Annotated in this window: 83 protein-coding genes and 1 riboswitch; of the genes, 40 read left to right on the top strand and 43 right to left on the bottom strand. The window is 74.6% G+C overall.

All coding sequences use genetic code 11. From position 1 onward, the window contains the following. The first annotated feature begins 365 nt into the window (after positions 1-365). Positions 366-1,691 carry a GAF domain-containing protein gene (locus E4P41_RS04720; RefSeq protein ID WP_135139740.1) on the top strand — a complete coding sequence of 442 codons (1,326 nt, stop codon included), beginning with the start codon at positions 366-368 and terminating at the stop codon, positions 1,689-1,691. Between the two features lie 172 nt (positions 1,692-1,863). Here E4P41_RS04720 and E4P41_RS04715 read toward each other — a convergent pair whose 3' ends face one another. Beyond that, positions 1,864-2,859 carry an iron-siderophore ABC transporter substrate-binding protein gene (locus tag E4P41_RS04715; RefSeq protein WP_135139721.1) on the bottom strand — a complete coding sequence of 332 codons (996 nt, stop codon included), beginning with the start codon at positions 2,857-2,859 and terminating at the stop codon, positions 1,864-1,866. Positions 2,860-3,246: 387 nt separating this feature from the next. On the opposite strand from E4P41_RS04715, the gene E4P41_RS04710 reads away from it, so the two are divergent. The 5 genes from E4P41_RS04710 to E4P41_RS04690 all read left to right on the top strand — a co-directional run bounded on the left by E4P41_RS04710 (position 3,247) and on the right by E4P41_RS04690 (position 9,692). Then, the gene (locus E4P41_RS04710; RefSeq protein ID WP_135139720.1) at positions 3,247-3,801 is read left to right on the top strand and encodes a (2Fe-2S)-binding protein; all 555 of its coding nucleotides are present in this window, start codon (positions 3,247-3,249) and stop codon (positions 3,799-3,801) included. Between the two features lie 73 nt (positions 3,802-3,874). Next, positions 3,875-6,367: a molybdopterin cofactor-binding domain-containing protein gene (locus tag E4P41_RS04705; protein WP_135139718.1), complete on the top strand. Its 2,493-nt coding sequence runs from the start codon at positions 3,875-3,877 to the stop codon at positions 6,365-6,367. Beyond that, a complete protein-coding gene (locus E4P41_RS04700; RefSeq protein WP_135139717.1) occupies positions 6,364-7,221 on the top strand; it encodes a xanthine dehydrogenase family protein subunit M in 858 nt (285 codons plus the stop codon). Before E4P41_RS04705 ends, E4P41_RS04700 begins: the two co-directional genes overlap by 4 nt. A gap of 191 nt (positions 7,222-7,412) precedes the next feature. Continuing rightward, positions 7,413-8,444, top strand: coding sequence for an SRPBCC family protein (locus E4P41_RS04695; protein ID WP_135139715.1), 1,032 nt, complete (start codon positions 7,413-7,415; stop codon positions 8,442-8,444). A 156-nt stretch (positions 8,445-8,600) separates the two neighbouring features. After that, positions 8,601-9,692, top strand: a complete 1,092-nt coding sequence (locus E4P41_RS04690; protein ID WP_209307546.1) for a crosslink repair DNA glycosylase YcaQ family protein — start codon at positions 8,601-8,603, stop codon at positions 9,690-9,692. A 127-nt stretch (positions 9,693-9,819) separates the two neighbouring features. Here E4P41_RS04690 and E4P41_RS22590 read toward each other — a convergent pair whose 3' ends face one another. Genes E4P41_RS22590 through E4P41_RS04660 form a run of 4 tightly spaced genes read right to left on the bottom strand, consistent with a single transcriptional unit; the run spans position 9,820 to position 15,825 of the window. Next, positions 9,820-13,818 carry a type ISP restriction/modification enzyme gene (locus E4P41_RS22590; RefSeq protein WP_209307545.1) on the bottom strand — a complete coding sequence of 1,333 codons (3,999 nt, stop codon included), beginning with the start codon at positions 13,816-13,818 and terminating at the stop codon, positions 9,820-9,822. Positions 13,819-13,871: 53 nt separating this feature from the next. After that, positions 13,872-14,492 (bottom strand): alpha/beta family hydrolase, encoded by a 621-nt coding sequence (locus tag E4P41_RS04670; protein ID WP_135139710.1) that lies wholly within the window; start codon positions 14,490-14,492, stop codon positions 13,872-13,874. Beyond that, positions 14,489-15,157 (bottom strand): HAD-IA family hydrolase, encoded by a 669-nt coding sequence (locus E4P41_RS04665; protein ID WP_135139708.1) that lies wholly within the window; start codon positions 15,155-15,157, stop codon positions 14,489-14,491. The genes E4P41_RS04670 and E4P41_RS04665 overlap by 4 nt, the downstream gene beginning before the upstream one ends. Next, positions 15,154-15,825 (bottom strand): DedA family protein, encoded by a 672-nt coding sequence (locus E4P41_RS04660; protein WP_135139706.1) that lies wholly within the window; start codon positions 15,823-15,825, stop codon positions 15,154-15,156. Before E4P41_RS04660 ends, E4P41_RS04665 begins: the two co-directional genes overlap by 4 nt. A gap of 64 nt (positions 15,826-15,889) precedes the next feature. Here E4P41_RS04660 and E4P41_RS04655 point away from each other — a divergent pair, with 64 nt between their 5' ends. Further along, on the top strand, positions 15,890-17,188 hold the full coding sequence (locus E4P41_RS04655) for an amidohydrolase (RefSeq protein WP_135139704.1): 1,299 nt from the start codon (positions 15,890-15,892) through the stop codon (positions 17,186-17,188). A 42-nt stretch (positions 17,189-17,230) separates the two neighbouring features. Here E4P41_RS04655 and E4P41_RS04650 read toward each other — a convergent pair whose 3' ends face one another. Next, positions 17,231-18,046 (bottom strand): MBL fold metallo-hydrolase, encoded by an 816-nt coding sequence (locus tag E4P41_RS04650; RefSeq protein WP_135139702.1) that lies wholly within the window; start codon positions 18,044-18,046, stop codon positions 17,231-17,233. 182 nt (positions 18,047-18,228) lie between these two features. Between E4P41_RS04650 and E4P41_RS04645 the strand changes: the two genes are divergently transcribed. Then, complete coding sequence (locus E4P41_RS04645; protein WP_245177108.1) at positions 18,229-19,644, top strand: radical SAM domain-containing protein; 1,416 nt, start codon at positions 18,229-18,231, stop codon at positions 19,642-19,644. On the opposite strand, the gene E4P41_RS04640 is transcribed toward E4P41_RS04645, so the two are convergent. From E4P41_RS04640 to E4P41_RS04620, 5 genes are read right to left on the bottom strand one after another with little or no spacing between them, the layout of a single operon-like run. Beyond that, on the bottom strand, positions 19,631-19,870 hold the full coding sequence (locus E4P41_RS04640; protein WP_135139699.1) for a type II toxin-antitoxin system prevent-host-death family antitoxin: 240 nt from the start codon (positions 19,868-19,870) through the stop codon (positions 19,631-19,633). The genes E4P41_RS04645 and E4P41_RS04640 overlap by 14 nt on opposite strands. Continuing rightward, positions 19,867-20,979, bottom strand: a complete 1,113-nt coding sequence (locus tag E4P41_RS04635) for an ABC transporter ATP-binding protein (protein WP_135139697.1) — start codon at positions 20,977-20,979, stop codon at positions 19,867-19,869. Before E4P41_RS04635 ends, E4P41_RS04640 begins: the two co-directional genes overlap by 4 nt. Next, a complete protein-coding gene (locus E4P41_RS04630; protein ID WP_135139695.1) occupies positions 20,976-21,776 on the bottom strand; it encodes an ABC transporter permease subunit in 801 nt (266 codons plus the stop codon). The genes E4P41_RS04635 and E4P41_RS04630 overlap by 4 nt, the downstream gene beginning before the upstream one ends. Positions 21,777-21,790: 14 nt before the next feature. Then, a complete protein-coding gene (locus E4P41_RS04625) occupies positions 21,791-22,696 on the bottom strand; it encodes an ABC transporter permease subunit (RefSeq protein ID WP_245177107.1) in 906 nt (301 codons plus the stop codon). Positions 22,697-22,712: 16 nt separating this feature from the next. After that, complete coding sequence (locus E4P41_RS04620) at positions 22,713-23,975, bottom strand: ABC transporter substrate-binding protein (protein ID WP_135139693.1); 1,263 nt, start codon at positions 23,973-23,975, stop codon at positions 22,713-22,715. Positions 23,976-24,161: 186 nt separating this feature from the next. On the opposite strand from E4P41_RS04620, the gene E4P41_RS04615 reads away from it, so the two are divergent. Continuing rightward, positions 24,162-24,788: a CDP-alcohol phosphatidyltransferase family protein gene (locus E4P41_RS04615; protein WP_135139691.1), complete on the top strand. Its 627-nt coding sequence runs from the start codon at positions 24,162-24,164 to the stop codon at positions 24,786-24,788. Here E4P41_RS04615 and E4P41_RS04610 read toward each other — a convergent pair. Further along, the gene (locus tag E4P41_RS04610; protein WP_135139689.1) at positions 24,770-26,185 is read right to left on the bottom strand and encodes an FAD-dependent oxidoreductase; all 1,416 of its coding nucleotides are present in this window, start codon (positions 26,183-26,185) and stop codon (positions 24,770-24,772) included. The genes E4P41_RS04615 and E4P41_RS04610 overlap by 19 nt on opposite strands. A 119-nt stretch (positions 26,186-26,304) precedes the next feature. Between E4P41_RS04610 and E4P41_RS04605 the strand changes: the two genes are divergently transcribed. From E4P41_RS04605 to E4P41_RS04575, 7 genes are all read left to right on the top strand, one after another. Beyond that, a complete protein-coding gene (locus E4P41_RS04605; protein WP_135139688.1) occupies positions 26,305-27,444 on the top strand; it encodes an FAD-dependent oxidoreductase in 1,140 nt (379 codons plus the stop codon). Continuing rightward, positions 27,387-28,901 (top strand): TldD/PmbA family protein, encoded by a 1,515-nt coding sequence (locus tag E4P41_RS04600; RefSeq protein ID WP_135139686.1) that lies wholly within the window; start codon positions 27,387-27,389, stop codon positions 28,899-28,901. The genes E4P41_RS04605 and E4P41_RS04600 overlap by 58 nt, the downstream gene beginning before the upstream one ends. Then, positions 28,898-30,289 carry a metallopeptidase TldD-related protein gene (locus E4P41_RS04595; protein WP_135139685.1) on the top strand — a complete coding sequence of 464 codons (1,392 nt, stop codon included), beginning with the start codon at positions 28,898-28,900 and terminating at the stop codon, positions 30,287-30,289. Before E4P41_RS04600 ends, E4P41_RS04595 begins: the two co-directional genes overlap by 4 nt. Positions 30,290-30,623: 334 nt before the next feature. Beyond that, on the top strand, positions 30,624-30,926 hold the full coding sequence (locus E4P41_RS04590; protein ID WP_135139683.1) for a hypothetical protein: 303 nt from the start codon (positions 30,624-30,626) through the stop codon (positions 30,924-30,926). Between the two features lie 709 nt (positions 30,927-31,635). Continuing rightward, positions 31,636-32,661, top strand: a complete 1,026-nt coding sequence (locus E4P41_RS04585; protein ID WP_135139682.1) for an NlpC/P60 family protein — start codon at positions 31,636-31,638, stop codon at positions 32,659-32,661. 28 nt (positions 32,662-32,689) lie between these two features. Beyond that, positions 32,690-32,887 carry a helix-turn-helix transcriptional regulator gene (locus E4P41_RS04580; protein WP_135139681.1) on the top strand — a complete coding sequence of 66 codons (198 nt, stop codon included), beginning with the start codon at positions 32,690-32,692 and terminating at the stop codon, positions 32,885-32,887. Positions 32,888-32,990: 103 nt separating this feature from the next. Beyond that, positions 32,991-33,857, top strand: coding sequence for a gamma carbonic anhydrase family protein (locus tag E4P41_RS04575; RefSeq protein WP_245177106.1), 867 nt, complete (start codon positions 32,991-32,993; stop codon positions 33,855-33,857). A gap of 92 nt (positions 33,858-33,949) precedes the next feature. Here E4P41_RS04575 and E4P41_RS04570 read toward each other — a convergent pair whose 3' ends face one another. From E4P41_RS04570 to E4P41_RS04550, 5 genes are all read right to left on the bottom strand, one after another. Then, entirely contained in the window at positions 33,950-34,660 is a 711-nt protein-coding gene (locus E4P41_RS04570; RefSeq protein ID WP_135139680.1) for a hypothetical protein, read from the bottom strand. 31 nt (positions 34,661-34,691) lie between these two features. Next, positions 34,692-35,198: a hypothetical protein gene (locus tag E4P41_RS04565; RefSeq protein ID WP_135139679.1), complete on the bottom strand. Its 507-nt coding sequence runs from the start codon at positions 35,196-35,198 to the stop codon at positions 34,692-34,694. Further along, positions 35,195-36,088, bottom strand: coding sequence for a mechanosensitive ion channel family protein (locus tag E4P41_RS04560; RefSeq protein ID WP_135139678.1), 894 nt, complete (start codon positions 36,086-36,088; stop codon positions 35,195-35,197). Before E4P41_RS04560 ends, E4P41_RS04565 begins: the two co-directional genes overlap by 4 nt. 61 nt (positions 36,089-36,149) lie before the next feature. Further along, on the bottom strand, positions 36,150-36,965 hold the full coding sequence (locus E4P41_RS04555; RefSeq protein ID WP_135139677.1) for a thioesterase family protein: 816 nt from the start codon (positions 36,963-36,965) through the stop codon (positions 36,150-36,152). 22 nt (positions 36,966-36,987) lie between these two features. Then, entirely contained in the window at positions 36,988-37,362 is a 375-nt protein-coding gene (locus E4P41_RS04550) for a hypothetical protein (protein ID WP_135139676.1), read from the bottom strand. Positions 37,363-37,618: 256 nt separating this feature from the next. Between E4P41_RS04550 and E4P41_RS04545 the strand changes: the two genes are divergently transcribed. From E4P41_RS04545 to E4P41_RS04535, 3 genes are all read left to right on the top strand, one after another. After that, on the top strand, positions 37,619-39,439 hold the full coding sequence (locus E4P41_RS04545; protein ID WP_135139675.1) for a BCCT family transporter: 1,821 nt from the start codon (positions 37,619-37,621) through the stop codon (positions 39,437-39,439). Between the two features lie 74 nt (positions 39,440-39,513). Beyond that, positions 39,514-39,912: a VOC family protein gene (locus E4P41_RS04540; RefSeq protein ID WP_245177105.1), complete on the top strand. Its 399-nt coding sequence runs from the start codon at positions 39,514-39,516 to the stop codon at positions 39,910-39,912. Between the two features lie 47 nt (positions 39,913-39,959). Then, positions 39,960-40,913, top strand: a complete 954-nt coding sequence (locus E4P41_RS04535; RefSeq protein WP_135139673.1) for an EamA family transporter — start codon at positions 39,960-39,962, stop codon at positions 40,911-40,913. Positions 40,914-40,963: 50 nt separating this feature from the next. Here E4P41_RS04535 and E4P41_RS04530 read toward each other — a convergent pair whose 3' ends face one another. Continuing rightward, positions 40,964-41,959 carry an ABC transporter substrate-binding protein gene (locus E4P41_RS04530; RefSeq protein WP_135139672.1) on the bottom strand — a complete coding sequence of 332 codons (996 nt, stop codon included), beginning with the start codon at positions 41,957-41,959 and terminating at the stop codon, positions 40,964-40,966. 113 nt (positions 41,960-42,072) lie between these two features. Here E4P41_RS04530 and E4P41_RS04525 point away from each other — a divergent pair, with 113 nt between their 5' ends. Next, complete coding sequence (locus E4P41_RS04525) at positions 42,073-43,095, top strand: siderophore-interacting protein (RefSeq protein ID WP_209307544.1); 1,023 nt, start codon at positions 42,073-42,075, stop codon at positions 43,093-43,095. A gap of 315 nt (positions 43,096-43,410) precedes the next feature. On the opposite strand, the gene E4P41_RS04520 is transcribed toward E4P41_RS04525, so the two are convergent. The 5 genes from E4P41_RS04520 to E4P41_RS04500 form a co-directional block, all read right to left on the bottom strand. Then, positions 43,411-44,238 (bottom strand): ABC transporter ATP-binding protein, encoded by an 828-nt coding sequence (locus E4P41_RS04520; RefSeq protein ID WP_135139671.1) that lies wholly within the window; start codon positions 44,236-44,238, stop codon positions 43,411-43,413. Continuing rightward, on the bottom strand, positions 44,235-45,347 hold the full coding sequence (locus E4P41_RS04515) for an iron chelate uptake ABC transporter family permease subunit (RefSeq protein ID WP_135139670.1): 1,113 nt from the start codon (positions 45,345-45,347) through the stop codon (positions 44,235-44,237). Before E4P41_RS04515 ends, E4P41_RS04520 begins: the two co-directional genes overlap by 4 nt. A 58-nt stretch (positions 45,348-45,405) precedes the next feature. After that, complete coding sequence (locus E4P41_RS04510) at positions 45,406-46,434, bottom strand: iron ABC transporter permease (protein WP_135139669.1); 1,029 nt, start codon at positions 46,432-46,434, stop codon at positions 45,406-45,408. A gap of 185 nt (positions 46,435-46,619) precedes the next feature. Continuing rightward, a complete protein-coding gene (locus E4P41_RS04505) occupies positions 46,620-47,285 on the bottom strand; it encodes a hypothetical protein (protein ID WP_135139668.1) in 666 nt (221 codons plus the stop codon). Positions 47,286-47,438: 153 nt separating this feature from the next. Further along, the gene (locus E4P41_RS04500; protein WP_135139667.1) at positions 47,439-47,846 is read right to left on the bottom strand and encodes a DUF2237 domain-containing protein; all 408 of its coding nucleotides are present in this window, start codon (positions 47,844-47,846) and stop codon (positions 47,439-47,441) included. 121 nt (positions 47,847-47,967) lie between these two features. Here E4P41_RS04500 and E4P41_RS04495 point away from each other — a divergent pair, with 121 nt between their 5' ends. The 5 genes from E4P41_RS04495 (at position 47,968) to E4P41_RS04475 (ending at position 54,825) form a co-directional block, all read left to right on the top strand. Beyond that, entirely contained in the window at positions 47,968-49,968 is a 2,001-nt protein-coding gene (locus tag E4P41_RS04495) for an acetoacetate--CoA ligase (protein WP_209307543.1), read from the top strand. 111 nt (positions 49,969-50,079) lie between these two features. Beyond that, positions 50,080-51,096 carry a PHB depolymerase family esterase gene (locus E4P41_RS04490; protein ID WP_209307542.1) on the top strand — a complete coding sequence of 339 codons (1,017 nt, stop codon included), beginning with the start codon at positions 50,080-50,082 and terminating at the stop codon, positions 51,094-51,096. A gap of 119 nt (positions 51,097-51,215) precedes the next feature. After that, the gene (locus tag E4P41_RS04485; RefSeq protein WP_135139665.1) at positions 51,216-52,472 is read left to right on the top strand and encodes an acyl-CoA dehydrogenase family protein; all 1,257 of its coding nucleotides are present in this window, start codon (positions 51,216-51,218) and stop codon (positions 52,470-52,472) included. A gap of 197 nt (positions 52,473-52,669) precedes the next feature. Continuing rightward, on the top strand, positions 52,670-53,962 hold the full coding sequence (locus tag E4P41_RS04480; RefSeq protein WP_135139664.1) for an MFS transporter: 1,293 nt from the start codon (positions 52,670-52,672) through the stop codon (positions 53,960-53,962). 77 nt (positions 53,963-54,039) lie between these two features. Then, entirely contained in the window at positions 54,040-54,825 is a 786-nt protein-coding gene (locus E4P41_RS04475; RefSeq protein WP_135139663.1) for an alpha/beta fold hydrolase, read from the top strand. Between the two features lie 9 nt (positions 54,826-54,834). Here the strand turns inward: E4P41_RS04475 and E4P41_RS04470 are convergent, their stop codons facing one another. After that, complete coding sequence (locus E4P41_RS04470; RefSeq protein WP_245177104.1) at positions 54,835-56,553, bottom strand: alpha-glucosidase; 1,719 nt, start codon at positions 56,551-56,553, stop codon at positions 54,835-54,837. A 188-nt stretch (positions 56,554-56,741) separates the two neighbouring features. Between E4P41_RS04470 and E4P41_RS04465 the strand changes: the two genes are divergently transcribed. Beyond that, positions 56,742-57,119, top strand: coding sequence for an FKBP-type peptidyl-prolyl cis-trans isomerase (locus E4P41_RS04465; RefSeq protein WP_135139662.1), 378 nt, complete (start codon positions 56,742-56,744; stop codon positions 57,117-57,119). Positions 57,120-57,174: 55 nt separating this feature from the next. Here E4P41_RS04465 and E4P41_RS04460 read toward each other — a convergent pair whose 3' ends face one another. The 3 genes from E4P41_RS04460 to E4P41_RS04450 form a co-directional block, all read right to left on the bottom strand. Next, complete coding sequence (locus E4P41_RS04460) at positions 57,175-57,930, bottom strand: nitronate monooxygenase (RefSeq protein ID WP_245177103.1); 756 nt, start codon at positions 57,928-57,930, stop codon at positions 57,175-57,177. A gap of 305 nt (positions 57,931-58,235) precedes the next feature. Further along, positions 58,236-58,478 (bottom strand): acyl carrier protein, encoded by a 243-nt coding sequence (locus E4P41_RS04455; RefSeq protein ID WP_135139661.1) that lies wholly within the window; start codon positions 58,476-58,478, stop codon positions 58,236-58,238. Positions 58,479-58,553: 75 nt separating this feature from the next. Next, on the bottom strand, positions 58,554-58,814 hold the full coding sequence (locus E4P41_RS04450; RefSeq protein WP_135139660.1) for a hypothetical protein: 261 nt from the start codon (positions 58,812-58,814) through the stop codon (positions 58,554-58,556). A 247-nt stretch (positions 58,815-59,061) separates the two neighbouring features. Here E4P41_RS04450 and E4P41_RS04445 point away from each other — a divergent pair, with 247 nt between their 5' ends. The 4 genes from E4P41_RS04445 (at position 59,062) to E4P41_RS04430 (ending at position 63,495) form a co-directional block, all read left to right on the top strand. Continuing rightward, positions 59,062-60,876: a phosphoenolpyruvate carboxykinase (GTP) gene (locus tag E4P41_RS04445; protein WP_135139659.1), complete on the top strand. Its 1,815-nt coding sequence runs from the start codon at positions 59,062-59,064 to the stop codon at positions 60,874-60,876. A 314-nt stretch (positions 60,877-61,190) separates the two neighbouring features. After that, positions 61,191-62,405 carry an MFS transporter gene (locus E4P41_RS04440; protein ID WP_135139658.1) on the top strand — a complete coding sequence of 405 codons (1,215 nt, stop codon included), beginning with the start codon at positions 61,191-61,193 and terminating at the stop codon, positions 62,403-62,405. Between the two features lie 17 nt (positions 62,406-62,422). Continuing rightward, positions 62,423-62,830 carry a rhodanese-like domain-containing protein gene (locus tag E4P41_RS04435; protein ID WP_245177102.1) on the top strand — a complete coding sequence of 136 codons (408 nt, stop codon included), beginning with the start codon at positions 62,423-62,425 and terminating at the stop codon, positions 62,828-62,830. A 41-nt stretch (positions 62,831-62,871) separates the two neighbouring features. Further along, the gene (locus tag E4P41_RS04430) at positions 62,872-63,495 is read left to right on the top strand and encodes an acVLRF1 family peptidyl-tRNA hydrolase (protein ID WP_245177101.1); all 624 of its coding nucleotides are present in this window, start codon (positions 62,872-62,874) and stop codon (positions 63,493-63,495) included. Positions 63,496-63,594: 99 nt separating this feature from the next. Here E4P41_RS04430 and E4P41_RS04425 read toward each other — a convergent pair whose 3' ends face one another. Beyond that, on the bottom strand, positions 63,595-64,605 hold the full coding sequence (locus tag E4P41_RS04425; RefSeq protein ID WP_167760921.1) for a zinc-binding dehydrogenase: 1,011 nt from the start codon (positions 64,603-64,605) through the stop codon (positions 63,595-63,597). A 245-nt stretch (positions 64,606-64,850) separates the two neighbouring features. Here E4P41_RS04425 and E4P41_RS04420 point away from each other — a divergent pair, with 245 nt between their 5' ends. Continuing rightward, entirely contained in the window at positions 64,851-66,863 is a 2,013-nt protein-coding gene (locus E4P41_RS04420; RefSeq protein WP_135139656.1) for an AAA family ATPase, read from the top strand. 9 nt (positions 66,864-66,872) lie between these two features. Here E4P41_RS04420 and E4P41_RS04415 read toward each other — a convergent pair whose 3' ends face one another. The 4 genes from E4P41_RS04415 to E4P41_RS04395 form a co-directional block, all read right to left on the bottom strand. Beyond that, a complete protein-coding gene (locus tag E4P41_RS04415; RefSeq protein ID WP_135139726.1) occupies positions 66,873-67,289 on the bottom strand; it encodes a DUF86 domain-containing protein in 417 nt (138 codons plus the stop codon). Next, positions 67,276-67,653 (bottom strand): nucleotidyltransferase domain-containing protein, encoded by a 378-nt coding sequence (locus E4P41_RS04410; RefSeq protein WP_135139655.1) that lies wholly within the window; start codon positions 67,651-67,653, stop codon positions 67,276-67,278. The genes E4P41_RS04415 and E4P41_RS04410 overlap by 14 nt, the downstream gene beginning before the upstream one ends. Before the next feature lie 650 nt (positions 67,654-68,303). Next, positions 68,304-69,041 carry an acetoacetate decarboxylase gene (locus E4P41_RS04400; RefSeq protein ID WP_135139654.1) on the bottom strand — a complete coding sequence of 246 codons (738 nt, stop codon included), beginning with the start codon at positions 69,039-69,041 and terminating at the stop codon, positions 68,304-68,306. Between the two features lie 3 nt (positions 69,042-69,044). After that, a complete protein-coding gene (locus tag E4P41_RS04395) occupies positions 69,045-69,998 on the bottom strand; it encodes a 3-hydroxyacyl-CoA dehydrogenase NAD-binding domain-containing protein (RefSeq protein ID WP_245177100.1) in 954 nt (317 codons plus the stop codon). A gap of 198 nt (positions 69,999-70,196) precedes the next feature. Between E4P41_RS04395 and E4P41_RS04390 the strand changes: the two genes are divergently transcribed. After that, entirely contained in the window at positions 70,197-72,623 is a 2,427-nt protein-coding gene (locus E4P41_RS04390; RefSeq protein WP_135139653.1) for a transglycosylase domain-containing protein, read from the top strand. On the opposite strand, the gene E4P41_RS04385 is transcribed toward E4P41_RS04390, so the two are convergent. Then, positions 72,593-73,456, bottom strand: a complete 864-nt coding sequence (locus tag E4P41_RS04385) for a YhjD/YihY/BrkB family envelope integrity protein (RefSeq protein ID WP_245177099.1) — start codon at positions 73,454-73,456, stop codon at positions 72,593-72,595. The genes E4P41_RS04390 and E4P41_RS04385 overlap by 31 nt on opposite strands. After that, on the bottom strand, positions 73,450-75,003 hold the full coding sequence (locus E4P41_RS04380) for an NAD(P)/FAD-dependent oxidoreductase (protein WP_135139652.1): 1,554 nt from the start codon (positions 75,001-75,003) through the stop codon (positions 73,450-73,452). The genes E4P41_RS04385 and E4P41_RS04380 overlap by 7 nt, the downstream gene beginning before the upstream one ends. A 271-nt stretch (positions 75,004-75,274) precedes the next feature. Beyond that, positions 75,275-75,371, top strand: a riboswitch (cyclic di-AMP (ydaO/yuaA leader). 35 nt (positions 75,372-75,406) lie between these two features. Between E4P41_RS04380 and E4P41_RS04375 the strand changes: the two genes are divergently transcribed. Next, positions 75,407-76,513, top strand: coding sequence for a C40 family peptidase (locus E4P41_RS04375; RefSeq protein WP_135139651.1), 1,107 nt, complete (start codon positions 75,407-75,409; stop codon positions 76,511-76,513). On the opposite strand, the gene E4P41_RS04370 is transcribed toward E4P41_RS04375, so the two are convergent. Next, entirely contained in the window at positions 76,494-76,853 is a 360-nt protein-coding gene (locus E4P41_RS04370; protein ID WP_135139650.1) for a hypothetical protein, read from the bottom strand. The genes E4P41_RS04375 and E4P41_RS04370 overlap by 20 nt on opposite strands. Positions 76,854-76,900: 47 nt before the next feature. Between E4P41_RS04370 and E4P41_RS04365 the strand changes: the two genes are divergently transcribed. Then, entirely contained in the window at positions 76,901-77,227 is a 327-nt protein-coding gene (locus tag E4P41_RS04365; protein ID WP_135139649.1) for a DUF3817 domain-containing protein, read from the top strand. Between the two features lie 26 nt (positions 77,228-77,253). After that, positions 77,254-78,579, top strand: a complete 1,326-nt coding sequence (locus E4P41_RS04360; RefSeq protein ID WP_135139648.1) for a serine hydrolase domain-containing protein — start codon at positions 77,254-77,256, stop codon at positions 78,577-78,579. 6 nt (positions 78,580-78,585) lie between these two features. Here the strand turns inward: E4P41_RS04360 and E4P41_RS04355 are convergent, their stop codons facing one another. The 5 genes from E4P41_RS04355 to E4P41_RS04335 all read right to left on the bottom strand — a co-directional run bounded on the left by E4P41_RS04355 (position 78,586) and on the right by E4P41_RS04335 (position 82,131). Beyond that, on the bottom strand, positions 78,586-79,206 hold the full coding sequence (locus E4P41_RS04355; RefSeq protein WP_135139647.1) for a pyridoxamine 5'-phosphate oxidase family protein: 621 nt from the start codon (positions 79,204-79,206) through the stop codon (positions 78,586-78,588). A gap of 148 nt (positions 79,207-79,354) precedes the next feature. Beyond that, positions 79,355-79,873 (bottom strand): hypothetical protein, encoded by a 519-nt coding sequence (locus E4P41_RS04350; protein ID WP_135139646.1) that lies wholly within the window; start codon positions 79,871-79,873, stop codon positions 79,355-79,357. Positions 79,874-79,914: 41 nt separating this feature from the next. Continuing rightward, complete coding sequence (locus tag E4P41_RS22585; RefSeq protein ID WP_209307541.1) at positions 79,915-80,523, bottom strand: hypothetical protein; 609 nt, start codon at positions 80,521-80,523, stop codon at positions 79,915-79,917. Positions 80,524-81,075: 552 nt separating this feature from the next. Continuing rightward, a complete protein-coding gene (locus E4P41_RS04340; RefSeq protein WP_135139645.1) occupies positions 81,076-81,582 on the bottom strand; it encodes a hypothetical protein in 507 nt (168 codons plus the stop codon). A 75-nt stretch (positions 81,583-81,657) separates the two neighbouring features. Further along, positions 81,658-82,131 carry an Lrp/AsnC family transcriptional regulator gene (locus E4P41_RS04335; protein ID WP_209307540.1) on the bottom strand — a complete coding sequence of 158 codons (474 nt, stop codon included), beginning with the start codon at positions 82,129-82,131 and terminating at the stop codon, positions 81,658-81,660. 244 nt (positions 82,132-82,375) lie between these two features. Between E4P41_RS04335 and pdhA the strand changes: the two genes are divergently transcribed. The 3 genes from pdhA to E4P41_RS04320 are packed head-to-tail and all read left to right on the top strand — an operon-like array spanning position 82,376 to position 85,975. Further along, positions 82,376-83,518, top strand: a complete 1,143-nt coding sequence (gene pdhA / locus E4P41_RS04330) for a pyruvate dehydrogenase (acetyl-transferring) E1 component subunit alpha (protein WP_245177098.1) — start codon at positions 82,376-82,378, stop codon at positions 83,516-83,518. Further along, positions 83,515-84,495, top strand: a complete 981-nt coding sequence (locus E4P41_RS04325) for an alpha-ketoacid dehydrogenase subunit beta (RefSeq protein ID WP_135139643.1) — start codon at positions 83,515-83,517, stop codon at positions 84,493-84,495. The genes pdhA and E4P41_RS04325 overlap by 4 nt, the downstream gene beginning before the upstream one ends. A gap of 4 nt (positions 84,496-84,499) precedes the next feature. Beyond that, positions 84,500-85,975 (top strand): dihydrolipoamide acetyltransferase family protein, encoded by a 1,476-nt coding sequence (locus E4P41_RS04320; RefSeq protein ID WP_135139642.1) that lies wholly within the window; start codon positions 84,500-84,502, stop codon positions 85,973-85,975. A gap of 43 nt (positions 85,976-86,018) precedes the next feature. Here the strand turns inward: E4P41_RS04320 and E4P41_RS04315 are convergent, their stop codons facing one another. Then, on the bottom strand, positions 86,019-86,537 hold the full coding sequence (locus tag E4P41_RS04315) for a hypothetical protein (protein WP_135139641.1): 519 nt from the start codon (positions 86,535-86,537) through the stop codon (positions 86,019-86,021). A 1,148-nt stretch (positions 86,538-87,685) separates the two neighbouring features. Between E4P41_RS04315 and E4P41_RS04310 the strand changes: the two genes are divergently transcribed. Then, complete coding sequence (locus E4P41_RS04310; RefSeq protein ID WP_135139640.1) at positions 87,686-88,882, top strand: AGE family epimerase/isomerase; 1,197 nt, start codon at positions 87,686-87,688, stop codon at positions 88,880-88,882. 79 nt (positions 88,883-88,961) lie between these two features. Further along, positions 88,962-89,426 carry an SRPBCC family protein gene (locus tag E4P41_RS04305; protein ID WP_135139639.1) on the top strand — a complete coding sequence of 155 codons (465 nt, stop codon included), beginning with the start codon at positions 88,962-88,964 and terminating at the stop codon, positions 89,424-89,426. 178 nt (positions 89,427-89,604) lie between these two features. Here the strand turns inward: E4P41_RS04305 and E4P41_RS04300 are convergent, their stop codons facing one another. Together E4P41_RS04300 and E4P41_RS04295 are read right to left on the bottom strand one after the other, a co-directional pair. Beyond that, a complete protein-coding gene (locus E4P41_RS04300) occupies positions 89,605-89,865 on the bottom strand; it encodes an HPr family phosphocarrier protein (protein WP_135139638.1) in 261 nt (86 codons plus the stop codon). 49 nt (positions 89,866-89,914) lie between these two features. Further along, on the bottom strand, positions 89,915-91,579 hold the full coding sequence (locus E4P41_RS04295) for a fructose-specific PTS transporter subunit EIIC (protein ID WP_245177097.1): 1,665 nt from the start codon (positions 91,577-91,579) through the stop codon (positions 89,915-89,917). Positions 91,580-91,694: the final 115 nt, after the last annotated feature.

Raw genomic sequence — 91,694 nt, 5'->3', positions numbered from 1 at the left:
TACCTGCCCGACGTGCCGACGCTCGCCGAGCTCGGTTTCCCCGAGCTCACCAACAGCGTCTCGGTCTTCGGGCTGGCCGCACCGCCGGCGGGTCGGCCTCCTGCGCTTCGCCGCGGGCCGCCGGCTGGAGGACCTCGCCTACGGCGCCGGTCTGTGGTGGGGAGCGCTGCGGGCACGGGACGCCCGGGCCCTGCTCCCGGCCCGGCCGGCGACCCTGGCATCTCCGGCCCCGCCTGGGACGACGCCGCCGTTCCCGGACCCATTGCGCACGACCGGCTCCCTGGTGCAATCGCGGAAGAGCGGTCACGATGGGCGGACGATGGACCAGAGCCCGCGGACCACGCCGTGACGACAGAGCCGTGACGATGACGAACCCGTGGCTCGCTCTGCCCGAGGGCCGGCCGGACCCCGGGCTGACCCGGCGGCTGCGGGCCGCCCACGAGGCGCTGGTCACCCGCGCCGGTCCGACGGCACCCGAACAGGTCCGCGCCGTCGTCTGGGACTCCTGGCGACGCAGCCTGGTCAACGGCGTGGACCCCGACGGGCAGGCCCCGCCGGTCGACCTCCTCGACGACGAGCTGCTGGCGTACCGGGCCGCGCATCCGCTGGCGCCGGTCCTGCCGGTGATCCGCCGACTGCTGGTCGAGGACGCCGAGGCCGACCGGATGATCGTCGCGGTCACCGACGCCGACGGCCGCATGCTCTGGGTCGAGGGTGACCGGCAGCTGCGGGCGCGGGCCGAGGCGATGAGCTTCGTCGAGGGCGCCCGGTGGGCCGAGGAGGTGGCCGGGACGAACGCGCCGGGCACCGCGCTGGCCCTCGACCACGCCGTCCAGATCTACGGCAGCGAGCACTACCGGCGTCCGGTGCAGCCGTGGAGCTGCTCGGCCGCGCCCGTGCACCACCCGGTCACCGGTGTGCTGCTCGGCGCCATCGACGTCACCGGCGGCGACCACGTGGCCAGCCCGCACGTGCTCACCCTCGTCCGCGCCACGGTGGCCGCGGTGGAGTCGGAGCTGCGCTGGCTGCACCGCGAGCAGGCCACCCGGCCGGTGAGCGCCGTCCGCCCGCCGGTCGCGCGCCCCACCCCGCGGCTGGAGGTCCTCGGCCGGGAGCGGGCCCGCCTGGTCCTCCCGTCCGGGCCGGTCGAGCTCTCGCTGCGCCACTCCGAGCTGCTGCTGCTCCTCGCCGAGGCGGCGGTCGCCGGTGGGGGCCGCACCGCCGAGCAGCTGGCCGCCGAATGCCACGTCGGCGACGCGGCCGCCGTCACCGTCCGCGCCGAGCTCTCCCGGCTGCGCCGCCTCGTCGGCGCCCACCTGCTCGGCTCCCGCCCGTACCGGCTGACCGGCCGGCTAGAGACCGACCTGGACCAGGTGCGCCGGCTGCTGACCCGCGGCGCCGTCGGCCCGGCGCTGGAGAGCTACCCGGGAGCAGTGCTGCCCCGTTCCGCCGCACCGGGGGTGGTCGCCGCCCGCGACCGGCTCACCGCGTCGCTGCGACAGGCCGTGCTCGCCGCCCGGCGCCCGGAGCTGCTGCTGCGCTACAGCCGGCTGCGCGAGGCCCAGGACGATGTCGCGGTGTGGCAGGCCTGCCTGGAGACGCTGCCACCCGGCGCCCCGAGCCGGCCCGCCGTCGCCGCGCACCTGCACCGCCTGCGCCGGGCCCCCCGCGGGCCGCTGCACCTGCACTGAGGCCCCCTTGCAGGGTCCCGCCGTGAGCTTGCGAGCGGTGGGGGGCGAGGGGGTCCTTCCACCCGTCCTCCTCACCGTGGAAGGACCCCGTCCTCCCCGCCCTTCGCAGGCTCAGGGCGGTGCCCTGGACGGGGCCGCGGCGAGCCTCCGGACGGGGCCGGCCCGGTGACCCTCACGGCTGCAGGGCCTCGGCGAACAGCGGGACGGCGTTCTCCAGCGCGTACTGGATGCCCAGCACCGAGCCGCTGGAGAAGGCGTTGACCAGCTCCTCGTCCTCGAGCACGAGGGCGTTGCCCTGCTGCACCGAGGACAGCTGCTGCCACAGCGGGTTGCTCGTGATCTCGGCGGCGTCGACGAAGATCGGGAAGATGACGGTGAGCGGAGCGTCGAGCAGCGCGATCTGTTCCTCGCTGACCGGGATGAAGAAGTTCTCGCCGGCCAGCTCCTGGATGGCCGGCTTGTTCACGAAGCCGAGCGACTCCATGAAGTCGACGCGGGAGTCGCCGCGGACGTAGGCGCCGAACCCCTCGGAGGTGTAGGCGCCGACGGCGACCTCGGTGCCCTCGAACTTGGGGTGCTCGGCCCGCGCCTCGGCGAACTGCTGTTCGACGTCCGCGGCCAGCTCCTCGGCCTGGTCCGCACGGCCCAGCGCCTGGCCGACGAGGTCCAGCTGCTGCTGCCAGGTGGTCTGGTACGGGCCGACCCCCTCGGGCGGGCCGATGGTCGGCGCGATCGCGCTGAGCGCGTCGTAGCGCTCCTGCGTGCCGTCGGACCGGGTGTCGAGGATGAGGTCGGGCTCCAGGGCGGCGATCTGCTCGAGGCTGGGCTCGAGCGTCTCGATGATCTCCGGGGCCTCGTCGTAGCGGCCCTCGGCCCAGGGCCCCACGCCGTAGCCGCCGAAGCCCAGCCAGTCACTGGCACCGACCGGCTGCACGCCCAGCGCCAGCGCGGTCTCCGCGTCCGACCAGCCGAGGGCGACCACCCGGTCGGGCTCCTCCTCGACGGTGACCGGACCGAACGCGGTCTCGACGGTCACCGGGAAGTCACCGGAGGAGCCGGTCGGCGCGGTGGCGGCCTCGGAGGTGTCGGTGTCCCCGGAGCCACAGCTGGTGACGAGGACGGCGGCGGCCAGCAGGGCGGCGCCGCGCAGGACGGGACGGACTGTCATGGGTACTCCTTCACTAGGCGAGCCTCACCTAACTATCCCTTCCTGGAGCCGTTCCGTCCGGGTGTCCGACCGGCGATGTGCGCGACGTCGCTGCAACGGCGCTGCAACGTTGCTCTGCCGCCGCGGAAGCGTGTCGACAACGTCTAATAATCCGCAGTTGCGGCCAACTCGCGACGTTCGGCCCGCTGTCGCGGATGTCGACGGCGACGGCGCTCGCGGGTTAGCGTGGCCTAAGTCACGTGACGCTCGACACACTCCGCAACAGGTGGCGCTGTGTCCGGAGCCACACGACCCCTGCAGAGAAGCGGAGGAGCCTGTGACCGAGCGTGCGACACGCGGGACAGCACCCCGGGGCGCCGGGATGACGAGCACCGGCGAGGAGTCCCGGTGACCCGGATCAACGTGCGGGTGGACGGGGTGACGTACGACGACGACGTCGAGCCCCGGACCCTGCTGGTCCACTACCTGAGGGAGCAGCTGGGGAAGGTCGGAACGGTCGTCGGCTGCGACACCAGCAACTGCGGCGCATGCACCGTGCACCTCGACGGCGCGGCCGTGAAGTCCTGCACCGTGCTGGCCGTCCAGGCCGACGACGGCGAGGTCACCACGATCGAGGGGCTGGCCCAGGACGGGAGCCTGCACCCCATGCAGAAGGCGTTCCACGAGATGCACGGCCTGCAGTGCGGGTTCTGCACGCCCGGGATGATCATGGCGTCGGTCGACCTGCTCAGGGAGAACCCGGACCCGAGCGAGACCGAGGTCCGCGAAGGCATCGAGGGCAACCTCTGCCGCTGTACCGGCTACCAGAACATCGTCCGCGCGGTGCAGCAGGCCGCGGGCGAGATGCGCGGTGGCGCGCGGGCGCCGTCCGGCGATGGCCACGTCTCCCCGGCCGAGGTCGACACCGCGGCCGCTCCGCACGTGGCGGGGGCGCAGTCGTGACCGAGCCCGCGAGGTCAGCAGAAGGCGCAGCACCGTCGGGCATCGCGCCGACGAGCGCCAGCGAGGAGGCACGATGACCGCCGTCGAGGACCGTTCCACCGAGGCACCGGAGCGCGAGATCGGGAAGGCGCGCCGCCGCAAGGAGGACGCCCGGCTGATCACCGGCCGGACGACCTGGACCGACAACATGGTCCTGCCGGGGATGCTGCACCTGTCGGTGGTCCGCAGCCCGGTGGCGCACGCCAAGATCGCCAGCATCGACGTGAGCGCCGCGCAGCAGTCCCCCGGGGTCGTCGCCGTCTACACCGGGCGGGACCTCGCCGAGGAGCAGGGCTCCATCCCCTGCGCCTGGCCGGTGACCCCGGACATGGTCAACCCCGGGCACCCGTCGGTCGCCGTCGAGGAGGTCAACCACGTCGGCGAGGCGGTGGCGGTCATCGTCGCGCGCAGCAAGGTCGCCGCGGCCGACGCGATCGAGCTGGTGGACGTCGACTACGACCTGCTGCCACCGGTCCTCGACATGGAGGAGGCGGTCGCGGAGGGCGCCCAGCTGACCCACGACCACCTCGAGTCGAACACCAGCTACCACTTCGTCTTCGACGCCGGGGAGGCCGGCACCGGGGCCGACACCGACCAGGCATTCGCCGACGCCGACGTCGTGGTCAGCCGCCGGTTCGTCAACCAGCGGCTCATCCCCGCGTTCATGGAGCCGCGCTCGGTCGTCGTCCAGCCGCAGGGCGACAACTTCACCATGTGGTCGGCCACCCAGATCCCGCACGTCCTGCGGGTGATGCTGGCGATGGTCACCGGCGTCCCCGAGCACAAGCTGCGGATCATCGCCCCCGACGTCGGCGGCGGCTTCGGCGGGAAGCTGCAGGTCAACCCCGAGGAGGTCATCGCCCTCCTGGTGGCCCGGCGGCTCGGCAAGCCGGTCAAGTGGACCGAGACCCGCAGCGAGTCGCTGATGACCGCCCACCACGGCCGCGACCAGATCCAGTACGTCGACATCGCCAGCGACCGGGAGGGCAACGTCAAGGCCCTGCGGGTGCGGCTGCTCGCCGACATGGGCGCCTACCTGCGGCTGATCACCCCGGGCGTACCCGCGCTGGGCGCGTTCATGTTCCCGGCGATCTACAAGTTCCCGGCCTACCGGTTCGAGTGCGACGGCGTCTTCACCAACAAGGTGCCCACCGACGCCTACCGCGGTGCCGGCCGGCCGGAGGCGACCTTCGCCATCGAGCGGGCCATGGACGAGCTCGCCGTCGAGCTGGGCATGGACGCCCTCGAACTGCGCCGGAAGAACTGGATCCGGGCCGAGGAGTTCCCGTTCACCACGGTGGCCGGCCTCGAGTACGACAGCGGTGACTACGAGACCGCGACCCAGCAGGCCCTGGAGCTCATCGGCTACGACGAGCTCCGGGAGGAGCAGCGCCGCCGGCGCGAGTCGAACGACCCGGTCCAGCTGGGCATCGGCTTCTCCACGTTCACCGAGATGTGCGGCCTGGCGCCGTCCCGGGTGCTCGGCTCGCTGTCCTACGGGGCCGGCGGCTGGGAGTCCGCGTCCATCCGGATGCTGCCGACCGGCAAGGTCGAGGTGGTCACCGGCTCCACGCCGCACGGGCAGGGGCACGAGACCGCCTGGAGCCAGCTGGTCGCCGACTCCCTCGGCGTCCCGTTCGAGGACGTCGAGGTGCTGCACGGCGACACGTCCGTGGCGCCCAAGGGCATGGACACCTACGGCTCCCGGTCGCTGGTCGTCGGCGGGACGGCGGTGGTCAAGGCCGCCGACAAGGTGATCGCCAAGGCTCGCAAGGTCGCCGCGCACCTGCTCGAGGCCAGCGAGGACGACCTCGAGTTCGAGAACGGCCGGTTCTCCGTCCGCGGCACTCCCGGCACCGGCATGGGCATCCAGGAGATCGCCCTGGCGGTCTTCGCCGCGCACAACTACCCGGAGGACGTCGAGCCCTCGATCGACGCCGAGGCCACCTTCGACCCGGTGAACTTCTCCTTCCCCCACGGCACGCACATCTGCGCCATGGAGGTGGACACCGAGACCGGCATGGTGAAGATCCGCAAGTACGCCTCGGTGGACGACGTCGGGACGATCGTCAACCCGCTCATCGTCGAGGGCCAGATGCACGGGGGGCTGGCGCAGGGCATCGCGCAGGCGCTCTACGAGGAGGCGGTCTACGACGCCGACGGCAACCTGACCACCGGCACGTTCGTCGACTACCTCGTTCCCTCGGCGGCCGACCTGCCGCACTTCGACACCGGCAACACGGTGCACCCGGCACCGGGCAACCCGATCGGTGCGAAGGGCGTCGGCGAGGCCGGCTGCATCGCCAGCACACCGGCGGTCGTCAACGCCGCGCTGGACGCCGTCCGGCACCTCGGGGTGCGCGACATCCGGATGCCGCTGACCCCGGAGCGGGTCTGGCGGGCGCTGTACGAGGGCGGGGACGGCGGCGACCGTGCCACCGCCGGCACCAACGCCTACGGCGGGGCCTCCACCGAGACCACCGCGGGCGTGTCCACCGACGCGTCGTCCCTGGGAGGTGACCGGTGATCCCGGCCCCGTTCGCCTATGCCCGTCCCACCACCGTCGACGAGGCTCTGCAGGCCGTCGCCGAGGGCGGGGACGACGTGAAGATCCTCGCCGGCGGTCAGTCGCTGATCCCGGTCATGCGGCTGCGGCTGGCCGCGCCGGAGACGGTGGTCGACCTGAGCCGGGTCGCCGAGCTGCGCGGCGTCCGGGACGACGGCGACGCCATCGTCATCGGCGCCATGACGACGCACGCCGACGTGCTCCGCGACCCGCTGGTGCAGCAGTACGCGCCGCTCATCGCCGAGGCCACCGAGACGGTGGCCGACCGGCAGGTCCGTGCTCGCGGCACCTTCGGCGGGGCCCTGGCCCACGCCGACCCCGCAGGCGACCTGCCGGCGGTGGCGCTCGCCCTGGACGCGGAGTTCGTTCTCGCCGGCCTGGACGGGCGGCGAACGGTGCCGGCCGGCGAGTTCTTCGTCGACTACCTCACCACCGCGCTGGGGGAGGGGGAGCTGCTCGTCGAGATCCGCGTGCCCAAGCTGGCCGGTGAGTGGGGGATGCGCTACGAGAAGTTCAACCGGGTGGCGCAGGCGTGGTCGATCGTGGCGGTGGCCGCGGTCGTCCGCCGGGAGAACGGGCACATCGCCGAGGCGCGCATCGGGCTGACCAACATGGGGACGACGCCGCTGCGGGCCGGCGCGGTCGAGGCCGCGCTCGCCGGTGCCGAGGCCAGCCCCGAGGCGGTCGCCGCCGCGGCGCGGTCGGCCGCCGAGGGGACCTCCCCGAGCAGCGACCTCAACGCCCAGGCCGACTACCGCGAGCACCTGGCGCAGGTGCTGACTCGTCGTGCGGTGGCCGCCGCGGCGGGGCTGTAGCTTGGCGAAGGACCCCCTTGTCCCCAGCACTCGCAGTAGAAGGACCCCGTCCTCCGCACCGCTCGCAGGCTCGCAGGCTCGCAGCGAGCCTCTGGACGGGGCCGGCCCTGGACGGGGCCGCGCCCGACTCGGCCGGTCCGCCCTCGACCGGGGGCGGACCGGCCGAGCTCCGTACCCCAGGAGGTAGCACCGTGCAGTTGGAGAACTCGTTCACCGTTCCCGTGCCGATCGACGAAGCCTGGCGGGTGCTGCTGGACATCGAGCGGATCGCGCCGTGCATGCCGGGCGCCGCACTCGACTCGGTCAACGGCGACGACTTCACCGGTCGGGTCAAGGTCAAGCTCGGCCCGATCAACCTGACCTACCAGGGCAAGGCCTCGTTCGTCGAGAAGGACGAGGCCGCGCACAAGGCGGTCATCGACGGCCGCGGCAAGGACCAGCGCGGCAACGGCACCGCCAACGCCCTCATCACCGCCCAGTTGAAGGCCGAGGGCGCCACCACGCGGGTCGACGTCCTGACCGACCTCAACATCACCGGCCGGCCGGCCCAGTTCGGGCGCGGGGTCATGACCGACGTCGGCAACAAGCTGCTCGGTCAGTTCGCCGACAAGCTGGCCGCCCAGCTCGGCGCCGGTGACGAGGTGGCGGCGGCTCCCGCGAAGGCCGCCAGCCCGCCCGCGAAGAAGACGCCGGCGAAGAAGGCGGCGGCCGCGGTGGCCGGCGCGGCCGAGGAGGTCGCCGCCTCCGCCGAGCAGGTGCCGGGGGACAACGCCGCCGCGCAGAAGACCCGCAAGACCGCGGCTGCGGCCAAGAAGACCGCTGCGGCGGCTGCGGACAAAGCGGCGGCGAGCGACACGGTTCCCGCGGCGAGCGACACGGCACCTGCCGCGAGCGACACGGCTCCCGTCGCGGCCAGCGCCGCTCCGGCCGCGCCCGCCACCACGCCCGCCACCACGCCCGCCGTCGCCACGCCCGCCACCAGCGCGCCCGCCACCAGCGCGCCCGCCACCACGCCCGTCGCCCCCCCTGTCACGGCGCCCGCCACCACTCCGGTCGCCGCCGTTCCCCCGCCGGCGGGGCCGAAGCACGCCGAGCCCGAGCCGATCGACCTGCTCGAGGTCGCCGGTGGTGCCGCGCTGACCCGCTACGCCGCACCGCTGGCCGGTGCCGCCGCGCTGCTGGTGGTCGTCACGCTCGTCGTCCGCCGGCGGCGGCGCCGCTGAGCAAGGAACCCCCTCCTCTCCACCGCTCGTACAAGGACCCCTCCCCGGCCCCGTCCCGAGGCTCGCCCCGAGCGAGCGAGGGGTGAGGAGGACGGGGTCCTTGCAGGGGCCGGCGGTGCCCTCGAGGGGGCCGAGTAGCGGGGGGACGGCGTGGTCGTGCACCGGCTGAGCCGCGCCGAGGCGCGGCAGGTCGCCGTCCGGGCGCAGCTGCTCGACGCGCCGCGTCCGACGGATCTGCTCGCCGTGGCCGAGCAGCTCACCCTGCTGCAGATCGACCCGACCGCCGCCGTCGCGCCCAGCGCGGACCTCGTCGCCTGGAGCCGCCTGGGCCGGGCGTACCACCCCGACGACCTGCGCCGGGCGCTCGAGCACGACCGGACGCTGTGGGAGTTCAACGCGCTGGTCCGGCCGATGGCCGACCTGCGCCTCTACCTCGCCGGGATGGCGCAGTGGCCCAGCCGCGAGCAGCCCCGGGCGTGGCTGACCGCCAACGAGTCGTTCCGCCGGGACGTGCTCGCGCGGCTGGCCGACGCCGGGCCGCTGACCTCCCGCGACGTCCCGGACACCAGCGTCGTCCCCTGGACCTCGACCGGGTGGACCAACGACCGCAACGTGACGCAGCTGCTCGAGTTCCTCGCCATGCGCGGCGAGGTGGCGATCGCCGGGCGCCGCGGCCGGCAGCGGCTGTTCGACCTCGCCGAGCGCGTCCACCCGCCCGGCACGCCCGTCGTCCCGCTGGAGGAGGCCCGGCGGGAGCGACGGGAACGGCGGCTGCGGTCGCTGGGCATCGTCCGCGCGACGTATCCGGGTCCGCCGAACGAGCTCGAGCCGGTCGGCGACGCCGGCGAGGAGGCGGTCGTCGAGGGCGTCCCCGGTACCTGGCGGGTCGACCCCGCCCAGCTCGGGCGCCCCTTCGAGGGCCGGACGGCGCTGCTCTCGCCGTTCGACCGTCTGGTGCACGACCGCACCCGCCTGGCCGACCTGTTCGGGTTCGAGTACGTGCTCGAGATGTACAAGCCGAAGGCGGCCCGGCGCTGGGGGTACTTCGCGCTGCCGGTGCTCTCCGGCGACCGGCTGGTCGGCAAGGTCGACGCCACCACCGACCGGAAGGCTGGGGTGCTGCGGGTGGACGCCGTCCACGAGGACGTCCCTCTCGACGCCGAGGCGCGCGGCGCGGTAGGGGCCGAGCTCGCCGACCTGGCGACGTGGCTGGGGCTGGAGCTGGGCGGCGCGGCCGTGCCGCACTGAGGTCAGGCTGCGTCGGCGGTGACTCGCGGCCACGTGGCTCACCGCTCTGTGTAGCGCGCTTGACGAGCTGTTCTGCCGCCGAGACACTGGACGTGCCGGCGAGAAGAGGTCCAGGGGACTTCTTCCCTCAGTGAGGGATAGCCGGTGTTCTACTTCCTGAACGGCATGAACACCGGTCGTAGCGTCGGTCGGATGCAGGCTTCGAGCCATCGATCCTCATTGGACTCGAGCTTCCGCTGCACGGCCCACAGTCCGTAGTCCGCCACCTGTAGCCCCCATGATGTCGCGCTGTCCCACACGCACAGGGTCTTCTCCCGCCCGGGCGCCCGTCTGAGCGAGCACGTCCGTCAGTGCCTCTGCGACGGCCAGCTTCCTCGCGTTGGTGTGCAGCGTGGCCACGATGACGAACAGTCGGTCTCCAGGATCGGACACCTGCAGCGCGATCTGCCGGAAGTGCAGAAGCCAGGCGAGCTGGAAAAAGTAGAGCTGCCCCTTCGCGATGACCGACGGGTACGCAAGGGACTTGCCCAGGAAGGTGGTGTCGAACCGTGGAGACTGTCGCTTGACGAGATGGAACACCTGCGCTCTCGTGCGGCCGGAGTTGTTCTTGGCGTGGAAGCCCTTCGCCTGACGGACCCCGGCGGCTTCCAGTTCGAACCGGAGCTGAACGCCTTCCCAGAGCTGGCGGCCGTGGTCCCCGACCCAGGTCGCGGTCCCGATCCCGAAGCACCGACTCGCTCCAGCGCCGCCCGAGAGGTCCAGGTTGCCGGTCTCGTCGGCGTACACGAAGACGTCCGCCATGAATCAGAACAGCCGCTCTACCGGCGCTTCCTCGGTGACCGGCGCGGTGAAGTCGGGCTTGCGATCCGCGGTGGAGGTCGGCCAGCGGACACCGTGTTCGGCGAGTGTCGGCAGCGTGAGCAGCGGCCCGGCGAGGACCCGGTCGAGGAGGGCGGCCTGCGCCGGCTCGGCGTCGACCAGCCGGGTCAGCACGGTGAGCAGGTCGGTGAACTCGGCCGACCACTCGGCCGGCCACGCCTCGACGTGCAGATCGTCCAGCGGGCTGGACCGCTTCCCGCCCGGTACCGCCTTGCGGTAGTTCACCCACGACCGGACGATGTTCTTGGCACCCACCGCGTAGTCGAACACCGCCCGCGGCACCGGCCCCCAACGCCCGGTGCCGAGGACGACCTGCTGCGCCGCTTCGTCGTACTCGACGCCGATCGGCATCGCGGTGACCGCGGCCGTGTTGAGCACCCGTCGCGGGTCGTCGTTCGCGAAGCGAATATCGAACGGGGGGGGGGGTGCTCTTCGCGGCGTCGTTGAACATCGCGCCGTAGGTGTGCGCCCACACGATGCCGCGGCCGAGCGCCACCGCCTCGGCCCACAGCGACGGATCGGCGGTCAGCGGCACGCGGATGCCCGGCGTGGTCAGCTCGTCGGCGAACCGCGCGGTGTAGCCCGAGTGCGCCACGATCGCGGCGACGTAGGCCAGCAGGTCCTCCGCCGGAACCCGCCCGCCGCCGAACATCTCGCCACCGACCAGCGTGGACAGCGCGTCGAGCAGGCCCGGCGGCACGTTGGGCCTACCGCCGGGGTGCAGCAGCGGCAGCGCCCGGCCACCCTCGCTGCCCTTGAAGTGGTGCATGTCCGGAACGAGCGATGAGAAGACGACACCGGGCCCACTCGAGATCGGGGACGAGTGAAGCTCGTATACGAAGACCTGCTGCGGTATCCGCGCTGCCCACAGCGCCGGTCGAGGCTGGTCGAGCACCCGCGCATCGGCTATCACCCACTGCCGGTCGAAGCTCCGGTACCCGACCCGCACGACGGGGGCCGAGGCATGCTGCTCGGCAGCGATCGGCATGGCCGCCTTTGCAGTGTCGGGACCTGGCAGTGGTTCCTTGCGGTCGTCGAGCTGCGAGTCCCGTGTCTCCTTGAAAAACGACCGCCGAACTGCGGCGTCCGGCTCAGTCACCAGCCGGCGCCAGCGGGCGTCGAGGATCTCCTTCGCCGGGGCGTACACCCAGGTGCGGTTCGCCTTCACGCCCGGCGCGACCCACGGCAGCAGGTCGCCCAGCGCCGGGTAGTCGTCCCACGCACCCTCGGCAGCGGGCGTGAGCGGCGCCTGCCACGCCGTCCGGGCGAGCCGCCACCCGTCGTCGTCCAGGCCGACCTTCTCCAGCGCCGCGAACTTCTCCGCCTGCCGGCCGCTGACCGAGCGGTAGCGGATCGCGGCCGGCTCGTCGTCCGCGGTGTCCTCGCCGCGCAGGAACAGCCCGATCGCCAGCGGCTGGCGCACGCCGGGAAACACGCGGGTCGGCACGTCCGGCGTCTGGCCCTCCGGGGTCAGGTCGATCACCCAGCCCTCCGAGCAGGTGCGCCGCAGGTACTCGCGCATGCCCTTGAACCCGGGACCGCGGAGGTAGCCGCTGGTGGTGATGAAGCAGACCAGGCCGGTGTCGCCGTCCGGCGGCTCGGGGTGGGCGTCGAACACCTTCCAGGTCGCCCATCGCCAGAAGTAGACGTAAAGGTTCTTGAGCACGTACTCCGACAGCCCGTTGCCGGGAGCGCGGAAGGCGTCGAGCGGCGCTCGCGTGTCGGGACTGCCCGATTCCACCCAGCCACCCATGCCCTCGGCGCGCTCGCGATAGGGCGGGTTGCCGATCACCACGGTCACCCGGGCGCTGCGCTTGATGTCGCCGGCCTGCCGCCGGGAGCGAGCGATCAACTCCATGCCCGAACCCAGGTGGGCGACCTCGGCGTGCGGGTCGTCGAGGGTGTCGGTGACGTAGAGCCGCATTCCGGTGGTGGGCAGCTCGGCGCCCAGGTCGTGCAGCAGGCCGCTGGTGCGCAGCTCGGCAACGGCGAACGGCCCCATCTGCTGCTCGAAGCCGACCAGCCGCTCCGCGAGCCGGGTCACCGCGGCGGGGACGGATCCCGGGCCCTCGCGGTCCTCCACCGCCGTCGAGACGCGGGTGATGATCTCGTGCAGGTAGGTGCCGGTGCCCATCGCGGGGTCGACGGTCCACACCTCGGGATCGGCGAAACCGGCCGGCCGGCCGAAGCGGGTGACGAGCGCCTGCTCGGCGAGGCGGACCATCTCGGTCACCACCTCCGACGGCGTGTAGTACGAGCCGGACTGCTTGCGCAGGTCGTTGTCGTAGTGGTCGAGGAAGTGCTGGTAGAGGTGCAGGAAGGTGTCGGCCCGCCCCGCGCGGACGCGCGGCCAGTCGACGGCCCCGATCAACCGCACGAGCAGATCGAGGGTGACCCGGAAGTCCGCGGCGATGTGGTCGGTGAGCAGCTGCAGCGCGCGACCCATCAACGAGTGGTCCGCGGCGCCGAGGGCGGTGCCGATCTCGTGCAGCGAGCCGGTCAGCTCGATGCCCTCGGTGCGGGCCAGCAGCAGCGCGAAGGTGACCGCCTGGGCGTAGCCGTCGGCGAACACCTCGTCGGTGGCGGTGGGGAACAGCAGCGCCCGCCAGTCCCGGGCCAGGCCGAGGAACGGCTGCGCGTGCTCGTCCGCTCCCTGGGCGACGGCGCGGCGCTCGTCGGCGAGCTGGTCGAGCACCTCGCCGCGCAGCAGCCGGGTCAGCGGTGCGATGGCCCGGACCAGCGCGTAGACGGAGGTGATCGGCGCCGGCCTCCACCGCAGGAAGTCGGTGAGCAGTGCCTCCAGCGCCGCCGGTGCGGCCAGGGTCGCGCCGGCGCGCTCCAGCGGGCCACCGGTGAGATGCACCGGGGTGACGACGGGTTCGCCGTCCCGCCACAGCCGCCACTCCGTGCCGTTCGTGTAGATCAGGTTGGGCAGGTCGCGCTGGCGCTGCCACTGCCGCAGGTTGTGGCCGGTGAAGCCGTCCGGGTCGATCGAGGCGCCCGGCTTCTTCACTTCGATGTAGCCGGTTATCGCCCCGTTCACGCCGATGGCGTAGTCGGGGCGGACGGCGCGGTCGGTGTCGCGCACCTCGTCGTAGGGCACCGCGGTGAGACCGAGTTCGACGGCGACGTCGGTGACCAGCCGCTCGATCGGTGCGCGGATCGCGGCCTCGCGATCACCGGGGCCGGCGAGCTTGGCCTTCGTCGCCACCCCGAACTCGGACACGATCTCGTCGAAGCGGCTCACATCCCCATTCAACCAACGGAGTCCGACGATTCCGCTGCGTGCACGACACGCAATCAGCCGGGGACCCCACCCAGCCAGTCGACGGCGGCCAGAGCGACGACGTCGGGGGAGCGGGTCAGCGCGTGGTCACCGGGGACGGCGTAGAGCGAGGCGCCCGGCCGGCCGGTCAGCACCGCGGCGAGCTCCTCCGGACGGCCGAACGCGTCCCGCTCGCCCTGGACGACGCCGAGCGGCACGTCGACGGCGGTGAGCTCCCCGGCGCGGCTGCGCTCGGGCCGGCCCGGCGGGTGCAGCGGGAACGCCAGGCACAGCACGCCGTCGGCTCCGTGCTGGGCCGCCGTCCGGCAGGCCACCCGCGCCCCGGCGCTGCGGCCGCCCAGGACCAGCGGGATGGTCAGCCGTCCGTCGTCCCGCAGGGCGGCGAGCACCGCCCGCCAGGCCTCGTCCAGCCGGGCCGGCACCGGTGCGATCCGCTTCTCCGCGACCCGCCAGGGCTGCTCCACGCGCAGCACCCGCCACCCGGCCCCGGCCGCGTCGGCGGTGACGGCGACCAGGTCGGCCGATCCGATGCCGCCGCCCGCGCCGTGGCCGAGCACCAGCGTGCCGACGGGGTCGCCCGCCGGTTCCGTCGCGGCCACCCCCGCCGGGCCGAGCGGGGTGTCGATCCCGATCACGCAGGCAGGGCGAGGAGCGCGTCGACCGCGCCGGCCAGGTCGCCGGCGACGATCGCGGCGGGGTCGTACACGGCCGGGTAGCTGCGCTCGGAGCGCGGGAACCACGCGGCGGACAGGCCGGCCCGCAGCGCGCCGTGGACGTCCCAGCCGTGCGCGGCCACCAGCGCCATCCGCGCCGGCTCGACGTCGCAGACGCCGGCCGCCCACAGGTAGACCTCGCGGGCCGGCTTCCAGGCCCGGATTCCCTCGCTGGACAGCGTGCGCTCGACCAGCGGGGTCACGCCGCCGCGTTCCAGACCGGCCTCCGCGACGCCGGGCGAGCCGTGCGTCAGGGTGACCACCCGGACGCCGGCGCCGACCAGCCGGCGCAGCGCGGGCTCGACGTCGGGGTGCGGGCTCAGTTCGAGGAAGGCGTCGGCGACCCGTGACCGCTCGGCCGCGCCGAGGTCGGTGACCTGGGCCAGGGCGGCGTCGAACGCGTCGCGGAACCGGCACCAGGTGCCGGCGGTGGCGGCGGCGAACCCGGTGAGCAGGGTGCGGGAGAAGACCGACGTCAGCAGCTCGGCGGGCAGCCCGACCTCGACCAGCGCCGCCCGCACCGGGGCGAGGTCCAGCAGCGTCTCGTTGACGTCGAAGGCGACGACCTCGGGGCGCTGCGCGGTCATGCGGCCGGCCGGCCGGGATCACCCTCGGTGGTCGGGCGGCGAGTGCGTTGGGCCTTGACCTGGCGGCGGATCAGCAATCCGACGGCGATGGCGATCGCGGCGTAGATCGCGTAGTCGAAGTACTGCAGGTACTCGTTGACGATGTCGCCGAGGGCCACGCCCAGGCCGATGAGCAGGCCGTTCCAGATCAGGCTGCCTGCCGTCGTGTAGAGGAGGAACTGGCCGAACGGCATCCGGACGACTCCGGCGGGCACGGAGATGAAGCTGCGCACGAGCGGGACCATGCGACCGAAGAACACCGCCGAGCGCCCGTGCCGCTCGAACCAGCCGAAGGTGCGGTCGACGTCCTCGGTGTCGACCAGCGGGAGCCGGTCGAGGAACGCGTGGGAGCGTCGTGGGCCCAGCGCCCGGCCGACGTAGTAGAAGAAAATCGCGCCGAGGATCGACCCGAGGGTGGCGAAGACGATCACCGGGGCGATCGACATCCGGCCGTCGTTGATCAGCACCCCGGCCGCGCTGAGGACGACCTCGCTGGGGATCGGCGGGACGACCGTCTCGAGCAGGATCGCGAGACCCACGCCGACCGGCCCGAGCGTGTCGATCAGGTCGAGCAGGAAGCCGGTGATGCCGCCCTGGTCGGAGGAGGCCGCGGCGGCGAGGAACGACATGCGATCCACGGTAACGGGGCGGTCCGGGCGGGACCGGGCGGCGGCGGGGGTAGGTTCGCCGTCCATGCGGCAGCGCTTCACCGCCCGGGCCGTCGTCGTCGGGGACCGTGCCGGCACGGTGGTGCCCGACGCCGTGGTCGACGTCGCCGACGGGTCCATCAGCTGGGTCGGGCCGGCCGCCGACGCACCGGACGCGGGGAACGCCGAGGTGGTCGCCGTCCCCGGGGTGCTGGTGCCGGGGCTGGTCAACACCCACGCGCACGGGCCGATGGTGCTCTTCCGCGGGCAGGCCGAGGGGCTGCCGCTGGCGCGCTGGCTGCGCGAGGTGATCTGGCCGCGGGAGGCGCGGCTGTCCCCCGAGGACGTCGAGGTGGCGATGACCGCGGCCTCGGCGGAGATGTTGCGGGGCGGCGTCACCACGAGCGTCGAGATGTACTTCTCCCCCGAGCGGATCGCCGCCGCCGTCGGCCGCACCGGGGCCCGGGCGGTCGTCGCGACCCCGCTGCTGCCGCTGCCGGGGATGCCGCCGCTGGCCGAGCAGTTGGACGACGCCGTCGCGCTGGCCGTCCGCGCGCCCGACGACGGCACCGTCGAGTACGGGATCGGTCCGCATGCGGCCTACACGCTGCCCCTGCCGGTGCTGCGCGACGCCGCGACCGCCGCCCGGCAGCACGGCCTGCTGCTGCACCTGCACGTCGCCGAGACCGCCGGCGAGGGCGCCGACCTGCTGGCCACCCACGGGCTGTCGGTGCCGGCGCTGCTGGCCGCGCACGACGTGCTGGGCGGCCGGGTGCTCGCCGCGCACTGCGTGCACCTCGACGACGGTGACCTGGAGCTGTGGCGCGAGTACGACGTCGCGGTCGCCCACTGCCCGGCCAGCAACGCCAAGCTGGCCAGCGGGATCGCGCCGGTGCGGGCGATGCTCGACCGTGGGGTCCGGGTGGGGCTGGGCACCGACGGCCCGGCGTCCAACGACGGCCTGGACCTGCTCGCCGACGTCCGGCTGGCCGCCCAGCTCGCCCGGCTGCGGGAGAGCTCGGCGATCGCGCTGACCGCGGCCGAGGCGTTCTGGCTGGCGACCGGCGCTGCCGCGGACGCGATCGGGCGGTCCGACCTGGGCCAGGTCGCCACCGGTCGCCGCGCCGACCTGGTGCACGTCGACACCCGCGACCTCGGCTTCGAGCCGGTGCTCGACCCCGTCGACCTGCTCACCCACCTGGTCTGGTCGGGCACCTCGCGGCTGGTGCGCGACACCTGGGTCGGCGGGCGGCAGGTGGTGCGCGACGGGGTCTGCACGACCGTGGACGCCGACGCGCTGCGCGCCGACGTCGCCTCCCGCGCCGTCCGCCTCGCCCCCCGTTAGCGGAGTCGCTCGAGCGCGGAAACCGTCCCCGAGCGACTCCACTCACGGCCGCAGGGAGATGGTTTCGCCGCGCCCCACGGCCCGGATCTCCCCGGGCGCTCGGCGCGCGGCGACCTCCTGCACGAAGTCGCCGAGCGGGGACTTGAACCGGTCGTAGTCGTCGTAGTGCACCGGTACGGTCACCGGCGGCTTCAGCAGCTCGACCAGGTCGGCGCCCTGCCGGCCGTCCATGGTGACGGTGACGCCGAGGGCCTTGGTGCCGCCCAGGTGCGGGATGACGACGTCGAGCGGGCCGCAGCGCTGCAGCACCTCGCCCAGGAACGGCCGGAAGATGGTGTCGCCGCTGATGTAGCCGCGCCAGCTGACCTCGCCGCCGCGCAGCAGCTCGAGGACGCTGCCCATCACCGGCGGCAGCAGCTTCGCCATCGGGCCGGGGCCGTGGACGCCGGGCACCGAGGTGATCCGCAGCGTTCCGTCGTTCCGGGTGAGCTCGTGCCGCTGCCAGGGTGTGAGGTCGACGGTGTCCCGGAAGCCGCGCCGGCCCAGCGCACGGGCCGCCGCCGGAGTGGTGAGCACGGGCGTGGCGCGGTCGAGGGTCCGGGTGGCGATCCGGTCCCAGTGGTCGGCGTGCAGGTGGGACAGCAGGATCGAGTCGAGCGCGGGCAGCTGGGTGGGCTGCAGCGCCGGCTCGGTGAGCCGCTTGGCCCAGAGCCCCTTCCCGAGGTAGGCCCGCTGCCCGCGGTGCAGGAAGTTCGGGTCGGTGAGCAGGGTGAAGCCGCCGATCCGCAGGAGCATGGTGGCGTTCCCGCCGAACGTGAGGGTGACGTCGTCGGCGGGGGACGACGGGGACGAGGCCATGCCCGCGACTACCCCACCCCGCGGCCGGCTAGTGACGCAACGGCCGGCGGGTGGCGCCCGGGCCCCGCCGCCACCTCGTCGTCCGCATGCCGCCGCCTCGCGTCGTCCCGCCCATGCCCGGTGGCGCGCCGGTGAACCGCCCGGACCTGCGGATGCGAACCCCAGCGGTGAGGATGCCGACCATGACGGACGGAAGGTTCAGCCGCCTGCGGGCGAGGTGGCGGCGGCTGGCGGAGCGCACCCGGCCGGTGCACCCGGAGACCGAGCGGGCCCTGGCCGAGCGGTGGGCCGCCCTTCCCGAGCACGTGCGGACCCCGGCGCAGAGCCTCGGCCGGCACGCGGTCGGCTGCGAGGGAACACACGGGGTCTTTCCGAGGTGCAACCTCACCTGCACGCCGTGCTACCACTCCGCGGACGCCAACAAGGTCCGCGTCGACGGCGGGCACACCGTCCGCGAGGTCCACGCGCAGATGGCCTGTCTGCGCGAGCGCCGCGGCCCCTACGCACACGCCCAGTTGATCGGCGGCGAGGTGAGCCTGCTCGCCCCCGACGAGCACGCCGCCGCGCTGCAGGCGATGCGCGCGCACGGCCGCTCGCCGATGTCGATGACCCACGGCGACTTCGACCCCGAGTACCTCCGGGCCCTCGTCACCGGGGACGACGGCCGGCTGCGCTTCGACCGGGTGAGCTTCGCCGCGCACTTCGACTCCCTGATGCGCGGCCGCCGCGGCGCCGTCCGCCCGCGGAGCGAGGCCGAGCTGCACCCCTTCCGGCAGCGCTTCGTGCAGATGTTCCACGATCTGCGCGTCGAGACGGGGCTGCGCTACTACCTGGCGCACAACATGACGGTCACGCCGGCCAACCTCGACCAGGTGGCCGAGACCGTGCGCGCCGTCCTGCCGATGGGCTACTCGATGCTGAGCTTCCAGCCGGCCGCCCACGTGGGCGACGAGCGCCGCTGGAAGGAGTCCTACACAGCGGTCGACGTCGACGCGGTGTGGGCCCAGCTCGAGGAAGGGCTGGGCCGCACGGTGCCGTACCAGGCCGTCGAGTTCGGCGACCCGCGCTGCAATCGGCTGGGCTTCGGCTTCCTCGCCGACGGCGCCTGGCATCCGTTCGTCGACCCCGCCTTCGAGGCCGAGCTGCGCGCCCGCGACGCCTTCTTCGCGCACTTCGGCGGGATCGCCTTCAGCAACACCCCGCCGGCGCTGCTGGTCGCCAAGGTGCTGCGCGTGCTGCGCCACCACCCCGGTGACGTCGGCGTGGCGCTGGGCTGGGCACGGAGCCTGTCGCGCCGGCTCGGCGGCCTGCGGGCGCTCGTCGGCGCCGCCCGCCGGAAGCAGCTCGGGTTGATGACCTTCGAGGTGCACAGCTTCATGGACGCCGAGCACGTGGGCCCGGCCTGGGACATGATGCGCCGTGGCGTCGTCGCCGACGACCCGCAGCTGCGGGCCACCCAGGAGCGCCTGGCCGCGTGCACCTATTCGATGGCCCATCCCGAGACCGGTGAGCTGGTGCCGGCCTGCGCCCAGCACTCGGTGCTCGACATCGGCGAGAACGCCGAGCTGCGCAAGCTGCTGCCGCTCACGGTGGTCTGAGCCCGGCGACCGCATCGACGTCGGCGCGCAGCCGGTGCGGGTCCACCGGCGGCAGGCGGCGGAACCGCTCGATGCGAGCACTCGCGGTCTGCCGACCGCGGGGCACCGGCTCGAGCCGGGCCACCGGCCTGCCGTCGCGGGTGATGGTCACCCGCTCCCCGGCGGCGACCCGATCCAGCACCCGCCCGCCGTGGTTGCGCAGGTCATGGGCCGTCGCCTCGCTCATGGCCGCAATGTGTCACCGGTGAGACACGGCGCCGCCGCCGGCAACGGGTCCGCCGGGACCGGCGGGACGACGGCGCGGGCGGCCACCGGCAGCACCAGGCCGACCGTGCGACCGGCCGGCAGCTCCTCCCCCGCGGCGAGCTCGGCCTCGACCGACGCACCGCCGGGCCCCGGCACCTCCACCGCGACCAGGGCCCGCAGGCCGCGGCGCCGCACCCGGACGACGGTGCCGGGAACGTCCGCGGCCGGGTCGTCCGGCGCGGTCACCCGCACCGCCTCGGGGCGGACGACGAGCACCCCCGGCCCGTCGGGCACCGACCCCGAGAGGACGAGGGCGCCGAGCTCCGAGCGGTGGACGCCGTCCCGCACCGTCCCGGGCACCTCGGTGCGCCCGCCCAGCAGCCGGTTGACCGCCAGGGACGCCGGGGCGGTGTAGAGCTCGCGCATCGGCCCGGCCTGCTGCAGCCGGCCGCCGTCCAGCACCGCGACGGTGTCGGCCAGCGCATCGGCCTCGCCGGCGTCATGGGTGACCAGCAGGACCGTCGGATCCAGCCGCACCCGCAGGTCGAGCAGCAGGTCGTGCATCTCCTCGCGCAGTGCGCTGTCCAGCGCGCTGAACGGCTCGTCGAGCAGCAGGACCTGCGGCTCGGCGGCCAGCGCCCGGGCCAGCGCGACCCGCTGCTCCTGCCCGCCGGACAGCGCCCGCGCCGGCCGGTCGCCGAACCCGCCGAGGGCGACCAGCCCCAGGTAGTGCTCGGCCCGCTCCCGGGCCCGCCGCCGCGGCACGCCGCGCACCCGGTCGGCGAAGGCGACGTTGTCGCGGACCGACAGGTGCGGGAACAGCAGCGGCCGCTGGAAGACCATGGCCATGCCGCGCCGCTCGGGCGGGACGCCGGCCAGGTCGCGGCCGTCGAGATGCACGTTGCCGCCGTCCGGCTCGTCGAGGCCCGCGGTCAGCCGCAGGACCGTGCTCTTCCCCGAGCCCGAGGGGCCGAGGACGGCGACGCACGAGCCGGACGGCACGTCGAGGGTGAAGTCGTCGAGCGCCGGCGGCTGCCCGGCGGCGTGCACCCGCGTCAGCCGGGCCAGCCGCAGGGCGCCGCCGCTCACCGCCGCCCCTTCCGGCCGAGCGTGCCGACCACGATCAGCAGAACCACCGGCGGCAGGATCGCGGCGAGCGACAACACCGCCACCTGCGCGTCGCTGCCGGTCGCCGAGGCCGCCGCGGCGACCAGGACGGGCAGCGTGGTCAGCTGCCCGCCGCCGACCAGCACGGTGACGATGTAGTCGCTCCATCCCACCAGGAAGGCGAGGAACGCCGCCCCGGCCAGCGCCGGCGCCAGCAGCGGCAGTTGCACGTGGAACACCGTCTGCCAGGCCGAGGCGCCGAGGGTGCGCGCCTCGTCCTCGAAGCCGCGGTCGTGCGCGGCGTAGGCCGCCCGCATCACCACGGTCGTGTACGGCAGCGCTGCGACCACCAGCAGCATGACGACCCCGGCGGCCGCGGGCACCCGCAGCCGCAGCAGCAGCACGTCGAGGCCGAGCGCCACCGCGAACGGCGGCAGCACCAGCGGCGACATGAGCACGGCCAGCACCGCGGTCGACCCGGGCAGCTGCCACGAGGTCAGCGCCCGCCCGGCCATCGCGCCGAGCGGGGTGGCCAGCAGCGCCACGGCCGCGCCGAGCACCGTGGAGTGGGCGAACGCACCGCCCGCGCCGGCGGCCAGCGCCTCGTCCAGGCCCCGCGTGCCCCACTCCTGCGGCAGCAGCGCGGGGAAGGTCCAGCGGTCGGCGAACGCCCACAACAGCAGCGGGACGACGGGCAGCACCAGCCAGACGGCGAGCAGCGTGCGGCCGGTGCGCGAGGCGACGCGGACGGTGCGGTCGGAACCGGGTCGGGCACGCACCTCCTCCACCGCGGTCACTGCTCGGCCGCCAGCCGTCGCAGCGCCCGCAGCGACAGCAGGACCACGACCAGCCCGAGGAGCGCGGTCGTGACCGCCACCGCGGCCGCCTGGGAGCGTGCGGTCAGGTCGATCGAGGTGAACAGGCGGAAGGCCAGCACCGGCAGCGGCTCGGGGAACGGCCGGCCGAGCAGCGCGGCCACCTCGTAGGAGCCGAGGGTGTAGACGAAGCTGACCGCGGCGCTGGCACCGAGCGCCGGGGCGGCCAGCGGCAGGGTCACGTACCGCAGCCGCGCCCACCGGCCGGCCCCCAGCAGCGCCGCGGTCTCGCCGTAGGAGGCGGCCCGCGACGACAGCACGCCGATGACGACGAGCGCGACGAACGCCGATTCCTTCCAGGCGTACTCGGCGACCACGGCGACCCACAGCCGCCCGCCCACCAGTGGCGGCCAGGAGGGGGGGTCGACGCCGAGCAGCCGGGACAGGAACCCGGCGTCGGCCAGCAGCAGGCCGATCGCGGCCGCGCCCACCAGGTGCGGGATCGGGATGGTGAGCGACGCCAGCGTGCCCAGCAGCCGGCTGCGGCGGACGGCGGCGGTCGCGGCCAGCGCGATGCAGAGTCCCACGAACGCGGCGATGGCCGTCGACGCTGCCGCGATGCCGAGCGAGATGCGGATCGACGTGCCCAGGTCCGGGGCGACCTCCCGCCAGCCGTCCAGCGACAGCGCCGGCTCGCCGACCAGTGGCGCGAGGCCGAGGGCCAGGAGCAGCGCCGACCCCAGCGCCGCCCCGACCACGGTGACCACCAGTACCAGCGCGGGCAGCACGAGCAGCACCGCCCGGCCGCGGGCCCCCAGCCGCCGGGACCGCCGGCCGGTGGACCGCCCGGCCGGCCCGGCGGGGGGCGCATCCGTCGTGGTCACGCGGAGCGGTGGCCGGTCACCCGGCGGCGACCTGCCGGCGCCAACCCTCGTCGAGCGCGGTGACCCACTCGGCCTCGACCTCCGGGTCGGCGTCGGCGCTGAGCTCCTCGTAGGGCGGCAGGATCTCCGACTGCGGCAGCTCCTCGAAGCGCGCCTGCCACTCGGGCGGCAGCAGGTCCTGCTCCAGCACCGTGTACTGGCCCCAGACCTCGGGCCGGGCCTTGGCGAACTGCTGCTCCGGCGAGAGCGCCAGGTTCGCCACCACCATGGCGCCGGCCCGGCTGCCCGAGGTCGACGGGATGGCCAGGAAGCTGGCGTTGCCGATGGTGCCCTCCTCGGTCAGCAGCACGCGGGTGGTCTCGGGGAAGGTGCCGTCGGCGACGAGGTCGGGGAGCGTGGCCGGACCGTAGGTCATGGTCCAGTCGACCTGGCCGTCGGCGTAGAGCTGGTCGAGCTCCCCGAGCTCCTGCGGATAGGTCTGCCCGTTCCGCCACAGCGACGGCTCCATCTCCTCCAGCGTCTCGAACAGCTGCGGCGCGAGCTCCGCGTAGGCCTCCTGCGAGAACTCCAACGGCACGTTGTCGACGCCGCCGGCCACCTCGTAGAGCACCTGGCGGATGAACACCGACCCGGTGAAGTCCGGGGGAGCGGGATAGGTGAAGCGGCCCGGGTGCTGCTCGATCCACTCGAGCAGCCCCGCGATGGAGTCCGGCGGGTCCTGGACGCGGGCGGCGTCGTACACGAGCGCGAACTGGGCCTTGTGCCACGGCGCCTCGCAGCCGTCGACCGGTAGCCCGAAGTCGGTGGTGACCAGCGGGTCGTCGGGGTCGACGTACTCCATGTTCGGCAGCATCGCCGTCCAGTCACACAGCCACGCGCCGGCCTGCTGCCCGGTGGCGAAGTTCTCGCCGTTGAGCCAGATGAGGTCCACCTCGCCGTCCTCGACGTCGGCCTGCCGCTCGGACAGCACCCGGTTGAGCGCGTCGGCGGTGTCGGCGATCGGCACCCGCTCGAGGGTGACGCCGAGCTCCGCGGCGGCTGGGGCGAGGACGTCATCGACGTAGGCGTTGCCCTGGTCGTCGCCGCCGTACATCCAGAAGCGCACGGTCTGCCCGTCGGCCTCGGCCAGCACGTCGTCCCAGTCGCGCTCGGGCGCGGCCGTCGGCTCGCTGCCGGGAGCGGCGCAGGCGGTCAGGACGAGGGCCAGCGCGCCGGTCGCCACCGCGGCCCGGCGGCCGCCCCTGCTCGTACGGCGGCGCGCGGGCCTGGGTGCCGACATGGTTTGCGTTCCTCCTGCGGTGGTGCACACGTCGGGGGCGGACGCCGCTGGCGGAGTCCGGATGGTCTTCGTGCCGAGCGCCCCGCCTGGATGTGGTCGAGAGGAGCGGTCCTGGGTCAGGATCGTGGCCGACCGGGTCGTGTCCCGCCATCCGAGCCGGCCGCCCGCCACCCGCGAGGAGGTGCCGTGCTCGACTCGACCGCCCGGGCCGTGCTCGACGCGCCGCTGGCCCGCGCGGCGGCGCTGCTCGACCGCCCGGGGATCACTCCCGACCGGCTCACCGCGGCCAACCTGGTGCTCGGCCTGGCCAGCGCCGCGGCGGCCACGGCCCAGCTGTGGCTGCCCGCGCTGGTGCTCTGGCTGGCCTGCCGGCTGGCCGACGGCCTGGACGGCCCGCTCGCCCGCCGCCGGCGAGCGGCCGGCCGCCCCGGCGACGCGGGCGCCGGCGGGTTCTTCGACATCACCGCCGACTTCGTCGTCTACGGCGCCGGCGTCGTCGGCGTCGCCATCGGGGCCACGGCCGGGTTCGGTGCCTCGTGGCTGCCGTTCCTCGTCGTCCTGCTGGCCTACTACGTCAACGGCGCGGCGTTCCTCGCGTTCTCCTCGATCGCGGAGAAGGCCGGCCGGCAGCTCGACGACGGCCGCTCGCTGTCCTTCCTCGGCGGGCTGGCCGAGGGCACCGAGACCGTCGTCGCGCACGGACTGTGGCTGCTGCTCCCGGTCTACGCCGAGCAGGTGGCCTGGGTCTGGGCCGCGCTGGTCGGGGTCGGCGCCGCCCACCGGATGTGGGCGGGCTACCGCGCGCTGCGCTGAGCGCGGAGCCGGACGACGGCCCGCAGCACCCGACGCACCACCGGTCCGGCGAGCCGCGAGCGGACGTCGTCCACCGCGGCGTCCCATGCGGCGCTGCTGTAGGTCGGATAGGCGTGCGTGGTGCCGGCCACGTCGGTGGTGGTCATCCGCTTCCGGACGGCGAGGGTGAGCTCGCCGAGCACCTCTCCGGCGCGCGGGCCGACCACGGCGGCCCCGACGATACGGCGGCGCCGGTCCAGGACCAGCGTGGTGGACCCCTCCGTCACACCCTCGGCGACCGCTCGGTCGACGTGCCCGTGGCCGACCCGCCGAACGCTGTGCCCCTGGCCGGGCGGGACGCCGACCGAGGCCACCTCCGGGGAGGTGTAGGTAACCCGCGGGACGACGGGGTCGACGGTGCGGCGCAGGCCGAGCAGCGCGTTGCCCGCGGCGAGGCTGCCGTGCACGCCGGCGGTGTGGGTGAATTGTGGGTGGCCGGTGAGGTCGCCGGCGGCCCAGATGCGCGGGTTCGTCGTCCGCAGGCCGCCGTCCACCACCACCGTGCCGTCGTCGGCGACCTCGACGCCGGCCGCCGCGCAGCCGAGCCTCTCGGTGCGGGCCCGCCGGCCGACGGCGACCAGCAGCCGGTCGAAGGGGACGGCGGCCCCGTCGGCCAACTGCAGCGCCCCATCGCGGACCGCGGTCACGCCGGCGCCGGTCCGCACGGTGACGCCGTCGCGCCGCAGCGCCGCGGTGACCAGCCCGGATGCCTCCTCGGTCTCGCCCGGGAGCAGCCGGTCGGCGGCGTCGACCACGGTGACCGCCGAGCCCAACCGCGCGAACGCCTGGCCCAGCTCGCAGCCGATCGGGCCGCCGCCGAGGACGGCGAGCCGCGCAGGGAGCTCGGTGAGGTCGTCCCAGACGGTCTCGCTGGTCAGCGGATCGGCGTCGGCCAGGCCGTCGATCGGCGGGAGCACCGGAGCGGCGCCGGTGGCCAGCAGGGCATGCCGGAAACGGACGGTCCGGCCGCCGACCGTGGCGGAGTCCGACCCGGTGAGCACGGCGTCGGCGACCTCGACGGCGACGCCGGCGGCCTGGAGCGCCTCGACCGAGTCGACCGGCCGGATGGTCTCGATCGCGGCCTGGAGGTGCTTGCGCACCCGGCCGAAGTCGATAGTGATCCCGCCGACGTCGACCCCGAACCGGCCGGCCGCGCGGGCGCTCGCGGCGGCGTCGGCGGCGGCGAGCAGCGCCTTGGAGGGAACGCAGCCGGTCCACAGGCAGTCGCCGCCGGTGCGGTCCCGCTCGACCAGCAGCACGCGGGCGCCGAGGCCCGCGGCGGTCCTCGCGCCAACCATCCCGGCCGTCCCGCCCCCGATGACCAGCAGGTCCACCACGTCGTCGCCCCGGCTGCGCATGGGAGACGACGGTAGGAGTCCCGCCCGCGCCCTGCCCACCGAGTGCTGCGAACTCGTGGCCGTTCCGCGCTGATCACCACGAGTTCGCAGCAGTCGACGCGGCGGGTGAGGATCGCCGGGTGCCGGAACCGCTCGACGTGCTCGTGATCGGCGCCGGGCAGGCCGGTCTGGGGACGGCGTACCACCTGCAGCGGGCCGGCGTCCGCGACGTGCTCGTCCTGGAGGCCGGCGAGGTCGGCCAGAGCTGGCTGGACCGCTGGGACTCCCTGCAGCTGTTCACCCCGCGCCGGTTCTCCCAGCTGCCCGGCCTGCGTTTTCCGCCCGGGCCGGCGCCCACGCCGTCCCGCGAGGAGATGGCCGGCTACCTGCGCGACTACGCCCGCCGCTGGGGCCTGCCGGTCCGCACGGGGACCCCGGTGCGCCGTCTCACGCGGGACGGCCGGGCCTTCTGCGCCGAGACGCCCGCCGGCCCGGTCCGCGCCCGGCACGTGGTCGTCGCTTCCGGGGCCTTCCGCCGTCCGCACGTGCCCGCCGCCGCGGGCGACCTCGCCGTCCCGCAGCTGCACTCGGCCGACTACCGGACGGCGGACGACGTCCTGCCCGGGCCGGTGCTCGTCGTCGGCGGCGGCAACTCCGCGGCCCAGCTCGCCGTCGAGCTGTCCGCGACCCACGACGTCACCGTCGCCGCCGGCCGCGAGCCGCACTACCTGCCCGAACGGACCCTCGGGGTGAGCCTCTACGACTGGCTGCTGGTCAGCGGCCTGCTCAACGCCGACCGGGACGCGTGGGCGTCCCGGCGCATCCGGGCCCGCGGCGACGCGATCGTCGGCCGGGAGCTCCAGCGGCTGCGCCGTCGCGGGGTCATCCGGGTGCTGCCGCACCGGGTCGTCGCGGCGTCCGGCACCCGGGTGGAGCTGTCGAACGGGTCCGCCGAGGAGGTGGCGAGCGTGCTGTGGTGCACCGGCTTCGCGCCCGACACCGGCTGGGTCGACGTCCCTGGCGCCCTGGACGGCGACGGCACGCCCCGGCACGACCGCGGCGCCTCCCCCGTGCCCGGGCTGCACTGGATGGGGCTGCCGTGGCAGACGCGGGTAAACTCCGGGCTGGTCGACGGGGTGGACCGCGACGCCCGCCGGACCGCCCACCGCATCGCCTCCGCGCTGTCCGCGGAGCCGTCGTCCCCGGCTGGTAGACAGGGGCGGTGGCTGCCTCCCGCGACGTGGACGCGTCCTTCCTCGCTCTCCCGCTCTCCGCGCTGACCGACGCCGCGCTCACCCGGGCCCTCGACCTCGGCTGCGAGCACGCCGACATCCGGGTGGAGCGGATCCGCACCCAGTCGATCAGCCTGCGCGACGCCCGGCTGGAGTCCTTGGCCGACGGCGAGGACCTCGGCCTGGCCGTGCGTGTCGTGTACGAGGGCACCTGGGGGTTCGCTGCTGGCGTCGTCCTCACCGCGGCGGAGGCCGTCCGGCTGGCCGAGGAGGCGGTCACCGTGGCTCAGGTGTCGGCGGCGGTCAACAGCGACCGCGTCGAGCTCGCGCCCGAGCCGGTCTACCCGGACGCGGTCTGGGTGTCCGACTACGACGTCGACCCGTTCGAGGTGCCGGACGCCGAGAAGACCGCGCTGCTCACCGAGCTGTCCGAGCAGCTGCTGGCCGCCGACGGCGTGGAGCACGTGCAGACCGGCTGCCAGGCGGTCAAGGAGCAGAAGTACTACGCCGACACCGCCGGCACCCGCACCCGCCAGCAGCGGGTGCGCATCCACCCCGACCTCACCGCGCTCACCGTCGACCGCACCACCGGCGCGTTCGAGAGCATGCGCACCCTCGCTCCGCCGGCCGGCCGCGGCTGGGAGTACCTCACCGGCACCGGCTGGGACTGGCGCGCCGAGATCGCCGAGATTCCCTCGCTGCTCATGGAGAAGACCAAGGCGCCGTCGGTCGAGGCCGGCCGCTACGACCTCGTCGTCGACCCGTCGAACCTCTGGCTGACCATCCACGAGTCGGTCGGCCACGCCACCGAGCTGGACCGGGCGCTGGGCTACGAGGCCGCCTACGCCGGCACCTCGTTCGCCACCGTCGACAAGCTCGGCACGCTGCAGTACGGCTCGCCGCTGATGAACGTCACCGGCGACCGCACCGCGCCGCACGGGCTGTCCACGATCGGGTGGGACGACGAGGGCGTCGCCGGGCAGCGCTGGGACATCGTCAAGGACGGTGTGCTGGTCGGCTACCAGGTCGACCGCAACATGGCCCGGCTCCGGGGCCTGCCCCGGTCGAACGGATGCGCCTTCGCCGACTCCCCGCAGCACGTGCCGGTGCAGCGCATGGCGAACGTCTCGCTGCAGCCCGCGCCGGACGGCCCCTCGACCGCGGAGGTCATCGCCGGCGTGGAGCGCGGCATCTACGTCGTCGGCGACAAGAGCTGGTCGATCGACATGCAGCGCTACAACTTCCAGTTCACCGGCCAGCGCTTCTACCGGATCGAGGGCGGGAAGCTCGCCGGGCAGCTGCGCGACGTGGCCTACCAGGCGACGACGACGGACTTCTGGGGCTCGATGGCCGCGGTCGGCGGCCCGCAGACCTACGTGCTCGGCGGCGCATTCAACTGCGGCAAGGCCCAGCCCGGGCAGGTCGCCCCGGTCAGCCACGGCTGCCCGGTGGCCCTGTTCGAAAACGTGAACGTCCTCAACACCGTGCAGGAGGCCGGGCGATGAGCAGCTGGTCACGCCCGCAGGACGTCGTCGAGAAGGCGCTGGCCGCCTCCACCGCCGACGGACAGGTCGCCTTCGTCGTGGAGAGCTCGGCGGCCAACCTCCGCTGGGCGAGGAACAGCCTGACCACCAACGGCTCCATGCGCTCCCGGCAGGTCGTCGTCGTCTCCTTCGTCGACGGCGGCGCCGGGATGGCGACCGGCACGGTCGCCCGTACCGGCAACCCGGACGTCGAGGAGCTGGTGGCCGCCAGCGAGCAGGCCGCCCGGGACGCCGGCCCCGCCGAGGACGCGGTGCCCCTGGTCAGCGAGGCGCCGCCGGGCGCCGGCGACTGGGACGCCGACCCCGCGGAGACCTCGATCGGCGTGTTCCGCGACTTCGCGCCGGCGCTCGGGGAGGCATTCGGTGGTGCCCGCGACCGCGACGAGCTGCTCTTCGGCTTCGCCGAGCACGGCATGGCCACCACCTACCTGGGAACGTCGACCGGGCTGCGGCTGCGGCACGACCAGCCCACCGGCCGGGTCGAGCTCAACGGCAAGAGCGGCGACATGAGCCGCTCGGTGTGGGCCGGCGTCGGCACGCGGGACTTCGCCGACGTCTCGGTGGCCGACCTGGTCGTCGACGTCCAGCGCAAGCTCGCCTGGTCGCAGCGCCAGGTCGAGCTGCCCGCGGGGCGCTACGAGACGCTGCTGCCACCGTCGGCGGTCAGCGACCTGATGATCTACGCCCACTGGACGATGGAGGCCCGGGACGCCGACGAGGGCCGCAACGTCTACGCCAGGCCCGGAGGCGGCAACCGGATCGGCGAGCGGCTGGCCGCGCTCCCGCTGACCCTGCGCAGCGATCCGTTCGAGCCCGGCCTGGAGGCCTGTCCGTTCCAGGTGGTGAGCGGCTCGTCGGGGTCGGCCTCGGTGTTCGACAACGGGATGGCGACTCCGGCGGTCGACTGGATCTCGGGGGGCGTGCTCACCAACCTGATCCGGCCGCGCGCCTGGGCGCTGAAGACCACGGCCCCGGCCACCGCCGCCGTCGACAATCTTGTCCTCGAGCAGCCCGGGGCGACCGCGGACCTGGACGAGATGGTCGGGGCGACCGAGCGCGGGCTGCTGCTCACCACGCTCTGGTACATCCGTGAGGTCGACCCGCAGACGCTGCTGCTCACGGGGCTGACCCGGGACGGCGTCTTCCTCGTCGAGGGCGGGGAGGTCACCGGCGCGGTGAACAACTTCCGGTTCAACGAGTCGCCGATCGACCTGCTCGGCCGGGTCACCCAGGCCGGTCGCGCCGAGCGCACGCTGCCGCGCGAGTGGAGCGACTGGTTCACCCGGGCCGCCATGCCGGCCCTGCGGGTGCCGGACTTCAACATGAGCTCGCTCAGCCCCGCCAGCTGACGTCCCCGCGCGCTCACGTGGGGAGCCAGGCTCTCTCCGTCGTCCGGGGATGACCACGGCTCCGCCGCTCCACGGCCGGGACGTGCCCTCCGCCACGCCGACGACAGGCGCCGAGACGGCCAGGGTGTGACAACCGGTCCGTCACACCCTTGGCGCATGGTGACCGTGACGTTGCGCGCACACACCCCTACGGTGGGTGTTGCAGGTGGTCGGCCGGGAACTTTTGGCTTTACCACCTCGCACACCTGCCGAAACGTGAATCGGGTGGAGTCTCCTCCATCCGACCGCAGACGGGCTCCGGCGCGCCACCGGGGCCGGTGAGGGGAGGGCTCCCGTGACCAGGAGTCAGAAGCCGTCGGTGTTCCAGGTCGGCAACGTCTGGGACGACGGGCACACGATGGTCGTGTCCGGGTGGGGCCTGGGGTTGTGCGTCTCCGCCTGCGCCTGCCATCGCCACCCCGCGGCCGGGAGCCTGGCCATCGCCGAGGACCAGGCCGAGGGCCGGCTCGGCCTGGTGAGCTACCGCGACGGCGGTTGCGACTGCTGCGAGCCGTGGACGGCGGACGAGCTCAGCGCCGTCCTCCGCGACCTGCAGCTGGTCGCCGGTCTCGACGCCCCGGAGCCCCTGGCCGGCTGAGCCGGCCGACCTCCACCCGCCGCCGGGCGCCCCGGTCGGTTCGGTCGGTCTGACCGGCACCGCGGCCGTGGCGCTCGGCGAGGAGTGGGAGGACTCCGTCCTGCCCACCGCTCGGATAAGGACCCCGTCCTCCTCGCCGCTCGCAGGCTCGCGGCGAGCCTCTGGACGGGGCCGCCCGCCGCCTGTCGTGGTCCGCACGCCCGCTCGTGCGCAAGCACCCGTGGGGTACCGGTGCGCTCGTCGGCGCCCAGCGCGACATGTGGTCGGCCAGCGGGCTGCCCGGCTGACGCGCGTCGGCCCGGTACCCCTCGGTGCGGCCGGCCACCGACCAGGCCCTGGAGACCGCCACCGGCGTCGGCGCGCCTGCCGTGGACCCGGCCGCGCCGCGACCACGTCGTCGACCCCGCTGGCAGGGCCGTCCACTCCTTCGTGACCGGCGCCGGAACCGACCGGCCGGTTCCCCTCGCACCCGACCGCGCACGGTCGGCCTCTGCCCTCCCTCGCCGCCGGTGGCCGAGGCCCCCGACGCCGGCCGGCCCCTCTCCGCTACCCACGAGGTCGCTGGGGCGCGTGTGACCAGTGAGCTGCTCCCGGCGGCCCGGACCCCGCGCGCCGCTCCCTACACCGTGACACGGCGTCCTTACCGTGCGTGCACGCGCTCGGAACACCGCCCACTTCTCGGGGTGGGGCGCGGCGAGAGGGGGCCGGCATGCGGCGCAACCGGACGACGGGCCGAGGCTGGTCCGGCACCACGTTCACCGGGGCCTCCCTCTCCGTCGCAGTGGCCGCCGCCGTACTGCTGGCACCGGCCCAGGCGGCCGCCACCCCGGCGACCGCGGACGACGCCGCGCGGCTGGTCGCCGAGGCCGCCCGGCAGGTGGCCGCCCTCGACGAGCAGGTCCACGAGGCCCAGCTGACCGTCGCCGCGCACCAGGAGGCCGCGGCCGCCGCCGCGGCGGCCGCCGCCCAGGCCGAGGCCGTCCTCGCCGGCTACGCGCCACAGCTGCGTGCCATCGCCCAGAGCGCGGCTACGTCGCAGTCCCGGATGGCCGCCTTCCTCACCTCCGACTCGGCGGCCGACGTCGTCCAGCAGATGACCACGCTCGACCTCATCGCCGCCCACACCGAGGGGCTGCTGGCCGAGGTCTCGGTCGCTCAGCGCGCGGCCGACCAGGCCCGTGCCGACGCCGACGCCGCCACCGCGCAGGCCACCGCGTCGCTCGCCGAGCTCGAACGCCAGCGGGCCGAGGTGCAGGTCCGTCAGCAGCAGTACGAGGCCGACTTCGCCGACCTCACGGCGGCCGCGCAGGCCGCCGTCACCACCGCTGTCGCCGGGCCGTCGCTGGCCGCGCCGGATACGGCGGCGGTCGTGGCCGCCGCGCCCAGCGGGGACGTCGGGGCGGTCCTCGAGGCCGCGCTCGCGCAGATCGGCACGGCGTACGTGTGGGGTGGCTCCGAGCCGGGCGGCTTCGACTGCTCCGGGCTGACCAGCTTCGCGTACCGGGCCGCCGGCGTATCCCTGCCGCACTCCAGCCGCGCCCAGTCGCGGATGGGCGTGGCCGTGTCCCGCAGCGAGCTGCAGCCCGGTGACCTCGTGTTCTTCGGCTCGCCCGTGTACCACGTCGGCATCTACGTCGGGAACGGGAAGATGGTGCACGCCCGGACGTTCAGCCAGCCGGTCGCGGTGACCAGCGTGGACATGGACGAGTACGCCGGGGCCCGCCGCCTCCTCTGAGCAGCCTGCGCCCGCCGCGGTCGCGCCGGTGCGCAACGACCTGGCCGAGCGGCGGCAGGCCCGCGGCTGGTCGCAGGGCCGGCTCCCCGACGAGCTGGGGGTCTTCCGGCAGACGGTCATCTCCCTGGAGAAGGGTCGGTTCGACCCCAGCCTCCCGCGCGCCTTCCGCATCGCCGCGCTGTTCGGCTGCCGGATCGAGGACGACTTCTCCCCGGACGGGAACTGACCGGCGTCGGTGCGCCAGGCTGGGCCCGTGGAGCGGCAGCAGGACGACGTCCGGGGCAGCGGTCTTCGTCGCCGACCTCGAGCCACGCCCCGGTGGCCGGCCGGTGCGCAGCGCCCGGTTGCTGGCCGCCTTCGTCGCCGAGCTGAGCTGGAGGCTCTTCCCGGGCCCCTCGATGAGCGACGTGGTGGTCCGCCGGCGGCGCGACGGCACGGAGGTGCTCCGCCTCCCGGCCGGGGACCCGCTCGTGCCCGGCGACCAGCTCCAGCACGTCCGGGACATGCTCGACGCGCTCGGTACCCAGGAGTTCCTGCGCGCGTGGCGGCACCCGGCCGACCGACTGCCGCGCCGGGGACCGCTGCGCCCGCGGCGGCGCTGTGCTGTGCTGACGTCCGTGGCCGAGAACTACATCGCCGAGTTGCCGTTCGGGTCCCCGCAGATCGACGGCGAAGCGTTCGTCGCCCCGACGGCGGTCGTGGTCGGGGCCGTGACGATGGCCGCGCGATCCAGCATCTGGTACGGCGCCGTCGCGCGGGCCGACTCCGAGGTCATCGAGATCGGCGAGGACTCGAACGTCCAGGACGGCTCCACCCTGCACTCCGACCCCGGTTTCCCGCTCGTCGTCGGCCGCGGTGTCACCGTCGGGCACCGGGTGGTCCTGCACGGCGCCCGCATCGACGACGACGTCCTGGTCGGCATGGGCAGCGTGGTCATGAACGGCGCGCACATCGGCTCCGGGTCGATCGTCGCCGCCGGTGCGGTGGTCACCCAGGGCACGCAGGTGCCACCGGGTTCCCTGGTCGCCGGCGTCCCGGCCAAGGTGATCCGCCAGGCGACCGACGACGACCTGCTGCACATCCGCGGCAACGCGGCCAGCTACACCGAGCGGCTGGCCAGTGCCCGCAAGGTGCGCCCGGTCGTCCGCCGCCCGCTGCCGCCGGCAGGGCAGACCCCCGGCGACGCGATGGACTGAGAAGGACCGGCGTCCTCCTCACCGTGGAAGAACCCCGTCCTCCGCACCCCTCGCAGGCTCGGGGTGAGCCTCGGGACGGGGCCGTGGCGCCCTCATCCGCCCGACGGCGGCAGTGCGAACCAGATCGTCCGCGCCCGCGCGGCCACCTTCCCGTCCGGCCCCACCAGCGCGGACGCCGTCGTCGACCGCCGGCCGTCCCGCTCCAGCACCCAGGCCAGCAGCACGTGGTCGGCACCGAGGCGCACGGGATGGTCCTGGCGCGCGGTGATCGTGCCGAGCACGTTCCGGCCGCAGGTCCGGCCCAGCAGCGGCATGTAGGACGGGCAGTCCAGCGCCGCCCACACCGTTCCGGGTGCGGCGGCGCCGTCGGACGACGGGAGCCCGGCGGCCGGCCGCCACACCCCGGCCCACACCTCCGGCCGGCCGGGGAGCGGGCCGACCCGGGTGCGCAGGCCGTCGTCCGCCGACCGCTCCGTACCGCAGCCCCAGCAGCGCGGATAGGGGTGGTCGTCCCAGGGCGGCAGCGCGGCGACAGCGGCCGCCGCCTGCTCCGGCGACGGGGGCTCCGGCACCGCCAGGTCGAGCTCGGCCGGCTCCGCCCGGGCCAGCAGCTCGTCACCGGCGTACAGCTCGACCACCCCGTCGCTCCGCAGCTCGAGCGGGCGGTCCAACGGCACCGGCCGGCGCAGCCGGACGCTCACCCCCGGGGCGTCGACGAGCGCGGCCAGCGTCCCGGCGAGGTAGCCGCCGTTGGCCGCGCCCGGCGGGCCGCAGAACCGGGTGGGAACGGTGAGGAAGGGCACCGGCGCAGCGTAGGGAGGGAGGGCAGCGGCGTCAGGTGCCCGGCGAGCCGGTCGTCGTCGGCGCGGCGGTCTGCGGCGCCTGTGTCGTCGGCTCCTCCCCGGCGGTGGTCGGGGTCGGCTCGGCCGACTCCGCCGGCGTCTCCTCCCCGGTCGGGCCCTCCTGTGGCGGGGGCACCGTCGTCGCGTTCGGCGTGGGCGTGCGTTCCGGGGACGTCGTCGTCGGGTCGGCCGGGGTGGGCTCGGTGGTGTCCGTCGGCTCCGCGGAGGGCGTGGTCACCGGCGTCGTCACGCTGGTGGCGGGATCCGGTAGCCCCCCGGCGGCGCCCTCCGACGGCGGGCGGACGTAGAGGTACAGCGTGAAGAGCCCGACGAACAGCAGCACGAGGACGACGGTCGAGGTGCGGGCGCGGCCGAGGTGGTGCGGCACCGTCGACCACCAGCGCCGTGGCCCGGACGGCGGCGGGGCGGTGCTGACGGAGGGTTGGCCGGGCAGCCGGCGGGTCGGCTGACCGGGGCCGTTCGTCTCGGGGACGGTCACCGGGCACCGTCCGCGGAGGCCGGGGACAGGTCGCCGGGCGCGGGCGCCGGCGGCGCGGGCATGCTGAGGCCCTCGCGGCGGAACGCCAGGACGACGCGGGCGCGCAGGTCGCGGCCCACCTCGAACTGCTTGCCGGGCAGCGTGCGCGCCACCATCCGGACGTTGACCTGCTCGAGGTCGATCGTCTCCACCCCCATGACGCTCGGCGGGTCGAGCAGCAGCGGGTGCAGCCGCGGATCGCGGAAGGCCTCGGCGCCGACCTCGCGGAGGATGTCGTTGACCCGGCTGACGTCCATCGCCGTCGGGACCGGGACGTCGACGACGGCGCGCGCCCAGTCGCGGGAGAGGTTGGTGACCTTCACGATCTGCCCGTTCGGCAGCGTGACCACCTCGCCGTCGGGCGAGCGCAGCCGGGTGACCCGCAGCGTGACGTCCTCGATGGTCCCGGTGGCCTCGTCGCCGCCGCCGACCACCTGGATGGCCACGACGTCACCGAAGCCGTACTGCCGCTCGGTGATGATGAAGAAGCCGGCCAGCACGTCCCCGACGATCCGCTGGGCGCCGAAGCCGAGGCCGACGCCGAGGACGGTCGCCGGCGCCACGAGCCCGCTGATCGGGATGCCGGCCCGGTCGAGGACGGCGAAGACCGCGACCGCGTAGATCAGCACGATCAGCGTCCAGGTGATCACCTGGGTCAGCGAGTGCCGGTGCTTGGCGGCCTCGGAGCGGACCAGGGCGTCGCCGCCGGTCGCGCGCGCGTCGATGCTGTCGGTGATCTTCTCGCCGACCCAGGCGACGAACCGGGCCAGCAGGACCGACCCCAGGATGGTGAGGACGATCTCCAGCCCGCGCCCGGCGAGCCAGGTCAGCAGTGTGTCCAGTGGTTCCATCGGGTGCCAGCCTCCCAGACTCCTCGGCGGACGACGGCGGCGCCGACCCGTGCCGACGTCGTCAGCGCGCCTCGACGAACAGCGCCTGCGCGGAGCGGCCGATCCGGCCGGTGGCGTCGTACAGGTCGGCGAAGCACTGCCCGGCCCCGGCCGGCCCCACCGTGGTGGCGGCGTCCAGGCCGAGCCACTCGCCGGCCGGAGGGCGCACCAGCGCGACGGTGAGGTCGACGTTGGCGAAGGTCGCCCGGTGCCAGTCCAGGACGGCGGAGATGCCGCTGGCCGCGTCGGTCATCACCAGCAGGTGCTGCAGGGGGCTCATCGGCTCGCCGTCCACCAGGGCGCAGAGCGGCCGGGTCCAGGCGGCGGCCGGCCCCGGCGCGTTGAACGAGCCGTGCGCGAACCGCCACTCCAGCGCCCGGTGGTAGGCCACGTCGGTGGTGAAGAAGGCCGCCGTCTCCGGGCAACTCTCTTCCGGGCCGGGCAGCGGCACCCCCGCGTCCGCCGTCCCCTCGACCGCGGAGGTGCGCATCCGCCAGGCGGTGAGCCGCATCAGCGGCCGCTCGCGGTCGACGGGGGAGCCGCCCGCGGTGAGCACCGCCTCCACCAGTTCGATCCGCCGTCCGGGCCGCAGCAGCCGGGCGTCGACCCGCACCGGACCGACCGGCACCGGCCCGAGGATGTCGTAGGCCAGCCGCACCGTCTGCCCGTCCGGGATCGCCGTCACCCGCTCGGCCCCCCGGGCGAGCAGCGCCGCGACCGGCCCGGCGTGCTGCAGCCCCGGATCCCACGGCCCGATGGTCAGGTCGGTGGCGACGAACCCGTCGCCGTCCGGCAGGTAGAGGGCCGTGGGCAGGCCGACGGGGCGAGCTGCGGTCATGGGGCGCAGTCTGCCGCCGCGGTCAGCCGCCGGAGCGGCGGGCCTCCCACACGGCGAACGCCGTCCACCCCGCGGCGGCGACCGCGGCCATCACCCACAGCCAGCGCAGCGACCCGGCCGGGTTCGCCATCACGAGGAGCACGGCGACGACGAGCACCGCGCCCGCGAGGGGCGAGGTGCGCAGCAGCGTGCCCAGGGTGTCCGGCCCCGGGACGGTGATGAACACCACCAGGGCAACCACCAGGAGGAAGCCGAAGAGGGCGGCGAGGAAGGCCGCCGTCACCCCCCATTCGGCGGGCAGGCCGACGGCGCCGAGCCCGCCGAGGACGATCCCCACGGCCAGCCACAGCAGGAGCTTGCGGCGGCGCGCTGACCAGGGCGGACGCGGCTCGGTCACGGTCTCGTCCTCCCCCATGTCGCGGCGCCGCCGGTCCCGGTCGGGGCGCACACCTCGCCTCCGCTGTGTGCCCGGGTCGCGGGGCGGGCACACCGCCCGCGCCGCCCCGCCGGGGCGGTCTCGCCCAGGTCACGGCGGTTTGCATCCGCGTGCCGATCTCCGGACGGTGGAGGGGTTGCCGTCGGGGCCCGGTGCGCCGGCGGCGTCCGTCGTCGATCGAGAGGGAGGAGCGCCGGCACCGGCGCCGCACACAACCGTGACGAGAACCCCTGCACGACCCACGCCCACCGACAGCGGGGCCCACCCGGCCGTCGCGCCGCCACCGCCCCTCCCGGCCGACCGGGGAGGATCACTCGACCGCGTCGTCTTCGGCGTCGCCGCCGTCGTCGCCCTGGCCTTCGTCGCCTGGGGCTTCCTCTTGCCGCAGAACCTCGGAGCGACCAGCGGTACCGCGCTGGAGTGGGTCGAGACCAACCTCGGCTGGCTGTTCGTCGTGCTGGCCTCGGCCTTCGTCGTCTACGTCATCTGGTTGGCGGCCGGGAAGTACGGCCGGATCCCGCTGGGCCGGGACGACGAGGCGCCGGAGTTCCGGACCGTGTCCTGGGTGGCGATGATGTTCAGCGCCGGCATGGGCATCGGGCTGATGTTCTTCGGCGTCGCGGAGCCGCTGTCCCACTACGTCTCGCCGCCGCCGCGCACGGCCGAGCCCGAGAGCTTCGACGCCGTCGAGACCGCCATGGCGACGACGCTGTTCCACTGGACCCTGCACCCCTGGGCGATCTACGCGGTGGTGGGCCTGGCGCTGGCCTACGGCACCTTCCGCCGCGGCCGGCGGCAGCTGATCAGCTCGGCCTTCGCGCCGCTGTTCGGCAGGCGCCGCACCGAGGGGCCGGCGGGGAAGGTCATCGACGTCCTGGCGATCTTCGCGACCCTGTTCGGCTCGGCGGCCTCGCTGGGCCTGGGGGCCCTGCAGATCGGCAGCGGTCTGGAGATCCTCGGCTGGGCGGGGGACCTCGGCAACGGTCTGGTGGTGCTGATCATCGCCGTCCTCACCGTGGCGTTCGTCGCCTCCGCCGTCTCCGGCATCGCCCGGGGCATCCAGTGGCTGGCCAACATCAACATGGTGCTCGCCGTCGTCCTGGCGGTGTTCGTGTTCGTCGTCGGCCCGACGGTGTTCATCCTCAACCTGGTGCCGACCGCGGTCGGCACCTACTTCGCCGACCTGGGCGAGATGGCCGCTCGCACCGAGGCCAGCGGCGGCGACCCCATCGCCGAGTGGCTGCGCGGCTGGACGGTCTTCTACTGGGCCTGGTGGATCTCCTGGACCCCGTTCGTGGGCCTGTTCATCGCCCGGATCAGCCGCGGGCGCACCATCCGGCAGTTCGTCACCGGCGTGCTGCTGGTGCCCAGCGTGGTCAGCCTCGTCTGGTTCGCCGTCTTCGGCGGGGCGGGGATCGCCGCCCAGCGCGCCGGGGCCGACATCGCCGGGGAGGCGACCACCGAGGGGCAGCTGTTCGCCGTCCTCGCGCAGTACCCGCTGGCCACGGTCATGACCGTGCTGGTGATGACCCTCGTGGCCATCTTCTTCGTGTCCGGCGCCGACGCCGCCTCGATCGTCATGGGCTCGCTGTCCGAACGCGGCACGATCGAGCCGAGCCGGGCGACGGTGGTGTTCTGGGGCGTGGTCATGGGCGCGGTGGCCGCGATCATGCTGCTGGTCGGCGGCGACGCGGCGCTGACCGGTCTGCAGAACCTCACGATCATCGCCGCGCTGCCGTTCGCCGTAGTGATGGTCGGCCTGGCGGTGTCCCTGGCCAAGGACGTGCGCTCCGACCCGCTGGTGCTGCGCCGCACGGTCGCCGCCGAGGCGATGGAGCAGGCCGTCGTCGAGGGGATCACCCGGCACGGCGAGGACTTCGTGCTGGTGGTGGAGCCGGCGCCGGACGCCGACGGCGACGGCGTGCCCGACACGGCCACCGGCACCACCCCGCTGCCGGCCGCGGAGCGCCGCGCGTCCTCCGGCGACCGGACGGTGCGCGACGTCGGCTCGCCGGTCCCGGAGCGCGGCGGGCGATGAGTTCGGCCGGTCGGTCCCGTCCTCCCTGCGACGAGGCCGACCGGGCCCTCCCGACGACGGGAGTTCCCGTGCGCATGATCTCCGTGAACCTGCCGGTGACCGACCTGGCCGCGGCCGAGGCCTTCTACCGCGGGCTGGGGTTCGTCCAGAACGAGCAGTTCTCCGACGAGCGGACCGCCTCGTTCGTCGTCGAGGAGAACATCGTGGTACTGCTGCAGACCCGGGACCGGTTCGCCGACTTCGTCCCGGACGCGGGCCGGATGGGGGACCCGGCGCAGTCGACCACGGTCCTCAACGCGCTGTCGGCCGGCAGCCGGCAGGAGGTCGACGACCTGCTCGAGCGGGCGCTGACCTCCGGCGGCAAGCCGTGGATGCCGGCGCAGGACCACGGGTTCATGTACGGCGTCAGCTTCACCGACCCGGACGGCAACGTCTGGGAGGCCGTGTGGATGGACCCCACCGCCGTGCAGTGACCCCCCGGTAGGGGGCTCGGGGCATCACGGTCGCTACATTCGGCCGCGTGTCCCGGCCCCCGCTCGGCTATGCCCTCACCGTCGCCGCTGCGGGGTTCTTCGCGGTCAACGGCACGGTCTCCACGCTGGCCCTGCAGGCCGGCATCCCGGCCCCCTGGCTGACCGCGCTGCGCTGCGGCGGGGCGGCCGTCGCGCTGCTCGCCGCCCTGGCCGTCGTCGCCCCGGAGCGGTTGCGGCTGTCCTGGCGGGAGGTGCCGTTCCTCGCCGCGTTCGGCGTGGTCGGTGTCGCGCTCACCCAGTGCCTGTACTACGTCGCGATCGGTCGGCTGCCGGTCGGCATCGCGCTGGTCTTCGAGATGACCGCGCCGGTGTTCATCGCGCTCTGGGTGTGGCTGGTGCGCGGCGAGCGGGTGCGCAGGCGGCTGTGGGCGGCGCTGCTGCTCTCGTTGTCGGGGCTGACGTTCGTGGCCGAGGTGTGGACCGGCGGCGGTGGGCTCGACGCCGTGGGCGTGGTCGCGGCCTTCGGCGCGGCACTGTGCCTGGCGACCTACTACCTGCTGGGGGAGCGGGGTGCGACCACCCGCGACCCGGTGGCGCTGACCTGCTGGAGCTTCGTCGCGGCCGCGCTGTTCTGGGCCGTCGCCGCGCCCTGGTGGCCGTTCGACCCGGCGCTGCTCGGCGCCTCCGTGCCGGTGTCCCTGGGTTCGCTGCAGCTGCCGCTGTGGGCGCTGGTCTGCTGGATCGTCGTCCTCGGGGCGGTGGTGCCGTTCTGGCTCTCCATCGCGGCCCTGCGCCACCTGCCGCCGACGACGGCCGGGCTGGTGGCCACGGTCGAGCCGGTGCTCGCCTCGGTCGTCGCCTGGCTCTGGGTGGAGCAGGTGCTCTCCGGCTGGCAGGTGCTCGGCGGCGTCGTCGTCCTCGTGGGGATCGGCCTGGCGCAGACCGCGCGCCGGGCGGCGATCCGGCCGGCCCCGGTCCCCGAGACGGTCGCCCCCGCCTGAGCGGAGTCGCTCGGTGACGGTTTCCGTCACCGAGCGACTCCGCTCACGCCTCAGGTGACCTTCTGGGCCTCCTCGAGCCAGCCGGCCAGCTCCGACATGTAGGCGGCCTGGGCGACGTGGTCCATGCCGATGTACTTCCACGGATACTCCTGGCCGGCCTGCACCGCCGGCAGCAGCGTGTACGTCGGCTGGGCGCGCATCTGCTCGGGCGTCTCCCCGCCGCGCAGCGAGTAGAGGATGACGTCGCTCGGGTACTGGGGAACCTGCTCCCAGCTGACGGTCTCCCAGAAGTAGCCGTCGCCGCCCGGGTCGACGAAGTCCACGCCCAGGTCGGAGTAGAGGCGCAGCGACGGGTCGTCGGCGGCCTTGCCCATCCACCAGCCGTCGGAGGCGGTGGCGTACACCGGCAGCACGGTGATCCCGCGCTCGCCGGCCGCGGAGAGCTCGGCCGCGGCGGCCTCGTAGTCTTCCCGGGCCGAGGCGATCAGCTCGCTGTCGGCGCCGAGGGACTCGGCGAGCCCGACGGTCCGCTCGATGACGTCGGCGGCCGAGCCGCGGTAGGCGATCGCGACGATCGGCGCGATCTGCGCGACCTGCTCCTGCTGCTGGAGGCTCTCGAAGCCGTAGAGCGGCTGGCTGGCGTCCAGCGTCCCGGAGGAGTCGGTCGGGTAGACCGAGGTGACGATGACGTCGGGGTCGGCCGCGGCCAGCCGCTCGAGGTCGATCTGCCCGTAGCTCTCGCCGACGATCTCCAGGTCGCCGAGGTCCCTGCCCTCGAACGCGACGTCGTCGGCCGCCGAGGTCTGGCCGAAGCTGGCGACCGGCTCGACCCCGTAGTTCCACAGCGAGGCCACCAGGTCGTTGAGCCCGGCGACGCGCTCCGGCGGCGCGTCGAGCTCGACGGTGTTGCCGAGGTCGTCGGTGAACTCCCACCCGCCCTCGGCGGCTGCTGCGCCGTCGGCCGGCTCGGCAGTGCCGCCGGAACAGCCGGCGGCCGCGAGCACGGCGGCCAGGGTGAGGGAGGCGCCGACCAGGCGGCGCGGCATGCGGTGCAACGGAACTCCTCGCAGTTGGCTCCAGGGGTTTCCCCGACGGGCAGCTCAGGTTAGCCTCGCCTAAGTGGGCTACCGCAAGGGGTGGCCGGGTCGGGGGAGGACGCATGACGCTCACCGCGCAGCCGGATGCCGTGGCCGCACCCGCCTGGCAGTTCTTCGACGCCTCCGTGGCCGCCGTCCGCCGGCTGGGTCCGAGCTTCGTGCGGCTCACGCTCGCCGGGCCGGGCCTGGCCGGGTTCGGCGCCGCCGGCTGCGACCAGCGGTTCAAGCTGGTGCTGTCCCGCGACGACGCCGGGCTGGACCGGCTGCGCGACCGCGGCGGCGACTGGTACCCCGAGTACTGCGCGATGCCCGAGGAGCAGCGCCCGTTCATCCGCACGTACACGGTCCGAGCGGCTCGGCCCGAGCGCGCCGAGCTGGACGTCGACGTCGTCCTGCACGGGGTCGAGGACGGGCACGCCGGCCCGGCCGCGCGCTGGGCGGCCGCCGCCGTCCCCGGCGACCGGATCGTGCTGCTCGGCCCCGACCGCCCCGGATCCGGCCGGCCGTGGGGCGTGGAGTGGGCACCGCCGCCGGCCGCGCGCACGCTGCTGCTGGCCGGGGACGAGACCGCCGTCCCGGCGGTGTGCGCGATCCTCGAGTCCCTCGGCGGCCGCCTGACGACAGCCGAGGGAGCATCGCGGCGAGCGCCAGTGAGCGAGGAGGGGACCGAGGCGCGGTGTCGGACCCATGGCGGAGGTTCACGGTCGGTGACCGCGTTGCTGGAGGTGCCGACCGCGGACGACGCGATGAACGTCGCCCTCCCGCCCGGGGTCACGCTTCGCTGGCTGCCGCGGGACGGCGCGGCGCGCGGGTCCCGGCTCGTGCCGGCCGTGCACGCCGCGCTGTGCGAGCTGGGGGTGGCCTCGTCGCCGGCCGCACCTCCGGAGGACGTCGGCGAGGACCTGCTGTGGGAGGTCCCGGAGGGCGGGTGCGCGGACGGCGGGGCGGCCTCGGCCTGCTACGCCTGGCTGGCCGGCGAGGCCGGGGTGGTCAGGACGTTGCGTCGCCGGCTGGTCGGTGACCTCGGCGTTCCGCGCGGGTCGGTGGCGTTCATGGGGTACTGGAAGGACGGCGTCGCGTCGTAGCGCCGGAGGACGGACCTTCGATGCCGAGGCGGCTTCTTGCCGACCAGGTTGGCGACCTGCTCGCGGTCTCTGCGGATCGAGGTCCGGGTGCGGGCCTTCTGGTCCGCTCCCGTCTGCTCGTACGCCCCTGTCGCGACTGAGAGCAGTGGCTGTTCGGTTCGCCTGGCCGCCCGCCGACAGCAGGCGACCACGGTCGTGCTCCGGGACGCCGTCGACGAGGACGTGCGGTGGACGTCCTCGCGTCTCGGGAGGGGGCGAGGCCGTCGCGGTGCACGGCGCGCGAAGGCCAGCTGCGGCCCGACACGGCGGGCAGGCTCAGCGGAGCCGGCGGACCGGCACCACCATCGGCGTCCCGGCCACCGGGTCGGGGACGATCCGCGCCTCGAGGTCGAAGACGTCGGCGAGCAGCTGCTCGGTGAGCACCTCCTCCGGTGTGCCGGAGGCGACCAGCGCGCCGTCGTCCATCGCCACCAGCCGCTGCGCGTAGCGCGCGGCCAGGTTGAGGTCGTGCAGCACGACGACGACGGTGCGGCCGCGCTCGGCGTGCAGGCGCGCCACCAGCTCGAGGACGTCGATCTGGTGGGACAGGTCCAGGTAGGTCGTGGGCTCGTCGAGCAGCAGCAGGTCGGTGCCCTGGGCCAGCGCCATGGAGATCCAGGCGCGCTGCCGCTGCCCGCCGGAGAGCTCGTCGACCGGCCGCTCGGCCAGGTCGGCCATGTCGGTCCAGCGCAGCGCCTCGGCGACCGCCGCCTCGTCGTCCCGCGACCACTGCCGCAGCCACGACTGGTGGGGGTGCCGGCCGCGCGCCACGAGGTCGCCGACGGTGAGGCCCTCGGGCGCGACCGGGGCCTGTGGCAGCAGGCCGAGCACCCGGGCCACCTCGCGGGTCGGCGTCCGCGCGATCGCCCGGCCGTCGAGCAGCACCCGGCCCTCGGTCGGCCGCAGCAGCCGGCCCAGCGCCCGCAGCAGCGTGGACTTGCCGCAGCCGTTGGGGCCGACGATCGCGGTGAAGGAACCGTCGGTGAGCTGCAGGTCCAGGTCGCGGACCACGACCCGGTCGTCGTAGGCGAGGCTGACCGACTCGGCGGCGAGACGGACCGTTCCGCTCGCCGGCAGGGTGGTGGTCGCCGCGTCCAGGGTCATAGCGTGGATCGCCGCCTTCCGCGGACCAGGAGCCAGAGCAGGTACGGCGCGCCGACGGCCGCCGTGAGGACGCCGACAGGGAGGGCCTGGGGGAGCACGGTGCGGGTGAGCAGATCCGCGCCGACGACCAGGGCGGCGCCGAGCAGGCCGGAGGCGAGCAGCGGCGGCCGTGGGCCCCCGGTGAGCCGGACGGCGACCTGGGGGACGACCAGGGCGACGTAGGCGATCGGGCCGGCCGCAGCCACGGCGGCAGCGGTGAGCCCGACGGCGACGAGGACGACCGCGGCCTGGGTGGGGATCAGGCGCACGCCGAGCCCGCGGGCGGTGTCGTCGCCGAATTGGATGACGCCCAGTGCCCGGCTGGTGGCGAGCGCGGCAGGAAGCAGCACGGCCAGGAAGACCAGCAGCGGCACGGCCTCGTCCCACGAGCGGGCGTTGAGCGAGCCGGTGATCCACACGTAGGCGCTGGCGGCCTGGTAGATCTCGGCGCGGGTGAGCAGCCAGTCGGTGAGCGCCGCGGCCATCGCCCACAGCGCGATGCCGACCAGCACCAGCCGGTAGCCGTCGATGCCGCGGCGCCAGGTGAGGACCAGCAGCAGCAGGCCGGTGACCAGCGCGCCGAGCAGCGCGGCCAGCGGGACGCCGACGCCGTCGAGCACCCCCGAGCCGCCCGTCGCCCCGCTGAGGACGATCGCCGCCACCGCGCCGACCGAGGCGCCCTGGGTGATGCCGAGCACGTCGGGGGAGGCCAGCGGGTTGCGGGCGAAGGTCTGGAACAGCGCGCCGGCCACTCCGAGGGCCAGGCCGACGAGGGCGCCGACGACGATCCGGGGAGCACGCAGCTCCAGGACGATGAACTGCTGGGTGTCCTCGCCGAGCCCGACCAGGGTGCGCAGGACGTCGGGAAGGCCGATGGGGAAGTCGCCGCGGCCGAGGCTGACCGCCCCGAGGAGGACGACGACGACCGCGGCGCCGACCGTGACGGCCACGTGGCGCCACCGGACCCGCCCGGAGGCGGGGCCGATGCGGACGACGGTCTCCCCGGGCTGGCGGACCCGCTCGGCGGTCGCCGTCCCGGATCTCGTGGCCGGTCTCGCGAGCTGGGTCACGAGCTCTCCCCGCTCGTGCCCCGAGGTGCTCCGCCCGTGCGTGACCTCGCGAGCTCGGTCACGGGCCGGCCAGCCGGCGCCGGCGGATGAGCGCGATGAAGAACGGTGCCCCGATCAGTGCGAGCACGATGCCGACCTGCAGCTCGCCGGGGCGGACGACGACCCGCCCGATCACGTCGGCGACGAGCAGCAGCGCGGCGCCGAGCAGGCCGGAGCAGGGGATCAGCCAGCGGTGCGCCGGGCCGGTGAACGCGCGGACGACGTGCGGCACGACCAGGCCGACGAAGGCGATGGGCCCGCAGGCCGCGGTCGCCGCGCCGCAGAGCAGGGTGACCGAGGCCAGGCCGACCAGCCGGGCCAGCCACACCCGCTGGCCCAGCCCACGGGCGACGTCCTCGCCGAGGCCGAGCAGGTCGAGAGCGGGAGCGTTGACGAGGGCCAGCAGGAGGCCGACGACGATGAAGGGGGCCACCTGCCAGGCGACGTCGGCACCGCGGCCGGACAGCGCGCCGACGACCCAGAAGCGGAAGGCGTCCAGGCTGTCGGTGTCGCTGACCAGGATCGCCCGGACCAGCGCGTAGAACAGCGCCGAGAGCGCCGCGCCGGCGAGGGCCAGGGTGACCGGTGTGGCCCCGCCGCGCCCCGCTGAGCCGAGGGTGAAGACGAGCACGGTGCCCAGCAGCGCGCCGGCGAAGGCGAACCACACGTACCCGGCCGGGGTGCCGACGCCGAGCAGGTAGATGGCGAGGACGACGCCGAGCGAGGCCCCAGCGGTGACGCCGAGCAGGCCCGGGTCGCCGAGCGGGTTGCGGGTGTGGCCCTGGGCCAGCGCGCCGGCGATGCCCAGCGCCAGGCCGACCATGATGCCGAGCACGGTGCGCGGGACCCTCAGCTCCCGGACGATCACCGACTCCTCGGTCGGGACGCCCGGGTCGGTCAGGGCCTCCCAGACGGTGCCCAGGCCGATGCTGCGGGAGCCGATCGCGATGCTGAGCGTCGCGGCGACCACCACGAGGCCGACCAGGAGGAGCAGCCCCAGCAGGCGGGTCCGGCGCCGGCGGAGCAGGCCGCCCCGGCCCGGCGTCATCCTGCTCCCGGCGACCGGGTGATGATCCGGCCCCGGGTCGCTGCGGTCCCCACCGGGATCCTGTCGCCGCAGGACGGCTTCGGTCGTCGAGGACACGAGCGACTCCTGGGGCAGACGGCGAGGTAGGCCAGGCTCACCTTAGTCCGGAACCTCGCGCCGGTCAGCCGTGCGCTCCAGAGCGCTGGTCAGCGGTGCTGGCGGCGGCTTCCCCCGTGCCAGTCCTCCTGCCGGCCGACCTCGCCCGGGGAGACGCCGAAGGCGGGCAGCTGCGGCCGCTCGCGCAGGCTGCGCTTCAGCTCGGCGAAACCGGCGAAGTCGGCGAGCGCGACGACGTGGTCCCACAGCGCGACGGCGTCCTCCGGGCTGGGCGCCCGGCTGATCACCGGGCCGAAGAAGGCGGTGCCGTCCGGCGGGCGGAAGTGCAGGATCGGGGTCCCGACGTCCTTGCCGGTGAGCCGGAGGGCGGCGTCGGTCTCCTCCTGGATCTCGGCGTCCCAGGACTCCTCGTCGACCGCGCCGGCCAGCCCGGTCGGCAGCCCGGCCTCGGTGAGGACCTGCTCGACGAAGGCCCGGCTGGTGGCCCGTTCCGGCGGCGGCTGCCCGGCCGGGTCCTCGAACACGTGCCGGCCCAGCGTGGCGTAGAGCGGGTCGAGCGCCGCCGGACCGTGTTCCGCGCGGGCACGGGCGGCGACCCGCAGCAGCTGCAGCCCGGCGGTGTGGCCGGCCTCGTACCCGGGTGGGAACTGGGCGTCGTAGTCGACGTGCCGGTTGAGCAGCCGCAGCGAGATGAGCCGCCACTCGACGCGGTACTCCCGTTGTGCGGCGACCGTCCGCACCCACGTGCTGGTCATCCAGGCGAACGGGCAGACCGGGTCGAACCAGAAGTGCAGGTCGGCGGCCTCCGTGCAGGGTCCCGCCGTGGCCCCGTCCCGGGTCCCACCCTGAGCCTGCGAAGGGTGGGGAGGACGGGGTCCTTCCATGGTGGGGGGCAAGGGGGTCCTCTTTCAGTCGAGGCTGCTCAGGTCGTCGGGGACGTCGACCGCATGCTGGCGGAGGGCCTCGATCGGGACCACCTCCAACGCGCGGACGTTGGTGGCCGCCAGGACGACGCCCGCGGCGGCTCCGGCCTGGTAGGCCTGCAGCCACCGCGCGGCCACCACGCACCAGCGGTCCCCGGGGCGCAGGCCGGGGAAGCCGTACTCGGGCCGCGGGGTGGTGAGGTCGTTGCCGAGGTCCCGCTGCAGGGTCAGGAACTCCGCCGAGACGACGGCACACACGGTGTGGCTGCCCAGGTCGTCGGGCCCGCTGCTGCAGGAGCCGGTGCGGTAGAAGCCGGTGAGCGGCTCCGTGCCACACGGCTGCAGCGGCCCACCGAGCACGTTCCGCTCGACCTCGGCCTCGGGCTCGCTCATGGGACTCCATCTTGCTGCCGGACGCCGGTGTGCGCCCAGCGTGGTCTCGGCCCGCACGGAGGCCACAGCCAGTGCACACCAGCGGGACCCCGCCGCGGCCGGAGGTGGCAGGCTCCTAGCTGTGAGCGCTGACACGTCCGCCGAACCCGCGGTCCTCTGGCGGCCCACGCCCGAGTCGATCCGGGCCACCCGCCTCGCGCGGTTCGCCGACCGGGTGGCTCGGCGGCGCGGGCTCGACCTCGGCGACCCGCCGGACTACGACGCGATCTGGCGGTGGTCGGTCGAGCACCTCGACCAGTTCTGGGCCGACGTCGCCGAGTGGTCCGGCGTGCTGCCCGGCGTCGCGGACGACCGGGTCCTCACCCGGCGCGAGATGCCCGGCGCCGAGTGGTTCCCCGGCACCACGCTCAACTACGCCGAGCAGGCCCTGCGGCACGCCGCCGACGGCGCGGTCGACGGGACGAGCCCGGCGCTGATCGCCGTCGCCGAGGACGCCGAGCCGGTCGAGACCAGCTGGGCGACGCTGCGCGCCCAGGTCGGGGCCTTCGCCGCCACGCTCCGCCGGCTCGGCGTGCAGCGCGGCGACCGGGTGGCCGGCTACCTGCCGAACGTGCCCGAAGCGGTCGTCGCCTTCCTCGGCGCCGCGGCGGTCGGAGCGGTCTGGTCCTCCTGCGCGCCCGACTTCGGCACCCGCAGCGTCCTCGACCGCTTCGCCCAGATCGAGCCCACCGTCCTCGTCGCCGTCGACGGCTACCGCTTCAACGGCAAGCCCCACGACCGCCGCGACGTCGTCGCCGAGCTGCGCGACGCCCTGCCCAGCGTCCGGACGACGATCGCCGTCCCCCGGCTCTTCCCGGACGAGGTCCCCGACGGCACCCTCCCCTGGGCCGAGGCGGTCGCGGACGGCCAGGAGCCGGTCTTCGAGCAGCTGCCCTTCGACCACCCGCTGTGGATCGTCTACTCGTCGGGCACGACCGGCCTGCCCAAGGGCATCGTCCACGGCCACGGCGGCGTCGTCCTCGAGCAGCACAAGCAGCTGGGCCTGCACGGCGACGTCGGCCCCGGCGACCGCTTCTACTGGTACGCCTCCACCGCCTGGATCATGTGGAACATCGCCACCTCGGCGCTGCTCGTCGGCGCCACGGTCGTCGTCCACGACGGCGCGCCCGCCTACCCGTCCGTCGACGCCCAGTTCGCCCTCGCCGCGCGCACGCGACTCACCTACCTGGGCACCAGCGCCGGCTACCTCACCGCCTGCGAGAAGGCCGGCATCCGGCCGGGGGACACCCACGACCTCTCGGCGCTGTGCACCATCGGCTCCACCGGCTCGCCGCTGCCGGCCTCGGCCTTCTCCTGGGTCTACGACGCGGTGAAGAGCGACGTCTTCCTCGGTTCGATCTCCGGCGGCACCGACGTCGCCACCGGCTTCGTCGGCAGCTCGCTCCTGTTGCCGGTGACCGCCGGCGAGCTGCAGCGCCCGATGCTCGCCGTCGCCGCGGCCGCCTGGGACGAGCAGGGAAGGCCCGTCGTCGGCGAGCTGGGCGAGCTCGTCATCACCGAGCCCATGCCCACCATGCCGCTCCGCTTCTGGAGCGACCCCGACGGGCACCGCTACCGTGAGGCGTACTTCGAGCCGTGGCCCGGGATCTGGCGGCACGGCGACTGGATGGAGGTCACCGAGCGCGGAACCTGCGTCATCACCGGGCGCTCGGACTCCACGCTCAACCGCGGTGGCGTCCGCATGGGGACGGCGGACATCTACGCCGCCGTCGAGTCGATCCCGGAGGTCGTCGACTGCGTCGTCCTCGGCGTCGAACAGCCCGACGGCGGCTACTGGATGCCGCTGTTCGTCCAGCTCCCGCCGGGCGAGGAGCTGACCGACGAGCTCACCGCCCGCATCCGGGACGCCATCCGCCGGCAGGCCAGTCCCCGGCACGTCCCCGACGAGGTCCTCGCCGTGCCCGGCGTGCCGCACACCCGGACGGGCAAGCGGCTGGAGGTCCCGCTCAAGCGCTTGTTCCAGGGTGTCGACGCGGCCCGCGCCCTCAACGTCGGCGCGGTCGACGACCCCGCCGCCGTCGACCACTACGTACGGCTGGCGCAGGAGCGCGGTGCCCGCTGATGTGGCCGGCGGCCACCGCTCCGGACGGCGACGTGTGGGGCCACCCCATCGCCGGACCGTGACCGGCGCCATACCGTCGGAAGCATCCGATCCGCTCCCGGAGGAGGCCTCGTGCGCCGCCGTGCCCTGCTGCGACTCGTCCTCGTGCCGGCCCTGGTGGCCGCCGGCCTGCTCACCGGCGGAGCGGGCCCGGCCGCCGCGGCGGCCGCCCCGGTGCAGGTGACCGACTTCGGACCGAACCCCGGCTCGCTGGAGATGTACGTGCACCGCCCGGCCGGGCTGGGGAAGGGCGCTCCGGTCGTCGTCGCGCTGCACGGCTGCACCCAGGACGCCGTCGGCTACGCGGCCGGTTCGGGCTGGCCGGAACTGGCCGACCGCTGGGGCCTCACCGTCGTCCTGCCGCAGCAGACCCGCCTCAACAACGCTAACGCGTGCTTCAACTGGTTCGAGCCCGCCGACGTCACCCGCGGTCAGGGCGAGGCAGCCTCGATCCGCAGCATGGTCGCCCATGCGGTCAGCGCCTACGGTGCCGACCCGCGGCGGGTCTTCGTCACCGGGCTGTCGGCCGGCGGGGCCATGAGCGCCGCGCTGCTGGCCGCCTACCCCGACGTCTTCGCCGCCGGCTCGGTCATCGCCGGCGTCCCGGTCGGCTGCGCCGACAGCCTGCTTCCCGCGCTGGTGTGCATGCAGACCGGCGCGCCGCGCAGCCCGGAGGAGTGGGCGGCCGCCGTCCGGCGCGCCGCCCCCGCCGGCACCACGGACTGGCCGGAGGTCTCGGTCTGGCACGGCACGGACGACCGCACGGTCAGCCCGGCCAACGCGGTGGAGTCCCGCGACCAGTGGACGGCGGTGCACGGGCTGACCCAGACGCCCCGGACGACCACCGCGCTGCCGGCCGACACCACCCGCGAGCAGTACGCCGACCGTCAGGGTCGGGTCCGCGTCACGACGTACACCGTGGAGGGCATGGGCCACGCCGCGCCGAACGACCCCGGCACCGGCCCGCGCCAGTGCGGGCAGCCGGCCCAGTACTTCGCCGACACCCTCTGTTCCAGCTGGTACGACGGCGTGAGCTGGGGCCTCGACCGCCCCGATCGGGCGCCGTACCGGCCCGCCCGCGTCGGCTGAGCGGGCCCGCACCCGGCCGGTGACGCTGGTCCCGGTGGGTGACGGCGGGCTGCGCAGGGCACTCCCGACCGCCAAGGTGGACGCCAGCGCCCGCCCAGGACGAGGAGAGACCGCCGACGATGACGTCGACAGCCGAGACCCCGACCGAGACCCTGCCGCCGCAGCCGCCCGCCCTGCTGCCTCCCTGGCACACGCCGGAGCGGGAGGCGCTGCAGCTGCAGGCCCGCCGCTTCGCCATGGACGAGGTGCTGCCGGTCGCCAACGAGCTCGACCCGCAGAAGGGCGAGATCCCGCAGCGGATCCTCGAACGGCTGGCCGAGCTCGGGTACTTCGGCATCACCGTCCCGGCCGAGGACGGCGGGCTGGGCCTCGGCGTCTTCGAGTACTGCATGGTTTCCGAGGAGCTGGCCCGCGCCTGGATGAGCACCGCCAGCATCCTCGCCCGCTCCCAGGGCCTCGGGACCGCGCTCGCCGACGCCGACCGCCGTCGTGACCTGCTGCGCCGCAGCGCCCGCGGCGAGTGGATCGGCGCCATCGCGCTGTCCGAGCCCGACGCCGGCTCCGACCTCGCCGGCGTCTCCACCCGTGCGGTCCTGGACGGCGACGAGTGGGTGGTGTCCGGCCGCAAGCGCTGGTGCGGCAACGCGAAGGCCGCCGACTTCATCCAGGTGCTCGTGCGCGAGCGCGACCCCGAGCCGGGGGAGTCCCGGTCGACGGGCCTGCTCAACCTGCTGCTGGAGAAGCCGCGCGGGGAGTTCCCCGAGGGCCTGACCGGCTCCCCGATCGACAAGATCGGCTACCACGGCTTCCTGACCTGGGACCTCGCCTTCGACGGCGTCCGCATCCCGCGGGGGAACGTCATCGACGAGGCCGCCGCCAGCGACGAGGAGGGCGCCGAGGCGAGGCGGGCCGGGTTCGCGCAGGCGCAGCTGTTCCTCAACACCGCCCGGGTGCACACCGCCGCCCGGGCCGTCGGGCTGGCCCGCGCCGCCTTGGAGGACTCGATCCGCTACCTGCAGGAACGCGAGCAGTTCGGCCATCCGATCGGCGACTTCCAGGCGCTGCGGTTCGCCGTCGCCGAGATGGCCGCCCAGGTCGAGCAGTCCCGCGCGTTCTACCGGCAGGTCGCCCACCTGCTCGACCTCGGCGTCCCCTGCGAGAAGGAGGCGGCGATGGTCAAGCTCGAGGCCACCGAGATGTCGGTACGGGTGACCAACCAGGCCATGCAGCTGCACGGCGGCAACGGCTACACCACCGAGCGCCAGGTCGAGCGGCACTGGCGCGACGCCCGGTTGACGACGATCTTCGAGGGCACCAGCGAGATCCAGAAGCGCATCGTCAGCGACCGCCTCCTCCCGCGCTCCCCGCTCGCCTGAGAAAGGACCCCCTGCCCCCGCCACTCGCAGTAGAAGGACCCCGTCCTCCTCACCGCTCGCAGGCTCGCGGCGAGCCTCTGGACGGGGCCGCCCCGGGACGAGGCCAGGGAAACCCCGCGCGGCGCCGGGAGGGCGCCAGGCACCATGGTCCGCGCCGGCCACAGGGGGCGGCACGGACGACCGGGGAGGGGGGCACGATGGCCGGCCTGGCGCGGGCGCTGACCCCGCTGCGCACCCCGCAGTACCGCCGGCTCGCGCTCTCCCTCGGCCTGTCCCTGGTGGCCAACGGCTCCTGGGCGATCGCCCTGGTCTGGCAGGTCGTCGCGCTCGGCGGCGGACCGGCCGAGGTCTCGCTGGTCAGCGGGCTGACCGCCGGCGGAACGCTGGCCGTCGCCCTGCTCGGCGGGGTGCTCGCCGACCGGGTGCCGCAGCGGCACATCCTGCTGGCCGTGGCGCTGCTGCAGGCCGTCCCCGTCGCGGGGGTGGCCGTGCTCTCGCTGGCCGACGCCCTGCCGTTGGAGCTGCTCGCCGCCGTCGGCCTGCTGGGCGGCGTGGGGATGGGCCTGTACTACCCGGCCTATTCGGCGCTGGTGCCGACCCTGCTCCCGGAGGAGGACCTGCTCGCGGCCAACGGGCTCGAGGGGATGATGCGGCCGGTGCTGCACCAGGTCGCCGGACCGGCCGCCGCCGGCCTGCTGGTGGCCAGCGTCTCGCCCGGCGCCGCGCTGCTGGTCACGGCCGCCGCGGCGGCCGGCGCGGCGGTGTGCGTGGCCGGGCTGCCCGCGACCCCGGTCCGTCGCGAGCCGGCCGCCGTCCCGGTGCACCCGGTCCGCGCGGTGATCAGCGACCTGCGGGAGGGCTTCGGCTACCTGGTCCGGACGCCGTGGCTCCTGGCGACGCTGCTGTTCGCCTCGCTGATGCTGCTGGTGATGATGGGCCCCCTGGAGGTCCTGGCCCCCTTCGCCATCCGCGACCGCGCCGACGGCGGCCCCTTCCAGCACGCCCTGGTGCTCGCCGCCTTCGGGGTCGGCGGGGCGGTGGGCTCGCTCGTCGTCGCCTCCCGCCGGCTGCCGCGGCGCTACCTGACGGTGATGAACCTGCTGTGGGGCCTGGGCTGCCTGCCGCTGGCCGTCTTCGGCCTCGCCAGGCACGTGGCGCCGATGATCCTCGCCGGCCTGGTCATGGGGGCGGCCTTCCAGGGCGGCATGGTCATCTGGGGCACGCTGCTGCAACGGCGGGTCCCACCGGCCCTGCTCGGGCGGGTCTCCAGCCTGGACTTCCTGCTCTCCGGCGCGTTCATGCCGCTGTCGATGGCGCTGGCCGGCCCGGTCAGCGAGGCCGCCGGGCTCACCGCGACCTTCCTCGTCGCCGGTCTGGTGCCCCCGGTGCTCGCGGTCGTCGCCGTCCTCGTCGCCCGGTTGCCCGCCGACGAGCTGGCCCACCCGCTCGACCGTCGTCCCGCCGCGGAGCAGGTCGGCGCGCCGGCCTGAGCCGAGCGCGGGGGGAGGAGGCGGGGGAGCCTCCAGCTACTCCGCTGAGCCCGCGGTCCGCGGGGTAGGGACCGGGCATGGAGATCTCGGCCACCCGGCTCGGCGCCGGTCCCCCGCTCGTCCTGGTGCACGGCCTCGGCGGTTCCTGGCGGTCCTGGCAACCGGTGCTGCCGGCCCTGGCCGCCGAGCGCAGCGTCGTCGCCGTGGACCTGCCCGGCTTCGCCGGGGACAGCCCGCCCCTGCCGCGGCCGACGTTCGCCGCGCTCACCGAGGCCGTGGGAAAGTGGCTGGTCGACCAGGACCTGGCGCAGGCGCCGCTCGTCGGCAGCTCGCTGGGGGCACGGATGGTGCTGGAACTGGCCCGGCGCGGCCTGGGGCGCGGCGGCGTCGCCCTGGATCCGGGCGGCTTCTGGACCGACCGGGAGGCCCGCGTCTTCCGGGCCAGCATCGCGGCGTCCATGGTGCTGGTCCGGCGGATCCGCCCGGCGCTGCCGGCGCTGCTGGCCAACCCGGCCGGGCGGACGGCGCTCCTGCTCCAGTTCTCCGCCCGGCCCTGGGCGCTCGACGGCGAGCTCGTGCGGCGAGAGCTGGAGGGATACGTCGCCTCGCCCTCCTTCGACGAGGTGCTCGACGACCTGGCCCTGGGTCCACGTCAGCAGGCTGCGCCGGCCGGCACCCTGTCCGGACCGGTCACCATCGGCTGGGGGCGGCGGGACCGGGTCACCCTCGCCCGGCAGGCCGAGCGCGCCGTCCGAGCCTTCCCCGACGCCGACCTGCACTGGTTCGACCGCTCCGGGCACTTCCCGCAGTGGGACGAACCGGCCGCCACGGTCTCGCTGATCCTGGACCGGACCGCCCGCTGAGCGAGCGGGTCAGACCCGCAGGACCCGGGCCTCCCACGGCCGCAGGACGGCGGGGTCCTCCTCGCCGAGGTTGCCCAGCACCAGCTCGGCGCCGACCGCCTCCGGCAGCAGCTCGCCCAGCGGGTGGATCGAGCCGCCGAGGTTGCAGACGACGAGCAGCGTCTCGCCGTCCAGTCGACGGGTGAAGGCGTACACCTCCTCGTGGTCGGGCAGCAGCATGGTGAAGTCGCCGAGCGCGACGACCGGCTGCTCGTGCCGCAGCCCGATCAGCCGCCTGTGGTGGGCGAACACCGACGACGGGTCGTTCCGCTGCGCCGCGGCGTTCCACTCCCCGTGGTCGGGGTTGACCGGAATCCACGGCGTCCCGGTGGTGAACCCGGCATGCGGCGAGTCGTTCCACTGCACCGGCGTCCGCGCGTTGTCCCGGCTCATCCGCCGCAGCGCGGCCAGCACCTCCTCGGGGTCCGCGCCGTGCGCCACGGCCTGCGCGTAGTGGTTCAGCGACTCGACGTCCCGGAAGCCGTCGATGCTCCCGAACGGGGCGTTGGCCATCCCCAGCTCCTCGCCCTGGTAGACGTAGGGCGTCCCGCGGTGCAGGTGCAGCAGCGTGGCCAGGCAGGTGGCCGAGTCCCGGCGGTACCGCGGCGAGTCGTCGCCGAAGCGGGAGACCGCCCGCGGCTGGTCGTGGTTGTCCCAGTACAGGGAGTTCCAGCCGACGTCGGCCAGCCCCGTCTGCCACCGGCCGAACGAGGCCTTGAGGTCGCGCATCCGCAGGGGGTGCGGGTCGAACTTCGACCCGGAGTGGTCCAGCTGGACGTGCTCGAACTGGAACACCATGTCGACCTCGCGCCGGGCCGGGTCGGTGAACAGCCGCGCCTGCTCCACGGTCACCCCGGGCATCTCACCGACCAGCAGCAGCGTCGCCTCGTGGCCGGCCACCACCTCGCGGTGCATCTCCTGCAGGAACTCGTGGACCCGCGGCCCACAGACCACGGACGCCGAGGCGTCGCCGTAGGGCAGGCCGGGCAGCGGCGGCCCGTCGTGCAGCTCGCCGTCCGGGCCGACGTCCTTGCTGATCAGATTGATGACGTCCATCCGGAAGCCGTCGACCCCGCGGTCGAGCCACCACCGCATCATCGCGTACACGGCCTGGCGGACCTCGGGGTTCTCCCAGTTCAGGTCCGGCTGCCGGCGGTCGAACAGGTGCAGGAAGTACTCGCCGCTGGCCTCGTCGAGCTCCCACGTGGAGCCGGAGAAGAAGGAGTGCCAGTTGGTCGGCTCGGCGCCGGGTTCACCGGGCGCCATCCCGACCCGTGGCGGCCGCCACCAGTACCAGTCCCGCTTCGGGGAGTCCGTCGACGAGCGGGACTCCAGGAACCACGGGTGCCGGTCGCTGGTGTGGTTGACCACCAGGTCCATGACCAGCTTCATCCCCCGGTCGTGCAGGGCGGCGACCAGCTCGTCGAGCTGCTCGAGCGAGCCGAACAGCGGGTCGACGTCGGTGTAGTCGCTGATGTCGTAGCCGTTGTCGGCCTGCGGCGAGGGGTAGACCGGGGAGAGCCACAGGACGTCGACGCCCAGGTCGGCCAGGTGGTCCAGCCGCTGGAGGACGCCGCCGAGGTCGCCGACCCCGTCGCCGTCGGAGTCCTGGAAGGACCGCGGGTAGACCTGGTAGACGACGGCGCGGGTCCACCACGGGGGCTCGGCGGGTATCGGCTTGTCGGGCACCGCCCCAGCCCAGCACGGCGCGGTGCGCCCCGCACCCGGTCGGGCGGGTCCGGGCCACCGCCTCGACCGGCACCCGAGGTTGGTCGGTACCGCCGCCGGACCGCAGCCCGCCCGGCGACCCCGCCGAACCGCTGTTTGGATGGGGGAGCCCGTCGGGACCCACCCGGCACCGACCCCGAGGAGAACCGATGGCCGAACCCACCCGCCCCGACGTCGAGCCGCCGACCGGCCCGGCGCCCGACGACCTGGTGATCGAGGACCTCGTCGTCGGCGACGGCCCCGAGGCCAAGGCCGGTGACCTGGTGAGCGCCCACTACGTCGGCGTCACCCACGAGGGCGGCGAGCAGTTCGACGCCTCCTGGGACCGCGGCGACCCCCTGGAGATCCGGCTGGGCGGGGGCGAGGTCATCCAGGGCTGGGACGAGGGCATCGCCGGGATGCGGGTCGGCGGGCGGCGCCGGTTGACCATCCCGCCGCACAAGGCCTACGGCGACCGCGGCGCCGGCGGCGTCATCAAGCCCGGCGCGACGCTGGTCTTCGTCGTCGACCTCGTCGGCGTCCGCTGAGGAAGGCCCCTCCAGGGCGCCCCTCGTTCGCTCGGGAACGCACTGGAGGGGGCCGTCACGGTCCGGTCAGCAGGTCCGCCGCCGCCCGCAGCGCGCGCTCGGCCCCGACGGCCAGGTCCCGGACGACGTCGGCCGCCGGTCGCTCTGCGGTGACCAGGCCGACCGACTCCCCGGCGTAGAGCGGAGCGGCGGCCAGGTCGCCGGTCCGCCGTGCCTCGACCACCCGGCGGGTCGCTTCGGCGTCCGCGGCCAGCTCCTCCTCCCGCCCGTGCCACTCGCGGCTGAAGTCGTTGACCAGCGCCCGCCCCGGCCACCGCTCGGGCCAGGCCAGCCCCTGCGCCACGTCGAAGGCGCGGGTGAGCACGGTGTCCTCGCCCCGGGCCGCGCACACCCGGGCGCGCGCGGCGGGGGAGTTGAGCGCCTCGGGGCAGGCCAGCAGGGGCGTGCCGATCCAGACCCCGGCGGCGCCGGCGACCAGCGCCGCGGCGATCCCCGCGCCGGTCGCGATGCCCCCGGCGGCGAGCACCGGTCGGTCGGCCAGGGCCAGCACCTCCTGCAGCAGCGGCAGGGTGGCCCGGTGCCCGGTGTGCCCGCCGGCCTCGGTGCCCTGGGCGACGAGCAGGTCGACGCCGGCCTCCTGTGCACGGCGGACGTCGTCGGCCGTGTTCACCTGCGCCGCGACGGCAATGCCGGCCTCGTGCAGCGGCCCCACCGCGGGCGCCGGATCTCCGAAGGACACCGACACCAGCGCCGGGCGCGCGGCGACCGCGGCGTCGAGCAGCTCGGGGCGCTCGGCCAGCGCCCAGGCCATGAGGCCCGATGCCGAACGGCAGGCCGTCGGCGGCCGGGACGGCGGCCTGCTCGGCGACGAACTCCGGCGTGGCGGCGTTGCCCACGCCGATCGTGCCCAGGCCCCCGCCGAGGGAGACCGCCCGGGCCAGCGCTCCACCGGCCACCCCGGCCATCGGAGCTCCCACGACCGGTGCGGTCAGGCCGAACAGACGGGTCAGCGACGTGCGGATCACGGCGTCATCGTGCCCGGTGACGGCCCTGAGTGGGCCCCCTGCAGGGTCCCGCCGCGAGCTTGCAAGTGGCGGGGGGCAGGGGGTCCTTCTGCTACTGCGTCGCGGGGCCGCCCTGCTCGGTCCCGGACAGCTGCCGGAGGAACTCGTGGCAGCGCCGCGCCCGCGCGGAGTCCTGCTCCATGACCTCGCGGAAGAAGGCCGCGACGTCCTGCAGCCCGGCGTTCTCCGCGTCGCGGACGTATTGGCCGTAGTCGTGCCCGGCCTTGAGCGAGTGGTACTGCACCGAGATGAGGTCGTAGGTGACGTCCTCGAAACCGGTCTCACCGGTGGCCATAGCGGTCCTCCTCGCGTCGACTGTCGGGTCCCGAGGGGTTCCCGGCCGGCCGCAGCCGAAACGGCCCGATCCGCCTCAGCTGCGCGGGGCCTCGGACCACGCGCCGCCGGTCACGTCCCCGTCACCGGCGTCGTCGGCCGCGTCCCGGCCGGCGGTCAGCTCGTCCCCGCCGGTGGCCAGCTCCTCCTCGCCGGTGGCCAGCTCCTCCTCGCCGGTGGCCATGGCGTCGTCCTCGGTGGAGGCGAGGTCTCCGCCCTGCCCGTAGGCCCCGGGGTCGGCCTGCAGCGTGCGGGGGTCGTTCAGCGGGTCCGGGACGTCGGGGTCGGTGACGGTCATCCGTGCCCCCTTCCCGCGGGGACCGCCCGTGAACCCCGGAACCGCGGCGGCATCCTCCGGCACCTCGGGTAGACGTCTTATACGTAACGTCTCTCACGGTTACAGTGGACGTCCGCGCTTGTAGGCTCTCCGGAACCCCGGCCCGTCGCCGGCGCCCGGAGCGCCAGGCGGTCCGGATCACAGCTGAGCAGGACGAGCACCAGCGCCGGCGGCTCCCCGCCCGGTGTACCCAGAGGATGGAGACGCCGTGACTTCCGTGGCCACCCCCGGTCTCGAGAACGCCCCGACCACCCACGCCCGGCTGCTGGCCTGGGTGCAGGAGATGGCCGAGCTGACCACCCCGGACCGGGTCGTGTGGGTGGACGGGAGCGACGAGGAGTGGGAGCGCCTCACCCAGCAGCTGGTCGACGCGGGCACCTTCACCCGCCTGGACAAGAAGCCCAACTCCTTCTGGTGCGCCTCCGACCCGAGCGACGTCGCGCGCGTCGAGGACCGCACCTTCATCTGCTCGAAGGACGAGGCCGACGCCGGGCCCACCAACAACTGGATGGACCCGGCCGAGATGAAGTCGGTCATGACCGAGCTGTACCGCGGGTGCATGCGCGGCCGGACGATGTACGTCATCCCGTTCTGCATGGGCCCGGTCGACGCCGAGAACCCGATGTTCGGCGTCGAGCTCACCGACTCCGAGTACGTCGTCGTCTCGATGCGGGTCATGGCCCGCATCGGCGGTCACATCCTCGAGGCCATGGGGGAGGACCGGCCCTTCGTCCCCGCCATGCACTCCCTCGGTGCCCCGCTGGAGTCGGGTCAGCAGGACGTGCCCTGGCCCTGCAGCGACACCAAGTACATCGTGCACTTCCCCGAGGAGCGCATGATCTGGTCCTACGGCTCGGGTTACGGCGGCAACGCGCTGCTCGGCAAGAAGTGCTACTCGCTGCGCATCGCCTCGGTCATGGCGCGCGACGAGGGCTGGCTGGCCGAGCACATGCTGATCCTCAAGCTGACCAGCCCGCAGCAGAAGACCTACTACGTCGCCGCGGCCTTCCCGTCGGCCTGCGGCAAGACCAACCTGGCGATGCTCGAGCCGACCATCCCGGGCTGGAAGGTCGAGACCCTCGGTGACGACATCGCCTGGATGCGGTTCGGCGAGGACGGTCGGCTCTACGCGCTCAACCCCGAGTACGGACTCTTCGGCGTCGCCCCGGGCACCGGCTGGGACACCAACCCCAACGCGATGCGCACCATCGACAAGGGCAACTCGGTGTTCACCAACGTCGCGCTCACCGACGACGGCGACGTCTGGTGGGAGGGCATGACCGAGGAGCCGCCAGCGCATCTCACCAGCTGGAAGAAGCAGGACTGGACGCCGGAGAGCGACGAGCCCTCCAGTCACCCGAACAGCCGGTTCTGCACGCCGATCACCCAGTGCCCGATCCTGGCGCCGGAGTACGAGGACCCGAAGGGCGTGCCGATCTCGGCGATCCTCTTCGGCGGGCGCCGCAAGACCACGATCCCGCTGGTCACCGAAGCGCGGGACTGGAACCACGGCGTCTTCATGGGGGCCACGCTCTCTTCGGAGACGACGGCCGCGGCCACCGGCGCGGTCGGCGTCGTCCGCCGCGACCCCTTCGCGATGCTGCCGTTCATCGGCTACAACGCCGGCGACTACTTCGGCCACTGGGTCGAGACCGGCAAGATGCACGACGCCACCAAGCTGCCGCGGATCTTCTACGTGAACTGGTTCCGCCGCGACGAGGACGGCGGCTTCCTGTGGCCGGGCTTCGGGGAGAACAGCCGGGTCCTCAAGTGGGTCGTCGAGCGGCTCGAGGGCACCGCGGCCGCCGAGGAGACCGCGGTCGGCCACGTCCCGACGCCGGACTCGCTGGACGTCTCCGGCCTGGACATGACCCGCGAGCAGGTGGAGAAGGCCCTCGCCGTCGACAAGGACGAGTGGCGCGCCGAGGTCCCGCAGATCACCGAGTGGTTCCAGAAGTTCGGCGACAAGCTTCCCAGCACCATGTGGGACGAGCTGGCCATCCTGGAGCACCGGCTCGCCTGAGAGAGGACCCCGTCCTCCCCGCGCCTCGCAGGCTCGGGGCGGGACCCGGGACGGGGCCGCTCCCCTGCTCCCCGACACTCGCAGGCTCGCGGCGGGGAGCAGGGAGGCCGCCCTGCAGGACCCCGTCCTCCCCGCCCTTCGGCAACTCAGGGCGGGGCCCTGGACGGGGTCATCGGGCCCCCCTCGCACACTCGGGGCGGTGCCCCGGGCCCGTGCGGCGGCTCGTACGCCACCGGGCCCCGGCTCCGGACGTCGGTTAGCGTGGCTTGTCGTACCGGAGCTCCCCCTCACCTGAGACGACAGGTCCTCCCCACGTGCCCAACCCATACCTGCATGTGCTCCGCACGCCGCACGCACTGCCGATGGTCCTGGCCGCGTTCGTCGGGCGGCTGCCGCTGTCGATGGTCGGGCTCGGCTCGGTGCTGTTGATCGCCTCGGAGACCGGCTCCTACGGCCTGGGTGGGGCGGTTGCGGCGACCGGCGCGCTGACCACCGCCGTCTCGGGCCCGCTGATCGGCCGCTGGGCCGACACCCACGGCCAGCGCCGCACGCTGCTGCCGGTGCTCGCGGTCTTCATCGCTGCCGGCTGCGTCTTCCTGCCCGCGGTCAAGGAGGACTGGCCGCGCTGGATCCTGTTCGTCTCGGCCGGGCTGGCCGGGGCGTGCATCCCGCCGGTCGCCTCGATGATCCGGGTGCGCTGGACCCACCTGCTGCGCGGGACCCACCGGCTCCCGGCCGCGCTGGCGATGGAGTCGGTGGTCGACGAGTTCGTCTTCATCGTCGGCCCGGTGCTGGTCACCATCCTCTCCACGACCGGGCATGCCACCTCCGGCGTGGTCACCGCCTTCGTCCTGGCCGCGGTCGGCAGCCTGCTGTTCGCCGCCCAGGGCCGCACCGAGCCGCCGCCGCACGGGCACGCCTCCCGCAGCGGGCCGTCGGCGATCCGCAACCCCGGCCTGCGGGTGCTGTTCGTCGTCGGCGCCGCCGTGGGTGCCGTCCTCGGCACCCTGGAAATTGCCCTGGTGGCCTTCGCCGACGAGGCGGACGCGATGCCGCTGTCCGGCGTCCTCATCGCCGCGCTGGCCCTCGGGTCCATGGCCAGCGGGATCGGCTGGGGGAGCGTGCACTGGCGGCACCCGCTGCGCCACCGGTTGGTCGTCGCCCTCGCGTTGCTGACCGTGCTGAGCCTGCCGCTCTTCCTCGTCCGGGACGTCTGGCTGATGATCCCCTTCGTGGTGATCGCCGGGCTCGCCGTTTCGCCGTCCCTGATCAGCTCCTTCACGCTGGCCGAGGTCCTCGTCCCCCGGTCGGCGACCACGGAGGCGTTCACCTGGATCGGCACCGCCCTGGCCCTCGGGGTGGCCGTGGGTTCCTCGGCGGCCGGGAAGCTGGTCGACACGAGCGGGGCCAACACCGCCTTCCTCGTGGCCACCCTCGCCGCCGCGGTCGCGACGGTGGTCGTCGCCGCGGGCCAGCGGCTGCTGCACGTGCCCGCCGAGCACGCCGCCGAGCCGGCGATGGCTCGATGACCGACAGGGCGGAGCCCGTGGGAACGTCGCCCGCCACCCGCTCGATCGACGAGGTGCTCGAGGAGACGCGGGGCCGTATCGACCGGCTGGAGCCGGCGGAGGCCGCGGCGCGGATGGCGGCCGGCGCGCTCCTCGTCGACACCCGCCCGGTCGCCCAGCGGGAGGCGGACGGCGAGGTGCCCGGCGCGCTGGTCGTCGAGCGCAACGTGCTGGAGTGGCGCCTGGACCCGGCCAGCGATGCTCGGCTACCCGCGGCCACCGGCCACGACGTCGAGGTGATCGTTCTCTGCAACGAGGGCTACGCCTCCAGCCTCGCCGCCGACTCGCTGCGGGCGCTGGGTCTGCACCGCGCCTCCGACGTCGTCGGCGGCTACCAGGCCTGGGCCGCGGCCGGGCTGCCCACCACCCGGGACGGCCAGGCCTGACCCGGCCCCGTCCCGCCGCCGGGGGTGGCCGACGCCTCCGGGTGTCACCCGAGCGGCTGGGCCGCTGGCTGGACGGCGTCGCCGCCCGGCACGGCACCTTCGACCGCGTCGAGCTCTTCGACGGGGCCGTGCGGGTCACCTGTGCGGACACCACCGAGGTCACCCTGCGGACGCCGTTCGACTGGCGGCCGGGACCGGCGCTGCTGTCCTCGCTGACCGCCGCGGTCCGCATCCCGCACCGCGCCGCCGTCCTGCTGGTCCGCCGCGGTCGGTGGGCGGTCGGGGTGTTCGACGGCGCCGACCTGGTGGTCTCCAAGGTCGACGCGCGCCAGGTCCAGGGGCGGACGGCGGCCGGCGGCTGGTCGCAGCAACGCTTCGCCCGGCGGCGGGCCCACCAGACCGACGCGGTGGTGGGCGCCGCCGTCGAGACCGCCGCCCGGGTGCTGCTGCCGCACGCAGGGGAGGTGGAGGCCCTGTTCACCGGTGGAGACCGCAGCCTGGTGGACGACGTCCTGGCCGACCCGCGGTTGCGCGCGCTCGCCGCGCTGCGCCGCGGGTCGGCCCTCGAGGTCGGGGAGCCGACGAAGGCGGTGCTGCTCGCCACCCCGGAGCAGTTCCGCGCGGTCGACGTGCACATCGTGGAGCCCGGTGAGCGGTCGGTCTGACGAGCGGGGACCCGGCTGGGTTCGCCGAGGAGGGCCGGGGGACTCAGCTCCGGTCGGGGACGGCGCGTGGCCGCGGCCGTCGTCCGGAGAAGGACGGTGTCATGGCGTCAGCACCAGCCGGATGGGATTCCCCTCCTTGTGGGCGAGCATCTCCACCCCGCGCGCGGCCTCGCTGAGCGGGAGGGTGCCCGAGACCGAGCGGGACAGGTCCAGCCGGCCGTGCCGGACCAGCGACACCAGCTCCCCCACGTGCTCGGGGTCGGAGCCGTAGTGGCCGAGGATGCGCTGCCCGAAGTAGCTGAACTGGGTGCCGTTGCGGATCGTCAGTGGCTGGTCGGTCAGCCCGACCAGGACCAGCGCGCCGTCGCGCTCCAGGGTCCGCACCGCCTGCTCGCGCACCGGCGCGACCCCGGCGAAGTCGAACGCGTAGGCGAGGCCGGCGCCGCCGGTCAGCTCGCGCACCCGCGCGGCGACGTCGTCGGCCGGGTCGAGGGCCAGGTCGGCACCGAAGGCCAGCGCCCGGTCCCGGGCCGTCTCGACCGGGTCGACGGCGACGATCGGCGCCGCACCGGCCAACCGCAGCAGCTGCACCGCGTGCGCGCCCAGGCCGCCGATGCCCCACACACCGACCGGCTGCCCGGCCCGCACGCCGGCGGTGCGCACGATCGACGCCCACGGCGTCGATACCGCGTCCGGCACGATGCAGGCCTGCTCGAACGGCATCCCGTCGGGGACGGCGACCAGCGTGTCCGCCGTGGCCAGCGCGTACTCCGCCCAGCCGCCGTCGTAGTCGACGCCGCGGGTGTGCACCCAGCCGTCCTTCTCCTCGCCGGCCTGCAGCAGCACCCGCTGCCCCTCGGTCCACGCGGTGACGCCGTCCCCCAGTTCGGCGACCGTCCCGGCCACCTCGTGGCCGAGGGTGACCTCGGCACCGGCGAGGAACAGCGGCGAGAGCTGGCCCTCGATGAGGTGCACGTCGGACAGGCAGATGCCCGCCGCCGCCACCTTGATCAGCACCTCGCCCGGACCTGGCGTCGGCTTGGGCACCTCCTTGACCGCGAAGTCGCGGGTACGCACGTCCAACCGTCCGGCGAGCATCGTCTCGGGCATGGACCCATCCAAGGCCGCGGTCGTCGGTTCGGCGAGTGGGGGCCCGGAGGGCTTCCCGAGGAGGGCCGGGTGGGGCTCAGCAGCGTGGGGGGACGGCGACCGGCCGCGGTCGTCGGTTCGGCGAGTGGGGGCCCGGAGGGCTTCCCGAGGAGGGCCGGGTGGGGCTCAGCAGCGTGGGGGGACGGCGACCGGCCGCGGTCGTCGTCCGGTAGGACGACCGTGTTGTGGCGTAACGTCCTCCGACCGTGTCCTCCGCACCGAGCGCGACGACCACCGCCCCCGATCCCGTTCTCACCGCCGAGCGCGCTCACCTGGCGCGCGCGGCCGACTGCCTGACCGCCATGCGCGCGGCCGCCTCCGCGGTCGTCGACGCCGGTGTCGACGCCTGGGCCTCCGAACGGCTGGGCGCGGCCCGCGCCGAGCGGCTGCGGGCCCTGGCCGCAGACCCCGGCGTCCCGCCCTTCTTCGGGCGCACCGACACCGGCACCGAGACCTTCCACATCGGCCGCCGGCACGTGCGTGACGCCGACGGCACGCCGGTCGTCATCGACTGGCGGGCGCCGATGAGCCGGCCGTTCTACCGGGCCAGCGCCGCCGATCCGCAGGGCCTGGTGCGCCGCCGCCGGTTCGGCTTCGCCGGCGGCGAGCTCACCAGCTACGAGGACGAGCTGCTCGGGGCCGGGGAGCAGGGCGACGGCCGGCTGCTGCGGGAGGAGATCGAGCGTCCCCGCGGCGGTCCGATGCGCGACATCGTCGCCACCATCCAGCCCGAGCAGGATGCGATCGTGCGGGCGCCGCTGGCCGAGTCGATCTGCGTGCAGGGCGCTCCGGGCACCGGCAAGACCGCCGTCGGCCTGCACCGGGCGGCCTACCTGCTCTACACGCACGGGGGGCAGCTGGCCCGCACCGGCGTCCTCGTCGTCGGGCCGAACCGGGCGTTCCTGCGCTACATCGAGCAGGTGCTGCCCACCCTCGGCGAGGTCGACGTCGAGCAGACCACCGTGGCCGAGCTGACCGCCCGGGTGCCGGTGCGCGGCACCGACACCCCGGAGGTCGCCGTCCTCAAGGGTGACGCCCGCATGGCCGAGGTGCTGCACCGCGCCCTGTGGGGCTCGATCGCCAAGCCGGCGGACGACGTCCAGGTGCCGCTGGCCGGCCGCCGGCGCCGCGTGCCGGTCGAGCGGCTGAAGCGCTACGTCGACGACCTGCGCCGCCGCGGCCGGGCCGGCGAGGACCAGCAGGTGCTGCACCACGCCGCCGGCCGCGAGCGGCTCGCGATGCTCCTGGCCGAGGACGCCCGCCGGCAGGCCGAGGCCGCCGGCGGCAGCCCCACCGACGCCGAGACTCGCCGCGCCGCCCGCAGCCCGGAGGTGCGCGCGTTCTGCGACGCGGTCTGGCCCGCCCGGGACGCGGCGGCGCTCGTGCACGGCCTCCTCACCGACCCCGCCGTTCTGGCGCGGGCGGCGCGCGGCGTGCTGGACGACGTCGAGCAGGCGCTGCTGCGCAGGCCGGACGGACCGCTCCGTCACGTTCCCTGGACCGAGGCCGACGCCGTGCTGGTCGACGAGGTCGCCGGGCTGCTCGAGCGCACCACCGGCTACGGGCACGTGGTCGTCGACGAGGCCCAGGACCTCTCCCCGATGCAGTGCCGCGCCGTGGCCCGCCGGCTGGCCGCCGGATCGCTCACCGTGCTCGGCGATCTGGCCCAGGCCACCAGCCCGTGGTCGGCGGCCGACTGGAGCCGCACCCTCGCCGGCCTGGGCCGACCGGACACCGCCGTCCGCCCGCTCACCCGCGGCTACCGGGTGCCCGGCGAGGTCCTGGAGTACGCCAACCGGCTGTTGCCGGCGATCGCCCCCGGCCTGCCGGCCGCCACCGCGGTGCGCCGCGGAGCCGGGTCGCTGCGCATCCGGCCCGACGGGCCGCTCACCGACGTGGTCGGCGAGCTGGCCGCCGTCCCCGGGTCGATCGGCGTCGTCTGCGCCGACGACGGCGTGCCCGAGGTGGCCGCGGCGCTGGTCGCGGCCGGGCTGCCCGCGGCGGTGCTCGGGGAGGACGACGATCCGGGGCAGCTGGCCGTCGTCCCGGCGTCGCTGGTCAAGGGGCTGGAGTTCGACGCGGTCGTCGTCGTGGACCCGGCCGCGATCGTCGCCGCCGAGCCGCGCGGGCTGCACCGGCTCTACGTCGTCCTCACCCGGGCGGTGAGCACGCTGGTGGTGCTGCACTCCGGCGACCTCCCGGAGCTCCTGTCGGGCTGACCCCCGCGGTCAACCGTTCCGCGCCGCCCAGGCCGCGACCGTGGAGGTGAACTCGTCGAGGTCGTCGAGCAGGGCCACGTTGGCACGGACCACGTCGTCGTCGACCTCGGCGTACTCGTGGACGAGGACGTTGCGGAAGCCCACGGCCCGGGCCACCTGCTCGGCGACATCGGCCGGTACGACGCCGTGCCGGCCGAGGAGGCGTACCGCCGCGGCGTTGCTCTCCGGCATACCGAGGCCCTCGGAGGCGACGAGGTGCTGCGCTGCCCGCACGCAGCCCTCGATCGCCGTCACGAATCCGTACTTGACCGCGTCCAGGGCGATCGGGTCGTGGACCAGGTCATGAGTTGCGGAGGTCCTCCGGATGCGCTCGACGTCCTTGCGGACCCGCGCGAGGAGCCGGCCGAGCCGCTCAGCGTCGACCACGTGCGGCCACCGCCTGGAGGTACTCCTGCGCCATCTGCTCGATGTAGGGCAGTTCGTCCAGGTACCGGGTGCGGACGTCGGCCTCCCAGTGGACGCGCGTCGGGGGGGCGTCGTCGAAGAGCAACCGGCCCTGACACGCGATCCGCCCCGAGAGGTAGAGGGGGGCGGTCTCGAGCACGACCAGGTCGGTACCGTCGGGGAGGTCGACGCTCCAGGCTGCGGGGGCTCGGCCGCCGAAGTGGGCCGCCACGTCGGTGTCGCTGTCCGGCCGGGCGGTGCCCGCCGCGCGACTGCCGTGGAGGTAGCCGAAGACGGCCCCGGAGGCACGCAGCCCCGCGACGATCCGGCGCTCCTCGACGACCACGCCGACACTCTGCCACCGCGCCGCCCAGCGAGGGGCGTGCGCATACGCTGACCGGTGTGCCTGATGCGGTGATCCGGAGTCCGTCTTCCGCGGGTCCGAGCGCGATTGCAACCCCGCCGCCTGGTTGCGAGTAGACCCCCGTCGAGAACCGCCCCGCGGCCGAAGAAGGCGGTCAGGTCGTAGCCGGGGCGGGCCGCGTCGGGTCCGGCGGGGCCGTAGCCGGTGAGCGTGGCGTGCACCAGGCGCCGGTTGAGCCCGAGCAGCGTGGCGGCGTCCAGGCCGTACCTCGCCTGCCGCGAGGGCAGCAGGTTGCAGAGGAAGACGTCGCCGCGCACGGCCAGCCGGCGCACCAGGTCCGCGCCCCGCGGTTCGTTGAGAGCGACGGCGACGCTGCGCTTGCCGCGGTTGTCCATCTGGAACGCCGCGTCGATCGGCGTCTCGTCCTCGGGGACCTGCGGCTGCCGGGTGGCGCGGCGCATGGCGTCCCCGCGCAGCGGCTCGACCTTGACGACGTCGGCTCCCATGTCGGCCATCAGCGCCGCGGCGCCGGGGGCGGCCATCCAGTTGGCCACCTCCAGGACGCGGATGCCCTCCAGCGGTGCGGCCATCGCCGGTTCTCCCTCCGCCCGCTCCGGTGCCCCGGCGCCCGCTCAGCTCTGCAAGTAGTCGAAGACGCAGTCGGCCCGGCCCAGGGTGAGGTCGACCAGGATGTGGCTGGCCGAGACGACCTCGCGGAGGGGGAGGTCGGCCAGCGGGGCCAGGGCGTGCTCGAAGAGCTGCAGCCGGGCCGGGCCGGTCCAGGCGCCCTTGACGGTCATGTCGGTGATCTGGCTGCGGACCAGCTCGAGGATCCGCGGCCGCCGGTCGTACCCGGGCAGCATCTTCAGCGCGTACGTCGGGCGGCCGATCTCCGCGCGGGCGTCCTCGTCGCTCATCGGCCGGTGCTTGTAGCCCATCGTCGCGGTGGCCACCCGCAGGCTGCCGTAGTCGAGCGTGCCGACCAGGGTGTCGGAGTCGACGTACAGCCGCGGCGCCCCGAGCTTCTTCGGATAGGCGCTGATCTCCCGGCCGCTGGCGATCGAGGCCAGGCTGTCGACGTACATCCACTGCAGGTAGTCCGCGCTCTGCCCCTCGTGCTCGACCTGCAGCACCTGCCCCGACTCGGTGAACGAGCCCAGCCCGGTGACGTCGGGCATCCGCATGACCTCGAAGCGGACCAGTGGATCCCCCACGGTCAGTGGCTCCGGCACCAGCCGCCGCATCGCCTCGGCGTCGGTGCGGTAGAGGATGTTGAGGTACTCGCGGTCGGTGAACCGGTAGCGCCCCGCCGGGTAGGCCGGCGCGCCGATCGGTGTCGTCGGCAGCCGGCGCACCTCGTCGATGTCCACTGTTCACTCCTCCCGGTCGGGAGCCGCCCGGGCGGCGTCGCGGGCGTCGATCACGGCCAGCTGTGCCCGGTCGCGGGCCTCGGTCAGCTGCTGGTAGCTGCGGCCGCCGAACCGGCTCTCGACCTGGCCGCTGATCAGCTCCACCGTGGCCTCGTCCAGCTCGGGCTGCTCGACCACCTTCCACCCGCGGGCCATCCCCGGGCCCAGGTGCTCCAGGAAGTGCCGCATGCCGCCCGGCCCGCCGCCGAGGTGGAAGCTCTCGAACGGCCCCGCCGTCGCCCAGCGGATGCCGATCGACTCGGTGACGATCTCGTCCAGCTCGGCCGCGCTCACCACCCCCTGGGAGACCAGCCACACGCACTCCCGGAACAGGGTCGACTGCAGCCGGTTGGCCACGAAGCCGTTGACCTCCCTGTGCAGCACCACCGGCTTCTTGCCCACCTCGCGGTAGAAGGCCACCGCCGCCTCGACCGCCCACGGCGCGGTCCGCTCGCCGGGGACGACCTCGACCAGCGGCAGCACCTCCGGCGGGTTGAACGGGTGCCCGACCACCAGCCGTTCCGGGGTGCGCATCTCCCGCGCCAGGTCGCTGGGCATCAGTGCCGACGTCGACGAGGCGATCAGCGCCCGCTCGGGGGCGGCGGCCTCGATCCGGGCGAACAGCTCCCGTTTGAGCGGCAGCCGCTCGGGCGCGTTCTCCTGGACGACGTCGGCCCCGGTGACCGCGGCCTCGACGTCGTCGACCACCTCGATGCGGCTGAGCAGCTGTTCCGGGTCGAGCGCTTGGTCCGGTTGGGTGCGGGCGTAGTGGTGGACCGCCTCCGCCACCTGCGGGCCGACGTCGGACCGCGGGTCCTGCACCCGCACCGCCATCCCGGACGCGGCGAACAGCGTCGCCCACGACAACCCGATCGTGCCCGCTCCGACGACCGCGACGCTGCGCTGGCCCTCGCTCACGGCGCCCCCAATGCGCTCGGCCCCGCCCTGTGCGAATCGGACCACATCCGGCGTACGACGGCGAGCCGATCAGGGGCATCGCCGTTCCACACGTGACCGGTGATGCGGGCTCCGGTGCCGGTTGCCGGAGTGTGCGGCGCGGATGGTTGTGGGCACCGCGGTTCTCTGTTCCAGTGGGACCTCCACGGAAGGGGGCCCATGGACCTGCGCACGGACGCACGGGTCAGGACGCTGCTCACGCTCGCCGCCACGGTCGTGGTGGCCGGAGCGCTCGTCGCGGGACTCCTCCTCCCCTGGGTCGGCGGGCCCGCCGTGGCCGCACAGCAGTCGACCAGCCTGCTCGGGGACCTCCCCACCGAGCTCACCGTCGACACCCCACCGGCCAACACGGTGCTGCTGGCGGCCAACGGTGAGCCGATCACCCACTTCTACGACGAGAACCGCGCGCCCGTGACCGGCGACCGCATCGCCGAGGTGATGAAGCAGGCGACGATCGCCATCGAGGACGCCCGGTTCTACGAGCACCACGGCCTCGACGTCCAGGGCACGATGCGCGCGCTGGTCACCAACATCGCCGCCGGCGGCGTGCAGGAGGGCGGGTCGACCCTCACCCAGCAGCTGGTCAAGCAGACCCTGCTGCAGACCGCGGACACCCCCGAAGAGCGCCGCGCGGCCACCGAGCAGACCCTGGGCCGCAAGCTCCGAGAGGCCCGGCTGGCGCTGGCTCTGGAGGACACCTACTCCAAGGACGAGCTGCTCACCCGCTACCTCAACGTCGTCTACTTCGGGCAGAACGCCTACGGCGTGCAACCGGCCGCGCGCGCCTTCTTCGGCGTCGACGCCATCGACCTCGACCTGCCGCAGGCGGCCCTGCTGGCCGGCCTGGCGCAGAGCCCGACCGCCGACGACCCGTTCACCGACCCCGAGGCGGCGACCGCGCGGCGCAACGAGGTCATCTCCCGGATGGCCGAGCAGGGCTACATCGACCAGGCCCAGGCCGCCGCCGCGCAGGCCGCCCCGCTGGGTCTCGCGCCGGCCCCGTCCCCCCGCCGCGGCTGCGTCGAGGCCAGCGTCGGCCCCTTCGTCTGCGACTTCGTGCAGCGCTACCTCGTCCAGGAACTGGGGCTGACCCAGGAGCAGCTGGACAACGGCGGCTACGTCGTCCGGACCACGCTCGACGCCGACCTCCAGCGGGCCGGGGATGCCGCCGTCCTCGGGACGCTCGAGATGGGCGACTCCCTGGCCGGCATGTTCACCGCCGTCGAGCCGGGCACCGGCCACCTCCTGGCGATGAGCGTCAACCGGGTCTTCGGGTACGACGCGGACGACCCGGCGCAGGAGTCGTTCAACCTCCACGTCTGGCCGAGCAAGGGCTCAGGGTCGACCTACAAGGTGTTCACCGCCGCCGCCGCACTGGCCCGCGGCTACTCCAGCTACTACACCCTGACCACGTCCGATCGCTACTACTCGCGGGTCTACGAGGACGAGGACGGGCGCTACGACGTGCGGAACGTCGGCCGGTTCCGGTCCACGCTGGACCTGACCACCGCGCTGTACCAGTCGTCGAACACCTACTTCCTGGCTCTCGAGGACGCCCTCGGCAGCGTCGAGGAGCCGGTGCGGATGGCCGAGCGGATGGGGCTGTTCCAGTTCAGCGACCCGGAGCTGCCGCAGCAGATCATCGACGAGAACCGCGGGTCGTTCACCTTCGGCGCGGAGGCCACCAGCCCGCTCGCCCTGGCCAGCGCCTACTCGACCCTGGCGGCCAGCGGCACCCGGTGCGACGTCGTTCCGGTGACCGCCGTCCTCGACCGGCACGGCGAGCCGGCGGTCGGCCGGGACGGCGAGCCGCTCCCGCTCGGCGACCGCTGCACCCCCGAGGCGATCCCGCCGGGCGTGGCGAACACCCTCAACCAGATGCTGCGCAAGGACGTGGAGCCGGGGCATTCGGGTGCGACCGGCACCCGCGCCCACGTCCCCGGCCACCAGATCGCCGGCAAGACCGGCACGGCCCAGGACAACGACTCCATCGCCTTCGTCGGGTACACCCCGGAGATCGCCGCCAGCGTGATGGTGCTCAACCCGAAGGAGAAGGAGAACGTCGGCGGGTTCGGCGGCGGCAAGGCGGCCACCGTCTGGCACGACGCGATGGCACCGATCCTGGAGGCCCGGGGCAGCGGGGAGTTCCCGCCGGCCGACGAGGTGGTGGAGAACGGCAACACCCGCCCCGTGCCGGGCTGCTCGTCGGTGCGGGCCTGCCAGGCGGAGCTGTCCGACGCCGGCTTCGAGCACCGGACGGTGCGGGTGGACAGCGCGCGGCGCTCGGGAACCCTGCTGGGCACCAGCCCCCCGCGCGGCGGCCGGGCGGTGCAGGACCAGGTCGTCACCATCCTGGTCAGCAACGGCGAGGACTACGTTCCGCCCCGGCCGGCGCCTCGGCCCGCGCCCCCGCCGGCGCCACAGCCGGCGCCACAGCCGGCGCCCGAGCCGGCGCCACGGCCGGAGTCCCCGGCGCCGCCTGCGCCGCCGACACCGGTCCCACCGCCGACACCGGCACCTCCGCCGGGGCCGCAGCCGGATGCGTCGATGCCCGCTCAGGAGCCGGAGGAGCCGGTCGAGGACTGACCACCCGAGCGGAGCCGGTCGTCGAGCGACTGGGTCAGCAGCCACCCGCCGATCACCACCAGGTGGAGCAGGAACAGCCACAGGCTGATCGCCACGACCGCGCCCACGGCCGTCAGGCCGCCGAACGGTGCCCCCAGCGCCAGGGGCAGGGCCAGGAACAGCACGAAGCCCTGCAGGAAGCCCGACAGGCAGGCGGCGGTGAACAGCACGCCGGAGACCAGGGCCGGCCAGCGCAGCCGGCCGGCGGCGACAACGCCGAAGCCCCACAGCAGCGGAGCGGTGAGCGTGAACAGCACCGAGTAGTAGCCGACGGCGAGGCTGCCCAGCGCGCTGCCCCGCTCGGTGAGCTCCACCATCGCCGAGGCCGCCAGGAGCAGCGGGTACATGAGCAGCGGCGTGACCAGCACCAGCGGCAGCGCCAGCAGGCGGCCGCGCCAGCCGGTCAGCGTGTCCCGCCGCGGGGTGAACCGCAGCAGCGCCCGGCGCAGCCCCTCGCCGTAGAACGACAGCGGGACGAGCGCCAGCACGAAGCCGAGCGGGTCCAGGCCGGTCCCCGCGGCGGCGAGTGTCCGCAGGGCCTCGGGGGCGCCGAGCTCCGAGGGGAGCAGCTGGGCCAGCCGGTCGCCGAGCCCACGCACCCGGTCGGGGGAGGTGAGCAGCGCGGTCAGCGAGAAGGCGACGACCAGCAGCGGGACCACGGCGATGCCGGCGTAGAAGGTCAGCCCGGCGGCGATCAGCGCGACATCCCGGCCGCGGGCCAGCTCGGCGGCGCCGTGCAGGAGGGACGCCGTCTCGGCGCGCAGCCGGCGCGCCGTCCGGGACGACCTCAGCACCGGTCCAGCAGGTGACGGGCAGCCGCGTACCCGCCCAGGCCGCTGACCGCCCCGCCGCGCACCGTGCCGCCCGAGGAGGCGGCGACCACCCGTGGGTACGGCGTTGCCACGCCCCAGGCACCCACCTCGTCCGGCGCCGCGGCGACCGGCCAGGACAGGTCCCCGTGGAAGATGTGGCCGCCCGGCATCGCCAGCGAGTCCTCGACGTCCAGCGGCGAGGCCGCCTGCAGGCACGGCCGCCCGTCCGCGTCGCGGGCCAGGCAGTCCAGAAGCGGCTCGGCCAGGTGCGCGTCGAGCTGGGCGACCACCCGGCGCACCGCCTCGTCCCGGGTGCCCACCGGGTCCCGGCGGAACAGCGCGGCCGGGGTGTGCAGGCCGAAGAGGGTGAGCGTGTGGCAGCCCGCGGCCCGCTCGGCCGGCCCGAGCACCGAGGGGTCGGACAGCGAGTGGCAGTACACCTCGAACGGGACGACGTCGGGCAGCCGACCGGCAGCGGCCTGCGCGTGCGCGGCGTCGAGCTGGGAGGCGGCCTCGTCGACGTGGAACGTCCCGGCGAACGCGACCGCCGGGTCGACGCCGGAGCGCAGCCGAGGAAGCCGGGCGAGCACCATGTTCACCTTGAGCTGGGCGCCGTCGACGGAGGGGCGGGGCGCGGCCCCGGTGAGCCGGTCGAGCACGTCCGGGGCGGCGCCGCCGACGACCCAGCCGGCGTCCACCGCCCGCTCGGCGCCGTCGTCGTCGGTCCAGTGCACGGTGACGCCGTCCGCCCGCGGCTCCAGCGCCGTCACCTCGGCCCGGGTGACCAGCTCGGCGCCGGCGCTCCGCGCCGCGGCGGCCATCGCGCCGGAGAGCACACCCATCCCCCCGACCGGCACCCGCCAGCGCCCGGTGCCGTTGCCGACGACGTGGTACAGGAAGCAGCGCCCGGCCGGGCCGTCAGCGGCGTGCACGTCGGCGAACGTGCCGATCAGCCCGTCGGAGAGCGCCACCCCGCGGACGACGTCGTGCGACAGCTCGTCGGCGACGACGTCGGCCAGCGGCCGCTCCCGCAGGTCGTGCCACAGCCCGGGGTCGCGCAGCCGCCCGGCGAGCTCGGCGGGCGAGAGCAGCGGCTCGGTGAGGGTGGGGGCGAGGTCCTCGGCCAGCGTCGCCACCCGCCCGTGAAACCGCTGCCACGCGGCGAACTCCGCGTCCGAGCCGGTGAGGGCCCGGAAGGACCCGGCGGTGGGCGCGCCCTCGTCCCGCTCGACGAGCAGGCCGGGACCACCGGGGACGGCGGTGTACGAGGCGACCGCGCGGTCGGCAAGAGTCACCTGCAGGTCGAGGTCGGCGACGATGCGGTCGGGCAGCAGGCTCACCAGGTAGGCGTAGGCCGAGAGCCGGACGTCGACCCCGGGGAACACCTGCCGGCTGACCGCGGCGCCGCCGACCTCCGGCAGCCGCTCGAGGACCAGCACCGACCAGCCGGCGCGGGCCAGGTAGGCCGCGGCCACCAACCCGTTGTGCCCGGCCCCCACGACGACGGTGTCGAATCGACGCGCGCTCACCGGCGGACCGTAGCCGGTACGCGGGGGCTCGGTTCTCGCGGTCGTCCTCGCGTCGTCCTGCGTCCGGCGCACCTCGTCCGTCACATCCGCCCCGCCTGTTGCCCGCGGCCAGCGGAGTTGAGTCGAAGTCCCACGAAATCACATTCGGGTAATTGTCACGGCCGGGTCACGCCCCTTACCGTCTGTGTGTCCGACGGGGCGCTCCGTCACCAGCCTGGGTGACACCCCGCGGTCGCCGCCGAGCCGGCGCTCTCCTCCCCGGGAGCGCGGGGCCGGGGACCCACCGCACCACTGGGGTGAAGCGCACCCGGCCGCACGTGCCGGACGCGCCGGGCGACGCCATGCCCGAACCCGTCAGCTGACCCGGTAGGCGGCTCGCAGCAGAACGGAGTGCCGCCGCACCATGGCGACCCCTCGCACCGCCCGCCGGGCTGCCCTCGTCCTCGCTGCGGCCCTCGGACTCGCGTTCGCCCCCGCTCCCGCCGGCGCCGAGGAGCCGACCACCGCTGCAGAGGCCGCCGCTCTGGTCGCCGCCCGCGGGCACGACCTCGAGGTCCTCACCGAGGACTTCCTCGAGGCGCGTGAGGCGCTGAAGGCCCAGCAGGCGGCCGCCGAGGCCGCCGCCGCGGCGGTGACCGAGGCGCAGACGGCCGTCACCGCCGCCCAGGAGCACATCCGCGGCATCGCCCGCACCGCCTTCACCAGCGAGAGCATGGGGTCGCTCCAGGCGCTCATGACCAGTACCTCCGCCGACGAGTTCGTCAACCGGGTCACCCTGCTGCAGGCGGTGGCCGGGCACCAGAACGGACTGCTCGACCAGGCCGTCGCCGCCGGCGAGGTCGCCGCGAAGGCGCAGGTCGTGGCCGACCGGGCCGCCGGCGAGGCGCAGCAGCAGTACGACACGGTGGCCCGCCAGCAGGCCGACCTGCAGGCGCAGATCGCCGCGTACCAGGCCGACTTCGCCCGGCTGTCCGCCGACGAGCGGCGGGCCGCGCTCGATGCCGCGGCGGTCGCGCACGGCGCCGGCGAGGGCGGTCGGGCGGACGAGACGGCCGACGGCGGGCGGGCGGACGGGACGGCCGACGGCGGGCGGGCCAGCCGCACCGAGCGCGAGGCGCCGGCGGCCCCTGCCTCCGCTCCGGTGGTGGCCGCCGGCGGGGCGGTCCAGAAGGCGATCGACACGGCGCTGGCCCAGCGCGGCAAGCCCTACGTCTGGGCGGCGGGTGGCCCGAACTCGTTCGACTGCTCGGGCCTGGTCCAGTACGCGTTCGGAGCGGCCGGCATCAGCCTGCCGCACTCCAGCCGCATGCAGTCGTCCATGGGGACGCCGGTCTCCCGGTCCGAGGCCCGCCCCGGCGACCTGGTCGCCTTCTACAGCCCGGTGAGTCACATCGGCATCTACCTGGGCGACGGCCAGATGGTCCACGCCCCGACCTCCGGCGACGTCGTGAAGGTCGCCAGCGTGGACAACATGGGCGCGACGCCGAAGTTCAACCGCATCGCCGTGTGAGCCCCCTGCTGTCGGTTTCCGCGGAAACCGACAGCAGGTCGGTGCCCGGCCCGTGGACCTGCTGGAGCAGGCCCCGGACGAAGCGGGCGCGGGCGCCGCCGGGCAGGGCCACCTCCCAGCGGGTGGCGCCGGGGTCGACGCTCTCCGCGCCGGGCAGGCCGACCACGTCGTCGAGCACGTGCTCCCAGACCCGCAGCCGACCCCGTGTCGCCCGCAGCACCGGCGAGCCCGGCGACCAGGTCGGGCCGCAGGTCGGCCATCCGGCGCAGCAGCGCCAGGCATAACTCGCGCCGCGCCAGACCTCGTACGGGCCCCGACCCTGCCAGGTGGTGGGGGTCACGATGGTGGGCCGGGCCGGTGCGGTCCGGCGTCAGGGACCATGAGGCCGTGAACCCGCACGCCGTCGCCCTCGCCTTCCGTGCCGTCGCCCTCGCCGAGGCGTGCTCCTGGGTGGGGCTGCTGGCCGGGATGTTCGTGAAGTACGTGCTGGAGACCTCCGAGCGCGGCGTGCAGATCTTCGGCCCGATCCACGGCGGGATCTTCATCGCCTACGTGCTGGTCGCCGTCGTGGCCGCCCGGGTGCTGCGCTGGAACGCGACGACCACGCTGCTGGCCCTCGCCGCGTCGGTGCCGCCGTTGGTCACCCTCTGGTTCGACCGCTGGGCCACCCGCACCGGCCGGCTGCCGCTGCCCGCGCCCGCGCCGACGTCCTGACCCGCGGGCTCGCTACGGTCCCGGTCGTGCCCGAGCCTGTGCTGCCGTCCACCGCCCGCCTGTTGCTCGCCCGCACCGCCCGGGTCCAGCGCGACGGCCGGGCGCCCAGCCTCGTCGCCGGCGTCGTCCGGGACGGCGGCCTGGCCTGGTCCGCCGGCCGCGGCGACGTCCCGGAGCCGCACACCGACGTCCAGTACCGGCTCGGGTCGATCAGCAAGACGGTCACCGCGGTCGCCGTCCTCCGACTGCGCGACGAGGGACGGCTGCACCTCGACGACCCGCTCGACCGGCACGTGTCCGGCACCCCGCTCGGGGACCGCACCGTCGGCCAGCTGCTCGCCCACGTCGCCGGCGCGGCGGCGGAGAGCCCGGGTGGCTGGTGGGAGCGCACCCCCGGCGGCACGCTCGACGAGCTCGGGCTGGGCGAGGAGCACGTCGTCCTCGGCGCGGCGCGCCGGTTCCACTACTCGAACCTCGGCTTCGGCCTGCTCGGTGAGCTGGTGGCCCGGCTGCGCGGGGAGGCATGGGAGGACGTCGTCCGCAGCGAGGTGCTCGCGCCACTCGGCATGACGCGGACGACGCCGCGGCCGGTGGCCCCTGCCACCGAGGGGCGCGCGGTGCACCCGTGGGCCGACGTCGTCCTGCCCGAGCCGGAGCACGACGCCGGCGTGATGGCCGCCGCGGGGCAGCTGTGGGCGACGCTGGCCGACCTCGCCCGCTTCGCCGCCTTCCTGCTCGGTGACACCGGTGACGTGCTCGACCCCGCGACGCTCGAGGAGATGACCGTGCCCGCCGGCGTGGACTCCTCGGCGCCCGGGTGGTCGGCCTACGGGCTGGGCCTGCAGGTGCTGCGGGTCGACGGGCGCACGCTGGTCGGCCACGGCGGCTCGATGCCCGGCTTCCTGGCCGGCGTCTTCGTCGACCGCGACGAGCGCACGGGGGCGGTCTCGCTGGCCAACACCACCAGTGGCCTGGACCCGCTGCTGCCCGGCCTGCTCGCCGACCTGCGCGCCGCCGAGCCGCGGGTCGTCGAGCCCTGGACGCCGTCGCCGCCGCCGGTGCCGCTGGAGGTCCTCGGGGTCTGGTTCTGGGGCCCGGCGCCGCACGTGCTGCGCGCGCTGCCCGGCGGCCTGCTGCACCTGGGACCGCTGCCGGGGCGGCCCGGGCGGGCCAGCCGCTTCACGCGCCGGGACGACGGCACGTGGGTCGGGCTGGACGGCTACTCCGCCGGCGAGCCGCTGCGCATCGCCGACGACCACCTGGACCTGGGCACCTTCGTCTTCACCCGCATGCCGTACGACCCCGCGGCCCCGGTGCCCGGCGGGGTGGACGAGGGCGGCTGGCGGGCCTGAGCTGGGTCAGCTCGCGGGGTACAGGCCCGCGGCGTACTGCTCGCCGTAGTAGCGCTCGACGTCCTCGAGCCGTTCCCCGCGCCGCTCCAGCCGATGGGCGATCCGGGCACGGGAGGGGACGGCGTCGGGGTTCCATGTCGCGGGGTCCCACAGTTCCGAGCGCAGGAACGCCTTGGCGCAGTGGGAGAACACCTGCTCGACCTCGACGACCAGCGCCAGCAGCGGCCGGTGCCCCCGGACCACCATCCGGTCGAGCAGGTCGGGGTCCCGGGTCAGCTGCGCCCGGCCGTTGATCCGGAGTGTGTCGCCGCGGCCCGGCAGGACGTAGACCAGGCCGACGTGCGGGTTGGCCAGCACGTTGCGGTAGCCGTCCGCCCGCCGGTTGCCGGCCCGCTCGGGCAGCGCGATGGTCCGGTCGTCGAGGACGAGTGTGAACCCGGGCGGGTCGCCCTTCGGGGAGACGTCGCAGCTGCCGTCGGTGCCGCTGGTGGCCACCAGGCAGAAGGGGGACGCCGCCAGCCACGCACGGTCGAGCTCGTGCAGCCGATCCCGCTCCTTGGCGAGCGCGGGCGGGGTGGGCTCCCCGAGCAGCTCGCGCAGCTCGGCCTCCGTGGTGATCTCGTGCACCCGCGCAGTCTGCCGTAGCCGGCGCGCCGAGTGCTGCGAACTCGGGGTGATCGGTCGCCGATGGCCACGAGATCGCAGCACTCGACAACCCTCACAGAATCCATGGCCCCTGCGGGCCGCCTCGAACGATGGGAATCGCCGATTTCCATTACAGCCGGTCGAAGGCGTCCATCGTCGTCTTGACCACCGCGCCGTAGGCCAGGTGTGGCACGACGTCGCTGGCCCAGGCGGTGGCCGACCAGCTGCGCGGGTCGGTGATGCCGAGGACGGTCATCGGGCCGTTGGCGGCGACCATGACGCCGAGGGTGGTCAGCAGCGTGCCGACCAGCGGCTGGGACCGGTAGCCGGCCGCGCGCACCAGCCCGACGACGACGCCGACGCCCACGCCGGCCGCCAGCCCGGTCATCGGGCCCAGGCCCTGCACGCGGTTCTGCCGGGTCTCGTCGTCCCCCGGGATCGGGACGTGCGCCTTCTCCGCCAGCTTCTCCACCGTCTGCTCCGGGGTGGAGCTGCTCCCGCGGCCCCGGACGGCCATGTCGAGGTAGGTGACGGCGTTGAGCGCGGTGCTACCCGCCGCACCGGCCGCCGCTCCGCGCAGCGCCCAGCCGAGCACGCTGATGCCCCGTCGTCCCTTGCCGATCGTCCCCAGCGGGGTGCGCTTCGCCATCGTGCAGGACTACCCCGGAGCAGGGAGCACGTACACCCTGTTCAGCGCGGCGCCGGCCGGCACAGGAACTCGGCGACCAGCCGGGCGCAGCGCTCCACGGTCTCCCGGTGCTGCACCTCGTAGCCGTGGGTGGAGAGGGTGGGCAGCGACAGCAGCGCGGCCCGCGCCGTCTGGCCGCTGCTCTTGGACCGGCTGGCGTCGGAGTGGTAGGACTCCCAGACGGCGGCCCGCGGATCCAGCCCCAGCTCGCGGCCGAGCGCCATGAGGCGGTCGGCGACCGGCTTGCCGTAGACGACCGCGTCGTCGGCGTAGGCCACGACGGGTCCGGAGCCGGCCGGCACCTGGTACTCGGCCTCGACCGGCCCGACGTCGAGGGCGAGGGTGATCTCGCCGGGCAGGGTCCGGCTGGCGTACGTGGCGCCGATGCCGCCCATCTCCTCGCCGGCCGTGCAGACCAGGTAGGTGTCGGCCGGGGGACGGCGGCCCTCCTCGTGCAGCCGGCGCGCGGCGGAGACCAGCGCGGTGAGTGCGGCGCGGTGAGTGCGGCGCGGTCGTCGAGGAAGTAGCAGCGACGAAGTCGCCGAACTCCACCAGGCTGCGGCGGCTGCGGTGGACGCAGACCCGCGTGCCGGGGTGCACGCCGGCCGCATCCAGCTGCTCCGCGGTCCGGCCGGTGAAGGCGTACACGTCCTGCCACGACATGGCCCGGTCGCCGGCACCTGGCTTGGTCTGCCAGACCTGTGTCGTCTCCGGGGTGGTGTGCTCCGAGCCGAGCAGCAGGACAGCGGTGAGCTGCTCGGCGTCCCCGAGGACACAGAGCGGCCCGAGGCCGAAGTTGCCCGGGTACATCGTGCCCAGCTGGGACAGCCGCAGGGTGCCGTCGGGCTCCACCCGCTTGACGATCATCGACAGCTCGTCCATGTGCGCCGTCATCCGCACCACCGGCGCACCGGCCCCGCCGGTGCCGCGCAGCAGGCCGACGACGTTGCCCGCCGGGTCGACCGAGAGCTCGTCCACGAGCGGGGCCAGCTCCCGCCGGCAGATCTCCCAGACGTCGTCCTCCTGGCCTCCCGGGCCGTAGGCGGACAACAGTTCCTCGAGCAGGTCTCGGTCGGCGGGGCTCACGGTTCTCCTCGGCGGTGGGGACGGGCGAACCGCCCCCTACCCCTCCCTGACCTCGGCGTACCCGTGCGATCCGCCGGTCACCGGAGCGGGCGCCGCCGGCGCAGCAGCAGCTCCCCGCCGACGGCCGCGGCGAGCAGGACGGCGGCGCCCACGGCCAGAGCTCCTGCGGACGGTCCGCCGGGGAGCTCGGTGCCGGCCGCCCCGGACCGCGGCGCGGCGGTCGCGCCGGTCAGCTCCTGCAGCTGCGCCGCGACCTCGGGGGTCCACGTCGCCGTCCCGCCGCACAGGCCGGCCGCCAGCCGGTCGTCGTCGCGCGTGGCGAAGACGAGGAAGGGGCCCTGCCCGGCGACCTCGAGACCGCAGGTGGCGCCGGACGCGGCCGGCACCACGCCCTGCCGGGCGGCCACCTCTCCCTCGTGGACCGTCTCGACGACGAAGACGTGCAGGGCCGTCTCGCCGACCACCTCCCGGGAGACCAGCCGGCCGGAGAAGACAGCGTCGGCACGGGTGGCGTACTCCGCCGTCGTCCCCCCGGCGCAGCTGCACGCCGAGGCCGCCGGGGCCGGTACCCACCCCGCCAGCACGAGCAGCAGGGTGGCGACCAGACCCGTCGCGACGCGCCGCCCGCAGGACAGCGTCCCGCCCCGCCGCCCGCCCGGCTACTCCGGTCCCGCCGCCCGCTCCAGCAGCGGGCCCATCCGGTGGTCGACCAGCCGGCGCAGCGCCAGCGCGGTGTCGGTGCGCTGCACGCCCGGGATGGCGAGCACCCGTTCGGTGATCCGCCACAGGTCGTCGGCATCGGCCGCCACCACGCGCACCAGCAGATCGGCGACGCCGGAGAGCGCGGTCACCTCGAGCACCTCCGGGATGTCCGCGAGCGCCGCGCCGACGTCGGCCAGGCTGCGCTGCACGACCTGCACGGTGACGTACGCGCCGAGCCGGTAGCCGAGGGCCTCCGGTCGGACGCGGTAGTCGAAGGGCGCCAGCGCGCCGCTGCCCTCTAGCCGGGCCAGCCGCGCCTGCACGGTGTTGCGGGCGAGCCCGAGCCGCTGCGACAGCGCCATCACCGTGGCCCGCGGGTCCTCGGTGAGGGCCTGCAGCAGGCGGGCGTCGGTGGCGTCCAGAACCGGCACGCCGCCCAGTCTGACAGGCATCCGCCCCCTGGAGCGGTCATCGTGCGCAGTCCGGCGTCCGGATCTTGCGCAGATCGGTGAGTGGATGCCTGTTCCACGGACGGCCGGCTCGTGTCACGATGGTGTGAGTGGCACCACACCCGGGTGCCACGGGACGTCCACACCGCCCGCTCCAGCCGGTGACCCCGGCAGCGGCGGTGCGACGACGAGGAGGAGCACAGTGCGCGAGCTTGCGAGCGAACCCGTGAGCGCAGCCGTGTCCAGCGCGACCACCGAGGTGGTCGACCCGGTACCGGGGGCGGAGGCGCCGCACCTGCCCCGCCAAGACCTGGTGCAGTTGCTGACCCCCGAGGGGGAGCGGGTCGAGCACCCCGAGTACGCGGTCGACCTCGACGGCGAGGAACTGCGCGGCCTCTACCGCGACCTGGCGCTGGTCCGCCGGTGGGACGTCGAGGCCACCGCACTGCAGCGCCAGGGCGAGCTCGGCATCTGGGCCTCGCTGCTGGGCCAGGAGGCCGCCCAGGTCGGCGCCGGCCGGGCGCTGCAGCCAGGCGACATGGCCTTCCCCACCTACCGGGAGCACGGCGTGGCCTGGACCCGCGGGGTCGACCCGCTGCACGTCATCAGCCTCTTCCGCGGCGTCGACAACGGCGGCTGGGACCCGGTCGCGACCGGGTTCAATCTCTACACCGTCGTCATCGGCGCCCAGTGCCTGCACGCCACCGGCTACGCCATGGGCCTGCAGCGGGACGGCGGGGAGAGCGCCGCGCTGGCCTTCCTCGGCGACGGCGCCACCAGCCAGGGCGAGGTCAACGAGGCGCTGATCTGGGCGGCCAGCTTCTCCGCGCCGGTCGTCTTCTTTTGCCAGAACAACCAGTACGCGATCAGCGTCCCGCTCGAGCGCCAGTCCCGGGTGCCGCTCTACCAGCGCGCCGCCGGGTTCGGCTTCCCCGGCATCCGCGTCGACGGCAACGACGTGCTCGCCGTCCTCGCCGTGACGAGGGCGGCGCTGGCCGCCGCACGCGAGGGTCAGGGGCCCACGTTCATCGAGGCGTTCACCTACCGGATGGGCGCGCACACCACCTCCGACGACCCCACCCGCTACCGGCTGGCCAGCGAGCTGGAGGAGTGGAAGCTGCGGGACCCGATCGCCCGGCTCAAGGCGCACCTGTCGCGCACCGGCATCGCCGACCAGGCGTTCTTCGCCGCGGTCGAGGCCGAGGCCGACGAGCTGGCGGGGCGGATCCGCAGCGGCACGACCGAGATGCCCGACCCGCCGGGGACGGCGATGTTCGACGCCGTCCACGCCGAGCAGACACCGCACCTGGCCGCGCAGCAGGCGGAGTTCGAGGTGTACCAGGCGAGCTTCGAGGGGGGCTCGGAGTGACCGCGCAGACGCTCACCATCGGCAAGGCGCTCAACCTCGGCCTGCGCAAGGCGATGGAGGACGACGCCAAGGTCGTGCTCATGGGGGAGGACATCGGCCGGCTCGGCGGGGTTTTCCGGATCACCGACGGCCTGCAGAAGGACTTCGGCGAGGACCGCGTCGTCGACACCCCGCTGGCCGAGGCCGGCATCCTCGGCACCGCCGTCGGGTTGGCCATGCGCGGCTACCGGCCGGTCTGCGAGATCCAGTTCGACGGGTTCGTCTTCCCCGCCTACAACCAGATCGTCACCCAGGTGGCCAAGATCCACGCCCGCTCCCGCGGCAAGCTGGCGATGCCGATCGTCGTCCGCATCCCCTTCGGCGGCGGCATCGGCGCGGTCGAGCACCACAGCGAGAGCCCCGAGGCCTACTTCGCCCACACCCCCGGGCTCAAGGTCGTCGCGATCAGCAACCCGGTCGACGCCTACTGGGGCATCCAGCAGGCGATCGCCTCCCCCGACCCGATCGTCTTCCTCGAGCCCAAGCGGCGGTACTGGGACAAGGCCGAGGTCGACCTCGACGCTCCGCCGGACCCGCTGTGGGCCTCGCGCGTCATCCGGGGTGGGGACGACGTCACCGTGCTCGCCTACGGCCCGATGGTGAAGACGGCACTGCAGGCGGCCGACGCCGCGGCGGAGGAGGACCGCTCCGTGGAGGTGGTCGACCTGCGCACCCTCTCCCCGCTGGACCTCGACCCGGTGGTGGAGTCGGTGCGGCGCACCGGCCGCTGCGTCGTCGTGCACGAGGCGCCGGTGACCCTCGGGCTCGGCGCGGAGATCGCCGCCCGGGTCACCGAGTCCTGCTTCCACTCGCTCGAGGCCCCGGTGCTGCGGGTGGGCGGCTACGACACGCCCTACCCGCCGTCGAAGCTCGAGGAGGAGTACCTCCCCGACCTCGACCGGGTGCTCGACGCCGTCGACCGCGCGATGGAGTTCTGAGGCGATGCTGCGACAGTTCAAGCTCCCCGACGTCGGCGAGGGGCTCACCGAGGGCGAGATCCTGCAGTGGCTGGTCGCGGTCGGCGACACGGTCACGGTCAACCAGCCGCTCTGCGAGGTCGAGACGGCGAAGGCCGCCGTCGAGCTGCCCTCGCCGTACGCGGGCACGGTCACCGCGCTGCTGCACGAGGCGGGCGACACCGTCGACGTCGGGACGCCGATCATCACCATCGACACCGGGGGCCAGGGCGCTCCCGAGCCCGAAGGGGACGGCGCCGCGGCGGGTGCGGAGCAAGTCGAGGCCGGGCTGATCGGCGGGGCAGCGCCCGGCGGACGGACGGCGGTGCTCGTCGGCTACGGCCCGCGGAACACCGAGGCCCGCCGCCGCCCGCGCCGCGCCGTCCCCACGGCCCCGGCCCCCTCGGCGGGCGCAGACTACGGCTCCGGTGGCTCCGACCGCCCGCCGCTGTTGGCCACCGCGCCGGACATGACCGCCAAGCCGGTGCGACACGGTGGCCTGGAGGTCGGCCGGCAGGCCGAGGCGCACGCCGTGTCGGGGGACGCGGCGTCGTCCCGGGCCGCCGAGGCCGGCCGCCGGCGTCCGCGCCCGCTGGCCAAGCCGCCGGTCCGCAAGCTGGCGCGGGACCTCGGCGTCGACCTGACCGTGCTCACCGGCAGCGGGGACGGCGGGGTGATCACCCGTGCCGACGTGCAGGGAGCGGCGGCCGGCACGGCCTCGACCCCCGATCCCCGGCCGGCCCTCACCGCGGTGGCCGGCGCGCCCGGGGAGCAGCGGATCCCGGTCAAGGGGGTGCGCAAGCACACCGCCGCGGCCATGGTGGCCAGTGCCTTCACCGCGCCGCACGTCACGGAGTTCCTCACCGTCGACGTCACCCGGATGATGAAGCTGCGCAGCCGGCTGGCCGCCCGGCCGGAGCTCGCCGGGGTCAGGGTCAGCCCGCTGCTGTTCGTCGCGAAGGCCCTGCTGCTCGCGGTCGGCCGGCATCCGATGGTCAACAGCTCCTGGGACGAGGCCGCGCAGGAGATCGTCGTCCACGGGCAGGTCAACCTCGGCATCGCGGCGGCGACCCCCCGCGGGCTCGTCGTCCCGAACGTCCCGGACGCCGGGCGGCTCTCGCTCGCCGAGCTCGCCGGTGCGCTGACCGAGCTCACCGAGACCGCGCGGGCCGGCCGGACCACGCCCGAACGGTTGACCGGCGGCACGATCACCATCACCAACGTCGGGGTCTTCGGCGTGGACACCGGGACGCCGATCCTCAACCCCGGCGAATCGGCGATCCTGGCGTTCGGCGCCGTGCGCGACATGCCGTGGGTGCGCAAGGGGAAGGTGAAGCCCCGGCAGGTGACCCAGCTGGCGCTCTCCTTCGACCACCGGATCATCGACGGGGAGCTGGGCAGCCGGTTCCTCGCCGACGTCGGTGCGCTGCTGTCCGACCCCGGAACGGCGCTGGCCTTCTGAGCCGGGGTGGGTCCGCGCGGGTCGCCCGGGCGGACCCACCCTGCTAGCCGCTGGTGACCTCGACCGTGTCGGCGAGGAGGAAGGGCGAGCCTGCGTACTCCTCGAACAGGGGGTCCTCGAGCTCGATGCCCTGCTCCTCCTCGACGGCGAGGATCTGGAAGGCGGCCTCCAGCGTGCCGGCGACCCGGACGGGAGCCCCGGGCTCGACCGCGGGGACGGGGTCGGGGGTCACCACCACGATCGGCTCGACGGCCGGGTTCCCGGCGGCGGTCATCGCGAAGGCCGTCTCGCTCAGCACGTCGGCGACCTCACCCGACAGCACGACCTCGCGATCCAGGTATGCGTCGATGTCGGCGAGGAACCCCTCGTCGTACAACCCGTCGAAGACCGGCTCGACGAGCTCGTCGCCGGGGATCTCCTCGAACGGGATCTCCGGCTCGTCCGCGGGGGACTCGTCCTCGCGGACGTCCTCGAGCACGTCCTCGACCGGCTCCTCCTCCGCTGCCGGCGTCTCCTCGCCACAGCCGGTGAGCAGCAGTCCCGTGGTCGCGGCGATCGCCACGACGGCGGACCTCGTCCTCGGTCGGCGGGTTCGGGTGCCTCCCATGGGTCGTCCCCTCCTCGGGTCCCTCGATCCGTGTGGACTGCCCCGCCGGTGGCCCACCGCGACACGGCCACCGGCTTCGTCATCGAGCTGACACGGAACCGTCGTCTCACCGACGTCCGTCGGGCCGAGGAGCGGAGCCGCTGTCGCCGGACCGCGCCGGGACCGTCCCCGCCGCGGCGCGCCCTGCGCCGGGTCGCCGGGGCGTCCTGTCAGCAGCCGTACCGGTGGGACCCATCGCAGGACCTCCGTGCCGGGCCGGGGGGACGAGCCGCAGGACGGCGTTGCGTACCGTCTGCGGCCGGCCGCCGCCGACGTGGGCGCCGGGACGGGCGGTGAGGAGCGACCGGCGGGCGATCCGCCGGCACCGCGGCCGACGGGCCTGGTCGAAGGCGGCCGGCTCGGGGGCCAGCGGGACGCCTCCGGCGACCGGCTCCCCGACGAGCCGGCCCACGCAGAGGCCGTCCTCGAGGGAGGTGTTGGCGCCCTGTCCCATCGTGGGCGGCATGCCCGTTCAGGTCAGGGCGTGCCGGGTGTCGACCGACTCGTCGTTGATCGGTCGCTGTGCGCAGCGCCCACCACCTGGAGACACCGAGGGCCGCGACGACGGGAAGCGCCACGAGCAGCACCTGCGTCATGACGGTCGCGTCGGTGACGGTGTAGTCGGGGTCGCGGGCCACAGTGACCGCGCCGGCGATGCCGGCGGCTGCAGCCACGGATGTGAGCAGTTCGCCGGCCGACCGAACGCCTCGGAGATGAGGTCCGTCGATGCGGCACTGCTGGCCGTGCTCGCCCTGGACCGACCGCCTCCACCGGGCGGTCAGGGATGCCCCTGCACGGTGATGACCCACCTCACGATCGACTGTCGGGACCTCGTCTCCCTGGCGACGGGTGGATCTCGCTGGAGGGAGCGGGTGGGTGACCCCTCGGGCCAGGCGCACCAGGAGATGGGATGACCCGGGTCCGGCCATCGCTCCGCTGCCGCGTCCGGTGGCTTCTCCCTGGTCGTGCGTCGACCGACGGAGGACGTCCGACGCCGGTAGCGTCCGGAGTCGGGAAGCGCACGCTGGACCCCGATCGGCGAGCTGTCGCCACAGGGGGGTGACGTGACCGATCTCGACCGGCTGCTGGACTTCGCGGCCCGCTCCCGAATCCCCGAGGGCGGCTTCGGCTACCTGGACGACGACGGCCGGGTGCGCCCGGAGCGCGGCCAGGAGACCTGGATCGTCGCCCGCATGACCCACGTGTTCGGGCTGGCGGTGCTCACCGACCGGACCGGTGGGTGCGGACCGGTCCGCCACGGCGTGCAGGCGCTGACCGGCGGGCCGCTGCACGACGCGGAGCACGGCGGCTGGTACGCCTCGACCGCGGACGACACGAAGGCGGCCTACGTGCACGCCTTCGTCGTCCTGGCCGGGGCCACGGCCACGGCCGCCGGCGCGCCCGGCGGTCGGGAGCTGCTCGACGAGGCGCTCGACGTCTGGCAGACCCGCTTCTGGGACGACGCCGCAGGCCTGGCCGTCGAAGAGTGGGACGCGGGCTGGACGCGGCTGTCGGACTACCGCGGCGCCAACGCGAACATGCACGGCGTCGAGGCATCCCTCGCCGCCGCCGACGCCCTCGGGGACGGCGACCCCCGCGCCGCCCGGCTGCGGGCGCGGGCGCTGCGCACCACCGGACGGTTCGTCCACGGCTGGGCCCGCGAGCGGGGCTGGCGGCTGCCCGAGCACTACACCGAGCGGTGGGAGCCGCTGCCCGAGTACAACCGCGACGAGCCGGCCCACCCGTTCCGCCCGTACGGCGTCACCGTCGGGCACCAGTTCGAGTGGGCCCGCCTCTGCCTGCACCTGCGCGCCGCCCTCGCCGGGGACCGCCTTTCGCGCGCGAAAGGCGGTTCCGACTGGCTGCTCGACGGCGCGCGAGGACTGTTCGACGCCGCCGCCACCCGCGGCTGGGCCGCCGACGGGCGCGACGGCTTCCCTTACACGCTGGACTGGGACGACCGGCCGGTGGTGGCCGCGCGCATGCACTGGGTGCTGTGCGAGGCGGTCGCCGCCGCCGAGACGCTGGCCGCGGTCACCGGCGAGCCGCCCTACCGCGACCTGGCCGACCGCTGGCGCGCGCACGGGGAGGCCCGCTTCGCCGACCCGGTGACCGGCAGCTGGCACCACGAGCTGACGCCGGACGGTGCGGTCGCGGCGGGGACGTGGGACGGGCAGCCCGACGCTTACCACCTGGCGCAGATGCTGCTGCTGTCCGAGGGCCGCCCGGTCCGCGGGAGCGTGGCGGCCGCGCTGGGGTGAGGTCCCGGCAACGGAGGTGTCCTCCTCGGAGGGCGTGGGTAGAGCGACTCCACGTCCGAACCCGAGCAGAGGAGCAATCGTGGCCAGCGTGCAGGAAGCCATCGACGTCGACGTTCCCATCCGGGTCGCCTACGACCAGTGGACGCAGTTCGAGACCTTCCCGCAGTTCATGGGTGGGGTCGAGCGGATCACCCAGCTCGACGACACGCACATCCACTGGGTGACCAACATCGACGGCGTGAAGCGCGAGTTCGACGCCGAGATCACCGAGCAGCACCCCGAGGAGCGGGTGGCCTGGACCAGCACCGGCGGCGAGGCCAAGCACGCCGGGGTGGTCACCTTCCACCGGCTCGACGACAACAAGACCCGCGTGACGATCCAGATCGACTGGGAGCCGGAGGGCCTCGCCGAGAAGGCCGGCGCGGCGCTGGGCTTCGACGACCGGCAGGTCAAGGCCGACGCCAAGCGATTCAAGGAGTTCATCGAGAGCCGCGGCACCGAGACCGGCGCCTGGCGCGGCGACGTCTCCCGGCCCGACCAGTAGGACGCCTCGCCCCCCGGCCCCGTCCCCCTCACCCCGAGCCCGTGAGGGGTGAGGGGGACGGGGTCCTTCGACTGCAAGGGCGCCGTTCCAGTACGTCAGGACGGCGCCCGCCCCCTTCTGCAGGGGACGGGCGCCGTCGGTAAGGACCCCACTGTCCTTCACCTGCAGCGGGGCCTGCTCATGCGGCGTCGAGATCCTGGGCGACCAGGCCAGCGATCCGCTCGAGGACGGCGGGGTCGTCGCTGCTCACGACGATCTCCGTCCCCTGCTTCGCGCCGAGCGTCATGATCATCAGCGGCGACCCGGCGTCCACCGGGTTGCCCCCCGGCGTGGCCAGGGTGACCGGTACGCCGGCCTTGCCGACGGCCTCGGCGATGAGGGCCGCCGGCCGGGCGTGCAGCCCGACCCGGGAGCCGACGGTGACGGTCTGAGCGGGCATGGGTTTCTCCCTCGCTTCGGGATCTGGCGGTGGTCTACAGCCTGGCGGCTCAAGCCCGGGCCGGCTGGGTGACCGGGGCGGCGGCGTTGTGTGCGTGGGCCATGTCGACGGCGTCCTCCGGCACCGCCTCGGTCCTCGGCCGGCCGATGTTCTTCGCCACCGTGACCGCGAGGGCGCCGACGACCATGCCGATGACGATGGCCAGCAGGAACAGCAGGAAGTTGCTGATCGCGAAGAACACGAACACACCGCCGTGCGGAGCCCGCAGCTCGATGCCCGCGGCGGCGACGATGGCGCCGGTGGTCGCGCCGCCCAGCATCATCGAGGGGATCACCCGCAGCGGGTCTACCGCGGCGAACGGGATGGCGCCCTCGGAGATGAAGGAGGCGCCCAGCAGCCAGGCGGCCTTGCCGTTGTCCCGTTCGGCCGGGGTGTAGAGCTTCGGCCGGATCACCGTGCTCAGCGCCATCGCCAGCGGGGGCACCATTCCGGCGGCCATGACGGTCGCCATGATGACCAGCTGCTGCTGGCCGCCGTCCCCGGCGAGGCTGGCGGTGAGGCCGGTCGTGGCGAAGACGTAGGCCGCCTTGTTCACCGGGCCGCCGAGGTCGAAGCACATCATCAGGCCGAGGATGATCCCGAGCAGGATCGCCGAGGCGCCGGTCAGGCTGTTCAGCCAGTCGCCCAGGCCGGTGAGGGCCGCGGCCAGCGGCCGGCCGAGCACCAGGACCATGAGACCGCTGGAGATCAGCGTCGCCAGCAGCGGGATGATCACGACCGGCTGCAGGCCGCGCACCCCGGCCGGCAGCTTCCAGCGGCTGATCCACAGCGCGGCGAAGCCGGCGATGATGCCGCCGACCAGACCGCCGAGGAAGCCGGCGCCGATGGTCACCGAGACGGCGCCCACGACGAAGCCGGGCACGATGCCGGGTCGGTCGGCGATGGCGTACGCGATGTAGCCGGCCAGCGCCGGGACCAGGAAGCCGAAGGCGGCCTGGCCGAGCAGGGTGAACAGCGCGCCGAGGTAGCCGAGCAGGCCGTCGTTGAGGCCCTCGACGCCGGTGACGCTGGGCAGGTCGAAGAAGCTGTTGTTCAGGCCCCAGTTCTGCGCGTAGCTCAGGCCGTCGGCGCTCGGGTCGGGGTTGACGATCTGGTACCCGGCGAAGGCGAAGCCGAGCGCGATGAGCAGACCGCCGGCGGCGACGAACGGGATCATGTAGCTGACGCCGGTGAGCAGCCAGCGGCGGATCTCGCTGCCGGCACCCGGCCGGCCCGCCGCAGCGGCCGGCTCGGTGGCACCGCCGCCGGACACCCGGCGGGCGTTCGGGTCCTCCGCGGCGGCCAGTGCCTCGCGGACCATGGCGTCGGGCTCGTTGATCGCCCGCTTGGTGCCCGACTGGACGACCGGCTTCCCGGCGAACCGGTCCCGGTCCCGGACGCCGACGTCGACGGCGAAGATGACCGCATCCGCGCTGCGGATGACGGCCGGGTCCAGCGGCGTCGAGCCGGAGGAGCCCTGGGTCTCGACGTGCACGTCGACGCCCGCCGCTTGCCCGGCGGCGGTGAGCTTGTCGGCGGCCATGTAGGTGTGCGCGATGCCGGTCGGACAGGCGCTGACGACGACCAGGCTGCGGCGGGCGCCGGTGGAGGCGGCAGCCGTGCCGGCGGCCGGCGCGGCGGTGGGGCCGTCCGCGGCGGCGCTCGTGGCCAACATCCTGGCCTTCCAGCCGGACGAGAAGATCGCCCAGGTCATGCAGATCAAGGACTACGGGGTGGCCCCGTACCTGGTCCTGGCCACGGCCAACGGTCAGGTGAAGAAAACCCGGTTG

Origin of the sequence: Geodermatophilus sp. DF01-2, assembly GCF_004571065.1 — a bacterium.
Classification (GTDB): Bacteria; Actinomycetota; Actinomycetes; order Mycobacteriales; family Geodermatophilaceae; genus Geodermatophilus.
The sequence above is the reverse complement of the archived record's forward strand: the minus strand, read 5'-3'. Positions and strand labels throughout refer to the sequence as shown.

What these genes read in the sequence shown, in the direction of transcription:
- E4P41_RS04450 (WP_135139660.1), bottom strand. Translation starts at nt 58,814, where the DNA reads ATGACCGTCACCGACCCCGACGTCCCGGACCCGCTGAACGACCCCCGC.
- E4P41_RS04540 (WP_245177105.1), top strand. Translation starts at nt 39,514, where the DNA reads ATGATCTCCGTGAACCTGCCGGTGACCGACCTGGCCGCGGCCGAGGCC.
- E4P41_RS04665 (WP_135139708.1), bottom strand. Translation starts at nt 15,157, where the DNA reads ATGACCGCGCAGCGCCCCGAGGTCGTCGCCTTCGACGTCAACGAGACG.
- E4P41_RS04480 (WP_135139664.1), top strand. Translation starts at nt 52,670, where the DNA reads ATGGCCGGCCTGGCGCGGGCGCTGACCCCGCTGCGCACCCCGCAGTAC.
- E4P41_RS04295 (WP_245177097.1), bottom strand. Translation starts at nt 91,579, where the DNA reads ATGTTGGCCACGAGCGCCGCCGCGGACGGCCCCACCGCCGCGCCGGCC.
- E4P41_RS04715 (WP_135139721.1), bottom strand. Translation starts at nt 2,859, where the DNA reads ATGACAGTCCGTCCCGTCCTGCGCGGCGCCGCCCTGCTGGCCGCCGCC.
- E4P41_RS04595 (WP_135139685.1), top strand. Translation starts at nt 28,898, where the DNA reads ATGAGCAGCTGGTCACGCCCGCAGGACGTCGTCGAGAAGGCGCTGGCC.
- E4P41_RS04465 (WP_135139662.1), top strand. Translation starts at nt 56,742, where the DNA reads ATGGCCGAACCCACCCGCCCCGACGTCGAGCCGCCGACCGGCCCGGCG.
- E4P41_RS04640 (WP_135139699.1), bottom strand. Translation starts at nt 19,870, where the DNA reads ATGAGCGAGGCGACGGCCCATGACCTGCGCAACCACGGCGGGCGGGTG.
- E4P41_RS04620 (WP_135139693.1), bottom strand. Translation starts at nt 23,975, where the DNA reads ATGTCGGCACCCAGGCCCGCGCGCCGCCGTACGAGCAGGGGCGGCCGC.
- E4P41_RS04530 (WP_135139672.1), bottom strand. Translation starts at nt 41,959, where the DNA reads ATGCCGCGCCGCCTGGTCGGCGCCTCCCTCACCCTGGCCGCCGTGCTC.
- E4P41_RS04425 (WP_167760921.1), bottom strand. Translation starts at nt 64,605, where the DNA reads ATGCCCGAGACGATGCTCGCCGGACGGTTGGACGTGCGTACCCGCGAC.
- E4P41_RS04350 (WP_135139646.1), bottom strand. Translation starts at nt 79,873, where the DNA reads ATGGCGAAGCGCACCCCGCTGGGGACGATCGGCAAGGGACGACGGGGC.
- E4P41_RS04655 (WP_135139704.1), top strand. Translation starts at nt 15,890, where the DNA reads ATGCGGCAGCGCTTCACCGCCCGGGCCGTCGTCGTCGGGGACCGTGCC.
- E4P41_RS22585 (WP_209307541.1), bottom strand. Translation starts at nt 80,523, where the DNA reads ATGCGGCCGGCGTGCACCCCGGCACGCGGGTCTGCGTCCACCGCAGCC.
- E4P41_RS04610 (WP_135139689.1), bottom strand. Translation starts at nt 26,185, where the DNA reads ATGCGCAGCCGGGGCGACGACGTGGTGGACCTGCTGGTCATCGGGGGC.
- E4P41_RS04560 (WP_135139678.1), bottom strand. Translation starts at nt 36,088, where the DNA reads ATGGAACCACTGGACACACTGCTGACCTGGCTCGCCGGGCGCGGGCTG.
- E4P41_RS04525 (WP_209307544.1), top strand. Translation starts at nt 42,073, where the DNA reads ATGACGCTCACCGCGCAGCCGGATGCCGTGGCCGCACCCGCCTGGCAG.
- E4P41_RS04500 (WP_135139667.1), bottom strand. Translation starts at nt 47,846, where the DNA reads ATGAGCGAGCCCGAGGCCGAGGTCGAGCGGAACGTGCTCGGTGGGCCG.
- E4P41_RS04555 (WP_135139677.1), bottom strand. Translation starts at nt 36,965, where the DNA reads ATGACCGCAGCTCGCCCCGTCGGCCTGCCCACGGCCCTCTACCTGCCG.
- E4P41_RS04460 (WP_245177103.1), bottom strand. Translation starts at nt 57,930, where the DNA reads ATGGCCTGGGCGCTGGCCGAGCGCCCCGAGCTGCTCGACGCCGCGGTC.
- E4P41_RS04485 (WP_135139665.1), top strand. Translation starts at nt 51,216, where the DNA reads ATGACGTCGACAGCCGAGACCCCGACCGAGACCCTGCCGCCGCAGCCG.
- E4P41_RS04320 (WP_135139642.1), top strand. Translation starts at nt 84,500, where the DNA reads ATGCTGCGACAGTTCAAGCTCCCCGACGTCGGCGAGGGGCTCACCGAG.
- E4P41_RS04705 (WP_135139718.1), top strand. Translation starts at nt 3,875, where the DNA reads ATGACCGCCGTCGAGGACCGTTCCACCGAGGCACCGGAGCGCGAGATC.
- E4P41_RS04650 (WP_135139702.1), bottom strand. Translation starts at nt 18,046, where the DNA reads ATGGCCTCGTCCCCGTCGTCCCCCGCCGACGACGTCACCCTCACGTTC.
- E4P41_RS04645 (WP_245177108.1), top strand. Translation starts at nt 18,229, where the DNA reads ATGACGGACGGAAGGTTCAGCCGCCTGCGGGCGAGGTGGCGGCGGCTG.
- E4P41_RS04455 (WP_135139661.1), bottom strand. Translation starts at nt 58,478, where the DNA reads ATGGCCACCGGTGAGACCGGTTTCGAGGACGTCACCTACGACCTCATC.
- E4P41_RS04300 (WP_135139638.1), bottom strand. Translation starts at nt 89,865, where the DNA reads ATGCCCGCTCAGACCGTCACCGTCGGCTCCCGGGTCGGGCTGCACGCC.
- E4P41_RS04720 (WP_135139740.1), top strand. Translation starts at nt 366, where the DNA reads ATGACGAACCCGTGGCTCGCTCTGCCCGAGGGCCGGCCGGACCCCGGG.
- E4P41_RS04475 (WP_135139663.1), top strand. Translation starts at nt 54,040, where the DNA reads ATGGAGATCTCGGCCACCCGGCTCGGCGCCGGTCCCCCGCTCGTCCTG.
- E4P41_RS04585 (WP_135139682.1), top strand. Translation starts at nt 31,636, where the DNA reads ATGCGGCGCAACCGGACGACGGGCCGAGGCTGGTCCGGCACCACGTTC.
- E4P41_RS04520 (WP_135139671.1), bottom strand. Translation starts at nt 44,238, where the DNA reads ATGACCCTGGACGCGGCGACCACCACCCTGCCGGCGAGCGGAACGGTC.
- E4P41_RS04510 (WP_135139669.1), bottom strand. Translation starts at nt 46,434, where the DNA reads ATGACGCCGGGCCGGGGCGGCCTGCTCCGCCGGCGCCGGACCCGCCTG.
- E4P41_RS04390 (WP_135139653.1), top strand. Translation starts at nt 70,197, where the DNA reads ATGGACCTGCGCACGGACGCACGGGTCAGGACGCTGCTCACGCTCGCC.
- E4P41_RS04505 (WP_135139668.1), bottom strand. Translation starts at nt 47,285, where the DNA reads ATGACCAGCACGTGGGTGCGGACGGTCGCCGCACAACGGGAGTACCGC.
- E4P41_RS04660 (WP_135139706.1), bottom strand. Translation starts at nt 15,825, where the DNA reads ATGTCGTTCCTCGCCGCCGCGGCCTCCTCCGACCAGGGCGGCATCACC.
- E4P41_RS04375 (WP_135139651.1), top strand. Translation starts at nt 75,407, where the DNA reads ATGGCGACCCCTCGCACCGCCCGCCGGGCTGCCCTCGTCCTCGCTGCG.